75 protein-coding genes and 6 pseudogenes are annotated in these 91,248 nt (G+C 70.4%); 35 read left to right on the top strand and 46 right to left on the bottom strand.

From position 1 onward, the window contains the following. Nucleotides 1-45: 45 nt before the first annotated feature. The 3 genes and pseudogenes from AB0F18_RS10345 to AB0F18_RS10335 form a co-directional block, all read right to left on the bottom strand. On the bottom strand, nucleotides 46-711 hold the full coding sequence (locus AB0F18_RS10345; protein WP_362057131.1) for a hypothetical protein: 666 nt from the start codon (nucleotides 709-711) through the stop codon (nucleotides 46-48). A 447-nt stretch (nucleotides 712-1,158) separates the two neighbouring features. Beyond that, nucleotides 1,159-1,535, bottom strand: a pseudogene (locus AB0F18_RS10340) (transposase); the annotation flags it as partial. Nucleotides 1,536-1,593: 58 nt separating this feature from the next. Beyond that, entirely contained in the window at nucleotides 1,594-1,890 is a 297-nt protein-coding gene (locus tag AB0F18_RS10335; RefSeq protein ID WP_362057142.1) for a GNAT family N-acetyltransferase, read from the bottom strand. A gap of 951 nt (nucleotides 1,891-2,841) precedes the next feature. Between AB0F18_RS10335 and AB0F18_RS10330 the strand changes: the two genes are divergently transcribed. Then, the gene (locus AB0F18_RS10330; protein WP_362057128.1) at nucleotides 2,842-3,237 is read left to right on the top strand and encodes an alpha/beta hydrolase; all 396 of its coding nucleotides are present in this window, start codon (nucleotides 2,842-2,844) and stop codon (nucleotides 3,235-3,237) included. A gap of 257 nt (nucleotides 3,238-3,494) precedes the next feature. Here the strand turns inward: AB0F18_RS10330 and AB0F18_RS10325 are convergent, their stop codons facing one another. Continuing rightward, on the bottom strand, nucleotides 3,495-3,857 hold the full coding sequence (locus AB0F18_RS10325; protein WP_362057125.1) for a hypothetical protein: 363 nt from the start codon (nucleotides 3,855-3,857) through the stop codon (nucleotides 3,495-3,497). 211 nt (nucleotides 3,858-4,068) lie between these two features. Continuing rightward, nucleotides 4,069-4,467 (bottom strand): hypothetical protein, encoded by a 399-nt coding sequence (locus AB0F18_RS10320; RefSeq protein ID WP_362057122.1) that lies wholly within the window; start codon nucleotides 4,465-4,467, stop codon nucleotides 4,069-4,071. Between the two features lie 86 nt (nucleotides 4,468-4,553). On the opposite strand from AB0F18_RS10320, the gene AB0F18_RS10315 reads away from it, so the two are divergent. Together AB0F18_RS10315 and AB0F18_RS10310 are read left to right on the top strand one after the other, a co-directional pair. Next, on the top strand, nucleotides 4,554-4,799 hold the full coding sequence (locus AB0F18_RS10315) for a YceI family protein (RefSeq protein WP_362057119.1): 246 nt from the start codon (nucleotides 4,554-4,556) through the stop codon (nucleotides 4,797-4,799). A gap of 251 nt (nucleotides 4,800-5,050) precedes the next feature. Continuing rightward, nucleotides 5,051-5,341: pseudogene (locus tag AB0F18_RS10310) on the top strand (potassium-transporting ATPase subunit B); the annotation flags it as partial. A 241-nt stretch (nucleotides 5,342-5,582) separates the two neighbouring features. On the opposite strand, the gene rfbD reads toward AB0F18_RS10310, so the two are convergent. Together rfbD and rfbB are read right to left on the bottom strand one after the other, a co-directional pair. Then, nucleotides 5,583-6,449, bottom strand: a complete 867-nt coding sequence (rfbD, locus tag AB0F18_RS10305) for a dTDP-4-dehydrorhamnose reductase (RefSeq protein WP_362057116.1) — start codon at nucleotides 6,447-6,449, stop codon at nucleotides 5,583-5,585. Next, on the bottom strand, nucleotides 6,446-7,420 hold the full coding sequence (gene rfbB / locus AB0F18_RS10300) for a dTDP-glucose 4,6-dehydratase (RefSeq protein ID WP_362057113.1): 975 nt from the start codon (nucleotides 7,418-7,420) through the stop codon (nucleotides 6,446-6,448). Before rfbB ends, rfbD begins: the two co-directional genes overlap by 4 nt. Before the next feature lie 66 nt (nucleotides 7,421-7,486). On the opposite strand from rfbB, the gene rfbA reads away from it, so the two are divergent. Both rfbA and rfbC read left to right on the top strand, forming a co-directional pair. Next, nucleotides 7,487-8,359, top strand: a complete 873-nt coding sequence (gene rfbA, locus AB0F18_RS10295; protein WP_362057110.1) for a glucose-1-phosphate thymidylyltransferase RfbA — start codon at nucleotides 7,487-7,489, stop codon at nucleotides 8,357-8,359. 2 nt (nucleotides 8,360-8,361) lie between these two features. After that, nucleotides 8,362-9,018 (top strand): dTDP-4-dehydrorhamnose 3,5-epimerase, encoded by a 657-nt coding sequence (gene rfbC / locus AB0F18_RS10290; protein WP_362057139.1) that lies wholly within the window; start codon nucleotides 8,362-8,364, stop codon nucleotides 9,016-9,018. 274 nt (nucleotides 9,019-9,292) lie between these two features. Here the strand turns inward: rfbC and AB0F18_RS10285 are convergent, their stop codons facing one another. Further along, on the bottom strand, nucleotides 9,293-13,813 hold the full coding sequence (locus AB0F18_RS10285) for a hypothetical protein (RefSeq protein WP_362057108.1): 4,521 nt from the start codon (nucleotides 13,811-13,813) through the stop codon (nucleotides 9,293-9,295). Between the two features lie 407 nt (nucleotides 13,814-14,220). Between AB0F18_RS10285 and AB0F18_RS10280 the strand changes: the two genes are divergently transcribed. The 3 genes from AB0F18_RS10280 (at nucleotide 14,221) to AB0F18_RS10270 (ending at nucleotide 16,597) form a co-directional block, all read left to right on the top strand. Beyond that, nucleotides 14,221-14,865, top strand: a complete 645-nt coding sequence (locus AB0F18_RS10280; protein WP_362057105.1) for a tetratricopeptide repeat protein — start codon at nucleotides 14,221-14,223, stop codon at nucleotides 14,863-14,865. Then, on the top strand, nucleotides 14,862-16,136 hold the full coding sequence (locus tag AB0F18_RS10275) for a glycosyltransferase (RefSeq protein WP_362057102.1): 1,275 nt from the start codon (nucleotides 14,862-14,864) through the stop codon (nucleotides 16,134-16,136). The genes AB0F18_RS10280 and AB0F18_RS10275 overlap by 4 nt, the downstream gene beginning before the upstream one ends. Before the next feature lie 161 nt (nucleotides 16,137-16,297). Further along, entirely contained in the window at nucleotides 16,298-16,597 is a 300-nt protein-coding gene (locus tag AB0F18_RS10270; protein ID WP_362057099.1) for a hypothetical protein, read from the top strand. A 139-nt stretch (nucleotides 16,598-16,736) separates the two neighbouring features. On the opposite strand, the gene AB0F18_RS10265 is transcribed toward AB0F18_RS10270, so the two are convergent. After that, nucleotides 16,737-18,428 (bottom strand): ABC transporter family substrate-binding protein, encoded by a 1,692-nt coding sequence (locus AB0F18_RS10265; protein ID WP_362057096.1) that lies wholly within the window; start codon nucleotides 18,426-18,428, stop codon nucleotides 16,737-16,739. A 266-nt stretch (nucleotides 18,429-18,694) separates the two neighbouring features. Between AB0F18_RS10265 and AB0F18_RS10260 the strand changes: the two genes are divergently transcribed. From AB0F18_RS10260 to AB0F18_RS10220, 9 genes and pseudogenes are all read left to right on the top strand, one after another. Then, nucleotides 18,695-19,678, top strand: a complete 984-nt coding sequence (locus AB0F18_RS10260; protein WP_362057093.1) for an ABC transporter permease — start codon at nucleotides 18,695-18,697, stop codon at nucleotides 19,676-19,678. 31 nt (nucleotides 19,679-19,709) lie between these two features. Next, complete coding sequence (locus tag AB0F18_RS10255) at nucleotides 19,710-20,648, top strand: ABC transporter permease (RefSeq protein WP_362057090.1); 939 nt, start codon at nucleotides 19,710-19,712, stop codon at nucleotides 20,646-20,648. Beyond that, nucleotides 20,645-22,699 carry an ABC transporter ATP-binding protein gene (locus AB0F18_RS10250; protein WP_362057087.1) on the top strand — a complete coding sequence of 685 codons (2,055 nt, stop codon included), beginning with the start codon at nucleotides 20,645-20,647 and terminating at the stop codon, nucleotides 22,697-22,699. The genes AB0F18_RS10255 and AB0F18_RS10250 overlap by 4 nt, the downstream gene beginning before the upstream one ends. Nucleotides 22,700-23,078: 379 nt before the next feature. Then, nucleotides 23,079-23,565: pseudogene (locus tag AB0F18_RS10245) on the top strand (DUF5994 family protein); the annotation flags it as partial. A 716-nt stretch (nucleotides 23,566-24,281) separates the two neighbouring features. Continuing rightward, the gene (locus tag AB0F18_RS10240; protein ID WP_362057084.1) at nucleotides 24,282-24,485 is read left to right on the top strand and encodes a cold-shock protein; all 204 of its coding nucleotides are present in this window, start codon (nucleotides 24,282-24,284) and stop codon (nucleotides 24,483-24,485) included. Between the two features lie 246 nt (nucleotides 24,486-24,731). Then, nucleotides 24,732-25,600, top strand: a pseudogene (locus AB0F18_RS10235) (DEAD/DEAH box helicase); the annotation flags it as partial. A gap of 641 nt (nucleotides 25,601-26,241) precedes the next feature. After that, nucleotides 26,242-26,421, top strand: coding sequence for a hypothetical protein (locus AB0F18_RS10230; protein WP_362057081.1), 180 nt, complete (start codon nucleotides 26,242-26,244; stop codon nucleotides 26,419-26,421). A 215-nt stretch (nucleotides 26,422-26,636) separates the two neighbouring features. Then, nucleotides 26,637-27,506: a papain-like cysteine protease family protein gene (locus AB0F18_RS10225; RefSeq protein WP_362057078.1), complete on the top strand. Its 870-nt coding sequence runs from the start codon at nucleotides 26,637-26,639 to the stop codon at nucleotides 27,504-27,506. A gap of 14 nt (nucleotides 27,507-27,520) precedes the next feature. Beyond that, nucleotides 27,521-28,453: a hypothetical protein gene (locus AB0F18_RS10220; protein WP_362057075.1), complete on the top strand. Its 933-nt coding sequence runs from the start codon at nucleotides 27,521-27,523 to the stop codon at nucleotides 28,451-28,453. A 174-nt stretch (nucleotides 28,454-28,627) separates the two neighbouring features. Here AB0F18_RS10220 and AB0F18_RS10215 read toward each other — a convergent pair whose 3' ends face one another. Continuing rightward, nucleotides 28,628-29,584, bottom strand: coding sequence for a LysR family transcriptional regulator (locus AB0F18_RS10215; protein WP_362057072.1), 957 nt, complete (start codon nucleotides 29,582-29,584; stop codon nucleotides 28,628-28,630). A gap of 101 nt (nucleotides 29,585-29,685) precedes the next feature. Here AB0F18_RS10215 and AB0F18_RS10210 point away from each other — a divergent pair, with 101 nt between their 5' ends. Next, a complete protein-coding gene (locus AB0F18_RS10210) occupies nucleotides 29,686-30,876 on the top strand; it encodes a peptidase M6 (protein ID WP_362057069.1) in 1,191 nt (396 codons plus the stop codon). Nucleotides 30,877-30,941: 65 nt separating this feature from the next. Here AB0F18_RS10210 and AB0F18_RS10205 read toward each other — a convergent pair whose 3' ends face one another. Further along, the gene (locus AB0F18_RS10205) at nucleotides 30,942-32,696 is read right to left on the bottom strand and encodes an ABC transporter substrate-binding protein (protein ID WP_362057066.1); all 1,755 of its coding nucleotides are present in this window, start codon (nucleotides 32,694-32,696) and stop codon (nucleotides 30,942-30,944) included. A 219-nt stretch (nucleotides 32,697-32,915) separates the two neighbouring features. Between AB0F18_RS10205 and AB0F18_RS10200 the strand changes: the two genes are divergently transcribed. The 3 genes from AB0F18_RS10200 to AB0F18_RS10190 all read left to right on the top strand — a co-directional run bounded on the left by AB0F18_RS10200 (nucleotide 32,916) and on the right by AB0F18_RS10190 (nucleotide 36,639). Further along, the gene (locus AB0F18_RS10200; RefSeq protein WP_362057063.1) at nucleotides 32,916-34,181 is read left to right on the top strand and encodes an alpha/beta fold hydrolase; all 1,266 of its coding nucleotides are present in this window, start codon (nucleotides 32,916-32,918) and stop codon (nucleotides 34,179-34,181) included. 68 nt (nucleotides 34,182-34,249) lie between these two features. Beyond that, complete coding sequence (locus AB0F18_RS10195; protein ID WP_362057060.1) at nucleotides 34,250-35,428, top strand: M6 family metalloprotease domain-containing protein; 1,179 nt, start codon at nucleotides 34,250-34,252, stop codon at nucleotides 35,426-35,428. Between the two features lie 734 nt (nucleotides 35,429-36,162). Then, nucleotides 36,163-36,639, top strand: a complete 477-nt coding sequence (locus AB0F18_RS10190; RefSeq protein ID WP_362057057.1) for a cupin domain-containing protein — start codon at nucleotides 36,163-36,165, stop codon at nucleotides 36,637-36,639. Nucleotides 36,640-37,050: 411 nt separating this feature from the next. Here AB0F18_RS10190 and AB0F18_RS10185 read toward each other — a convergent pair whose 3' ends face one another. From AB0F18_RS10185 to leuA, 13 genes are all read right to left on the bottom strand, one after another. Then, the gene (locus tag AB0F18_RS10185) at nucleotides 37,051-38,253 is read right to left on the bottom strand and encodes an FAD-dependent oxidoreductase (RefSeq protein WP_362057054.1); all 1,203 of its coding nucleotides are present in this window, start codon (nucleotides 38,251-38,253) and stop codon (nucleotides 37,051-37,053) included. Next, entirely contained in the window at nucleotides 38,250-39,653 is a 1,404-nt protein-coding gene (locus AB0F18_RS10180) for an FAD-dependent oxidoreductase (RefSeq protein WP_362057051.1), read from the bottom strand. The genes AB0F18_RS10185 and AB0F18_RS10180 overlap by 4 nt, the downstream gene beginning before the upstream one ends. Continuing rightward, nucleotides 39,650-41,800, bottom strand: coding sequence for a molybdopterin oxidoreductase family protein (locus tag AB0F18_RS10175; protein WP_362057049.1), 2,151 nt, complete (start codon nucleotides 41,798-41,800; stop codon nucleotides 39,650-39,652). The genes AB0F18_RS10180 and AB0F18_RS10175 overlap by 4 nt, the downstream gene beginning before the upstream one ends. After that, entirely contained in the window at nucleotides 41,793-43,172 is a 1,380-nt protein-coding gene (locus AB0F18_RS10170) for an MFS transporter (protein WP_362057046.1), read from the bottom strand. Before AB0F18_RS10170 ends, AB0F18_RS10175 begins: the two co-directional genes overlap by 8 nt. A gap of 171 nt (nucleotides 43,173-43,343) precedes the next feature. Further along, nucleotides 43,344-44,165 (bottom strand): PAS domain-containing protein, encoded by an 822-nt coding sequence (locus AB0F18_RS10165; protein WP_362057043.1) that lies wholly within the window; start codon nucleotides 44,163-44,165, stop codon nucleotides 43,344-43,346. Nucleotides 44,166-44,186: 21 nt separating this feature from the next. Continuing rightward, the gene (locus tag AB0F18_RS10160; protein WP_362057040.1) at nucleotides 44,187-44,927 is read right to left on the bottom strand and encodes an SDR family oxidoreductase; all 741 of its coding nucleotides are present in this window, start codon (nucleotides 44,925-44,927) and stop codon (nucleotides 44,187-44,189) included. Next, nucleotides 44,927-45,163, bottom strand: coding sequence for a phosphopantetheine-binding protein (locus tag AB0F18_RS10155; protein ID WP_362057037.1), 237 nt, complete (start codon nucleotides 45,161-45,163; stop codon nucleotides 44,927-44,929). Before AB0F18_RS10155 ends, AB0F18_RS10160 begins: the two co-directional genes overlap by 1 nt. Beyond that, nucleotides 45,163-46,335: a cytochrome P450 gene (locus AB0F18_RS10150; RefSeq protein ID WP_362057034.1), complete on the bottom strand. Its 1,173-nt coding sequence runs from the start codon at nucleotides 46,333-46,335 to the stop codon at nucleotides 45,163-45,165. Before AB0F18_RS10150 ends, AB0F18_RS10155 begins: the two co-directional genes overlap by 1 nt. Further along, nucleotides 46,323-46,739 (bottom strand): hypothetical protein, encoded by a 417-nt coding sequence (locus tag AB0F18_RS10145; RefSeq protein ID WP_362057032.1) that lies wholly within the window; start codon nucleotides 46,737-46,739, stop codon nucleotides 46,323-46,325. Before AB0F18_RS10145 ends, AB0F18_RS10150 begins: the two co-directional genes overlap by 13 nt. Nucleotides 46,740-46,882: 143 nt before the next feature. Further along, nucleotides 46,883-48,442, bottom strand: a complete 1,560-nt coding sequence (locus tag AB0F18_RS10140; protein ID WP_362057029.1) for an AMP-binding protein — start codon at nucleotides 48,440-48,442, stop codon at nucleotides 46,883-46,885. 55 nt (nucleotides 48,443-48,497) lie between these two features. After that, nucleotides 48,498-48,866: a cupin domain-containing protein gene (locus AB0F18_RS10135; RefSeq protein WP_362057026.1), complete on the bottom strand. Its 369-nt coding sequence runs from the start codon at nucleotides 48,864-48,866 to the stop codon at nucleotides 48,498-48,500. 154 nt (nucleotides 48,867-49,020) lie between these two features. Beyond that, nucleotides 49,021-50,253: an MFS transporter gene (locus tag AB0F18_RS10130; protein WP_362057023.1), complete on the bottom strand. Its 1,233-nt coding sequence runs from the start codon at nucleotides 50,251-50,253 to the stop codon at nucleotides 49,021-49,023. 203 nt (nucleotides 50,254-50,456) lie between these two features. Further along, nucleotides 50,457-52,247, bottom strand: a complete 1,791-nt coding sequence (gene leuA, locus AB0F18_RS10125) for a 2-isopropylmalate synthase (protein WP_362057020.1) — start codon at nucleotides 52,245-52,247, stop codon at nucleotides 50,457-50,459. Between the two features lie 180 nt (nucleotides 52,248-52,427). Here leuA and AB0F18_RS10120 point away from each other — a divergent pair, with 180 nt between their 5' ends. The 4 genes from AB0F18_RS10120 (at nucleotide 52,428) to AB0F18_RS10105 (ending at nucleotide 55,301) form a co-directional block, all read left to right on the top strand. Further along, the gene (locus AB0F18_RS10120; protein ID WP_362057017.1) at nucleotides 52,428-53,117 is read left to right on the top strand and encodes an FCD domain-containing protein; all 690 of its coding nucleotides are present in this window, start codon (nucleotides 52,428-52,430) and stop codon (nucleotides 53,115-53,117) included. A 29-nt stretch (nucleotides 53,118-53,146) separates the two neighbouring features. Then, nucleotides 53,147-53,944 carry an alpha/beta fold hydrolase gene (locus AB0F18_RS10115; protein WP_362057014.1) on the top strand — a complete coding sequence of 266 codons (798 nt, stop codon included), beginning with the start codon at nucleotides 53,147-53,149 and terminating at the stop codon, nucleotides 53,942-53,944. A 296-nt stretch (nucleotides 53,945-54,240) separates the two neighbouring features. Continuing rightward, nucleotides 54,241-54,984 carry an AzlC family ABC transporter permease gene (locus AB0F18_RS10110; protein WP_362057011.1) on the top strand — a complete coding sequence of 248 codons (744 nt, stop codon included), beginning with the start codon at nucleotides 54,241-54,243 and terminating at the stop codon, nucleotides 54,982-54,984. Further along, nucleotides 54,981-55,301, top strand: coding sequence for an AzlD domain-containing protein (locus tag AB0F18_RS10105; protein ID WP_362057008.1), 321 nt, complete (start codon nucleotides 54,981-54,983; stop codon nucleotides 55,299-55,301). The genes AB0F18_RS10110 and AB0F18_RS10105 overlap by 4 nt, the downstream gene beginning before the upstream one ends. 53 nt (nucleotides 55,302-55,354) lie before the next feature. Here the strand turns inward: AB0F18_RS10105 and AB0F18_RS10100 are convergent, their stop codons facing one another. Continuing rightward, entirely contained in the window at nucleotides 55,355-56,101 is a 747-nt protein-coding gene (locus AB0F18_RS10100) for an alpha/beta fold hydrolase (protein WP_362057005.1), read from the bottom strand. A gap of 285 nt (nucleotides 56,102-56,386) precedes the next feature. Between AB0F18_RS10100 and AB0F18_RS10095 the strand changes: the two genes are divergently transcribed. Together AB0F18_RS10095 and AB0F18_RS10090 are read left to right on the top strand one after the other, a co-directional pair. After that, the gene (locus AB0F18_RS10095) at nucleotides 56,387-58,150 is read left to right on the top strand and encodes a non-ribosomal peptide synthetase (protein WP_362057002.1); all 1,764 of its coding nucleotides are present in this window, start codon (nucleotides 56,387-56,389) and stop codon (nucleotides 58,148-58,150) included. After that, complete coding sequence (locus tag AB0F18_RS10090; protein ID WP_362056999.1) at nucleotides 58,147-59,373, top strand: cytochrome P450; 1,227 nt, start codon at nucleotides 58,147-58,149, stop codon at nucleotides 59,371-59,373. Before AB0F18_RS10095 ends, AB0F18_RS10090 begins: the two co-directional genes overlap by 4 nt. Nucleotides 59,374-60,039: 666 nt before the next feature. Here AB0F18_RS10090 and AB0F18_RS10085 read toward each other — a convergent pair. The 3 genes and pseudogenes from AB0F18_RS10085 to AB0F18_RS10075 all read right to left on the bottom strand — a co-directional run. Then, nucleotides 60,040-60,252: pseudogene (locus AB0F18_RS10085) on the bottom strand (GDP-mannose 4,6-dehydratase); the annotation flags it as partial. Between the two features lie 168 nt (nucleotides 60,253-60,420). Continuing rightward, a pseudogene (locus tag AB0F18_RS10080) lies at nucleotides 60,421-60,642 on the bottom strand (IS982 family transposase); the annotation flags it as partial. Nucleotides 60,643-60,712: 70 nt separating this feature from the next. Further along, complete coding sequence (locus AB0F18_RS10075) at nucleotides 60,713-61,234, bottom strand: hypothetical protein (protein ID WP_362056996.1); 522 nt, start codon at nucleotides 61,232-61,234, stop codon at nucleotides 60,713-60,715. 1,044 nt (nucleotides 61,235-62,278) lie between these two features. Between AB0F18_RS10075 and AB0F18_RS10070 the strand changes: the two genes are divergently transcribed. Beyond that, nucleotides 62,279-63,214 (top strand): hypothetical protein, encoded by a 936-nt coding sequence (locus tag AB0F18_RS10070; RefSeq protein ID WP_362056993.1) that lies wholly within the window; start codon nucleotides 62,279-62,281, stop codon nucleotides 63,212-63,214. Nucleotides 63,215-63,244: 30 nt separating this feature from the next. Beyond that, nucleotides 63,245-63,397 (top strand): hypothetical protein, encoded by a 153-nt coding sequence (locus AB0F18_RS10065; RefSeq protein WP_362056990.1) that lies wholly within the window; start codon nucleotides 63,245-63,247, stop codon nucleotides 63,395-63,397. A gap of 48 nt (nucleotides 63,398-63,445) precedes the next feature. Here AB0F18_RS10065 and AB0F18_RS10060 read toward each other — a convergent pair whose 3' ends face one another. Beyond that, entirely contained in the window at nucleotides 63,446-64,090 is a 645-nt protein-coding gene (locus AB0F18_RS10060) for a CBS domain-containing protein (RefSeq protein ID WP_362056987.1), read from the bottom strand. Nucleotides 64,091-64,114: 24 nt separating this feature from the next. After that, the gene (locus AB0F18_RS10055; protein WP_362056984.1) at nucleotides 64,115-64,420 is read right to left on the bottom strand and encodes a hypothetical protein; all 306 of its coding nucleotides are present in this window, start codon (nucleotides 64,418-64,420) and stop codon (nucleotides 64,115-64,117) included. Between the two features lie 414 nt (nucleotides 64,421-64,834). Between AB0F18_RS10055 and sulP the strand changes: the two genes are divergently transcribed. Then, complete coding sequence (gene sulP / locus AB0F18_RS10050) at nucleotides 64,835-66,520, top strand: sulfate permease (RefSeq protein WP_362056982.1); 1,686 nt, start codon at nucleotides 64,835-64,837, stop codon at nucleotides 66,518-66,520. Between the two features lie 98 nt (nucleotides 66,521-66,618). On the opposite strand, the gene AB0F18_RS10045 is transcribed toward sulP, so the two are convergent. The 3 genes from AB0F18_RS10045 to AB0F18_RS10035 all read right to left on the bottom strand — a co-directional run bounded on the left by AB0F18_RS10045 (nucleotide 66,619) and on the right by AB0F18_RS10035 (nucleotide 69,324). Continuing rightward, nucleotides 66,619-67,551, bottom strand: coding sequence for a nitroreductase (locus tag AB0F18_RS10045; RefSeq protein WP_362057137.1), 933 nt, complete (start codon nucleotides 67,549-67,551; stop codon nucleotides 66,619-66,621). Nucleotides 67,552-67,968: 417 nt separating this feature from the next. Next, the gene (locus AB0F18_RS10040) at nucleotides 67,969-68,622 is read right to left on the bottom strand and encodes a DUF305 domain-containing protein (protein ID WP_362056979.1); all 654 of its coding nucleotides are present in this window, start codon (nucleotides 68,620-68,622) and stop codon (nucleotides 67,969-67,971) included. 210 nt (nucleotides 68,623-68,832) lie between these two features. Next, on the bottom strand, nucleotides 68,833-69,324 hold the full coding sequence (locus tag AB0F18_RS10035) for a CBS domain-containing protein (protein ID WP_362056976.1): 492 nt from the start codon (nucleotides 69,322-69,324) through the stop codon (nucleotides 68,833-68,835). Nucleotides 69,325-69,497: 173 nt separating this feature from the next. Between AB0F18_RS10035 and AB0F18_RS10030 the strand changes: the two genes are divergently transcribed. Beyond that, nucleotides 69,498-69,830, top strand: a complete 333-nt coding sequence (locus AB0F18_RS10030) for a hypothetical protein (RefSeq protein ID WP_362056973.1) — start codon at nucleotides 69,498-69,500, stop codon at nucleotides 69,828-69,830. Nucleotides 69,831-70,100: 270 nt separating this feature from the next. Here AB0F18_RS10030 and AB0F18_RS10025 read toward each other — a convergent pair whose 3' ends face one another. The 10 genes from AB0F18_RS10025 to kdpF form a co-directional block, all read right to left on the bottom strand. After that, nucleotides 70,101-71,450: a phosphoribosyltransferase family protein gene (locus AB0F18_RS10025; RefSeq protein ID WP_362056971.1), complete on the bottom strand. Its 1,350-nt coding sequence runs from the start codon at nucleotides 71,448-71,450 to the stop codon at nucleotides 70,101-70,103. Nucleotides 71,451-71,664: 214 nt separating this feature from the next. Next, on the bottom strand, nucleotides 71,665-72,753 hold the full coding sequence (locus tag AB0F18_RS10020) for a nitric oxide synthase oxygenase (RefSeq protein WP_362057134.1): 1,089 nt from the start codon (nucleotides 72,751-72,753) through the stop codon (nucleotides 71,665-71,667). Between the two features lie 183 nt (nucleotides 72,754-72,936). Then, nucleotides 72,937-74,166, bottom strand: a complete 1,230-nt coding sequence (gene txtE, locus AB0F18_RS10015) for a 4-nitrotryptophan synthase (protein ID WP_362056968.1) — start codon at nucleotides 74,164-74,166, stop codon at nucleotides 72,937-72,939. Next, nucleotides 74,163-74,708: a quercetin 2,3-dioxygenase gene (locus AB0F18_RS10010; RefSeq protein ID WP_362056965.1), complete on the bottom strand. Its 546-nt coding sequence runs from the start codon at nucleotides 74,706-74,708 to the stop codon at nucleotides 74,163-74,165. The genes txtE and AB0F18_RS10010 overlap by 4 nt, the downstream gene beginning before the upstream one ends. 26 nt (nucleotides 74,709-74,734) lie before the next feature. Further along, complete coding sequence (locus AB0F18_RS10005) at nucleotides 74,735-76,267, bottom strand: cytochrome P450 (RefSeq protein ID WP_362056962.1); 1,533 nt, start codon at nucleotides 76,265-76,267, stop codon at nucleotides 74,735-74,737. Between the two features lie 470 nt (nucleotides 76,268-76,737). Next, on the bottom strand, nucleotides 76,738-76,884 hold the full coding sequence (locus tag AB0F18_RS10000; RefSeq protein ID WP_362056959.1) for a hypothetical protein: 147 nt from the start codon (nucleotides 76,882-76,884) through the stop codon (nucleotides 76,738-76,740). Continuing rightward, nucleotides 76,881-77,390 carry a hypothetical protein gene (locus AB0F18_RS09995; protein ID WP_362056956.1) on the bottom strand — a complete coding sequence of 170 codons (510 nt, stop codon included), beginning with the start codon at nucleotides 77,388-77,390 and terminating at the stop codon, nucleotides 76,881-76,883. The genes AB0F18_RS10000 and AB0F18_RS09995 overlap by 4 nt, the downstream gene beginning before the upstream one ends. A gap of 136 nt (nucleotides 77,391-77,526) precedes the next feature. Beyond that, nucleotides 77,527-77,712, bottom strand: a complete 186-nt coding sequence (locus tag AB0F18_RS09990; RefSeq protein ID WP_362056953.1) for a hypothetical protein — start codon at nucleotides 77,710-77,712, stop codon at nucleotides 77,527-77,529. After that, the gene (locus AB0F18_RS09985; protein ID WP_362056950.1) at nucleotides 77,709-80,276 is read right to left on the bottom strand and encodes an ATP-binding protein; all 2,568 of its coding nucleotides are present in this window, start codon (nucleotides 80,274-80,276) and stop codon (nucleotides 77,709-77,711) included. The genes AB0F18_RS09990 and AB0F18_RS09985 overlap by 4 nt, the downstream gene beginning before the upstream one ends. 11 nt (nucleotides 80,277-80,287) lie before the next feature. Further along, entirely contained in the window at nucleotides 80,288-80,377 is a 90-nt protein-coding gene (kdpF, locus tag AB0F18_RS09980) for a K(+)-transporting ATPase subunit F (RefSeq protein WP_362056947.1), read from the bottom strand. A 213-nt stretch (nucleotides 80,378-80,590) separates the two neighbouring features. Here kdpF and AB0F18_RS09975 point away from each other — a divergent pair, with 213 nt between their 5' ends. Beyond that, nucleotides 80,591-82,153 carry a Na+/H+ antiporter gene (locus AB0F18_RS09975; RefSeq protein ID WP_362056944.1) on the top strand — a complete coding sequence of 521 codons (1,563 nt, stop codon included), beginning with the start codon at nucleotides 80,591-80,593 and terminating at the stop codon, nucleotides 82,151-82,153. 19 nt (nucleotides 82,154-82,172) lie between these two features. Here AB0F18_RS09975 and AB0F18_RS09970 read toward each other — a convergent pair whose 3' ends face one another. Both AB0F18_RS09970 and AB0F18_RS09965 read right to left on the bottom strand, forming a co-directional pair. After that, the gene (locus tag AB0F18_RS09970) at nucleotides 82,173-82,964 is read right to left on the bottom strand and encodes a GNAT family N-acetyltransferase (RefSeq protein WP_362056941.1); all 792 of its coding nucleotides are present in this window, start codon (nucleotides 82,962-82,964) and stop codon (nucleotides 82,173-82,175) included. A gap of 220 nt (nucleotides 82,965-83,184) precedes the next feature. Beyond that, entirely contained in the window at nucleotides 83,185-83,991 is an 807-nt protein-coding gene (locus AB0F18_RS09965; protein WP_362056938.1) for an SDR family NAD(P)-dependent oxidoreductase, read from the bottom strand. 501 nt (nucleotides 83,992-84,492) lie between these two features. On the opposite strand from AB0F18_RS09965, the gene AB0F18_RS09960 reads away from it, so the two are divergent. From AB0F18_RS09960 to AB0F18_RS09950, 3 genes are all read left to right on the top strand, one after another. Beyond that, the gene (locus AB0F18_RS09960) at nucleotides 84,493-84,825 is read left to right on the top strand and encodes a PadR family transcriptional regulator (protein ID WP_362056935.1); all 333 of its coding nucleotides are present in this window, start codon (nucleotides 84,493-84,495) and stop codon (nucleotides 84,823-84,825) included. Between the two features lie 2 nt (nucleotides 84,826-84,827). After that, on the top strand, nucleotides 84,828-85,205 hold the full coding sequence (locus AB0F18_RS09955; RefSeq protein ID WP_362056932.1) for a DUF1048 domain-containing protein: 378 nt from the start codon (nucleotides 84,828-84,830) through the stop codon (nucleotides 85,203-85,205). 68 nt (nucleotides 85,206-85,273) lie between these two features. Next, nucleotides 85,274-86,512, top strand: a complete 1,239-nt coding sequence (locus tag AB0F18_RS09950) for a serine hydrolase domain-containing protein (RefSeq protein WP_362056929.1) — start codon at nucleotides 85,274-85,276, stop codon at nucleotides 86,510-86,512. 103 nt (nucleotides 86,513-86,615) lie between these two features. Here AB0F18_RS09950 and AB0F18_RS09945 read toward each other — a convergent pair whose 3' ends face one another. Further along, a complete protein-coding gene (locus AB0F18_RS09945) occupies nucleotides 86,616-91,190 on the bottom strand; it encodes a hypothetical protein (protein ID WP_362056926.1) in 4,575 nt (1,524 codons plus the stop codon). Nucleotides 91,191-91,248: the final 58 nt, after the last annotated feature.

Here is a 91,248-nt window from a genome sequence, read left to right as displayed (position 1 = left end):
CCCCTTTTCTGGGGGGGGTGCTTTTTCTCCCTTTTGGTGCTCTCCTTACAGGCGTTGTTTGGTGCCCTCCGGGGGGGGGGGGGCCCCCCGCCCCACCCCCGCGGCGCCGACTGGCTGCCCGGACCCCGCTTGTTCCTCAGCGGGCCTGCGCGCCGCGGCCCAGTCGGCGGCCCGGCGGACCAAGGGTTCCGCCGCGCCCTGCAGGGCGGCGCCGGCGACCTCGCCGAAGAGAGCACCGACGGCCCCGACAGCAGCGCCGCCGAGGATCTCGGCGAGGAGTCGCTGCCAGTTCCTGGCCCCGGTCGAGCCTGGTGTTCCCGCTCCGTCGCCGACGTCGGACCAATGCTCGTGCGCCGTGGCTGCGGTCGTCACGGTGGGGCCGTAGGAGATCGCCGTGGCCGTGAGTTCGTCGATCGCGGTGCCGAAAGCGTCGTCGAGCTCCTCGAAGCCGTCCAGCCAGCCCGGAACGGACGGCCCGGGATCGAAGAGGCGGCCGGTCGCCCAAGCGCACGCGGAGATGACGGACGTGTCCTCGATGGGCCGGCCTTCGTCATCCAGGACCAGTGCGAGCATCGCGCTCTGGCCCGACAGCACCAGCTCGGACTGTGGCACACCGGGATCGGGATCGGTTCCCGCTGGCAGTACCGAGATCATCGCCTGGCGGAGCAACTCGAGATCGAAGAGCCCGCAGTAGACCTCGTGCCGCCACATCCGGCCGTACGGTGCCCGCCGTGGCCCGGTATCCGGATGATCCGGAGCCCACGGCATGCGCGGCGACGCCTGCCCCGGCCCCGGCGTGAGGTCGAGAACGTACTCGTCCCTGGGCCCGGAGCGTGCGGCCAGGCGTCGGCGAGGCAGGGCCGGGATGGTCGGCGGGCTGAACAACTCGATCGCACGCCAGCAATCCAGTAAGGCCTTCCGCCGACGCTCCAGCGCCTGTCCGCTCCCCACCACTGCCCCCCGTGTCGCACGCGCGGCACACGGCCGCTCCCCTGAAGATCAGCTGCATCGTCGAATCTACCGGACCGCCAGCAGGCACGACCCCGGTCAGTGGCGCCTCCTGCGACGGAACAGATGACGCCGAGCGGTGGCTCGGTGAGTGTGAGCATCAGGCCAGGAAGGCTGGATCCCAGACTCCGTCGGAAGCCACTCAGCAGATCGGTCGACGGGCGAGGGGCCAACGTGATCCCCCCCCTTGAGGGCCCGGACGTGCGATCCGTCCACCGAGCAGTCGTCCGAGTCCAGCAGATCGGCGCGGCGCAACTCGGTCAGCAGGGCGGCGTGCAAGCTGGGCCATGCGCCGGCCTTGGTCCAGTCGCGCAACCTTCGCCAGGCTGTGATTCCGGAGCAGCCCACAGTTTCGGCGGGCACATCGCGCCACGCGACACCGGTCCGCAACACGTACATGACGCCCGCGAGGACGCCCTGTCCGGAACGCACAACCGCCCGGGGTAGCGGCGGCGCCGTTCGGGAGCGAGCGGAAGCAGCGGAGCCACGCGCTCCCACAGGTCATTTGAAACGAGATCAGCACGCACGCGGACACCCTGCCGACCGAGATCGCCGAGCGTAAGGTCCGAGGCTCAACTGAATGGGTCAGAAAGGCTGGTGGGCGTAGATCTTGCGCCACTGGTCAGCGGTGCCCCGCTCGCTCATCCCGGCGGCCTGGTAGACGCTGAGAGCACTGGAGGAGTTGTAGGTGTCGACGTCGACTCCCACGCTGTGATGGCCACGGTCACGGAGGAGCCGGAAGACGGTGCGCAACAACTGCGTGCCGATGCCGCGGCCGCGGTAGGCATCGAGAACTCCGAGCCAGGCGATCCATGCGCGCTCTGACGGGTCGCGAGCGATGACAGCACATCGTGCTGGTCGCCCACCAGCAGGGCCGGGCAGCCGCGGTCACTTGCGCAACTGATGGAATCGGCGGTTGATCTCCATGGAGGCAGCCTGGCGACCTCACTGGGGGCCTGTGCTGTTCCGATGCGCTCCAAGCCCTCGACATCTACGGCCTGGTCATGGAGGGAAGCGCCTTCCGCCTCCGACTCAATGGCCGGGAGCTGGCTTCAGACACATTCCCTGGTGCAGCTATCACCCGTGACGACATCGAACGGCTCGCCAGGCTCCGGCTGACCGTGGAAGACCTGCACGCGGTCCAGCAGCATGCAAGGCACTACTTCTCCGTCCCCAGGGAGCTGCGCCCGGCCGATCGCGTACTGCCGCTCGGTCCCGTCCACATCTACCACCCCCACGTCCGGGCGGCAGACGCTGAACAGGTCCTACGCGCCCTGGCCGCGGGCCAGGCAGAGGGGCACAAGGTCACGCTCCGCCCTGTTGACGGAGAGCCGTACCGGCTCTACCTCGCCCGGACAGGCACGCCGGCCCTGCTGCGCGCCCATGCCTTGAAGGCCGAATGCGGCGTTGAGTGCCCCGCTCGGGGTCGGCCTTCTCCCGCGGTGGTCATACGGCCCGCGCCTGCCCGCCGTGAACTCGACGGTCCACATCTACCCGATCAACGGCGCCTGCCACCGGGTCGCCCCGGAGGCGACGGCCTTCGCCCACTGGGACGCCTCCTGCCTTGTCCTGGAGCTCGACGCCACGCTGGCGCCCCTCCGAGAAGGGGGCGGCGGCACCCGCATACGAGGGCAGCTTCGCGTTCCACCGGCTGGACGGCCAGGTGCCCCTCGCGGGATCGTCCTGGAACTTCCCGGGCCGGGGTGGACCTGACCAGCAGGATTCATCTCGCCTGCGACGCCTTCGGTCGCCCGCTCGCGCTGCTACGCCGTTGGAGCGAATCCACAAGCCGACGGGATTCCGGGCCCGGCCCGGAGAGGGAGCCCCAGCATTGTGACAGGCCATGTAGCAGGACACGTCATTCCGTATGAGGTACAGGGCAACGGTCCGGAGCGGGTCCTCGCACTCCACCACTGGCTCGGCGACAGGTCGAGTTTCGGCCCTCTGCGGCAGCACCTGGACGGAGGCGCGTTCAGCTACGCGTTCGTGGACTGCCGTGGGTACGGCGAGGCGATGGACACCCCCGGCACGTACACGATGGAGGAAATCGCGGCGGACGCCCTCGCCGTGGCCGACGACCTCGGCTGGGACGCCTTTTTGGTCATCGGTCACTTCATGGGCGGCAAGGCGGCCCAGCTGATGTTGCTGGACGCCCCCTCGCGGGTCCGCTCGATCGTCGGCATCTCGCCCGTGCCCGCGTCCGGGTTCCTGCTCGAAGGGGAGATGTGAGCGGCCCTGGCGGCAGTGGTCGAAAAGTTCCTCGGCCGCTAGTCTCCGTCCGCCTCACAAACCCTTCGGGGAGGGGGTGGCAGAAAGGCCGGGGCAGACGATTCGGCCTGCCATACCTAGGGCGGAGCGGTTTGGGGTGTACTCCAAACCGCTCCGTACGCGCCGTGCCGGCCGGCCGCGTCGGGCTACCAACCGGCGTCCCGCTGCGTGCGCGGGCCTGGACCGAACGGGCTGGTGTGGAGCATGAGCGGGCCGGGTCAGCCCTGGGCCTTGATGTGGTCGATGACGGCGGTGAAGGCTTCGGTGGGTGAGAAGTCCACGTATTCGCAGTCCTCGAGTGCCACGGGGACGTGCCCGGGCGGCCAGTAGAAGGCCTGGCCCGCTTCGTAGGTCTCCTCCCCGTCCTTCGTCACCATCTTCAGCCGCCCTTTGAGCATGTAGCCCCAGTGAGGGCAGGCACAGAGGCCGTCGGGCAGACCGGTCAGGGCAGGCCCCATGTCGGTGCCCTGCGGAAACCGAACGAAGGCAACGGACAGGCCGTCTCCGATCGCCTGCGTACGGACTTCGACGCCTCCGCCCTCGATCACGACCGGTGTGTCATCCCGCGTCGTCGCCGTCATGGCCCTCTCCATTCGCTGGGACTACGGGTGTCCTTCCTCCAGGCTGGCCCCGGCGGACGGATCGTGCCACGTCGGGAGTGGTGGGGCGGTCGGGGCGGTGGTCGGCCCAGGGGCGGACGCGTTCGAGCTGGGCTGCGAGGCGCAGGAGGGTTGCCTCGTCGCCGACACGGCCGAGGAAGTGGACGCCGACGGGCAGGCCGCTGCCGGACCACTACAGGGGTACGGACATGGCGGGGCCGCCGGTGATGTCGGCGACGACGGCGGGGAAGGCGACGAAGGGGGCGCGCTGCGCTCGGCGGCGCACAGGCCGTGTTCCCAGTACGCCCGGGTGAGTGGTTCGAGCTCGCCGGGGGCGGGGATCGCGGCCCAGTCCGGCGAGGAGCCAGAGGGCGTCGTCCAGGGGCGCGAGGCAGTCGGCGTGCACAGGGTGGCCGTCCGCCGGGCGCCTGCTGAACGCGATCCGCAGTCGCCCCGGTTCGTGGCGGACCTGGTCGGCGAACGGTCCCGGCGTCTCGGGGGCCGGGTGCGGGTCCCCTGGCTCGGGCCAGGCGACGGCGTCCAGCAGCGCGGCGGAGTCCCGTACCTCCAGCCTGCGACCACAGGCGACCACAACGCCTCTCGCGAACGCCGTGACCAGCTGGTTTCCCCTGTTACCGCGCCAAGGCTCTCAGCTCCAGCGAGCCTGATCCGCGCCGATTGGCTTACGATGATCCGCCACTGACGCCGTCAGAACGGCACGGCTTTCTGGAGGTCGATGCCGACGAGCCGGAGAAGGTACGCGTCGAGGCGACGGTCGACGCGACCCAGGTGTACACCGGTCAGCCCCAGCGCGACGCCCACCTCCGCAGCGCCGATTTCTTCGACGTCGAGCACCACCCGACCTGGACGTTCGTCGGGTCGCGCATTCACCAGGTGAGCGGAACCGAGTTCGAGGTGCCCTGAGATCTCACGGTACGTGGAGTGACGCGCCCCGTAACCTTCGACGTCGCCTACTTGGGACAGTGGGATACGCCTTGGTGGGAGGAGGGGCGGGACCTCGGGCCTTGTCGGCCGGGCCGTGGTGGAATCCGAGGTGGCCGATGTCGTCGAGCTCCGACGGGGTGCTTGTGGGTCGGAAGACCCAGTCCGGGTTTTCGGCACGCAGCTCGGTGCGGACTCCGACCCGCCGACCGTCCCGCAAACGCTCCGGCCGGGTGTCCGTGGTGGACCCCGACCTGCTCGCCGCCTTCGCACGGGAGGCCGTCGGCAAGCTCTATCCGCGCGAACTGGTCAGGAAACCGGTGTTGTTCGTCGTCGCCGTGGGATCCGCGCTGACCACGCTCTCGGCGCTCATCCACCCGTCCGTCTTCACCTGGGTGATCAGCGTCTGACTCTGGCTCACGGTCCTGTTCGCCAATCTCGCCGAGGCGGTCGCCGTGGGCCGGGGCAGGGCTCAGGCGGAGTCGCTGCGCAAGGCGCGTACGGACACCGTCGCGGTACGGCTGAACCACATCCTCACCGATCCGACCGGCAAGCTGCTGTGGATCTCGCCCGCCCTGCCGGGCCGCACTCGTGCCCTCGCCGCGGCCCGCACCCACCGGATGATCCGGATCTGCGAACGCCAGGCCCGAACCGCATGACCGTCATCACCAAAGCTGTCCTCACCCTGGAGAGGCAACGCTGAAAACGCTCACGGAGCTCGTCCTGGCCAAAGGCTGGGTTCCGCGCCGCCACTCTTCCCGGCGCCTATTGGTGCACGAGGGCGGTGAACGAGGGTCGGTGCAGGGCCTCGGCGAGTGACGTGCGCCAGTGCGGGAGTACGGGCAGGCCCGCCGCGGCCCAGCGGGCGTGGCCGAGGACGCTGAAGGTGGGCCGGCGGGCAGGGCGCGGGAATGCCGCCGATGCGGTCGGGCGGATGCGGTCCGGATCGAGTCCGCTGAGTTCGTATGCCGCCCGGGCCAGGCCGTACCAGGTGGTGTGGCCGGTCGCGGTGCAGTGGTAGACACCGGGCGGGGCCTTGTCGGCGTGGCCGAGCATCACCAGGAGACCAGCCAGATCGTGCGTCCAAGTTGGCTGCCCGTACTGGTCGTTGACGACTTCGACGGTACTCCTGCGGGCGGCCAGGCCGAGCATGGTGGCGACGAAGTTCTGGCCGTGCTCGCCGTACAGCCAGGCGGTCCGCACGATGTAGCCGGTATCGGGGAGAATTTCGGCAACGGCCCGTTCGCCGACCAGTTTGCTGCGGCCGTACGCGTTGACCGGACCGGTCGGGGTCGACTCGGAATACGGCTCGGTGCCGTCTCCCGGCAGGACGTAGTCGGTGGAGACATGCAGCAGTCGAGCGCCGCTGTCCCGGCAGGCGTGAGCCAGGTGGCGGACGCCTGTTCCGTTGACGGCGGTGGCGGTGGCCTCGGCGGCCTCGGCGCCGTCGACGTCCGTCCAGGCGGCGCAGTTGATCACCACGTCGTGGCCGGAGACTGCGGTGCGGACGGCCTCCGGGTCGGTGATGTCGAGGGCGGCGCGATCGAGCGCGGTGACTTGCCCGTCCGTCAGCAGGGTCCGCACGTCCCGACCGAGCATCCCGCCGGAGCCGGTGACCAGCCAGCGGGTCATGCCAGTGCCGCCCGGCTCTTCAGCGGCTCCCACCAGGCACGGTTGTCGCGATACCAGTTGACGGTCGCGGCCAGGCCGTCCGCGAAGGAGATCCGCGGCCGGTAGCCCAACTCTTGTTGGATCTTGGTGATGTCGAGGGAGTAGCGCCGGTCGTGTCCCTTTCGGTCGGGTACCTCCCGGACCATGTCCCAGCCGTGTCCGGTTGCCTCGAGCAGCATGCCGGTGAGCTCCTTGTTCGTGATCTCGCTTCCGCCGCCGATGTGGTAGACCTCGCCGGCCCGGCCGCCGCGGAGCACCAGTTCGATGGCGTGGCAGTGGTCGGAGACGTGCAGCCAGTCGCGGACGTTGCCGCCGTCCCCGTACAGCGGCACCTTCTTCCCCTCGAGCAGGTGCGTGGTGAAGAGGGGGATGACCTTCTCCGGGAACTGGTGGGACCCGTAGTTGTTGGAGCAGCGGGTCACCACGACATCCAGGCCGTGCGTGCGGTGGCAGGCGAGTGCCAGCAGGTCGGAGCCGGCTTTTGACGCCGAGTACGGCGAGTTGGGGGCGAGCGGCGACTCCTCCGTCCATGAGCCCTTGCCGATCGAGCCGTACACCTCGTCGGTGGAGACGTGCACGAACCGGCCGACGCCGTGCTTGCGGGCGGCATCCAGCAGCACCTGGGTGCCGGTGACGTTGGTCCGTACGAACGCTGCCGCGCCGTCGATCGAGCGGTCGACGTGGGACTCGGCGGCGAAGTGGACCACCGCGTCGTGACCCGGCATCACGGCGTCCACCGTCTCCACGTCGCAGATGTCACCGCGCACGCAGGCGTACCCGGGATGGTGAGCCACCGGCGCGAGGTTTTCCCCGACGCCCGAATAGGTGAAGTTGTCCAGGACGGTGATTCTGCTCTCGGAGTCCGCATTCAGCACGGAGCGGACGAACTCGGAACCGATAAACCCGGCGCCGCCGGTAACCAGGATGCGCATAGTGGGAAGATTCTAGCGCCACTCGGCATATGGCCGAATCGGCCATCAAAGTCATACGCTGTCGCCATGCGAGGCATTCTGTTGGCCGGTGGCACTGGTTCCCGCTTGTGGCCGCTTACTCGATCGGTATCCAAACAACTGCTGCCGGTCTTCGACAAACCGATGATTTACTATCCTATTTCTACCCTGGTCATGGCCGGCATCAGTGAAATCCTGATCGTCACCACGGCCGCCGACCAGCCCCAGTTCCACCGCCTGCTCGGCGACGGCAGCCAATGGGGCCTCCGCCTTGAATACGCGGTGCAGGTACGCCCGGAGGGCATCGCGCAAGCCCTCGTGCTCGGTGCGGATTTCATCGAGGACGGCCCTGTCGCCCTGATCCTGGGCGACAACATCTTCCACGGCAGCGGCCTCGGCACCAGGCTCGCCCAGCACTCCGACATGAAGGGCGGCAGGGTGTTCGCCTACCCCGTCGCCGACCCGTCGGCGTACGGGGTGGTGGAGTTCGACGAGCTGGGCCAGGTGCTGAGCATCGAGGAGAAGCCGGCCCGTCCGAAATCCAGGTACGCGGTGCCCGGGCTGTACTTCTACGACAACCGGGCGGTGGAGATCGCCCAAGGCCTTCGCCCCAGCGCTCGTGGGGAGTTGGAGATCACGGAGGTCAACCGGGCCTATCTGGACACCGGCGAGCTCTACGTCACCCCGCTCGACCGGGGCACGGCCTGGCTGGACACCGGGACCTTCGCCTCGATGGTCCAGGCCTCGGAGTTCGTCCGGGTGATCGAGGAGCGGCAGGGCCTCAAGGTCGGCTGCGTCGAAGAGACGGTCTGGCGGTCCGGACTCGTCGGCGACTCCCAGCTGCGCCTGCTGGCAGAACCGCTGCTCCACAGCGGCTACGGCCAGTACCTTCTCGGGCTGCTCGAGGAGGGTGTGCGGTGAAAATCCGCGAGTTGACGATCGCCGGCGCGTTCGAGATCGTCCCGCAGGTGCACGGCGACCAGCGCGGGCTGTTCACCGAGTGGTACCGCTTCGACCGGCTGGCGGAGGCGGTGGGCAGGCCGCTATCACTGGCCCAGGCCAATCTTTCGGTGTCCGCCAAGGGCGTGGTGCGCGGCATCCACTTCGCCGACGTGCCACCCGGGCAGGCCAAGTACGTCACCTGCGTGCGCGGTGCGGTGTGGGACGTGGTGGTCGACCTGAGGGTCGGCTCGCCCACGTTCGGCCGTTGGGAGGGCATCCGGCTGGACGACATCGAGCGTCGGGCGGTCTGTCTCCCCGAGGGGCTGGGCCATGGCTTCTGCGCGCTCACCGACGACGCGACCCTGACGTACCTGTGCTCGACGACGTACCGGCCGACCGCCGAGCACGCGGTCCATCCGCTCGATCCTGACCTGGGCATCGAGTGGCCGGCCGACGCACCGCTGCTCTCCGCCCGGGACGCGGCGGCACCGTCGTGGGCCGAGGCGGTGGTGGGGGGGATGCTGCCGTCGTACGACGTATGCCTGGCGGAGGGCATCTATTCTTGCCGTCCGCCCCGGACAGACCTCGGGAGCGAAGGACGAGCAGCCCGAATGCAGGACCGTACGCCAATTGAATGAAGTGCGGCGACATTCGCTGTCAACCGGCGGTGTGGAATCGGGTCCCGGCACACTGCTGCTGGCACGACTGCGCAACAGCTTGGCCGCTCATTCATGCCGTCCGACGTGATGGTGTGGCATGCCCATGTGACCCGTCACCCCCCTCGGCGTATCGGTTTTCAGCCTGCGGGAAGGTTCCGACATGAAGCGTCAGTCACTTCGCAGATCGTGGATCCGGGCCGTCACTACGCTCGCGGCGTCGGGAACTCTTGGATTGCTTGTCAATCTCGGTTCGTCAACAACCGCTCCAGCCAACGCGACAGCTACGTCCGCCGATTACTCCATCGGTGTGCCAGGCTCGAACGGTGCTGTGAGTGCCGACTTCGAGCCCCGCCCACCGCGGAGGGCCGATGACGACGGTGGTCGTGGTGACGACGGTGGTCACGGGGGCGACGGCGGTCGTGGTGACGACGGTGGTCGTGGTGACGACGGTGGTCACGGGGGCGACGGCGGTCGTGGTGACGACGGCGGTCGTGGTGACGACGGTGGTCACGGGGACGACGGTGGTCACGGGGACGACGGTGGTCGTGGTGACGACGGTGGTCACGGGGGTGACGGCGGTCGTGGTGACGACGGTGGTCACGGTGACGACGGTGATCACGGTGGCCACGGGGACGAACCAGGGGGGCATGGGACGGGCCATGGCAAGCCTCATGAGCACCCGAGCCCGCACCCCCGCCCACCAGGCCCCCAGGGCCCCCAGGGCTCCCAAGGCCCCCAAGGCCCCCAGGGCACTCAGGGATTCCAAGGCACTCAGGGCTTGCAGGGCACGCAGGGCACTCAGGGATTCCAAGGCACGCAGGGATTCCAGGGCTCGCAGGGCAGTCAGGGCACCGGGTCCCAGGGCTCCCAAGGCAGTCAGGGCTCCCAGGGCAGTCAGGGTTCTCAGGGCACCGGGTCCCAGGGCAGCCAGGGCGGGGCAGGCCCGCAGGGAAGTCAGGGCAGTCAGGGCGGTCTCGGGGCGCAGGGCAGTCAGGGTGGTCTCGGGGCGCAGGGTAGTCAGGGCGACGCCGGCCCGCAGGGAAGTCAGGGGACCGCCGGAACCCAGGGCAGCCAAGGCAGCCAAGGCGGTGCCGGGGCGCAGGGCAACCAGGGCGGTACCGGAGCCCAGGGCAGCCAGGGTGGTACCGGTGCCCAGGGCAGTCAGGGTGGTCTCGGGGCGCAGGGTAGTCAGGGTGACGCCGGCCCGCAGGGAAGTCAGGGGACCGCCGGAACCCAGGGCAGCCAAGGCAGCCAGGGCGGTGCCGGGGCGCAGGGCAACCAGGGCAGTACGGGCTCGCAGGGCAGCCAGGGCGGGGCAGGCCCGCAGGGAGGTTCGGGCAGTCAGGGCGGTCTCGGGGCGCAGGGCAGTCAGGGTGACGCCGGCCCGCAGGGAAGTCAGGGGGCCGCTGGAACCCAGGGCAGCCAAGGCAGCCAGGGCGGTGCCGGGGCGCAGGGCAACCAGGGCGGTACCGGAGCGCAGGGTAGTCAGGGTGACGCTGGGGCGCAGGGAGGTTCGGGCAGTCAGGGCGGTCTCGGGGCGCAGGGTAGTCAGGGTGACGCCGGCCCGCAGGGAAGTCAGGGGATCGCCGGAATCCAGGGCAGCCAAGGCAGCGAGGGCGGTGCCGGGGCGCAGGGCAACCAGGGCAGTACGGGCTCGCAGGGCAGTCAGGGAGACGCCGGCCCGCAGGGAAATCAGGGCAATCAGGGCGGGATCGGAACCCAGGGAAGCCAAGGCGGTCAGGGTTTTCAGGGTGACACCGGCACGCCAGGATCCCAAGGCGTCCCTGGCAGCCAGGGTGGTCCCGGTGTCCAGGGTGGCGCCGGTGTGCAGGGTGCTCAGGGTGGTATCGGTCCGCAGGGTTTCCAGGGTGCGCAGGGCAGTCCGGGTGGTTCGGGAGCCGGTCCGCAGGGCAGTCAGGGCAGCACCGGCGCCCAGGGGTTCCAGGGCAGTCAGGGCAGTCAGGGCGAAACTGGTGTGCAGGGGTTCCAGGGCAGTCAGGGGTTCCAGGGCAGCCAGGGGTTCCAGGGCGGAGCCGGCGTCCAGGGCAGCCAGGGGGAAGTCGGCAGCCAGGGCAGCCAGGGCGATATCGGCCCGCAGGGCAGCCAGGGCAGCCAGGGCGACGCCGGAGTCCAAGGCGGCCAGGGCGAAATGGGGACGCAGGGTGTCCAGGGGAGCCAGGGCGGTGCCGGGCCGCAGGGCAGCCAGGGCGGCGACGGAGCCCAGGGCAGCCAGGGCACGCAAGGCGACGCCGGAGCCCAGGGCACCCAGGGCGGTACCGGGCCGCAGGGCAGCCAGGGCGGTATCGGAGCCCAGGGCACCCAGGGCGATATCGGCCCGCAGGGCAATCAGGGCAGTCAAGGCGGTGCTGGAGTCCAGGGAAGCCAGGGCAGTACAGGCAGCCAGGGAAGTCAGGGCAGCCAGGGCGACGAAGGCGCGCAGGGCACCCAGGGCGGTACCGGGCCGCAGGGCAGCCAGGGTGGTGTCGGTGCCCAGGGCAGCCAAGGTGACGCGGGAACGCAGGGAAGTCAGGGCAGCCAGGGCACCGCTGGTGCCCAGGGAAGCCAGGGCAGTACAGGCAGCCAGGGCAGCCAGGGCAGCCAGGGCGACGAGGGCGCGCAGGGCAGCCAGGGTGGTGCCGGGCCGCAGGGCAGTCAAGGCGGTGTCGGTGCCCAGGGCAGCCAGGGTGACGCGGGGGCGCAGGGAAGTCAGGGCAGCCAGGGCACCGCTGGTGCCCAGGGCAGCCAGGGCGGCGTCGGCGCGCAGGGAAGTCAGGGCAGCCAGGGCGACGAGGGCGCGCAGGGCAGCCAGGGTGGTGCCGGGCCGCAGGGTAGCCAGGGTGGTGTCGGTGCCCAGGGCAGCCAAGGTGACGCGGGAACGCAGGGAAGTCAGGGCAGCCAGGGCACCGCTGGTGCCCAGGGCAGCCAGGGCGGTGCCGGCGCGCAGGGAAGTCAGGGCAGCCAGGGCGACGAGGGCGCGCAGGGCAGCCAGGGGTTCCAGGGCGACACCGGTGCGCAAGGAACCCAGGGCAGTCAGGGGTTCCAGGGCGACACCGGTGCGCAAGGGTTCCAGGGAATCGGAACCCAGGGGAGCCAGGGCGAGACCGGTACGCAGGGCAGCCAGGGCAGTCAGGGTGGCACCGGAGCTCAGGGAAGTCAGGGTGGTTCCGGCAGTCAGGGCAGTCAGGGGACGCAGGGCGACATGGGCACGCCGGGATCCCAGGGCGTCCCTGGCAGCCAGGGTGGTCCCGGTGTCCAGGGCGGCGCCGGTGTGCAGGGTGCTCAGGGTGGTATCGGTCCGCAGGGTTTCCAGGGTGCGCAGGGCAGTCCGGGTGGTTCGGGAGCCGGCCCGCAGGGCAGTCAGGGCAGCCCCGGCGCCCAGGGGTTCCAGGGCAGTCAGGGCAGTCAGGGCGAAACTGGTGTGCAGGGGTTCCAGGGCAGTCAGGGGTTCCAGGGCAGCCAGGGGTTCCAGGGTGGAGCCGGCGTCCAGGGCAGCCAGGGGGAAGTCGGCAGCCAGGGCAGCCAGGGCGATATCGGCCCGCAGGGCAGCCAGGGCAGCCAGGGCGACGCCGGAGTCCAAGGCAGTCAAGGGTTCCAGGGCGACACCGGCACACAAGGCACACAAGGCACACAAGGCAGCCAGGGTTTCCAGGGCGACACCGGCGCGCAGGGCAGCCAGGGCACGCAGGGTTTCCAGGGTTTCCAGGGCGGTACTGGTGCACAGGGCAGCCAAGGGGCTGTGGGCGTGCAGGGCGTCCAGGGCAGCACGGGCGTGCAGGGCAGTCAGGGCGGCGTCGGTGCGCAGGGCACGCAAGGCAGTCAGGGTTTCCAGGGCGACACCGGCGCGCAGGGCACACAAGGCACGCAAGGCAGCCAGGGGTTCCAGGGCGGTACTGGTGCGCAGGGCAGCCAAGGGGCTGCGGGTGCGCAGGGCGTCCAGGGCAGCACGGGCGTGCAGGGCAGTCAGGGCGGCGTCGGTGCGCAGGGCACACAGGGCAGTCAGGGTTTCCAGGGCGACACCGGCGCGCAGGGCACACAAGGCACGCAAGGCAGCCAGGGTTTCCAGGGCGGTACTGGTGCACAGGGCAGCCAAGGGGCTGCGGGTGCGCAAGGCGTCCAGGGCAGCACTGGCGTGCAGGGCAGTCAGGGCGGCGTCGGCGCGCAGGGCACGCAAGGCAGTCAGGGTTTCCAGGGCGACACCGGCGCACAGGGCAGCCAGGGCACGCAAGGCAGCCAGGGGTTCCAGGGCGGTACTGGTGCGCAGGGCAGCCAAGGGGCTGTGGGCGTGCAGGGCGTCCAGGGCAGTACCGGCGTGCAGGGCAGTCAGGGCGGCGTCGGTGCGCAGGGCACACAGGGCAGTCAGGGTTTCCAGGGCGACACCGGCGCACAGGGCAGCCAGGGGACCCAGGGTTTCCAGGGGTTCCAGGGCGGTACGGGTGCACAGGGCAGCCAAGGGGCCGCGGGCGCGCAAGGCGTCCAGGGCAGCACGGGCGTGCAAGGCAGTCAGGGCGGCGTCGGTCCGCAGGGCACACAGGGCAATCAGGGTTTCCAGGGTGGAGCTGGAGCCCAGGGCAGCCAGGGCTTCCAGGGGTTCCAGGGCGGTACCGGTGCACAGGGCAGCCAAGGAGCTGCGGGCGCGCAAGGCGTCCAGGGCAGCACCGGCGCGCAAGGCAGCCAAGGCAGCGTCGGTCCGCAGGGCGCGCAGGGGTTCCAGGGCGGTGCCGGTGCCCAGGGAAGTCAGGGCGGCCCCGGTGCGCAGGGCACTCAGGGATTCCAAGGCAACCAGGGCTTCCAAGGGGTCCAGGGCGCGAGTCCCGGGGCGCAGAGCACGGTCGTCTCCAACAGCGGCACAGGCCAATCCACGGTCTTTTGCCCCGCTGGTACATTCGCCGTCGGCGGCGGCTACCAGAGCACGTCGGTCGTCAACCTCCAGGTGCTCAGCTCCCGTCCTGTCGGGGGTTCCCCGGCTACTGGCTGGCAGACCACCACCAACGGCGTGGGCGCAATTACCGTCTACGCGGTATGCGCGCCGTGAACCCCCGCACCGTGAACTCTCCTGACCAGCCGGCCGGCGCACACGGCCGCACTGGTCAACGACGTCCGCGAGCATCGTCCGTGCAGCCGACGGTGCTCGCCCCTGCCGCCCGGCTCAGTCGCGTCACCGGATCGGCGAGGTAGACCCCCGTGAAGACGCGGATCGCACTGTGGACCGGACTCGCCGCGGCAGTCGTGGTCGCCAATGTGGCCACCGGTTGGGTCCACCTGCTCACACGGGACCCCGAGATCACGTCTTCGACTGCGTCCGGGCCCGAGTCACCTGCGGCCAAGCGTGCCGCGCGGGCGGAGGCACTGCTCCAAGCAGGCATCAAACAGGGCGAGGCCAAGGATTTCACCGGGGCGACGCATAGCTTCCGACAGGTCCTGGACCTGAACGTGAACCCCGCCGGCAAACTCGCCTGGTACAACCTCGGCGTCATCGCCCAGCACGACAACAGGACAGCCGACGCACGCGCGGCTTACGACCACGCCCTCAAGATCGACCCGAATTTCGAATCTGCCCTCTACAACAAGGCGCTTCTGGTCGAGTCGAACCACCCCGACGAGGCCATCGCGATCCTGCGGCACATCGTGGGGGCCGACCCCAAGGCCGCCACGGCCCATCTGCACCTTGGACGGGCCCTGGCGAGGAAGAGCCGGGAAAAAGAGGCCGGGGAAGCCTTCGGCCTCGCCGTCCGCGCCGACCCGTCGCTTCTACAGTTCGTCCCGGAGGAGTTCCGGGATTCCGCGAGCGCAGCACTGACAGCCACTCAGGTAGGTACCACGGAATGACTTCTTCCCCGACCCCGAGGTTCTCCGTCTTCACCCCCAGCCACCGACCGCGTTTCCTGGACGAATGCCTCGCCACCCTGCAAGCGCAGACCTGCTCCGACTGGGAGTGGATCGTCCTCCTCAACAACGGCGCGCGATGGCGGCCGGAACGCCCCGACGACCGTGTCCGGCTGGAGGTCGCGGACGGCATCCGGGGGGTTGGAGCCGCCAAACGCCGTGCCTGCGAAGTGGCACGCGGCGAGATCCTCGTCGAGCTCGACCACGACGACCTGCTGGCGAAGGACTGCCTGGCGGAACTGGCGAAGGCCTTCGACGAGCATCCCGACGCCGTCTTCGTCTACAGCCACACCGCTCAGATCACCGAGGACGGAAACCGGGACGACACGCGGTTCAACGAGGCGAACGGCTGGCAGTACGAGGAGGTGGACGTCGACGGTCGCCGTCTCCTGCAAGCGATCGCCATGGCGCCGACGCCGCACAACGTGTCTTACATCTGGTACGCCCCCAACCATGTGCGGGCGTTCCGCAGGGACACCTACGAGCAGGTCGGCGGGTACGACGCCACGCGCACGGTGCTGGACGACCAGGACTTGATGTGCCGTCTCTTCCAGGCCGGTGACTTCCACTGCATCCCGCGATGCCTGTACATGCAACGCATGCATCCCGACAACACCCAGCGCGACACCGAGATCAACGCGCACATCCAGCGCGAGACCGTCGCCCTGTACGACAAATACATCGAGCCCAACGCGCTCGCCTGGACCAAGCGGCGCGGGCTGCTCGCACTGGACCTCGGCGCCGCGCACCGCAAGCCGCCCGGCTACCTGGGAGTGGACCAGTACGCACGGGACGGAGTCGACATCATTGCCACGCTGCCCGCACCCCTGGACCTCCCGGACAACTCGGTCGGTCTGCTCAGGGCGGTGGACTTCCTGGAACACGTGCCCGCGAAGGTTCCGCTGATCAATGAGCTGTACCGCCTGCTGGCACCTGGCGGCATGCTCCTCACCCTCACTCCCAGCTCCGACGGCCGGGGCGCCTACCAGGACCCGACACATGTCGCCTACTACAACGAGAACTCGTTCTGGTACTACACCGACAATCAGTACCGTGCCTTCGTACCGGAGATCCAGGCCCGGTTCCAGAACTCACGGCTGGTCACCTACTTCCCGACCGACTGGCACGCCCGGAACCAGATCTCTTACGTGGTGGCCAATCTGATCGCGATGAAGGACGGCGCCGAACGCTGCGGCGGTCCCTTGCTGGTGTGACGCCCTGGGTGACGAGGTGCGTGCAGGGTACGCGGTCACCCTTCGGACTCGCCGCGTGAGCGCCGGCGAACCGGAGGGTGATCGCCGGCTCGACTCGAGCATCTCCGCGACGCACCGGGCTCCCTGGATGTGGGTACTACGTCCCCTGGAAAGGAGGCCGTATGCCCGGTGCCCTGTGCCTCCTGGGCTGTCCCTGCGGGATCGACACCTGCTGGCCCCTGCTCGCGAGGGTCCAAATCACGGCGACGGAGGTCACCTGGTCCGGCTCCTACCAGATCCACCGGCCGGAGTGGGGCGAACTCCCCCTGGGACCGTACGTTTCCCCGCGCCCGGCCTACGGGCACGAACGGCGGCGCCGTCAGGGGGTGAAGGTCCCATCCACGAGGCAGCCGACCAGGGCGGTACCCGAGGCCTCCCTCCAGGAGGTGTCGGTGGCCATGGGCGCGCACGAGGGCTCGTAGGCGTGCCAGTCGCGCTCGGCGTGGGCACGGCGGATCAGTCGGGAGGCCCGGATATTGCCCTGCCCGGCCGGGCCGCCCGGTCGGACACCCGGCCGGATACCCGGTCGGACATCCGCCCGGACCGTCCGCTCCGCCCGCGTCAGTTCTGCCAGCCCACCTTCGTGTAGTCGACGTCCGCGAGGCCGACCGCGCCGTAGTTGGCGAGGCCCTTGCGGACCGCCGTGATCTCCGGGCGCTGGTACAGCTCGATGGAGTGGCCCAGCTTGAAGATCTCGACGTCGGCCTCGTTGTAGAGCTTCAACGCCTCGGCGCGGTCCGTGGTCTGGCCGGCCTTCTTCAGCAGCTCGTCGATTCGCGGGCTGCCGACCGAACCGAAGTTCTGGAAGAGGTTGTTGCCCTGCGGCTGCTGGAAGACCGGGATGAGCTTCGAGGTGTAGGCCTCGTCGACGTTGCGGAAGCTGACGAGGTCGAAGTTCCCGGTGTTCACGAACTTGCCGAAGTAGTCGTTCGCCGGGACCTTCTTGATGTCGACCTTCACGCCGACGGCGCTCAACTGCTGCTGCACCAACTGGGCCTGGTCCTCCTGTGAGGAGGAACCGCCCGCGCTGAGGGTGTAGTCCAGGGTCAGCTCCTTGCCATCTTTGGTCCGCGGCTTGCCCTGGCCCGCGTCCTTCCAGCCGGCCTCGTCGAGGAGCTTGTTCGCCTTCGCCGGGTCGTAGGTGTCGAACTCGCTGGAGTTGTCCTTGTAGCCCGCCTGGTTCGGCATGAAGAAGTGGTTGTTCAGCGGCTTCAGTTCGAAGGAGAGGTCCTTGGCGAAGCTGGCGTTGATGCCCTTGCGGTCGATGGCCGCCTGGAGCGCGTTGCGCACCTTGACGTCCTGGAGCGGGCCGCGCCCGGCGTTGAGGGTGATGTGGACCTCGTCCCAGCGGGCCCCGCGCCGGATGTCCGTCGCGGGGTCCTTGACCAGCCGCTTGTAGTCCTCGGGCAGCAGCGCGGGCGCCTCGTCCAGCTCCTTGTTGAGGAAGGCCTCGGTTCGCGCCGAGCGGTCCAGGACGCGGTAGACGAGCGAGTCCAGCTTGGGCTTGTCACCCCACCACTGCGGGTCGGGAACCAGCGTGATGGTCTGCGCGGTCTTGTCGTAGGTGCCGATCTTGAAGGCGCCCGAGGTGACCGGCGCCTTCTCCGCCCAGCCCTTGTTGAACTTCTCGGGGGTGTCGGTGTACGCGGCCGGGTACAGCGGGTCGAAGAGCCGCGGCCAGTCGGCGTACGGCGTGTTGAACGTGACCTTCACCCCGTGCTCGTCGGTGCCCTGCTCGACCTTTGCGATCTGGTCGTAGCCGGAGGTGTCCGCCGCCTCGTACGCCTTGTCGGAGCCGTTCTGCGCCTTCCACTGCGCCTCGAAGTCCTTCCAGCCCAGCGGCGTTCCGTCGGACCATCGCGCCTTCGGATTGAGCTGGTACTCCACCACCTGCGGGCTGGTCGAGACGACCTTCGCCGAGGCCAGGAAGGCGGGGTTCGGCTGACCGACCCCCTTCGCGTCCGCGTAGAAGAGGTGCGGAAGCACGGTCCTGGCGATCTCCGCGCCGTCGCCCTGTTGCCCGTCCACCTGGTTGACGTTGTACTGGGTGATCCACTGGTCGATGGCGATCCTGAGCGAGCCGCCCTGTTTGAGGGCGCTCACCGGCTGTGCGTTGATGTTCTGCCCGTCGACCGCCGGCGCCGCCTCCTTCTTCGCCGATGCGTCGTCGTCCGCGCCGGAGGAGTCGCAGGCGGACACCAGCAAGGTGGCCGACAGGGCTGCGGCTGCGGCGATGACCGTGGTTCTGCGCATCGGGACACTTCCTCCGGTTGTGGGGCGGCCTGAGCGGGACCGCGGCAGGGCCGACCGTAGGAGATCTTGCGCTCCGGGGGGAGGCCTGCTGGAATCCCGCTATGTTTTCTTAGCATGTCCGCAACAAACAGCGGTCAGGATGTGTCAACAAGCCGACGAGTTCACCAGGTTGACCTGCCGCGGCCGTGATCCCCGGACCACTTCCGGGTGTCGCGTTCTCCTGACGATCCCCTGTGGATCACGAGCACTTGCGGAGGTTCACACCCGTGGCCGCCTACCTGGCCAAGCGGCTCGGCTACTACGCCGTGCTGCTGCTGGCCGCCGTCTGTCTCTCGTACCTGCTCGCCTCCTACGCGCTCGATCCGCGGGCGTACTACGAGGGCCGCCAACCCCCTTTGTCGCCCGCCTCGGTGGAACACCACCTCACCGCGCTCGGCGTCAACGACCACACCCCGCTCGTCTCCCGCTTCTCCGCCTGGGCCGGACACGCCCTGCGCGGCGACCTCGGGCAGACCATCGACGGAACCCCGGTGGGCGCCGAGTTCGGGCGACGGATCGGCGTCAGTCTGCGGCTGCTGCTCTTCGGCACGATCGCCGGGACCGTGATCGGAGTCCTCGCCGGGGCCTGGACGGCGGTGCGCCAATACCGGTTCTCCGACCGGGCAATGACGCTCGCCTCCTTCGTGCTGCTCTCGACTCCCGTCTTTCTGCTGGCTGTTCTGCTGAAGATCGGCGCGATCTGGTTCAACACGAAGACCGGTACCGACGTCATCCAGTTCACCGGCGAGAAGAGCCCCGGCGCCGAGACCGGCTTCTGGGTGGTGTTCAAGGACCGGGGCGTCCACCTGCTGCTGCCCACCATCTCCATCGGGCTCGGCGTGATCGCCGGCTACAGCCGCTACCAGCGCTCCACCATGCTGGACGTGCTCGGCTCGGACTACCTGCGCACCGCCGCCGCCAAGGGCCTCAGCCGCCGGACGGTGCTGCTCAAACACGGCCTGCGAACCGCCCTGATTCCCATGTCGACGTACTTCAGCTACGGATTCCTGGCCCTGTTCACCGGCGCCACCTTCACCGAGACGATCTTCGGCTGGCACGGGATGGGCGAATGGTTCATCTCCTCCATCGGCAAGAACGACGTCAACTCGGTCGTCGCCGTCAACGTGTTCGCCGCCGTGACGGTGCTCCTGTCCGGCTTCCTCGCGGACGTGCTGCACGCCGCGCTCGACCCGCGCATCCGCAACGCCTGATCCAGACGCCTGATCCAGGAGAACGCCGACCATGACCGCCGTCATCGAGAGCAGCGTCCCGGGCGCGCCGAGCATCGCCCGTCCCGCCGGGCGCACCACCGTCGTAGTGCGCCGCTTCCTGCGCAACCGCAGCGCGCTGGTGGGCACCGCCGTCCTGCTCCTGCTCTTCCTGCTCGCCTTCGCCGGACCGCTCGTCAGCCCGTGGGACTACAGCCACATCGACTACACCGCGCTGCGGTCAGCGCCCAGCGCCGACCACTGGTGGGGCACCAACCGGATCGGCCAGGACGTCTTCGCGCAGACCGTCCGCGGGCTCCAGAAGTCCCTGGTCATCGGGCTGCTGGTGGCGCTGTTCTCGACGGTCCTCGCCTCGCTGTTCGGCGCCTGCGCCGGGTACTTCGGCGGCTGGCCGGACCGGCTGCTGATGTTCTTCGTCGACCTGCTGCTCGTCTTCCCGTCGTTCCTGATCATCGCGATCGTCTCGCCGCGGCTGCGCAGCGGCGGCTGGGTCGCCTTCGTCGGGCTGCTCGCCGTGTTCGGGTGGATGATCACGGCGCGGGTGGTGCGGTCGATGACGCTGTCGCTGAAGGAGCGGGAGTTCGTCAAGGCGGCCGTGTACATGGGCGTGGGGCCGCTGCAGATCATCTGGCGGCACATCCTGCCCAACATCGCCTCGTTCCTCATCATCGACGCGACGATCGCCGTCGGCGGCGCGGTGATGAGCGAGACCGCGCTCTCGTACTTCGGATTCGGTGTGCAGGCGCCGGACGTCTCGCTCGGCACGCTGATCGCGAGCACCACGGGGGCGGCGGTCACCTACCCCTGGATGTTCTTCTTCGCCGCCGGGCTGCTGATCGTGTTCGTCCTCGCGGTGAACCTGGTGGGGGACGGCCTGCGGGACGCGCTCGACCCCACGTCGACGCGGTCCCCCAAGCCCACCCGCGCCGGATCGAAGGGAGTCGGCCGATGAGTGCGACCCGCGCAGTGCTGTCCGTCACGGACCTGGAGGTCGACTTCGACGGGATCCCCGCCGTGCGCGGGGTCAGCTTCTCGCTCGCCCGCGGTGAAGTGCTCGGCCTGGTCGGGGAGTCGGGGTCGGGCAAGTCGGCGACCGCGCTCGCGATGCTGGGTCTGCTGCCGGCCAACGCCGCCGTGCGTGGCTCGGCGCGGCTCGGCCGGACCGAGCTGGTCGGCGCATCGGACACAGCGCTGACGGCGGTGCGCGGGCAGCGCATCGGGATGGTGTTCCAGGACCCGCTGTCCGCCTTCACCCCGGTGTACCGGATCGGGGACCAGATCGCGGAGGCGGTACGCGCCCACCAGGACGTCTCGCGGGACCGGGCGCGGGCGCGGGCCGTGGAACTCCTCGACCTGGTCGGCATCCCCGAACCCGCCCTGCGCGCCCAGGCGTTCCCGCACGAGTTCTCGGGCGGGATGCGGCAACGCGCCATGATCGCCATGGCCATGGCCAACGACCCGGACGTCCTGCTCGCCGACGAGCCGACGACGGCCCTGGACGTCACCATCCAGGCCCAGATCCTCGACGTGCTGCGCACGGCCCAGCGGGAGACCGGGGCGGCGCTGGTCCTGGTCAGCCACGACCTCGGAGTCATCGCGGGGATGGCGGACCGGGTCGCCGTGATGTACGCGGGGCGCATCGTCGAGACGGGGACGGCCTCCGAGGTGTTCGGGCGCCCCGCGATGCCCTACACGATGGGGCTGATCGGGGCGGTGCCCCGGCTCGACGGGGGTGGCGGCGTGCTCGTCCCCATCCCCGGATCGCCGCCCGCGGCCGGGCGGGCGGGTCCGGGATGCGCCTTCGCGCCGCGCTGCCCGATGGCGGAGGAACGCTGCACGCAGACCGTCCCGGGGCTGCGGCCGGCGGTGCGGGACGGTGGAGGTCACCTCGCCGCTTGCGTCCGTGCCGGTGAGATCGTGGAGAAGGGGCTCGGCGTACTCGACGTCTATCCCGTGCCCGAGATTCCGCGGGCACCCGAGCGCACCACCGGGGAAACGGTGCTCGCGGTGACCGGGCTCGTCAAGACGTTCCCCGTGCTCAAGGGGGCCGCCTTCAAGCGGCGGGTCGGGACGGTGCACGCCGTGGACGGGGTCGACCTCGCCATTCGCGCCGGGGAGACCCTCGCGCTGGTGGGGGAGTCGGGCTCGGGGAAGTCCACCACCCTCTTCGAACTCCTCCACCTCGCCCGGCCCGAGGGCGGCGACATCGAGCTGTTCGGAAAGGCCACGGCCACGCTGACCAAGGCCGGGCGACGGGCTCTGCGCGGCCAGGTGCAGATCGTCTTCCAGGACCCGATGGCAAGCCTCGACCCCCGCATGCCGGTCGGCGACATCATCGCCGAACCGCTCCGCGCGCAGGGGGCCGACCGGGCGAGCGTCGCCCGGCGGGTCCCGGAGCTGCTCGACCAGGTCGGGCTCGACCGGGCCGCGGCCGAACGCTTCCCGCACGAGTTCTCCGGCGGGCAGCGCCAGCGCATCGGGATCGCCAGGGCGCTCTCCGTGCGGCCGAAGCTGCTCGTGCTCGACGAACCCGTCTCCGCGCTCGACGTCTCCGTCCAGGCAGGGGTCCTGAACCTGCTGCGCCGACTCAAGTCGGAGCTGGGGCTCGCATATCTCTTCGTCTCGCACGACCTGTCCGTCGTACGGCACATCGCCGACCGGGTCAGCGTCGTCTACCTCGGGCGGACGGTCGAGGCCGGTGCCGTCCGGGACGTCTTCGAGCGGCCCCGCCACCCGTACACCCAGGCGCTCCTGTCCGCGGTACCGCTGCCCGACCCGGAACGCGAGCGCGAGCGGCAGCGCGGTCGGATCCTGCTGGCGGGCGACCCGCCGAGCCCCACCCGGCGCTACGAGGGCTGCCGGTTCAGGGGCCGCTGCCCCGTGTACGCGCGACTGGACCCGGATCAGCGCGAGCGCTGCGAGACGCAGGCCCCGGAGCCGACCGCCCACGCGGCCGACCACGTGGCGTCGTGCCACTTCCCGACGGTACGGGAGGTGGTCTGAACGGCGGCGGTCCGGTCCCTGGCCCAGGCCGGATCAGGTGCCGGACGGGGCTCCTCCGGCACCTGATCCGGTAAGCGCAACAGCTGACGCTGTTACTGCACGTCTGTGTTGGAGTCGGAACTCTCGGGGCTCGGCCGTCGTGCTTAGCGCGTATCGCTGCACGAAGGAGGGGCGGCCGACTCCGGATCCCGTGCTGGTTTGGTGCTGACTCAGACGTTCCGCGTGCCGAAAAGTTGCAGGTGGTAGCTCTGGTCGGATGAGTTGTCGTACCACTCGATGGTGGTCCCGACGAGGCTCGCGGCGACGACTCTCCTGATGTTTCCGGGGCGGGCTGACGGTGTGGCAGAGGCGGCCATGAGTACCACTTCCGGACGGGGGCGGCCTCTCGGGCGGTGCCTGGTGGCCTCGCTCGCGTGACCTCGCCACCGAGCTTCCGCCGCTGGTCGACGCGTTGGAGGGCCGCTTCGGGCGCATCACGCGTCACGGTGAACCCCACCCGCTGGCCCGTCGTCCCGCACAAGGTTCCCGCCCTCGGACACACCGTGCACGCGGGCTGGTTCACCGAACAGGATCCCGACAAGATGATCCTGCTCTCCTACACCGTCGGCTGCTCCGACCTGCTGGTGATCCCGCCCGAGACCGAACCCGCGGCGGCCGCGCGCCTCATGGCCGCCGCCGCCCTCCCCGGCGGCGTCCTGGCCGCCGGTGTCCTGATGTCCGACGAAGCCGCGACCGGCCGCCGTATGCGGGAGGCCCGAGGCGGCGAGGACGCCTGGGAGACCGACGGCGGATCTGCCCCGCCGACGCTCCGGCACCCGGTCGTCGGAGCGCGGATGATCCTGCTGCGCGGTAACCCGTGGAGGTGACGTCATGGAGATCCTGATGGCGCTCGCGGCAGGAGCCCTGCTGATTGCGTTCGGCATGCGCCCGATCCACCGGGTCAACGCCCAGCACGACGCACGGATCGCGGCCCACCACTCCAGTGAGCCGTTCCCGGCCATCGTCCGGCCGCCGGCCTCTCGCGCCACCCCGAAGGGAATACCGCGTCTTGTACGTCCCATGGTGCGGGCGCCCACGCCGACGAAGTCTGAGCGGCAGTGGCCCTTCGCACGAACCAAAGGACTCGATCACGGCGACACTCCGCGAGCGGCAGGTCTACCGCGAACGGGTCCTGACCACCCTCTCCGAAGCCACCGAAGGCAACCGTCTCCTCGGAGTCCCGGGGCGGAAGCTGCGGAACGTTCTGCGCATCCCGGCGGAAGACCTGGCCGGCGCCTGCACCTACCTCGCCGGCGAGGACCTGAATACCTGTGCTCGCGGCCTGAGAATTTGACAGCCATCGCGGAGAGGGTTTTTGTCGGCGACGCACAGGGGGAAATATTCGACGCCCGCAGGATGCGGCGACGTGCTACTGTCGATGTCAGTTGCAGTTTTGGTACCCAAAAACTTCGAGTGCTCCCGCAGGCCGCGTGCCGGACGGAAGCGCTGTGTATTTCCGGTCTTTTTCCGGGCAGGGCATCATCGCGGCGACACGGCGTTCGTACGGTACGGATGCCGATGTACTGCCCAAAGGAGAAATGACATGGCTGCTGGCACCGTGAAGTGGTTCAACGCGGAAAAGGGCTTCGGCTTCATCGAGCAGGACGGTGGCGGCGCTGACGTGTTCGCCCACTACTCGAACATCGCCGCCCAGGGCTTCCGCGAGCTCCAGGAAGGCCAGAAGGTCACCTTCGACATCGCGCAGGGCCAGAAGGGCCCGACGGCCGAGAACATCGTCTCCGCCTGACGCTGACGCGTAACACGTAGCTGGGGCCCGCATCCTTCGGGGTGCGGGCCCCAGCCATGCGCATTTCGCAGGTCTTCTACCTGAACCTGCGTCACCCGCACTTCTTTCGCTCGCTCGCTTGCGCGTCGACATTTAGTCGACCCGGTTCGAGCCGCTTGCTTTCGCATTTCATTCGGCCGTGCCTGTGATTACCGACGCTGTTCATTCGCTGCCGGAATTCCTCGATACGCGCCGTATCAAGGAAGGCCGAACTCCCTGGCGGGCCGCGACGTACTGGGCCGCGGCGGGACCGGTTCGGGCAAGACCCTCGCCCAGCAGGTCACCGAAGCCCTCACCCCGTACGCCCGCGCCGTGCGGCTGCGTCTGGCCACCGTCGTCGGCGGGATGCCGATCGGCCGGCAGGCGAGCGCACTGCGCGGCGGCGCGGAGGTCGTCGTGGCCACACCCGGCCGCCTCAAGGACCTCATCGACCGTGGCGACTGCCGGCTGGACCAGGTCGCGGTCACCGTCCTCGACGAGGCCGACCAGATGGCCGACATGGGCTTCATGCCCCAGGTCACCGCGCTCCTGGACCAGGTCCGTCCCGGAGGGCAGCGGATGCTGTTCTCCGCGACGCTGGACCGCAACGTCGACCTCCTGGTCCGCCGCTGCCTCGCCGACCCCGTCGTCCACTCCGTGGACCCCTCCCAGGGTGCGGTCACCACGGTGGAGCACCACGTCCTGCACGTCCAGGGCGCGGACAAGCACCGGACGACGACGCAGATCGCCACGCGTGAGGGCCGTTGATCATGTTCCTCGACACCAAGCACGCCGTGGACCGCCTCACCCAGGACCTCCTCGACAGCGGTGTCCGGGCCGTCGGCCTCCACGGCGGGAAGTCACAGCCGCAACGCACCCGCACCCTCGCCCCGTTCAAGACCGGGCACGTCACCGTCGTGGTCGCGACGAACGTCGCCGCCCGCGGCATCCACGTCGACAACCTCGACCTCGTCGTCAACGTGGACCCGCCGACCGACCACAAGGACTACCTCCACCGCGGCGGCCGTACCGCGCGGGCCGGCGAGTCCGGCAGCGTCGTCACCCTCGTCACCCCCCAGCAGCGCCGCGACATGACCTGCCCCTGTCCGGCTGACGACCTCACGGCCCGTCCACCGTCCCGGTGGACGGGCCGTCCCAGCTGCCGCGGGGCGCACCTGAACATGCGGGCCTACCAGTCCCCGAGCTAGGACTCCAGGGCCGTGGCACGCGGCCCGGCCCACGCCGATCACCCCTGCCGGGGGCGTGAGAGCGAGGGATACGCGACGAACGTCCGGGCATGGGGGGTCGGTTCGGCCCCAGGCCGTGCGACCCGCCGGCGGCTGGACCCGTCGCGCATCAAAGCCCTTCGCATCGCCGAGTTGTCACCCTCGGGCGGAGCGAGGGATTCCTTACCGCTCGTAACAGGGGAAATTCGTCCGGTAGTAATTAGATGAATCGCTGACTGAATTTCCGTCAGCAAGCCTCGCCTGATTATCTCGATTCCATAACGACATCGCCGAAATGGCCTGGACCTGCACGTGTCTAGAGGTGCAACTTGCCTTATTTTTAAGCTACTTGACAGATCATCAGATTCAGTCACCAAGGTAACAGTCAGATATCTCGAACTCCATTCCTGTTTGTCCGAATTCTCCACCGTGCCCGTCTGGCAGGCTTCCGTGCACCCACTCCTCCGGCCCAGAATTTGAGGTGCGCATGACGGCCTACCGTCGAGAGAAAGGTGAACGCCGACGCGCACGTCCCCACACCGGCCGCCGCTCCGGCCCGCCCGGAGGCCGGCGAAGTGGCTGCCGCCGAAGTCAGCGGGCGCCCTCAGGACGCGCCCGCCGGGCAGACCGTCCAGTGCGACGGTGACGGCGGCACCGGCAACCGCGTCCAGGTCGTCTGCGTGCACGGCTGATCAACCGCCGGCGCACGGTCACCTTCCCCTGCGGCCGTCCGCCGGTCCCTCACAGCACCACGCCTCCACCGCACCACCGCGGTGGCAACCAGTGGGCTGACTGGCCATCACCTGACGGTGCCACCGCCGAGCCAGGCGCCCTTCGGCATCTGTCGCGCAGACCGGACGATCCGGCTGCCGGGCAAGCAAGTTCCCGCATTTTCAGATCAAGGAGCATGATGCACAAACGTCGCGCGTCCCGCCGCAAGAAGGCGCTGACAGCCACGGTCATCGCCGCACTCTCCGGCGGCCTGCTGTTCGGCTTCGGTGCGCTCGCCCAAGCCGACGTGGTGAGCGGCACGGTCATCGGCGGGCAGGGCAACTACACGACCGTCAACCACCGGGCCAAGCCGTCCCTCTCGGCCCAGGTGAACGGTTCCTCGAAGGTAGGCGACAGGATCCAGATGTCCTGCCGGACCACCGGCGACACCGTGGAGAACAACCCGCGGTGGATCTACACCGGCTCGTACTACATCGCTGACGCCTTCATCAACGAGAACACCACGGCCCTGCCGGTCTGCGGTTCGACGCCGAACCCGAAGCCCACCCCCACCCCTCCCCCCACGACCGTGAAGACGCTCAACATCGACATGCAGAAGCAGGTCAGGACCCAGTGGTGCTGGGACGCCTCCGGCGTGACCATCGCCAAGCACTGGGGCCGCTCCGTCAGCCAGGAGCAGTTCTGCCAACTCGCGGCCCAGGGCTCCTGGGTGGACTGCAACAACCAGCCCGCGACGCTGGAAGACATGGCCAACGGCCTGGCCAGGCTGGGGCTGAGCAACAGCGGCCGCAGCCTGTATCGCAACGCCTCGTTCAGCGAGTCGGTCGCCGAGATAGCCGCAGGCCGACCGTTCGCCGTCCGGATCGGCTGGCGCACCGGCGGTGGTCACATGAACGTCATCTACGGCTACGACAGCGCCACCAACATGGTCGCGGTCGGGGACCCGTGGCAGACCACCCAGACCTACACCTGGTGGAACCACGCCACTTACGTGAACAACAACTCGTTCCAGTGGACCCACTCCCGCATCGGGATCCAGGGCTGAGGAGAAGACCGACCATGCAGACCACCCGACGCACCAAGCACACGGCAGTCCGGGCCGCCGTCCTCGCCACGGCCGCGCTCGCCGCGGCCCTGAGCGGAATCGTTCCCGCACAGGCTGCGGAGGGCGACGGCATCGCGGGCTACCCGTCCGCCCAGCAGGCCGTCCGCAGCGACCAACTCCGCGACACGGTCTCCCGCTTCCTGGTCTCGGCCCGGCAGCACGGCACGGGCACCGGCGCGGACGGCGGCACCGTCGGCACCCCCGGCAACGCACCCGCCGCGGTCGCCGCGCCGCCCGGGTTCGCTCTCAAGGACCCGGTGCCGATGTTCGAGATCAGCCCCGAGTTCGTGACCGGCAAGACCCAGGCGACCCCGCAGACCGCGATCCGGCTCTCCTACCTGGCCTCCCGGGTGACCGCCTCCGACGGCAAGAACGCCGCCGTACTGCTCGCACCCAAGGGGGCTGCCGCTACGACGGGAAGCGGCCCGCAGAACGTCGGTGCCGAGGGCTGGCAGCTGGCCGGCATCCGGGACGGGGACGCCGAGGTCGGCTTCGCCGAGCGCGGCACCGCACAGGCCCGTACCTTCACCGAGCCGCAGATCCACGCCTGGTACCGGCTCACCGCCGACGGTATGGTCGAGCCGCTCAACGAGGAAGCGACCACCGGCCTCGGCGGAAAGCGCGGCGTCACCCTCGCCGCCTACCAGAAGCTTGTCACCAGCCGCTACGGCGACAAGATGCCCGGCTCGGAGTACGACCGCAAGGGCCTGGCCGGCGGGTACGCCGGCCTCGTGGAGGAACAGCCGGAACAGGTCGCCGCCGCGTCCGGGACACCGGCGGCCGAGGCATCGTGGCAGCCGATCTCCGCCACCGCGGCCGCAGCGCTGGCGGCGATCGGCGGTGCGGTGGTGTACGTGCGCCGTCGGCAGACGGCGGCCCTCCGCTGACCCGACCCCATGAGGGCCGGGTCCCCTCCGTGCGCAGCGCCCAAGCAGCGGACGCAGGTCAGCGCGCACTGCGCCGCAGGACCGAAGCCCAGTCTCCCCCTGCCTCGTTGTCGCGCGGGTGATGACCGCAGCGACAGCTGCCCGGCAGGTGGCGAGGGGTGCCTGACCTGCTGTTCATGCGGAGGGCTGGGCCAGGTCCGGGTGGCGGCGGCGCCAGTCCGCGTAGACCGGGCTGGCGGTGCAGGTCTCCAGGTAGCCGGCCGCCACCGTGCGCACAAGGTCGTCGGCGTGTGAGGCCAGCGGGCCGTCACGCTGCCAGGCCAGGACGTGGCGGTACCAGAGCGGGTTTCCCGCGAGGGGGCGGACGGTGACGCCGGGGGTTTGCGCGAAGGTGGCCTGGCAGAGGCTGACGGCCAGGCCCGCGCGGACCAGTTCGATCAGCTGGCGTCCCTCGGCCTCGTGCGGGGCGGAGGGCCGGCGGCCGGCCAGCGCGCACACCGAGGACCAGTACTCGCGGGTGCGGTCGCCGTCGGGCCGGGGCATCGCCCAGTCGTGATCGGCCAGTTCGGTCAGGGACACGGCCTCCTGGCCGGCCAGTGGGTGGGTCGCGGGCAGCAGGGCGAAGACGGGTTCGGTGACCAGGGGGGTGAGGACCACCCCGTCGCGCGGCGGCAGGACCTGCTCCGGGTGGTCGCCGAGGACCGCCGCCTCCAGGCGGCCGGCGGCCAGGTCGTCCAGGAGCGTGACGGGGGAGTAGTGGCACCGGGACGTCACCTCGGCGTCGGGCAGCAACGTTCCTATGGCCAGCACGAGGTGGCCGATGAGGGGAGCGCCGACCGATCCGACGCGGACCCGGTCCTGGGACGCCAAGTGGCGGGCGGTGTCGGCGAGGAGCGCGTCGATGCCTGGCAGGACGGCGTGGGCCCGGGCCAGCACCAGCTCACCGAAGGCCGTGGGCGTGGCTCCGGCCCGCCGCCGGTCGAAGAGCACACCGCCGAGCATCGACTCGATGCGACGCAACTGTGTGCTGAGGCCCGGCTGGGTCATGGACAGCGAGGCGGCGGCCCGGGTGAGGCTGCCGGCCTCGGCGATCGCGCACACCACCCGCAGGTGCCGTACCTCCAGTTCCATGCCGCGCATGTTATGGAGCGGCGACAGCTTTCGGACAGGAGCGGGACCCCGTCAGGCTTATGTGAAATGTCACACACCACTTAGAGGAAGGTTGCGCGACCATGAGACCCATCCATCGGCTGACGACATTGCGCGGGGCGCTGTTGCCCGCCCTGGCCGCCGCACTGCTGCTCCTCCTGCTGGGAGCGCCGCCCGCCGGCGCCGCGGACAGCCCGTCGGCCTGCGCCCTGCGCGGTAGCACCGGGTGGACGGACGAGGGGCACGACACGGACTACTCGGTGTTCCGGCGTCCCGCCGGGACGCTCAAGGTCGCCATGGTCTTCGTGGACTTCCCGGACGCGCGGGCCACCGAGGCCCCGAGCGAGGACTCGGCGCAGATCACGCCCGGGGCGGACTGGCTGTGGTACGCCTCGTACGGCAAGGCCTGGCTCGCGATCGACCAGCACCAGCGGTGGGTCCGCATGCCCCGCGCCTCCACCGACTACGGCTTCGCGCGCGGCCTGAACCACGAGACGCATGAGGCGTACGTCAAGGACGCGGTGGCGGCCGCCGATCCGTACGTGGACTTCTCCGGGTACGACATGGTGTACGTCGTGCCGACCCGCAACGCGGCGGCGATCTCCTTCACACCCACGTACGTGTACGAGCCGGGCACGTCGGGCGTGGTGGCCGACGGCCGCCAGGTCAAGTGGGCGGTGACCTTCGGCCAGGACATGTGGCACTGGGGTGCCAAGCTGGTCGCCCACGAGACCGCGCACGCCTTCGGGCTGCCCGACCTGTACGCCTTCGAGGCGGGCAGCGACGCCCACCGCTTCGTCGGCGGCTGGGACGTGATGGGACTGATCGGCGGCCGTGGGTCGCAGTTCTTCGCCTGGCACTCCTGGAAGCTCGGCTGGACCGGGGACGGCCAGGTCGTGTGCCGGGCGACGAAGGGCAGCGACACCGTGTACCTCACTGCGGTCGAGTACGGCAGCGGTACCAAAATGGCGGTGATCCGCACCGGCCCCACGACCGCGTACGTCGTCGAGTCGAGGCGCGGGATCCAGGCGGACGCGGGCTCCTGCTCGACCGGCGCCCTGATCTACCGGATCGACGCTTCCGTGCGGACCGGCCAGGGGCCGGTCAGGGTGATGGACGCCAAGCCGGCCGCCGCACCTGCCGGCGGCTGCCGCCCGCTGGACGACGCCCCGTTCTGGGCCGGCGAGTCGTTCACCGACGCGGCGGCCGGGGTACGGATCGACGTGCTCGCCGCCGACGGCTACGGCGAGACCGTACGCGTCACGAAGTCGTAGGAGCGTATCCGTGTCAGTGCCCCGACTCCGTGAGCGATCCCCGGGGCGCCGGCATGGATCTCGCATCAGTTTCCGCTCGTACCGGGGTCCTTGAGCCCGATCGTGGCGTAGTCGAGCTGGCCGCCGAAGGACGTGTGCCCGAAGGCGCCGGCGATGTTCGTGCCGACCAGCAGCGGCATGCGCTCGATGACGGCGGGTGCCGTCGGGGCCTTGGCGAGGATCTCCCCGTCCAGCTGCCGCCACGCCGTGTCGGCCTGCGCGGCGTCGGTCATGTCGGCGATCTCGTCCATCCGCTTCATCGTCGGCTCGTCACGGAAGAGCGAGTGATTGCCGGAGTTCCCCTTCTCCTTGATGGAGCGGCCGTCGAAGAGGAAGGGGAGGAAGGTGGAGCCGGAGGGATAGTCGGGGCACCAGCCGGTGTAGACGAGGTCGCTGCGGTTCTTGGTGTCACCGATGGTGTCGTAGAAGGCCGACGGGTCGACGGCGTCGATCGTGACCTTGATCCCCGCCCGGCCCAGGGACTGCTGGATCGCCTCGGCGACCCCCTTGTCCCCGTTGGAGACGGTGATGGTCGTCGTGAACCCGTCCGGCTTGCCCGCCTCCCGCAGGAGCTGTTTCGCCTTCTCCACGTCACCCGTGGCCGGGATCCCCAGCGTATCGGGCTGCTTGCCGCCGAAGAGCGAGCCGGGCATGAGCGCGGTGGCGGGGTCGTTGAAGGCAGGGCCCCCCGAGGCGGTCAGCACCGCCTCGCGGTCCAGGGCGTACTGCACGGCCTGCCGGGCCTTGACGTTGTCGAACGGGGCCCGGCCGGTGTGCATCTGCACCATCTCGGTGCAGTTCGTGGACTCGGCCAGCAGCCGCGCCCTGACGGCGGCCTTGGTGAGCACCTTGGGGGCGCTCTCCGGCCGGAGCTTGCCCCAGGAGACCGCGGAGGCGTCAATGCCGCCCGAGGCGATGAGCCGGTCGTCGATCTGGTTGGCCCTCAGCCCCATCACCACGACCAGCTTGTCCGGGTACGCCTTGCGTACGGTGTCCGTCGCCGGGTCCCAGTGGGGGTTGCGTACCAGCACCAGCCGCTTGTCCCGGTCGTACGACTCGATCTTGTACGGGCCCGATGAGAACGGGCGGCTGTCGTACTGGGGGCCTTTGTCCTGGACCCGGGGCACCGGGGCGAAAGTGGGCAGGACGGTGGCGTGGGGGAACTCCGCGAAGGGTTTGCGGAGTTCAAAGACGATCGTGTGGTCGTCGGGGGTCTTGACGGAGTCGAGGTGCTGGCCCTGGGCGGGGCCCCGGTAGCCCTCGGCGCCGGCCAGGTAGCGGGCGGCGTAGTCCGGGCCGCCGGGCAGGTCGGGGGAGAAGGACCGCTCCACGTTGTACTTGACGTCCTGCGCGGTGATCGGGGTGCCGTCCTCGTACGTGAGGCCCTTCTTGAGTTTGAACGTCCAGGTCCTGGCGCCGTTGGAGGAGACTCCGAGGTCCTCGGCGAGGTCGGGGGCCAGGTCTCCGCCCTTGGCGCCCGGTTCCGCCTTGTACGTCACCAGGGTGCGGTAGAGCAGCCGCGTGCCGAAGTCCACGTCGCCGATGACCCAGTTGCGCGCCGGGTCGAGGTGGGTGAAGTCCTGGTTGGACAGGACGGTCAGCGTGCCGCCCTTCTGCGGAGTGCCGCCCACTGTGGCCCCCGCGTTGGCGAGTGCGGGGTTCTTCGAGTCCTTGTCCGGCCGGCTGTCACCGGAGTGGGTGCCGTTGGAACAGCCGGCCATGCCGAGTGTGACGGTCGCGGCCAAGGCCGTGGCGACGGCGTGGAGAGTGCGTTTGTTCATCAGTGGTCACTCCGTGAACAGTCGGGCAGCCAAGGGAGGCTGGAATGTGACCGATAACATAGTTATGTGAAATGGCACCCACAATTGTCGCGTCTCCATAGCGCGGAGTTATGGGTAAGTGGGGGCTCCACGGCCGCCGTCGGCCGCGCCATGCTGTCGTGCAATGTCACATGTCTCTGAATGTCTCCATGCGGCCGTGCGGGCCGCGAAAGGGGCCCCGTGAACCCTGCGTACGCGACCATCGACCATGCCTTCACCGTCCCCCTGGACCACGCGGCCCCGCACGGTCCGACCATCCAGATCTTCGCCCGGGAGGTCACCGACGCGCGCCAAGCAGGTCGGAAACTGCCCTGGCTGCTCTATCTGCAGGGCGGACCCGGCGGCAAGTCGCCCCGTCCGTCGGCCGGTTCGCCCGGCTGGCTGCCCGAGGCGCTCAAGACCCACCGGGTCCTCCTCCTCGATCAGCGCGGCACGGGCCGTTCCACCCCCGTCACCGCCCGCGCGGCCTCGCGCTTCGCCTCACCGGCCCGGCTGGCCGGCCATCTCGGGCACTTCCGGGCCGACTCGATCGTCGCGGACGCCGAACTGATCCGCCGTCAGCTGTGTGGCGACGAGCCCTGGGAGACCCTCGGCCAGAGCTACGGCGGCTTCATCACCCTCACCTATCTCTCCCAGGCGCCCGAAGGGCTACGGGCCTGCTACGTGACAGGCGGCCTGCCAGGCATCTCGGCCACCGCCGAAGACGTCTACGCCCGCACCTACCCCCGGGTGCGGGACCGCGTCCTCGACTTCTACGCCCGCTACCCTGACGACGCCGACCGGCTGCGCGAGATCGCCCGCCTCCTGGCCGCCACCGACGTGCGCCTGCCGGACGGAGACCGGCTCACCCCCCACCGCATGCGTACGCTCGGCCTCGCCCTCGGCATGGGCGACGGCTTCGAGCGCATCCACTGGCTGCTCGACGAATCCCTCGACGCGGATGCGAAGCCGACCGACACGTTCCTGCACCAGGTGATGACGCTGACGGGCTTCACCGACAACCCGCTCTTCGCCGTCATGCAGGAGACCCTGTACGGCCAGGGTGCGGGGCCGACCGGCTGGGCGGCGTCCCGGGCCATGGCGGCGTTCCCCGAGTTCGCCGACGACGCCGACCCCCTACTGCTCACCGGAGAAATGATCTACCCCTGGATGTTCCGCGAGATCAAGGGCCTGCGCCCCTTCGCCGACGCGGCCGATGTGCTCGCCGAACGCTCGGAATGGCCATCGCTGTACGACCCGCACCGCCTCGCCGCCAACCGGGTTCCGCTCGCCGCCCTCGTCTACCACGACGACATGTACGTGGACGCCGGGCTCTCCCTGCGTACCGCGCGCGAGGTCGGTGCCACCCGGGTCTGGGTCACCAACGAATGGGAGCACGACGGCGTCACTGCCTCCGGCGGCCGCGTGCTGTCCCGTCTGATGGACCTGGCCGCGGGTCGCGCGTAGCCCCGGTACCTCCGAACAGCCCTCCTCGTACCCCCTCGCCCCCTCAACCTGCCTCCGACGGGAGAGACATGACCACCCCGCCCCGCCGCCTGCGGCCCCTCGCCGCGGCAGTCGCCCTCATCTCCTGCCTGTCCGCCCCCGCAGCGGCAGCCACCGCCGGCTCGCCGCCCTCCGCCGCCGGCTGCGCCCTCCCCGGCCGGACCGGCTGGACGGACGAGGGCCACGACACCGACCGGACCCAGTTCCAGCCCGCCACCGGGACCCGCCGCGCCCTCACGCTGTTCGTGGACTTCCCCGACGCCCCGGCCACCGACTCCACCGAGCCGTACGCCGCTCACCTCGCCCCCGCCGCCGACTGGATGGGCCGCGCCGGCTACGGCCGTCTGCGACTGGAGAACACCCCGCTGCACCGCTGGATCCGGATGCCCGCTGACTCCACCTCCTACGGCTTCGCGCGCGGCCTCACCTTCGAGGCCCACGAGAAGTACGTCCGCGACGCGATCACGGCCGCCGACCCTTACGCGGACTTCTCCCGCTACGACATGGTTTACGTCGTCCCCGCCAAGGCGGCGACCGCCATCCCCTTCTCCCCGACCTACCTCTACGACCCGGCCACGCCCGGCATCACCGCCGACGGCACCCGCCTGAAGTGGGCCGTCACCTTCGGCCAGGACATGTGGCGCTGGGGCCACAAGGTCGCAGCCCACGAGACCGCCCACACCTTCGGTCTGCCTGACCTGTACTCCTTCACCGGCGCCACCCACCAGTACGTGGGCGGCTGGGACCTCATGGGCAACATCGCCGGCCACGCCCCGCAGTACCTCGGCTGGCACTCCTGGAAGCTCGGCTGGACCCGTGACGACCAGGTCGTGTGCCTGCCCGCGTCCGGTCGCCGAACGGTGCGGCTGACCCCGGTGGAACGGCCCGGCGGAACCAAGATCGCCGTGGTGCGCACCGGTGAGACGACGGCATACGTGGCGGAATCCCGCCGTGCCGAGGGCAATGACGCGGCCGCCTGCTCCACCGGCGTCCTCATATACAGGGTCGACTCCGCCGCCCGCACCGGCGAGGGCCCGGTCCGGATCATGAGCGCGACCCCGGCCACGACCCCGCCCGCCGGGTGCACACCGCTGGACCTGGCCGCGTACGCACCCGGACAGAGTTTCACCGACCCCGCGACCGGCGTGCGCATCGACGTCCTCGCGGGCGGGCGGACGGGAGACGCGGTGCGGCTGAGCAAGGAGTGACTCCGGTCCGGGCGGGCCGCCGTCCACCTGATTCCCGGTGGTCCCCTGACGGATCGTCAGTACGGACATACGGACATACGGACATGCCGCCTCCGTGACCGGGGCTGCAGCCTGGCACCAGAGGTGGCATTTTCCGTGAGTCGTCGGGGGTGTCCCTGTATCCGGGCATTCCGTCCAGTCAGGAGCTCGCCCCCTCTTGGAACGGCACGGGGTCGGACTACCACAGGTCCCTCTCGTGACCGGCCGACGACGGGCGGTCGACGCGGCCGATCGCCAGGAGTGACCGTCGGCCGGGGCGGCGTGGCACAGCCGGGGTCGGGCGCGGACTCACCCCAGGGGTGTGCGGCGACCACCGCATCCTCACAACCGTGGAAGACGTTCACAGCCGCCGCATCCACCGCGACGGACCCCGTATGACCGGCGGCCGGGACGAGATCCCCCTCGTCCTGTGGGCTGATGGATGCTCTTGACGATGGTGCGGGCGGGGCCGTGCTGACCGGCGAAGCGAGCGGCGACTGAGGGCGTCAGTGGATCAGTGCTCGATCTGGAAGCGGCTTTGAGCCCTCGCCCGGCTGCGCGGCGAGGGCGCGGCTGCCCCGAGTCCTGGCGCCCGTGACAGCCCGGCTCGAGTGTCACTGGCGTCGGGCCGTGAGACCCCGGTGAGTCTGGAAGGGTTGGACCGGCGCAAAACCTGCGCCCGAACGCGTACCACCTCCGTCGACCGGGAGAGAAGCATGACCATCAAGGACATCGGGCCCGAACCCCAGAGTTTCGACCTGGAGCAGGCGACGCTGGAGAACACCAACTACCGCTCGGTCGCCTGGTCCGGGAAGTACCTCCAGCTGACCCTCATGTCGATCCCGGTGGGTGAGGACATCGGCCTGGAGGCACACCCGGGGACCGACCAGTTCCTCCGGCTCGACGCGGGCCGCGGCCGCGTTCAGATGGGCAGCGCGAAGGACCGCCTCGACTTCGACCAGGAGGTCGAGGACGGCTGGGCGGTCTTCGTACCCGCCGGCACGTGGCACAACGTCACCAACACCGGCGACGAGCCCATGCAGCTCTACGCCGTCTACGCCCCGGTCCACCACGCCCCGGACAAGATCCACGCAACCTTCGCCGACGCGGAAAGCGACGAGGACTCGGGCAACGACGAACCCCCGGCCTGGTCGGTCCAGCCCACCCACCACCCCGCGGACAAGCACGCCTGACCACCTGCGGGGGCCCAGGAAACAAACAAGCCCCAGGTCGCTGACCTGGGGCTTTGCTATGGAGCGGATGCCGAATCCGTATCGACTTCCGGCACACGGTCCGCCAGGGCGAATACGACGGCCTTCTGCTGACCGTCCTCCACGCCGAAAATCCGGCCTGCTCACCGGAGCGACGGTCGTCCAGACCAAAGTCGCGTCCACCGAACCGGGCCGGGCGGCTTCCGCCCGGCCCTCGGACACAGTTGCCCCGCCCGCTCGGAAATCCACATGACGCTGACCCGCGGCTGACCCACCGCCCGTTGCAATCCACGGAACACCGGTCCGGAGCCGCCGCCGAGGCCGGACAGGCGGCCGATCGTCCGTGAGATCTCCCCGCACCATGAACCGAGATCATTCCCCCCTCAAGATCCACTATGGGAGGAGCAGCTGTTCCAGGTCTGCGGGCGGCTGACGGCCGATGAACGATCCGAGGGTGTTCCGGGACCCGGTGCCACCGGCCAGGATGCCACCCATGAGTTCACCGGTGTCCGACCGCAGGACGATCTTGGCGTAGCGGGTGGCGCCCTCTGCGAAGACCGCCTCGACACCCTGGCCGTCCTCGGCGCGAGTGGCGCCGAGCGTGGCGACGTTCACCCCGAAGAGTTTGAGCGTTACGGGTGGGGCGGCGTCGTCGAAGGGATCGGTGTCCCGGCCCAGCAGCTGTCGCACCACGCTGTCCGCCATACGGAAGCCGGGCTCGACCAGACCGTGGCAGCGTCCCCGTACGGCGGCGCATTCGCCGACGGCCCAGACGTGTCGGTCCTCGGTACGGCAGTGGCCGTCGACGAGGAAGCCGCCCCGCTCGCCGCGCTCCAGGCCCAGGGCGGCGGCCAGTTCGTCCCGGGGCCGGATGCCCGCGGCGAAGACGACCAGGTCGGTCTCCACGACCGTGCCGTCCGAGAGGGTGACGGCGCGGACCGTACCGTCGGGGTGGGCGTCGACCGACGCGGTGGCGGTGGCGCAGTGCACCCGCAGGCCCAGCTCGGTGACCTGTCGGTGGAGCACGCGGGCCGCCCCCGCGTCGAGCTGGGCCGGCATCAGGTGCGGTGCGGTCTCCACGATGTGCGGGCGCATCCCCAGCAGGCGCAGCGCATTGGCGGCTTCCAGTCCGAGGAGTCCGCCCCCGACCACGACGCCCGGACGGCCCGCACGGGAGGCGTCGCGGATGGCGTCGAGGTCGTCGAAGGTGCGGTAGACGAAGCAGCCCGTCAGTCGGCTCCCGGGGACCGGGGGAACGAACGGGCGCGAGCCAGTGGCCAGCACCAGGGCGTCGTAGGGGATGCGGTCGCCGCCGGCCGTCACCACGGTTCGGGCCGTACGGTCGACCGCCACCGCGGGGCAGGCCAGGCGGAGGTCGACGCGGGGGTCGCCCAGGAAGTCGTGCCCGGTGAGGCTGAGGTCCTCCTTGTCCTTGCCGTCCAGGTACGACGTCAGGGCGACCCGGTCGTAGGCGGGGTGCCGTTCCTCGGCCAGGACGACGATCCGCCAGACGGCTTCGGTGTCCAGGCGCAGCAGTTGGTCGACGAGCCGGTGTCCGACCATGCCGTGTCCGATGACGACGAGCGTGCGGGTCACGACGCTTTCTCCAGTTCCGGTCCGGTCTCGGATGCCCAGGAGTGGCACAGCTCCCGCACCGCCCCGCCGCAGCCGCCGCAGCCGGTCGTGGCCCGGGTGGCGGCGGCGAGAGCCGTCACCGTGCGGGCGCCTGCCCGCCAGGCCCGGCTCAGGGCCCCCTGCGAGACGCTGTTGCACAGGCATACCAAGGCGTCCTCGCTCGCCTCGGTGCTGTCCGCGGCTCGGGGCCGGGGCGGCAGGTCGAGCAGCAGTCCCAGCCGATCGGACGGGAGCGGCCGGCCGCTGCGGTGCAGGAATGCGATCGTGGCGATCGCCTGCGGCAGGCCGAACAGCACGGCTGCCACGATGCGTTCGTCGTGCAGTGCGAGCCGCGCGTAGCGGTGGCCGACAGGATCGATGAGGCTGATCGACCGGGTGCCGTGGCGTTCGAAGTCGTCCAGGGAACCGATGCAGGCCACGTCGGCCACCGCGGTGGACAGGCGGAGTACGGGCGCGACGGAGCGGTGGGCCGCGGCACGGCCGACGAGGACCTCGGCGAGGATCTCCCCCTGGTCCCAGGCTGCGTTGGCGCCGGCCATGGTCCGGCCGTCGTGTTCCGTGCAGTCGCCGAGGGCGTGGACGTACGGGTCGCTGGTACGCAGCCGGTCGTCGACCAGTATCCCGTCGCGGACGTCGAGGCCGGCTGCGCGCGCGAGCCCCGTCTCGGGCACGGGGGAGGCGCACACCACGACCGTGTCGGCGCGGAGCGAAGTGCCATCCGTCAGGACGACTCGGCCCGGGGCGCGGTGCACCACGGTGTTCCCGCCGATCACCGTGACGCCCGCCGGCTCCAGCCGTTCGGTGAGCATGCGCCCGCCGATCGCGTCGAGTCGTCCGTCCAGCGGATACGGAGCGGGGCACACCAGCGTGGTGTGCGCACCACGGGCGGCCAGCGCCCCTGCGGTCTCCACCTCCCGTGCTCCTCCGCCGAGCACCACCACGTCGCCGACCGCGATCTCGTCGTAGTCCGCCGCGGTGCTCGGGGTGCACACTCCCTGCACGGGCCGCCCGTCGGGCCCGGTGAGGCCGGGTACGCGGGGCACGACCGGGCGCGCGCCCGTGGCGAGCACCAGCACGTCGTAGGAGTGGTCGGCCGCGACCCCGTCGACGGAGGCCCTCACTCGGCGGTGCTCCCGGTCGATGGCGTGCACGGTGACGCCTCCCAGGACCCGCGCCCCGGACGGCGGCCTGCTCAGGAGGTGGGGGGTGGACACGGACGCGACGGTGGACGGGGGCAGGAACGGCCGCTGCGCGGCGCCGGATCCGAGGATGGTGACGGTTCCCGCGTGGTGCCTGTGGCTCAGCCGTTCCGCGAGGTGGTGGGCCTCGGGCCCATCGCCGACGATGAGGACATGGGTCACAGCGCTGCTCCTGGCAGAGGGGTGATGCGGACGGCGCACACTTTGAATTCGGGCATGCCGCTGCGGGGGTCCAGGGCCGGGTGGGTGAACAGGTTCGCCCGCCCGTCACCGGGGAAATGGAAGGGCACGAAGACGGTGTCCAGGCGCATCGACGAGTCGACGCGTACGCGGGCGGTCATGCTGCCGCGTGCGGACGTGACCAGGGAGAGTTCGCGGTCGGCCAGACCCGAGCGGGCGGCGGTGTCGGGGTGCATCTCGACGAAGGGTTCAGGAGCGGCCTCGACCAGTTCCGCGACCCGGCGCGTCTGCGCACCGGACTGGTAGTGCGCCAGCACCCTGCCGGTCGTGGCGTAGAGCGGGTAGCGGGAACTGGTCTCCTCCGCCGGCCGGCGGTGCTCCACTTCGGTGAACCGGGCCAGGCCGTCGGTGTGCGCGAACCGGTCCAGAAAGAGCCTGGGGGTCCCCGGGTGCGCACCCGAAGTGCCCGGAGTGCCCGTGGTCCTGGAAGAATCCGGCGATTGCGAGGCGTCCGGCGTGTCCGGGCAAGGCCAGTGCAGACTCTCCCCCGCGTCCAGACGCTCGTAGGAGATGCCGGAGTAGTCGGCCTTCCCGCCGCGGGACGCGGCCCGCAGCTCCTCGAACACCTCTCGTGGCAGGGTGGGGTAGCGGCTCGTGGGCTCCCCCAGCCGTACGGCCAGGTCGTGCAGCACTTGGAGGTCACTGCGCACACCGGCCGGCGGTGGGAGCAGGCGGCGGCGCCGCAGGACGCGGCCTTCCAGGTTGGTCAGGGTGCCTTCCTCTTCGGCCCACTGGGTGACGGGCAGTACCACGTCGGCCATGCGGGCGGTCTCAGAAGGTACGAAATCGGCCACCACCAGGAGGTCGAGCGACGCCAGCCGCTCGCTCACCCGGGAGGCGTTCGGGGCCGACACCGCGGGGTTCGAGCCGAACACCAGGAGCGCCCGGGGCCCTTGTTCGCCGCCCAGCGAGTCGAACAGTTCGTATGCACTGCGTCCGGGGCCCGGCAAATCCTCGGGGTTCACACCCCATACGCCGCCCACGTGTGCGCGCGCCGCCGGGTCCGTGATCGGCCGGTAGCCGGGCAACTGGTCTGCCTTCTGGCCGTGTTCCCGGCCGCCCTGGCCGTTGCCCTGTCCGGTGAGGCAGCCGTACCCGCTGCCGCACGTGCCGGGCAGTCCGAGGGCGAGGGCCAGATTGACGAATCCGGAGACGGTGTCCGCGCCGTTGCTGTGCTGCTCGACTCCGCGGCCGGTCAGTACGTACGCGTTGCGGGACTCCGCGAGCATCCTGACGGCTCGGCGCTGTGCGCTCGCGGGAACCCCGGTGATCTCCTCGACCCGTTCGGGCCACCATCCCATCGCCCGCCGCGCCGCGGCCTCGAAGCCCTGGGTGCGGCTTCGGATGTACTCCTGGTCGGTCAGGCCCTCCACGACGGCGATGTGCAGGAGGCCGAGCGCGAGCGCCAGATCGGTGCCGGGCGCGGGCTGGAGGTGCAGCCGTGCGCGCTGCGCGGTGGCCGTACGCCGGGGGTCCATGACGATCAGGTCGGCCCCGTCGAGGTGCTGCATGAGCGGTGGCATGGTCTCGGCGATGTTGGCGCCGGCCAGCAGTACGGTCTGCGCGTCGCGCAGATCGGTGACCGGGAAGGGCAGTCCGCGGTCGAGGCCGAAGGCCGCGATTCCCGCCGCGGCGGCGGACGACATGCAGAAGCGGCCGTTGTAGTCGATCTGGCTGGTGCCGAGGGTGACGCGGGCGAACTTGCCCAGCAGGTAGGCCTTCTCGTTGGTCAGGCCGCCGCCCCCGAACACGGCCACCGAGTCCGGGCCGTAGCGGGCCCGGAGCCGGCTGAGGGATTCGGCCACGGTGTCCAGGGCGTCGTCCCAGGACGCCTCGGCGAGCCGGCCGTCCCGGCCGCGTACCAGTGGCCGGGTCAGCCGGTCGGTGGCCGCCAGGACCTCAGGGGCGCTCCAGCCCTTCTGGCACAGCCGGCCGCGGTTGACCGGAAAGTCCGCGGGGTGCACCTTCACGCCTGCTTCCCGGTCGCCGCTGATCCGGGTGCCGCACTGCAGGGCGCAGTAGGGGCAGTGGGTGTCCGTCTGCGTGAGGGCTGTGGATCGTTCAGACACGGGTCGTTTCCTTCGCGGTACGAGCCGTGTTCTCATCCCGTGAGGGTCCACCCCGCAGGTAGACGGTGCGGATCAGGACCATGCACAGCACGTAGTAGGCGAGGAACCCGAGGAAGGCGGGGATGCCGGAGCCCGAGCCGTCGGTGTAGGAGAACTTGAAGGCGAGGTTGATGGCGGCGCCGCCGAGTCCTCCGATGGCGCCGGCGATCGCGATGACGGCGCCGGTCAGGCGGCGCGCGCGGGCGAAGGCCTCGTTCGCGTCACCGCCGGAGGTGATGGACGCCTCGGCCCTGCGGGCGAACACCGCCGGAATCATCTTGTACGTGGAGCCGTTGCCGAGGCCGCTGAGGACGAACAGCGCGGTGAACCCGCCGACGAACAGCGCGAAGGAGTTCGCGGCGGCCGCGACCACGAGGACGAGGGTGCCCGCGCCCATGCCGAGGAAGGTCCAGAAGGAGACCTGGGCTCCGCCCAGTCGGTCGGCGAGCCTGCCGCCGAGGGGGCGGGAGAAGGAGCCCAGGAACGGGCCGAGGAACGTGTAGCCGACCGCTTCCAGGGGCGTGGCGCCGAACTCGTTCTGCAGGACGAGGCCGAAGGCGACGCCGTAGCCGATGAACGAGCCGAACGTGCCCATGTAGAGGACGGCGATCCGCCACGTGTCCCGGTCCCGTGCCGCTTCGCGCTGGGCGCCGGGCCGGGTCCGTACGGCGTCGACGTTGTCCATCTTCCAGGCGGCCAGCAGGGCGGTGGCCACGATGACGGGCAGGTAGACGGCCACGACGTAGGAGGGGTGCGCGTTGCCCGCCAGCGAGATGACCGCGAGCCCGATGAGCTGGATCGCCGCCACCCCGAGGTTTCCTCCGCCCGCGTTGAGGCCGAGGGCCCAGCCCTGGTGGCGCTGGGGGTAGAAGGCGGTGATGTTCGTCATGGAGGAGGCGAAGTTTCCTCCACCGACTCCGGCGACGGCGCCGATCGCGAGGAACACCCACAGCGGGGTGCCGGGCCGCTGGACGAAGTACAGGGCCAGCAGGGCGGGGACGAGCAGGATGCCGGTGGCGAACACGGTCCAGTTCCGGCCGCCGAACCGGGTCACGGCGTAGCTGTAGGGCAGTCGCAGCAGCGAGCCCACGACGGTCGGGGTCGCGACCAGGAGGAACTTCTCTCCGGGGTCGAAGGAGAACCCGATTTCGGGGGACATGAACAGGACGAGGACGGACCACATCGTCCAGACCGAGAAGCCGATGTGCTCGGACAGGACGGAGAGTACGAGGTTGCGGCGAGCGACGCGGTTTCCGCCCGTTTTCCAGGCTTCCTCGTCCTCGGGATCCCATCCGGTGAGCCAGCCGCCCTTTCCGGCGGGGGCGTCAGCCATGGTGTGCTCCAGGTGTGTGTCGGGTGTCAAGGGCTGGGCCCCGGCGAGGGGTACTCGCCGGGGCCCTGACCGTCCGTGCCGGCAGCGCCGTCCTCGTGAGGTGGCGTGCCTCCTGGGGCCCGGTGGATGGTCTCGGGAAGCCCCCGGGCACGGATCAAGGTGCTGGTCGGCTCAGAAGTCGAGGTCCAGCGCCTTGACCTTGTCCCGCTTGCGGTCCGGGTGGCTGTCGGGGAAGACGAAGCAACGGGTGTTCTTCAGCTTGTCGTCCTCGACCTTGGCGGTGGAGAAGATCACCACCGGTACCCGCTCCCCCTTGTTGAGGAAGTCCGCGCGGAAGTCGATGATCGGGGCGTCCTCGCCCCAGCGGCCCAGGAAGTCCTCGACGACGTCCTGGTCGGCGTAGATGTGCCGGATGTGGTGGCCCACGTAGGTGTCGGGCTGCTCGCTCGCGCCGACGATCGCGATGTCCTTCCAGTTGGCGTGGGCGACGGTGCCGTCCTCCTCGATGAGGTGGATGGCGACCGGGCAGGTGTCGTAGTAGGCCTGGATGAACGCGACCGCGTCCTCACCCACCGGCACGTACGTCTCGCTGACCTCGTCCACGCGGCTGATCCACGCCTGGGCGGTGGAAGCGCCCGCGGCCTGCTCGGGGGAAGGCGTCGGGTGCGTGGTCACCGGGCGCAGGGCCCAGAAGCCGTAGGTCTTGCCGTTGACCTGGCCGAAGCCGACGTTGGCGTAACCGGTGGCGAACTCGGGGCTGGAGAAGACCGCGTCGAGGTTCTCCACCGGCTCGCCGGCACTGAGCAGGGCGGCGTGGCCGTCAACGCCCAGCGCGTCGGGGAGCTTGCTGCCCACCGCCGCGTTGTCGCCCAGCAGTTCGGTGGCCGCCTTGTTCGCCAGGACGACGAGTCCGTCGGCGTCGGTGACGATCATGCCGGGAGAGGCCCAGTTGAACAGGTCGAGGAGCTGCTCGGAAGAAGGGTAGTTCGACATGGCTGTATGCCTTTCTCTGGTTTAAAGAACCTTGCGGCTGTAGTTGAAGACCTGGCCCGTGGGGCCATTGGCCGGGAACTCGGCGATGGAGGCGATCCACTGCGCGACGGTGCGCGGCGACTTGAGCCAGTCCGTGTCGAAGCCCTCGTTGATGGCGCGGATGATCTGGTCGCTGACCTCGCCGTCGAGGCCGGCCAGCGTCATGGCCGTGGCCACCGGACCGGGGCGCACCTCGTTCGACACGACGCCGTCGTCGGCGAACTCGACCGAGCAGGCACGCATCAGCGAGGTCATGGCGGCCTTGCTGGCCGCGTACGGCCACCGCTCGGGGACGTAGCCGTTGGCCAGGCTCGCGCCCACGAAGGTCAGTGATCCGCCACCGCTCTGCTTGAGCAGGGGCGCTGTCGCCTGGACGAGGCAGAGCGCCGTGCGCACGTTGGTCTCGTAGGTGTCGGCCGCGACCCGCCAGTCCACCTTGACGAGGTCCACCGGGTCGGGTGAGGCGCCGGCGTTCAGGACCACGGCCTTCACCCGGTCCGCGGTCACCGGGGTCACGTCGGTGAGGGCGGCCCGTACGGCCTCCTCGTCACGCAGGTCGGCCACGCAGTCGACGTATCGGCCGTCCCGGGCGAGGTCCGGGTTGCCGCGCCTCGACAGACCGACGACGGTGTACTCCCGGCGCAGGAACTCGGCGGCGACCGCGGCGCCGATCCCCGAGGAGGTCCCGGAGACCACCGCCACCGGGGAGGCTTGCTCTCCCATCAGGAAGCCTGGAAGACAGCCGCGTCAATCGCCTTGAGCGAGCGCATCGACTGGACGTTGATCAGGCCCGGGTCGAGCTTCTGCCCGTGCAGGCGCTCCACCTCGATCACCATCTGGACGAACTGGAGGCTGGTCACGAGTCCGGACTCGATGAGGTCGGTGTCGTCCTGGATCGTGACCGGCTCGTCCTGCAGACCGCCGATCCATTCCCGCAGCGACGTGATCTTGCTTCCCACTACATCCTCTTCTCTTGCTTGTTCTTGAACTCGACGGAAAAGCCGGTGGGATGGGCGAAGGACTGGCTCTCCACGCCCAACCGGTCGCGGGTGATGACGATGTCCGAGCAGCGTTCGACGAGCTTCTCGACGAGCAGCGAGAACTCCGTCTTGGCGAGCAGGGCCCCCGGGCAGGCGTGCGATCCGACCGCGAAGGGGATCGAGCCCTTCAGGGACCTGCCGGGCTGGAACCGGTCGGGGTGCTCGAACACCCGTGGGTCCCGGTTGGCCCCCGCGATCGACGCCGCGACCGCAGAGTGCCGCGGCACGCGCACTCCTTGGATCTCCACGTCTTCGACGGCGAACCGCACGATCGTCTGCACCGGCGGATACAGCCGCAGGACCTCTTCGACGAACGCGTCGCGGACGTCCTCGTCAGCCAGTTCGCCCAGGCCGAAGATGCCCCGGCCCATGCAGTACACCAGTGAGGTGATGAAGGCGCTGCTGGTCTCGGTGCCGGCGAGGAAGAAGAGCAGTGCGGTGGAGCGCACTTCACTGTCCGTCAGCGAGATGCCCTTGCGGTCGCGGGTCCGTTCGATCGTCTCGAGCAGCGACTGCTCGCCGACGGTCGTGGCGGCCCGCTGCTCCTCGATCAGGCGCAGCAGTTCGGTGACGTTGGCGTGCGTCTGCTCCGTCTCCTCGGTGGGATAGTCCAGCAGCCGGGCCAGCGGCCGGGTCAGCTTGTGGAACCGGTCCTCCAGCGAGGGGTCGATACCGAGGATCGTGCACACGATTCCGTACGGGATCTTGTGCGCGAAGGAGTCGTAGAAGTCGTCGGTCTCGATGCCCGCGAGGCTCTCCACCAGGGCGTCGACGAGTCCCGGCATCAAGGTCCGCTTGTACTCGGCGACTCGCCCGGCGGACAGCGCGGGGGCCAGCAGGGCGCGGAACGCCCGGTGGTTCGGGCCGTCGGCGTCGAGGACGTTCGGCCCGAAGGCGCGTGCGCTGGCCTTGAGCGGGTGCTCGGCCACGATTTCGGGGTGGGCGAGTGCCTCCTGTACGGCGGCGTTGCCCGTGACCGCGTACAACCCGTTGTCCAGGCGGTGTACGTCCTGCCCCGACGGGAGGTGCCGGTACCAGTACGGGCGCGCCAGCAGGTCTGCGGGATGCTCCGCCGTGGCTACGCCGGGCATACGGCGTGCCCTCCGATGCCCAGACCGCTGATGCCCGCGAGCAGGCGCATCGCGGCAAGCCATTCGGAGCTGGTCAGTCCCAGGGAGCCGGGCTCCGTGTAGTGCGCGGTGAGCGTTCCGGTCCTGCCCTCGGGGCCGAGGAGTTCGCAGTGGAACGTGGTCTCGCCCTGGTGGTCCGCGTCCGTGCCGAGGGCCAGGTCGCCGTAGACGATGGATATCTCGCCGGTGAAATTCCGGCGGATGAGTTCGTAGCCGAGGGTGAGTCGCTCTTCGGGGTCGAACTTTGTCGCATACCGGTCGAGAAGGGCGTTTGCCGCTTCCATTACCCGTTCGATCCGACGCTTACCCTGGATGGATTCGAGCGCGATGGAAATCTGCGTTTCCGCGCGCGTGGGGGTACTCAATGCTTGAATTCCTTACCTGTACAGGATCATGGAAATCAGTGAGAGGAAACGCCGCGCACAGGCCACCGCCGAGGGCTGGGGCGGGCTCCAGAATGCGCGCAGCGCGGTGAAGGGGGGAGTACGCGGGTGGCACCCGGGTGCACTCAGGCGGTGTAACCGAAACGCGCCTTGAGCTCCCTCTTGTCGATCTTGGTGTTCTCCAGGAGCGGCATGGCGGTCAGGAAGTGCACCTTGGACGGCACCATGTAGGAGGGCAGCGTCTCGCGGAGGCGTTCCTTCATCTCCGGCTCCGTCAGGGCGCCTTCCGGGGACTCGGCGAACAGCACGATCTGCGGGGTCCCGCTGCGGCTCGGCAGGGCCAGTACGACGGAGCGCCTGCTTCCCAGAGCGCGTGCGGCCGACTCGATCTCCGCCGGTTCGATCCGGTGTCCGGCGACCTTGATCTGCGCGTCCTTGCGGCCTGCGAAGTGCAGGATCCCGGACTCGTCCAGCCGGCCGTGGTCGCCGGTCAGGTACACGCGGTGCTCACGCCCCTCGGCCACGACGGTCCGGAACACGGCCGCCGTCTGGTCGGGCGCGTTCATGTAGCCCAGGGCCAGCCCCGAGCCGGCGATGGCGACCTCACCAGTCTCGCCGCGGGGCACGGGTGCGCCGTCGCGGACGATGTGGATGTCCGTACCGGGGACGGGCAGGCCGGCCGGGATGCCGCCCGGCGTACGGGCGGCGGATTCGGTGATGCGGTGGGTGGTGGCGAACACGCACGACTCGACCGGACCGTATCCGTTGTACAGCTCGATACCGGGGTATGCGTCGAGGAGCTTCAGGCAGTTCGCGGGAGACGGCTTGTCTCCGCCCAGGAGCACCGCGCGCAGACCGGCCAGGCAGTCGATGTCCCCGCCGGCGATCACGTCGAAGAGCGACGGGGTGAGGAAGAGGTGAGTGGCCCCGAAGTCGCTCACGTAGCCGCGGATGGAAGGCGGCAGGAGCAGGTCGTCCTCGTGGACGACCACGGTGCCGCCGCTGAGCAGCATGCCCCACAGCTCCAGCGTGAAGGCGTCCCAGGCCACGGCCGCGGCATGGATCATCACCGGCGCCTCTCCGAAGCTCATGAAGGCGTTCGGGGTGAACAGCCGGGTGGTGGCCTCGTGCGGTGAGAGGACCGCCTTGGGCGCACCGGTGCTTCCGGAGGTCCAGAAGACCGTGGCCAGGGAGTCCGGGCCGACGGTCGGCGCGAGCACCGGCGCCGGCGCGGATGGGGCCGAGGCGCCCGCGGTGGCTCCGGCCTTCCGGCGCAGCTCGGTGAAGGTCGTGTGCTCGATGCCGCCCAGGGTCAGCTGGGCCGAACCCTCGGCGTCCGCGAGGACGGTCCCGGAGCTCATGCCGAGCACGAAGTCGGAGATCCTCGGGAGCGGCCACCGTACGTCGAGGATCCCGTACGCCCCGCCGGCCATCAGTACGCCCAGGAGCGCGGCCGCCAGATCGGCGGACCTGCGCGCCGCCACGGGGACGATGTCGCCGGGGCGGACGCCGTTGTCGATCAGGTGGCGGGCGATGCGGCGGGACTCGTCCGCGAGTTCCGCGTAGGTCAGTGTTCTGTCTTTGGCGACGATCGCCTTCCGGTCGGGAAATTCCCCTACGACGCGCTCGAACGCGTCATGAATGGTCGTCCCCCGACTGGCCGTGCCGTACGTGCTGCTGTGCATGGTCGATCCCCCGTGTCCTGCTGCCGTGCCGACTGCCGCGACCTGTCCGGGCCGGCTAGTCGTACTTCATCGCCGACGGGAGGATCGAGCCCGGCACGAGGTCGAGCCGCGGCGGGGCGGAGAGCTCCAGGAGCACCGCGCCCTCGTCGCCGACGAGCGTGGCCGTGTGCCGCTGACGTGCGGGGATGAAGGCGACGTCGCCGGCGTCGAGCTGGTACTCGTCGCCCTCGCAGACGAAGCGGATGGACCCCTGGGTCACCACGACCCACTGCTCGTTCTCATGCCAGTGCGGCTCGAGGTTCAGGTCTCCGGGCTGGTCCGCGACCACCCTGAGGCAGGACATCTCCTGGCCGAAGGCGAAACGTCGCGTAAGTGCGACTCCCTCGACTTTTACTTCCTCATGGTCATTCCAGTCGATCTTCATGAGTCCCCCTACGAGTTCGGTCTTTCAGTGGTCTGATTAACCTTCGACCCCTTTTCCCCAGGGTCGATCAAGAAGCTAGGCGATCATCCGATTGAGATCAACAGCATTTCAAATGGCGGACACGCAATCGGACTTAGAGGCTCAGCTTGACATTTCACTGTTGCCCGGTGCGGCCATTTTCCGCCAATTCAAAGACCGACGGCTCTGCGTCGGCCGGCGCCGCCTCGGCACGGTCCTTCAGCCGGACCGCCATGACGACGGGCACGACGAAGAGGCCGAGGAGGGTGTAGAAGGACGCCCGCAAACCGCTCGAGTCGGCCAGCCAGCCGAACGCGGGCGCGCACAGACCGCCCGCCGCCATCGCCATGCCGAGGGTCAGCCCACTGGCGGTCCCCGGGTGACGTGGCAAGTAGTCCTGCGCCAGTGTGACTTGGGCGGAAAACGGCAGGAGCATCGCGACACCGAACACGAGGGTGCTCAGCACCAGGACGGTGAACGACGGCGCCCAGGCCACGCCCACGAGGGCCGGGAAGGCCACGAGGTAGCCGAGGCGCAACGACGACATCCGGCCATACCGGTCCCCTATCCACCCGCCCAGGAGGATCCCCGCCGCGCCGGCTGCGGTAAAGGCGGTGAGGACGGTGGCGCCGGCGGCCTCGGACTGACCCAGGTCGCGCTGCGCGTGGAGCGACACCAGTGAGGAGACCGTGACGAACGGGATGGACCATCCGATGACGACCGCCACCAGACGGGCGAAGGAGCGCCAGTCGTCCTCCGGCCCCCCGTCACCCGCGGCCTTGGCGGATGCCGCCGTGACCAGCGGCTCCGCGAGGGTGTAGCCGCGCCATCTCATCCAGGGTCCGCGCAGCACCCACAGGAGCGCCATCGCCAGCCCGGGTACGGCCAGCAGGTAGCTGCCGGAGAACCCGGCCGATCCGATGACGAGCGTGACCAGGCCCGGCGCGAGGGCGCCGCCCACCGTCCCCCCGACCGAGAAGACGCTCATGGCCTTCTGTGAGGATCCGCCTGCCGCTCGGGCCTGGCTGGTCGCGGGCGGGTGGTAGGCCGCGATGCCGATGCCGGCCAGCGCCACGAAGAGCCAGGTGGTCAGGTAGCTCTCCGACAGCCCCGCCGCCACCACGCCCAGGGCGGCCGTCGTGAACCCGGCCGGCACCAGCCAGGACCGGGGCCGGCGGTCCGAGAGCATCCCGAACACCGGCTGGAACAGGCTGGAGACGCCGTTCACCGCGAACGCCAGCCCCGAGACCGCGGCGTAGCTGTAGTGACGTTCGGACATCAAGAACGGCAGCATCGCAGGGATCGCGCCCTGATACAGGTCGTTGATCATGTGGGTACCGGCCAGGAAGCCGAGTTGCCCCTTTTTCATGCTGGAGTTTCCGTTCGCTTCGGCGGTTCGATCTGCGACCTCAGGTACTCATGTACTCAGGTCCTCAGAGGTGTCACCCTAGCGAGCGGCACCTATTCCGCAAAGCCCCTGTCCAACTGGTGAGTTGGGCTTGGAAACCCGCTGGTCACCGGCCCCGCCACCCCCGTTGGAGGGGGGCGGGGCGCTGCGGCGGCCAGGTGCCGTCAGGCTCGCAGGGCCCGGTTGACGGCGGCCATGACGGCCTGGACCGAAGCCGCGAGGATGGACGTGTCCATACCCGCTCCCCAGCAAGTACGGCCGTTCACCAGGCACTCGGCGTAGGCGGCGGCCGGGCTCCCGGGCCCGGTGGCGGTGGCGTGCTCGGTGTAACCGAGGATGTCGACCACGATGCCCGCGCCGGCGAGGGCATCGGCCAGAGCCGACAGCGGCCCGTTGCCCCGCCCCTCGTACTGCCGTTCCAGACCGTCCGCGTTCAGCACACAGGTGAGCCGGTGTTCGCCGGGCCCGGTCTCGGTGGTGCTCCAGGAAACCAGCGTGGCCGGTCCGTCCTGACCCGGCGCGATGTAGGTGGTACGGAACAGCTCCCACAGGTCCTTGTGGGAGAGTTCCTGCCCCGTGGCGTCGGCCGACTTCTGCACCGCGCCCGAGAAGTCCGGCCGCATCGCCCGGGGCAGGTCCAGCCCGTAGTGGGTGAGCAGCAGATGGGCCATCCCGCCCTTGCCGGACTGGGAGTTGATGCGGATGACCTCCTCGTACGTGCGGCCGATGTCGCTCGGGTCGATCGGCAGGTACGGCACCTCCCACGGCGCCTCGCCGGCCGCCACGCCCTTCTCGGCCGCCTGCCGGCCGTGGTGGGCCAGGCCCTTGGCGATCGCGTCCTGGTGCGTGCCGGAGAAGGCCGTGTGCACGAGCTCGCCGCCGTAGGGGTGGCGCGGGTGCACCGGCAGACGGGTGCAGTCCTCGACCACCTCGCGCACGACGTCGATGTCGGAGAAGTCGACCATCGGGTTCACGCCCTGCGCGTAGAGGTTGAGCGCCAGGGTCACCAGGTCGACGTTCCCGGTCCGCTCCCCGTTGCCGAACAGGCAGCCCTCGACCCGCTGTGCACCTGCCAGCACGGCGAGTTCGGCGCAGGCGACACCGGTGCCGCGGTCGTTGTGCGGGTGCACCGAGAGGATCACCGCGTCCCGCCGCGCCAGGTGACGGTCCATGTACTCGATCTGGTCGGCGTACACGTTGGGCGTGGCGATCTCCACCGTCGCCGGCAGGTTGTGGATCACCGGCCGGTCCGGTGAGGCCTCCCACAGCTCGGTGACGCTGTTGCACACCTCCAGGACGAAGTCCGGCTCGGTGAGGTTGAAGACCTCGGGCGAGAACTCGAACCTGATGTCGTCCTGCGGACGTTCCTCGGCGCGCCGCATGAGGTAGGTGGCGGCGTCCAGGATGAGCCGGTGGACCTCGGAGGCGGAGCGGCCAAGGACCACGTTGCGCCAGGTAGGGGCGGTGGCCGTGTAGAGGTGGACGACGGTGTGCGCGAGCCCTTCGATGGAGGCGAGCGTGCGGTCGATCAGGTCGTTGCGAGCCGCCGTGAAGACGGAGATCGTCACGTCGTCGGGGACGGCGCCGCTCTCGGCCAGGTGGCGTACGAAGTCGAAGTCGGTCTGGCTCGCGGAGGGATAGCCGACCTCGATCTCCTTGTAGCCCATCGCGACCATCAGGTCGAACATCCGGCGCTTGCGTTCGGTGTCCATGGGCTCGGCCAGCGCCTGGTTGCCGTCACGCAGGTCGACCGGCACCCACAGGGGAGCCTGCAGCAGCCGGCGTGAGGGCCAGGTCCGGTCCGTCAGGGGCAGCGGCACCCTGTCGTGCGCGGACCGGTAGCGGTAGTGCGGCATCGCACTCGGCTGCTGCCGGTTCCAAGCGGGCGCGTCGGCCGGAATACCGCCGGCCGGGGTGCGCAGGGTGGGGAATTGCGATGCTTCGGGGACAGCCATGGGAGGCACTTCTTTCAGTCAGCCCTCGGTGACCGGCACGGCCAGACACCCGCTGCGGGGTGCCGGTCGTGTCAGACCCCGCAGCGGCAACCGAGGAGGAGGCCGAACAGCAACATGCCGGGTACAGTAGCCACAACCAACTCCGCAGACAACCTGAGAGGTTGAGAAGGTGGGCATCAGATGTCGCTAGGCGCATTGCGGGCAACACCCCTGGTAGAGCAGGCAACTGAACGACTGCGTGCACAGATCACGGAAGGCACCTGGCCCGTCGGGACCAAACTTCCCGGCGAGAACGCCCTGGCACAGATCCTCGGCGTGGGCCGCTCGACGGTGCGGGAAGCGCTCCGGGCACTGGCCGGAGCGGGACTCGTGCAGGCACGCCAGGGATCGGGGGTCTTCGTCATCGCTTCCGAGCCCAGGGAGAACTGGGCCACCCAGCTGCGCCAGGCGGCCATCACCGACGTCTACGAGGTGCGGATCCTCATCGAGGTCGAGGCCGCGCAGCTGGCCGCGCAGCGTCGCACCGACGACGACCTCACCGTCATCGAGGCGGCACTCGCCGCCCGCCGGGACGCTGCGAAAGGAAGCAACGCCGAGTTCGTGGATGCCGACATCGCCCTGCACGCGGCGGTGGTCGCGGCAGCCCACAACCCCGTGCTCACCGGGCTGTTCGGCGAGTTCATCCCCTTGCTGCGGCAGGCCCTGATCGACCTGGTGGACCTCCTCCAGCTGCGGTCCGGCGAGCCGAACCACGGCGATGACGGTCATGCCGCCCTCACGGACGCCGTCGCGCGGGGCGACTCGGAAGCAGCCGGCGATCTGCTGCGGGCGGAACTGAGGCAGACCCTCGGCCTGCTCCAGTCCCTCTGACACTCCTCACGACCTGAAGAGCGGGAACGATGATCGACTTCACACCTTGGATACGCGGCTACACCCTCCCGAAGACACCGCCCGCGCCATCCTGGAAAGTCCTCTTCTTCCCGCACGCCGGCGGTTCCGCGGATTCCTGCCGGCCCCTGGCGGTCCGGCTGGCGGACACGGCGCACGTCGCGTGTGTCCAGTACCCGGGCAGGGCGCAGCGGCATCAGGATCCGCCGTTCAGCGATGTGCACGCCGTGGCCGACGAGGTTGCCGATGCCCTCGCCTCGTGGCACGGCGGCGGCCCCGTGCTCCTGTTCGGCCACAGCCTGGGGGCGTTGATCGCCTATGAGGTCGCCCGCAGGACGCACGACCAGGACCGAATCGTCCTGGTGGCCTCCGGGCACCCGGCCCCTTCCCACCTCGGGCCGCGCCTCCTGACGGGTGCGCAGTCTTCGCGGGCGGACGATCCCGACGAGCGGGCGGCCGGACTGGTCAGATCCCTGGGGGGCGACGATGCCGGGCTGCTGGACCACCCGCTGACACGCCGGATGTTCCTCCCCCTCATACGCAGCGACCTGGAGGCGCACGACCGTTACCTGCCCCGGAGCGGCCGGGCGCTGCGCTGTCCCGTCATCGCGCTCATGGGTGACTCGGATCCGCTCACCGACCGGGCCGGCGTCGAGGCGTGGCGCGGGCACACGTCCTCCACGTTCCGGCTGCACACGCTCCCGGGCGGGCACTTCTTCACCGGCCGGCACCCCGAAGAAGTGACGGACATCCTGCGCCGGACCATGTCGGTGGGACTTGGCGTGGAGCGTGTCGGCGGCTTGTCCTGACGATGCGCCCACGGCACGCCGAATTGCACCGGCAGTCGTCGCGCCCTCATGAATTCACGAAGCCGTAATATCATTGACAGCTCTATTGGGATGCTCTTGAATCAAACTGGCAGCCGGCCGGTGACTGCATGGTAAGACCTCGTCACCGTGGCATGGGGCAGGGAAATCTCCGCACATGATCGCCGGCGACTTGCTGCGCTGCCGCGAGGAGTGCGCACACCCGGCGCCGGCTCCCGCACGAAACGACCCCCGGTGTTCATCGGTTCCGCCGCCGATGCCATCGGGAGGAGGGGGATATGAGAGACGTGACCGAATTGCAAGAACCGATGGTGCCGATCCGTGCGACGGCCCCGGAGAACGCGATACGCCTGGCCTTGCGGGACACCGTGCCGGTCGCCATGGGATACCTGCCGCTCGGGGCCGCTTACGGACTCCTGCTGGTGGACGCCGGGCTGGACTGGTACTGGGCGCCGCTTTCCAGCATCTTCGTGTTCGCCGGTGCCATGCAGTTCCTTTCGGTTCCGCTTCTGGCAGCCGGAATCCCATTGCTGGAACTCGCGATGACGACGCTCGTCATCAATTTCCGGCACGTCTTCTACGGACTCTCCTTCCCCTTCCACGCATTGAAGGGGACCCCCCGCCGCGCCTACGGGATATTCGCGCTGACCGACGAGACGTACTCGCTGGTCGCGGCCAAGGCGGGAGAACAGCTCTCCGGGCGGCGCATCCAGTACATCCAGCTCATCAGCCACGCCTGGTGGATCGCGGGTTCCACGGCCGGTGCGCTGGCCTCGATGGCCCTGCCCAGCGGGATCAACGGCATCGAGTTCGCCCTGACGGCGCTCTTCGTCGTACTCGCCCAGGAGCACTTCTACCAGGGGAGGAACAGCCGGCCCATGCTCTACGGCCTGGCGGCGGGGGTCATCGGCATGTTCGCCGGGAACAAGAGGTTCCTCGCCGTGGCCATGGCGGTCTTCGTCGTGACGGTGGCCGCCGAGGCATGGCTCGGCCGGCGCGCGACGACGGAGGGGGCCCTGTGAGCGGCTACATGGTCACGTCGATCGCGGTCATGGCCGCCGTGACGTTCGCACTGCGCGCGGCGCCGTTCGTACTGCTGCACCGGATGGAGGGTTCACCGGTCATCCACGCGCTGGGTGCGCTGATGCCGCCCGGCGTCATGGTCATCCTGGTGCTGTACAGCGTCAGTTCCATGGACGCGGGCACGGTCTCGGAGTACCTCCCGGCAGCAGGCGGCATCGCCGTGACCGCGGCCGCGTACCACTGGAAGCGCAACGCCCTGCTCGGCATCGTCGCGGGCACGTGCACCTACATGGCCCTGCTGAGAATTCTCGGCTGACCCGGCCGGTACCACAGCGGTACCGGCCGGCAGGAGCTGTGTCAGTCGGCCGTTCAGGCTGCCCGCTCGATCAGTTCGCTCAGGGCCCGTACGGGCTCCGGCCGCTCGTAGACGTAGAAGTGCCCGCCCGGAAACGTCCGGAAGCGCACCGGCTCGGTCGAGGAACGGCTCCAGGAACGCAGTTCCGCCTCGACCAGCGTGGCATCCTGCGTGCCGTACCAGACCTCGAGCGGCACCCCGGTCGGCGGTCCCGGTTCGCCGAACGTATCGGCCAGGTGGAGGTCGTGCCCCATCAGGCCGACGGCGTATTCCAGGAACTCCTCGTCCTCGAACATCTCGGGAGGGCATCCGCCGAAATCGTGCAGGGCGTCGAGGAGCTGCGCCCGGGTTCGTACGGTGAAGGGTTCCGACGGCATCCGCGCGGAATCCGCGGTGGCCCGCGCGGAACGCGAGGAGGAAACCACGACCTTCCGGATGAGCGCGCGCTGTTCGGTGTCCAGGGCCTGCACGACCGCATGGGCGAAAAGCGAGCCCAGGCTGTGTCCCATGATGACGACGGGGCGGTCGACCGCGGCCACCACGTCCGGAATGAGGCGTGCCAGCGCCTCCTTGAAGTTCGCGGAACGGATCTCTTCCTCTCCGGGTTGACGCCCGGCAAGTTCGAAGAGAATACTCTCGCACGGTGTCTGCAATTTATGGGTGAGAGGCAGGAAGGAAGCAGCGGATCCGCCTGCATGATGGAATGCAAGAAAGCGGACCGGCGCATTCCTGTCGCCTGTTTTGATATACGTGTCGGACATGACGGCCTTTCAGATCCATTCGGGTTTTCACATTCCTAGCCGATCGCATCGCGGTTAGGCAAGCGCCTTCCGGATCGGCCGTCATCGGCCGTCTCAGATTATGGCTCGTACTTGATAGACCGGGCCGGGCTGCTTAACGTGTTGCCCCGTCACTTCGATTGGGCGATTTCCCGTATTTCCCGGCCGCTTGATCCCCGTTGCGGACCGCACGGGTTCCACACACCTGCCGATACCGCGGTGTGTTTCCTGCACAGCTGCTGCTGATCACATGCGAGGAGACTCAAAATGACTCTGTTGGAAATTTTCCGGGGGACGGCAGGGAGCCGCCCAGAGAGCGTGGCGGTCCGTGACGAGACCCACACCCTCACCTACGCCGAACTCGACGCGCTTTCCGACTCGTTCGCCCAGGCCCTCCTGGAACGCGGCATCGGGAGCGAGGACCGGGTCGCGTACGTCCTGGACCGCGGTGTGCAGGTGTACGCGGCTCTCCTGGGGATCCTCAAGGCCGGGGCCGCCTACGTTCCGGTGGACACCCGCTACCCCGACGCCCGCAGGGACCTCATGCTCACCGAGAGCCGGCCCTCCCTCCTGGTCACCGAGCCGGGATGGACGGCGCGCTTCGCGTCCCTGGAGGACGAGGACCTGAGCATCATGGAGTTCTCGCTCGACGACTACACCAAGCCGCCGCTCGGCGCGCTGCCCGAGGTGGCGCCCGAGGACGCCGCGGCCGTGCTGTTCACGTCGGGCTCGTCCGGAATCCCCAAGGCCGTCGTCCTCGAACACCGCAATCTGGTGCACTTCGCGAGCAACCCCGCGCTGCCCGCGCTCACCCCCGAGGACCGGGTCGGCGCCGTCTCCAGCCTCTCCTTCGACGCGTTCCACTGGGAGACCTGGTGCGGCTTCGCGGGCGGCGCGCAGATCGAGGTCCTGCCGACCATGCCCGACCTGCTCACCCGCGACATCCGGCGCGAGCTGCGGCGCCGTCGCATCACCGCCATGCTGGTGCCGACGATGGCCGTCAACCACGTGGTTCGCGAAGACCGGGAAGCCTTCGCCGACCTGCGGGTGCTGTGCACCGGCGGGGACGTGGTGCTGGCCTCCGCCTGCCGCGATCTGCTCGCCGGCTCCTTCTCCGGCCTCCTCTACAACCTGTACGGCCCGACCGAGGGCAGCACGGCGTGCACCGCGCACCACGTTGCCGGCCTCACCGAAGACGCGGACAGCGTGCCCATCGGCCGAGCTCTGGACTCCGGTCCGCTCTACGTGCTGGACGCCGACCGCAACCCCGTCGGGGAGGGCGAGCCGGGCGAGCTGTACATCGGCGGCCCGGGGGTGGCACGCGGCTACCTGAACCGGCCGGACCTGACGGACGAGAAGTTCCACACGGACCCGTTCGCCTCCGACGGCAGCCACATGTACGCCACCGGCGATGTCGTACGGCGCGGCGCCGACGGTGTCTTCACCTACGTGGGCCGCGCCGACGACCAGGTGAAGATCCGCGGCTACCGGGTCGAGCCGCGCGAGGTCGAGCGGATCCTGACCCGCTGCCCCGGCGTCCGCGACGTCGCAGTGATCGCCGTGGGCTCGGGCAGCGACAAGCACCTGGTCGCCCTCGTCGTGAGCGACGACGCACCGGCCCTGAGCGAACTGCGCGCCTTCTCGGAACAGCAGATGCCGGACTTCATGGTCCCCAGCTCCCTGACGCGCATCCCCGGGATACCGGCCAACTCTCACGGCAAGCGCGACATGGCGCGGCTCAGGGAACTCGCCGAGGAGACGCTGCGCCGCACCACCTCTCACGTGGCTCCGCGCGATGAGACCGAAACCTACCTGGCCGCACTGTGGACCGACCTGCTCGCGGTCGAACAGGTCGGAGCCACCGACGAGTTCTTCCAGCTCGGCGGCAACTCGCTGCTCTCCTTCCGCATGCTGCGCCGCCTCGTCCGTGACCTCGGGGTCCAGATCAGCGCCCGCGAGGTGCTCGCCACCGGCCGCCTGGAAGACCTCGCCAGGCTCATCCAGGAACGCAAGGAGTTGCAGTCCGCATGACCGCCAGCACAGCAGTTCAGATCGACCTGACCGACCCGGACCAGTTCGTCGCCCAGCGACACTACGAAATGTTCTCCTGGCTGAGGGAGAACGACCCCGTGCACTGGCACGCCGACCAGGACGGCGGCGGCTTCTGGGCGCTCACCACGTACGAGGACGTATCGGCCGCCTACCTCGACCACACGAACCTCAGCTCCGAGGCCGGACCCATGCTCGGCGGCTCCCTCTACAGCGACGGCGACCCGTCGGCGGGCCGGATGCTGGTCTCCACCGACCCGCCCCGCCACCGCCTGCTGCGCCAGCAACTGCACCAGACCTTCGCCCAGAGCGTCATCAAGCAGGTCGCGCGCCAGGTCGAGGAGCTCGTGGACACCGCGGTCGAGCGGGCCCTCGCCGACGGCGGCTGCGACTTCTCCACGGACATCGCCGAAGAACTCCCCGCGGGAGCGCTGATGGTGATGATGGGGATCTCCCGACGCGAGGCCCACGAACTGATCGACCTCACCCGCAGCATGATCGGATACCGGGACCCGCTCCTGGTACCGGACTCGCAGGACGACGAACGGCTCCGCCTCGCCGTGATCCAGGCCGAGATCTTCGACTTCTGCGCCGATCTGCTGCGCGCAAAACGCAAGAACCCCGGATCCGACCTCATCAGCACCCTGCTGAAGGCCGAGATCAACGGCCGGCCGTGGACCGAGGACGAGATCCTCTTCAACTGCATGAACGTGGCGGTCGGCGGGGACGAGACCTCCTCGTACACGGCCTGCGCCGGAATCGTCGCACTGGACGAGAACCCCGAACAGTTCCGGCAACTGCGCGCCACACCGCAGCTGCTGGACAGCGCCCTGGGCGAGATCCTGCGCTGGAACTCCACCAACCTCTACGTGCACCGGGTGGCACTGCGCGACACGACGATACGAGACAAGACCATCCGGGCCGGTGACTCGGTAACCCTGTGGAACGCGGCCGCGAACCGCGACCCCGCGCAATTCCGCGACCCCGAGACCTTCGACATCACACGCAGCCCCAACAAACACCTGTCGTACGGCATCGGGATCCACCGCTGCATCGGCGCGATGCTCGCACACACCGAACTGACCATCCTCTTCCGCCGGCTCCTCACCGACAACCTGCAGCTCTCCGTCACGGGCCCGCCGCGCCGACTCCGCTCCAACTTCATCCAGGGGATCACCCGCCTCCCCGTCACCCTGACACGCTGACACCTGGAAGCGGCCGAGCGGAGCGTCGACGACGGTGTCCGCGCCCGGTCCGAGGGCGCGCCAGGCCGCGATCCGCCGCCACGCCACTGGCGGCGACTGCGCGTTCCAGGCGGCCCGGCCGAAGGTCGAGAGGTGGTCCGGGCCTGTCATGACCGGGATGGCCGGGGCGGAGGCGGGGGCTCGGTGCACGGGGGTGTCTCCCCAGGCAGGTGGAGGGCTCGGCGGCCGAGGATGTAGAAGCCGTCCTCCACCAGGCCGACGCGGCCGACGCCGTCGACGGGTACCACGCGGACGCCGTCGGGCATCCTCACGCGGTCGTAGGCGCTCAAAGTGCCGTCGGGCTGGACGACGCGGTCCGGCCGTTCCGGCGAACGGGGAGGGGCAGGGGGCCGACGTCACCCGCCACGCCTGAAGTGCGGCCCGGGTGGTGTCCAGGGTGCGGCTCACCGCAGGGTCCCGAGGCTCCTGGCACCTGCCCGGAAGCGAGCCGTACCCGTGCACGTCGACCGCCTGATGACCCGTACCGACCGCGAGCCGGGCGCCGCCCCCCGGCGGGTGCTCGCCCGGGAGACGGCCCGCTGCCTGCACGCCATGGCGCTCGCCGCCCACCTCGGCGCCGCACTGGATGGCCCGCCGCGTCGCCGGGGTGCTCGGCACCCCGCTGGACGGCGAACCGTGGTTGAACAGGATGCCGCCGGGCGACGAACATCCCGAACGCCTCCCGGTAGTTCACACCCGCCCAGTGCGCCATGGACTTCGCGATCCCGTACGGGCTGCGCCCGAGGACGAGGCCTGGTAGACCCTCGTCGGCAGCCCCGAGGAGCGGACGGCCTCCAGCAGCCGGACCGCGCCGAGCCCGGTGACGTCGACTGGCCACAACGCGCACGGACCGGCCCCGGCTCCATCGAGCCGGGGCCGGTCCGTCGGCTCGCGAGCAGCAGCGCGGTGGTGCGCGCCAGCTCCAGCAGCAGGATCTGGAAACGCGCCTGCCGGATTGGCCAGTGCAGGCGACCGGGAGCTCACCGGCGGTGCAGAGCAGGTGCAGGCGAAGACCCAGAAGAACCGTGAGTGCGAGGCGCAGTGGCCGTAACCGGCCCAGCCGGCCAGGTCGGATCGCTTGACGGTGGGTCGGGAGCGGGCGCATTCCACGGGAGTGGAGTCCACGATCCACACGTAGTCGTGCCATAGGTCCGTGTCCCTGGCCAGGGTTCGAATGAACCGGCTGATCAGCGGCTTCGCGGCCCGCAGGCGCTTGTTGTAGCCGGACTGACCGGGCAGGTAAGGGGGTTGTGGGACGTCGGCCGCCGCTTCGACTTCCCCGACCCCGAGCACCGCTGATTCAGCACCGGTTGCCGTGCGCGAAGTCCACGACGAACCGGTCGGGCGAGTGCAGTGTGAAGGTCCGGTAGTACGGATTCGTGGCGAAGGCGGCGCCGAAGGTGACGTACCCCTCGAAGTCGCCGGTCAGGGCGATGCCCTTGAGCTGGGGGAGATAGATCTTCTGGAGCTTGGGCCCCTCGTAGACGCTGTGCCCCGCGTCGTCGTGCGCGGCGGCGGGGTGCAGGCGGATCTGCAGGAAGGACTTCCCGGCCAGCGGGACGGGCTTGCCGGACCCGTCGTAGACCAGATGGGTGACGGGAGTGACGGTGACCGAGGGGACGCCCCCCTGAAGGTCGATGACGAGCCGGTCGTACGTGGAGTGTCCGCCCCAGCGGGCATTGACGACGAGCGTCCCGGTCTGGGCCGGTGCGCGGGTGGCGACGGCCGTGCTGGCCGAGGGGGGCGCGACGAGGGAGAGCCCGGCGGTGAGCAGAAGCCCGGAGGTTAGGGCCACGATCCGGCGGAAACGTCGGTGGATCATGACGTCCCCTCGATTCTCGAGAGATGGGGACAAATGGTAATTATATAGACACCGGCTGGGTGTCAGCGGTTGCATCCCCGGCCGGGAATCGGGCGACGCCGACCCGAGGACGACCGGGTGGCGACCTGCCGCCGACCTGACGGGCGCCCCACCGTGGTTCCGTGACCGGGCGCACGATCATGGGCGCATCTCAACTCATGCCGGGCCGTTAGACGTTGCCTCGGTGCTGCGGGAGGTGAAGGTGGTCCGCCTGGAGGGCCTGGTGCGGCTTCGTGGGCTCGACCCGCCCCTGCTGCGCCGGGCCGCCGCGTCGGTGCCGGGCGCGGTGACCGACGCCTGGCCCGTCGAGGTCGAGAACCTGGTGGACACCTGCTCCTCGGCAGGGAGTGCACCTTCCCGTACGTGGCCGCGGGGCCGAGGCGGCGCAGCGCGTGTACCAGTGAGTGACTGAAGTATCCGCGGGTCTCCCCGTCGACCAGCGCCTCGTATGCCTTCTCCTGCTCCCTGCATGCGGCGAGCAGCACGTGCCGGCCCGGCTCGGCTCCCTGCGCGCCTGCGCCGCGCGAGGCTCGTGCGCCGACCGCGTCCGTAGGCCACCAGGGCTGCCACGGCACACCCCGCGAGCGCGCACCGGGCGGGAGCTCGCGGGTCGCACCGCCGGAGTGGCAGCAGTCGAGTACGGCGACCACATGCGAGCCGCGGGCCGCGATCTCGTCCAGGAGGGCGCCGAGTTCGGTGTCCTGGAGCAGCGGCTGTCCGCCCTAGGCGAGGCTGTCGACGCACACGAGCGCCCTGCCGGCGGAGCCAGTCCTCGGGCCTCCGTCACGTCGTTGACGCAGCCCTTCAGCGGGCTGTGTGGATAGTCGTCGATTCCTACGAGAAGCGCGTACACGGTTCGCATACGGTGATCCTGCCAGGGCGGGCGGGGCACGGTCAGGGCGATTCCGGGGCGAGTGCCGGGCAAGCGTGCGCAACCCCATGCGGCATGGCCCCGTTGACAGTTGACTGTGTTGACACGTTCCGCACCTCAGGAAGGAAACCGGCGTGACTTTCGGCGGACAGAATCCGTACGGCCCGACGTGGCGGCCGAACGGGGGGCCACCCTTCCCGTACGAGGCCCCCCGTCCGCTGTGGCAGCGGTTTCGCGACGGTGACTGGCCTCCGCTGCTGGAGATACTGCGACGGCTGCCCGTCCACGGCTGTGCGTGGGCCGCGATCCTGTTCTGCTTATGGCCCCTGCTCCTGCCCGTCCTCGCCTATCCGCTGGCCCGCTCGGCCCGCCGGCAGGCCCACCTGAGGTTCCCCCCGCACGCGTACCGCCGTGTCCTCGATCCCCAGGTGATGCGCGTGCAGAAGATCAGGGCCGCGGCCGCGCTGGTCGCGTCCTTCCTCATCCTGGTCGTCTATGGCACCGAGACGGACCTCACGGAGATCCAAGGGCAGTACATGCTCCGGCTCGCCCTCACGCCGTGGCTGCTGCTCCTCACCGCACCCGTGGTGATCGCGGTCCTGCTTCGGCTCGCACCCGAGGCCGCGCGGCCGGACATGCGCACCCGCCTGCGCCCCGCCGTGCGCTCGGCCCTCTGGTACTTCGCCGCGTTCACGGCCGTGCCGCTGCTCTTCGCGGGCATGGCGCTGATCACCGCGTTCTTCGATTCCTACGCGTTGTACAGGCCGTTCGTCACGATCGCCCTACTCGCTCCCGTGCTGTGGATGCTGTTCTTCGTCTGCTTCGCCTCCAAGACGCTGGTCCCCACCGCGTTCGGCACCTCCGAGGTGCACGCCGCGCTTCCGGCCCTGCTGACGGGTGTGCTGGTGTGGGAGCTGGCGGTCTTCAACCTGGCCATGACCGGAATGCCGCCAGGCCCGCCGCTGGTCCAGATCTGCGCCGTGATCGGTGGTCCGGCATCGGTGTCGGCGGTGGCGTGGTGGGAGATCGGCCGCCTGCGCGAGAGGTATGGGGTGACGCTGCGGGGCTAGCGTCAATGCCGTTGACATGGATCTGGATCGGTGAGACGACGTCATCGAGGGGTGGGCGCGATCGTCCACGCCGTCGCCGCGGCGCACGGCGGCACCGCCACCGTCACCAGCCGCCCCGGGCACACCGAGTTCCGGCTGATGCTGCCCAGCGGCAGCCCGGTGCCGCTCTTCCCCGCTCGGTGAGGTGGGCAGGTGCCGACGCCGCAGCCGGGTACGGATGCAGCGCTCTGGTTACGCGGGGGCGCGGACGGCGCTGTCCGGCTCCATGCGGACGTCCACCACCCCCTCGACCGCGCGGATCGCCCGCGCGAGCAGGGGTATCAGCGCACGGTCCCGTACCGGCCCGCACAGCGTGACCACACCATCCTGGACGGCGAAGTCAAAGGTCACACCAGGGGTCAGCTCGGCGAGCACCGCCAGGCGGATCTCCTCTTCAAGCTCCTCGTCGGGCCGCAGGAACACCTTCAGGAGATCGCTGCGGCTGACCACGCCCTCGAGCATGCCGACCTCGTTCACCACGGGCAGGCGCTTGACGTGCTTGCGGGCCATGATGCGCGCGGCTTCCGCGACCGGCGCGTCGTGGTGGACGGTGATGGCGGGGCTCGACATGAGTTCCTCGGCGAGCACCCCGCCTGCTTTGGACGCCTCCTCCAGCTGGTCGGGAAGCAACGGCTCGGTACGCCGGAACTCCTCCTTCGGCAGCAGGTCGGCCTCGGAGACGACGCCGACGACGCGGCCCTCGCCCTCCAGGACCGGCACCGCGCTGACCTTCCACTGGTGCATCAGCTCGACGATCTCCTTGTAGGACGCCTCACGGCCGATGGCGACGGCGGTGTGCGTCATGACGTCACTGACGGTGTAGCGGGATGCGGGCATGGCGGGCTCCTTGGGCGTGGGAGGTCAGAGGTAGGTGCCGCTTCCGTACGGCGCGTACAGGTCGAGCAGGCGGATCCGAGCGGCCTGGAGCCGGTGGGCGAGGACCTGCCCGGCCCAGTGCCCGAGGGCCGCGCCGAAGCGGGGGCCGGCGTCCATCAGCAGCCGGACGTGCTCGATGACGGCCGCGCGTAGGCCGGGCACGTGGGCGTCCAGCGAGACGGTGCCGGACCGGACGATCCAGAACCGGTCGGCGTGCCCGCCCTCGCGGAAGAGGCGGGTCCCCTCAGGGAAGTCGACCTCGCGGGCGTGCGCGGGGGAGGGCGTGCTCATGGAAGGCCTCCAGGTTCGAGTCCGCCTCCACTCTTCGCCGCCCGGTCCACTGCGGCCAGGGGCCCTGTGGCCCCCTCCAGGGACCGACCGGCCCCTCCACAGGACGGCCAGGCCGAGGATCCTTGCAGCGGACGGCCGAGCAAGTACTGGAACGATGCTCCAGGGTCCACGCCCCTTTCAGATGCCGACAGCGGGGGACGGTCATTGCGTGCCTCGCCCCTGCTCGACCAAGGTGTCCGCGATGAAGAGCCGTCCAGAGCTCGGATCAGGCCCGACCTCGTCACCGGCTTCCGGCTGCGGCCGGGCGAGCCCCTGGCCGTAGACCCGCGCGCTTCACGCCTTCGTGTTCCGTCACGCGGCACGATGGTGCGGAACGCGACCCGCCGCCCGCCCTCAGTGAGCCCCGGAGACGCCATGCCGAAGCACGGACGGGCTGCTGCGATTCCGCCGTCCTTCCGGGGGTACCGCAGCACGTGGCTGCGCGGTGACCTGCCGGCCGGGATCACGGTCGCGGCCTACCTCGTCCCTCAGGTCATGGCCTACGCGGGCGTGGCCGGCCTGCCCCCGGTCACCGGCCTGTGGGCCGTCCTCCCGTCAATGCTCCTCTACGCGCTCACCGGTTCCTCCCGCCTGCTGTCCGTCGGCCCGGAGTCGACCACGGCTCTCATGACCGCCGTGGCCGTGGGCCCGCTCGCGGCCGGCGACCCTGCCCGTTATGCGGCCCTGGCCGCGGCTCTGGCGCTCATCGTCGGACTGCTGTGCGTGGTGGCGTGGGCCGTCCGCCTCGGCTTCCTCGCCGACCTCCTGTCCCGGCCCGTGCTCGTCGGCTACCTGGCCGGCGTCGCCTTCATCATGATCGTGGACCAGCTGCCCCGCCTCACCGGGACGGAGGGAGCCGGGTCGGGGTTCATCTCCCGGCTGCTCTCCTTCTTCCGCCGGATCGACGAGATGCACTGGCCCACGGCCTGCTTGGGCGCCGCATGCCTGGTGCTTCTCTTCACCCTTCCCAGGCTGTGGCGTCCGCTGCCCGGGCCGCTCGTCGTCCTCGTCCTCGCCACAGCGGCGGTGGCAGCCTTGGCGCTCGACACAGACCAGGGCATCGACACCATCGGCGTCGTTCCGACCGGCCTGCCGGGCTTCGCGCCACCCCGCCCGGCCGACCTGACCGGACTGGTGCTGCCCGCTCTCGGTGTCCTCCTGGTCGGCTACACCGACGTCGTCCTGACCGCCCGCGCCTTCGCGCGGCACGACGACCCGCACCCCCTGGACGCCAACCGCGAGTTGCTGGCCCTCGGCGCTGCCAACGTCGGAGCGGGCTTCCTCCACGGCTTCCCCGTGAGCAGCAGCGCCAGCCGCACCGCCCTCGCCGACTCCGGTGGTGCACGTACCCAGGTGTACTCCCTCGTCGGCGCCGCCTGCGTGGCGGCCGTCCTGCTCTTCCTCGGGCCTCTGCTGGCGCACACGCCCGCCGCCGCCCTTGGTGCGATCGTCGTATACGCCGCCGTCCGCCTGGTCGAGGTGGGGCAGTTCCGCCGCCTCGCGGCCTTCCGCCGCCGCGAACTCCTCCTGGCCATCGGCTGCACCCTCGGTGTTCTGGTGCTCGGCATCCTGTACGGCGTCCTGGTCGCGGTGGCCCTCTCCGTCATCGAACTCCTCGCCAGGGTGGCCCGGCCCCACGACGCCGTCGAGGGCATCGTCCCCGGCCTGGCCGGCATGCACAACATCGACGACTACCCCACGGCCCACACCATCCCCGGCCTCCTCATCTACCGCTACGACTCCCCGCTGTTCTTCGCCAATGCCGAGGACTTCCACCGCCGCGCCCTGGCCGCCGTAGACGCCCAACCCGAGCCCGTGTCCTGGTTCCTCCTGAACACGGAGGCCAACGTCGAGGTGGACATCACCGCTCTGGACGCCGTGGAAGCCCTGCGTGCCGAACTCGTCCAGCGAAACATCGTCTTCGCGCTGGCCCGCGTCAAGCAGGACCTCCGCAAGCCCCTCGACACGTACGGGCTCACGGCAGCAGTGGGGCCGGACCGGATCTACCCGACCCTTCCCACAGCCGTTGCCGCCTATCGCCGATGGCAGAACGCCAGTTGAGGCCATGGCCAGGAGCACTTCGTGGGGTCCGGCAGCAGGGGGTGGACCACGTGCTCATGGGCCGGACAGCGCCAGGCGCGCACCGCCTTCTCCCCTCCCTAGGGATTGATCTCCAGGACCTCGTCAACGGGGCGTCGGGGTGTCGCCGGGCCGGGCTCGCCGTATCCGAGCCGCAGCACCATGTGCACGAACCCCGTCGCGGACTGCGGGTCGCGTACGGCCCATCGCAGCTCGGGCCACTCCAGGGCGTGAGATGTGAGGGAGGTCGCCAGCCCGTCCAGGGTCGCCTGGAGCAGGACGCGCTGCATGGCCTGCCCGGCGGTGAGCCAGTCCTGCGGCGCGTCGCCGGCCGTGCCCAGCAGTGCGAGGTGGGGGACCTTCTCGAACGTCGCGGCTTCCCGGTGTGGCACGGGGCGTCTGCCGGCGAAGTCGCGGACCGGAGCCGTGCCGTCCCGCTTGCGGGGGCCGAAGGCGTACGCCGGGATTCCGTCGGCCGCGGCGTCGGGGGTTTCCGTGTCCAGGCGGGTCCAGCGGACGACGTCTTCGTCGACGCCTGTCTGCACGTCGTCGAGGACGTCGCGGCCCTCGGCGTCGTGGACGAGGTCCAGGACCGACTCCACATGCCACAGGTCCGGGAAGGTCAGCCGGGCTCCTTCCATGATGGCGGCCCCGCGCAGGCCGTCCTGGACGGCCGTGGGCACCTCCTCGTCCGAGAAGGGGCTGCGGCTGGTGTGGCGACGGTGGATCGCGGGATACAGCTCGGCGAGGTCGGTCTCCGGATGCACCGGTTCGGCCAGAGTCACTGTCGCGAGCAGCTGGGGGTCCGCCGGGTCGGGCAGCAGCCGGGTGGCCGGCTCCCAACCGGCATGAGCGGCGGCGACGCGCAGGTTGAACAAGGCCGCTCCACACCCGATGTGGAGGGAGCGGCCCGTGGGGTCGGAATGGGGCATGGCCCGATCAAGGTCCGCTCGGACATGGAACGTGCGGCGGGCGCAATAGAAGCGGAACTTCCACGGCTGTGCATTGTGCATGGAGGGTCCGGCGACGGCATCGGCGACGAGGGCCGCCACGGTTTCCTCGTCGAGTGACTGAGCTGGCACCTGCGTCTCCCTCCGGGAGCCGGCCCGTCCGCAGTGGGGGCCTCACTCCCACGTTAATCGCGGCGCGTCCGCACGGCAGTGCCGACGTTCGGAGATAGCGTCACCCTGGTTCATTTCTGTGGTCAGTAGGTAGCCCTCCGTCGATCACGTGGCGGGGTTGCGCAGGGTGGCCCGAAGGTGAGGGGTATGAGCTTCACGGGGCGCGAATGGTGGACACTCGTCCACGGCACGGTCCTTGGTGCCGCCTTCCTGCTTCCCGCACAGCGAAAAGGTGGAGGGCCCGATTTCGGCGGCGATCATCGCCGCCGGCATCGGAGCCGCCGTCCCGGCGCTGTTCCGCAGAGTGGCTCAGCTCTTGCCGAGCATCTGCTCCATCTTCGTGATCTCGGCCGTCTGGGTGGTGATGATCTGGTCGGCGAGCTGCTTGGCCGGGTCGTAGGCCCCGTCCTTCTTCTCCGTCTCCGCCATGGTGATCGCGCCCTTGTGGTGTTCGATCATCATGGTCAGGAACATGGTGTCGAAGGCTTTGCCGGACTTCCTGTCGAGCTCGTCCAGCCGCTGATCGCCCATCATCCCGGGCATGGGCGTGCCGTCCGTGCCGTGGCCCATGCCGTTGTCCGTGGTCATTCCTTCGGGGACCTTTTCGCCCCAGGACCTCAGCCAGCCGGACATGGTCTCGATTTCCGGGTCCTGCGCCTTCTTGATGTTCTCGGCCAGTGTCTTGACCTCGGTGGAGGCGCCGTGGCTCGCGGCCATGGCGGACATGGCCACCGCCTGGCGGTGGTGGGGGATCATGCCCTGCGCGAAGGTCACGTCGGCCCGGTTGTGCCGGCCCGTGGCTGCTTCGGGCGTGGTGGTCGCCGCCGCGGCCGCGGCCGTGCCGGGAGACGTCGACGTACCACCGCTGCCGCCGTCGTCTCCGCAGGCGGTCAGTGCCAGCGCTGCTGCCGCGACTGTGGCGGTCAGCGCCGCACGGCGGCGCAGCGAACGGGGTGCGTTCATGGCGGTGACGCTCCTGGCTCGATGGGTCTCAGCGCTGCCGCCGCGGCTGCGTGACCACGGCGTCCCGCTTGCCGTGGTGGGTCGCGCGGCCAGAGTAGGCACGGAGGCGGCGGTCGCGCCGTCCGAGGACAGGCGAACGGGCGATGGACCGGCTTCGGCCGGGCCGTCGCCGTCACCGTGGGTACCCCTCCCCGGCGGTGCACCGCACGATCAGGATCCGCCAGAAGCGGGCGGACTCTTCCCGCCCCCTTGTGCGCGCGGACCGATCTCGTCCATGGGGCCGGGAGGCCTCTCCAGGACGCTCCAGGCGATGGGGCCGAGCAGGTCTGCGACCCTCCGGAAGACGTCCATCAGCAGGTCGTCCACCGTCAGCATGCCCACGGCGCGCTGTCCGTCGACGACGGGAAGGCGTCGGACCCCGCTCTTGCCGAACGTCCGGTACGCGCCGTGGATGTCGTCGCCCACGTCGACCGTGACGGCCGGCGTGGTCATGATCGTACGAACGGGATCGTCGTGGTCGAGCCCCGAGGCGACTGCTCGGACCGCGACATCACGATCCGTGACGACGCCGCACAGGGCGCCGCCCTCCGTCACGACCAGGCAGCCGACGCCGTGCACGTCCATCTGCCGGGCCGCCTCCGCGATGGTCGTCGTGGCGGTGACGGACACCGCGGGCGCGGACATGGATGCGGACAGGTTCATGGCCCTGCTCCTTCGGCCGGATCACTGATGCTCACCGTAGGCCCGGGCAGCAGACCGGGGGAGGGCCGGGCGGACCTGCGCCTGGGACCGGATGGCCCTGGGCGATACGCCCAGTCCCGGGCACCATGGCAAGCAGATACCGACCAGCACTCCTGTCGCCGAGGTGATCTGACATGGCAACCACGACCTGGACCACCACGGGGGTCTTCACGGGACCCGGCGGGGTGCTCACCGACAAGGCCGGAACCCTCTCCGGGGAACTCACGGTGCGCACCACGTGGGAGCCGACGCGGGCACACGTCGCCGTCCAGTACGTGGGCGCGGCCGAGTGGCACGCCCTCGCCGGAAGCCCCGTGCCCTGCGCGTCTGCGGAAGCCGGCCGCTCCGTTCACCAGAACGCGGTGGACGCCGTCCGCGCCGGCGGTTCGACCCCCTTCGCCCCGTGGCCGGTCGCCCCCGAGGCCTCCGGAAGGACGGACGAGACGCGGGCACGGACCGCCGGATGAACGTACGGGCGGATGGACGTGCGGCGCGAGCCGGCCGGTCGGGGGTGGAGCGTCCGGTCGAGGACGTCCGCGGTGATCTCGTGGCGGATGGCGTCGTCGACGACCAGAAGCCGCTTGACCCGCTGGCCAGTCGCCGCTGTCTGTCCCTGCGGTCAAGGTCGACTCACTCATTCGAGCACTGCCGCCTGCGCCCTCCCGGGGGCCGAGGAGCCCGGGCGGAGGTCCGATCGGCCCCTGGGATCGGAGGAGAGGGGTCCGCACAGGCGGTCGTCACGTTCCACCTCGGTCGGCCGGCCCCCGTGTGGCGGCGCGCAGGGGTGCGAGGTGACGGTTGAACCAGCTCAGCGCCACGTCCGCCACGGAGTCGAGTGCTCCGGGTTCCTCGAAGAGGTGTGTGGCGCCGGCGACGACGGCGATCTGGTGCTCGCAGTGGAGGTGTGCGGCGGCCCGGCGGTTCAGCTCCATGACCTGGGCGTCCGCTCCGCCGACGATCAGCAGGGTGGGTGCGCGCACCGCCCCGAGCCGGGTCATCGCCAGGTCCGGGCGGCCGCCCCGGGAGACGATGGCCGCGATCTCCGACCGCGGTTCGGCCGCTGCCACGAGTGCGGCCGCGGCGCCCGTGCTCGCACCGAAGTAGCCCACGTGGAGGGGGAGCCTCGGCCGGAGCCAGCGCGTGGCCTGCGTCAGGCGGAGGGCGAGGAGGGGCACGTCGAAGACGTTGCTGCGGTCTTGCGCCTCGGCGGGGGTGAGGAGGTCGAAGAGCAGCGTGGCGAGGCCCGCGTCATTGAGCACCTCGGCCACCCGGAGGTTGCGCGGGCTCAGGCGGCTGCTGCCGCTGCCGTGCGCGAAGACGACGATTCCCGCCGCGTCCCCGGGGATGGTCAAGATCCCGGGCAGTGCGGTTCCACCGGCGTCCACCGACACGTCCTCCGTCTCCGCCGGGCCGGGCCGCCCGCCCCGTTGCGGTTCCGCCGCATGCGGGCCGGCCCGTGCCGCAGCGGCCAGCAGCGCCGAGACCTCCTCGTCGCCGACCTGTGCGAAGTCCTCGTACCACTGGCCCACGGAGGAGAAGCGCGGGGGAGCCGAGAGGCACACCACGGTGTCGGCCTCGTGGCGAAGCCGCTCCAGTGCCTGCGGCGAGGCCACGGGAACGGCCAGGACCACCTGCGCGGCCCCCTGCCGGCGCGCCACCTCGCAGGCCACCGACGCGGTCGATCCGGTGGCGATCCCGTCGTCGACGATCACCACGGCGCGTCCGGTCAGCGCGGTCCGCTCCCGGCCCCTGCGGTACAGGGCCAGCCGCCGCCGCAGTTCCGCCCGCTCCGCCTCCTCGACCCGTGCGCAGTCCCGCTCCCCGAGGCGGGCCGCCCGCACCGTCGGCCGGCTGATCAGCCGTACGCCGTCCTCCCCGACGGCGCCGAAGGCCACCTCGGGCTGGAAGGGCACCCCGAGTTTGCGGACCACGATCACGTCCAGCGGCGCCCCCAGGACGCGCGCCACCTCCGCGGCCACGGGAACCCCGCCCCGGGGGAGTCCGAGTACCACGGGCTGGGCCAGGGCGAGCAGGGCGATGTCATGGGCCAGCAGTCTGCCGGCGGCGGTTCGGTCCGTGAACAACATGAACGGCCTCCCATCACGGCCTGGATCCGCCGGAGGGCTCCTCGCGGGGCCACGAAGGCGGAACCGGAACACTGCCGCCGCCGGCCGGGAGCGGTGCTGCCGCGTTCGGAAAGGGAGCGCGGGCCGGCACCGCGTCGGATGCGGCCGGGCGCAACAGGACAGCCCCCTGCATCCAGCGTCGCGCCGGGGCGCCCGGTCTGCATCCTGAAGAGCTCTAGCCCATCGGGCATCCGGCCGGGGGTGGGCGGCGCTCTGCGTCGGCGGGGTAGAAATTGGGGCGCTGGTCGGTGTCCTCGTAGGTGCGGTGGAAGACGGGCGTGATGCCACCGGACAGCGGGGGGACGATCCAGCTCCAGTCCGCCGGCACGCTGCGGCCTTGGCGTGCCTCCCGGGCGAGGTGGGTGAGGAAGCGGCGGGACTCGGTGTGGTGGTCGCTGATCCGGACGCCCGCGGTGTGGAAGGAGTGCAGGACGGCGAGGTTGAGCTCGACCAGCGCGCGGTCGCGCCACAGGGTGCGCTCGCTGCCGGTGTCCAGGCCGAGGCAGTCGGCCACGGCGGGCAGGAGGTCGTAGCGGTCCTTGTCGACGAGGTTGCGGGCGCCGATCTCGGTCCCCATGTACCAGCCGTTGAACGGTGCGAGGGGGTAGTCGACGCCGCCGATCCGCAGGCGCATGGCGGAGACGGCCGGTACGGCGTGCCAGCGCAGGCCCAGTGCGGTGATCGCGGGGCACTCGGGGTGGACGATGGGCACTTCCAGGACGAGGTCCCGCGGCAGGTCGAAGAGCTGGGGCTTGTCGCCGGCGGTCTCGATGAGCAGGGGCAGGACGTCGAACGGGCCCTCGGGTTCCCCGGTGCCCTGCCAGCCGAGGCGGCGTGCCGCCTCGGTGAGGCCGGTGTTGCGGGGGTCACCCAGCACCGTGCCGTCGGCGCGGGTATGGCCCGCGTACCGGATGAGCTGCTCGTTCCGGAGCCTCGGGCCGGGCCCGGCGGGGGTGTCGGGGGCGAAGACCGAGATGACGGGGCGGATGCGGCCGTGATGGGTGGCCTCGCGCAGGTGGGTGCACAGGTGGCGGTGGATCTCCTCGGGGCTCCGGGCGTCGCGGCGGTCCAGGACGCGCAGGCTGTTCCAGTACAGGCGGCCGATGCAGCGGCGGGAGTTGCGCCACGCGACGCGGGCACCGAAGGCGAGTTCGCCCGGGGTGTGGCGGTAGGTGCCCGCGCCGTCGATGGCGGCGCGTACCTGCGGGAGCCGCCGGTCCAGCGGGACGGGCTGGGCGGGGCACTCGGCGTGGTACTGGCGCAGGAACTCCTCCGCCTCGTCCCGGTCCGCGACGGCACCGTCGTACGGTCCTGCGGCGGACGTGGTGCGGGGGGAAGGCGTCGGGGACTGGGTGGCAAAGGAGGTCACGGGTTCCTCGCAGGTGGCGTGTGCGCGGGGCCGGGGGAGGGGCCGATCGCGGGGGGCCGTGCCGGCCGGCGCGGGGCGTCAGCTCAGGCGGAGCGGAAGCGAGCGCAGGGAGCGGAATTCGAGATTCGTGTTCCAGACGGGCCGGCCCGCCGGCCGGATGCCCGGGAAGCGGGTCAGCAGGGCGGTGAAGAACCACTTGATCTGGAGGTTGGCGATCTGCCGGCCCAGACAGGAGTGGATGCCGAGGCCGTACGACAGGTGCCTGCCGCTGTTGGGCCGGTCCAGGTCGAAGACGCCGGGGCGCTCGAACACGTCCGGGTCCCGGTTCGCCGCCCCCAGGAAGAGCGCGACGGCCTGCCCCTTGCCGATCCGTACGCCGGCCACGTCGAGGTCCGTCGTCGCGACCCGCCAGGTGAACTGGTTCGACGCGTTGTAGCGGACGACCTCGTCGGCCGTGTTGTCGACGCAGGTCGGGGCCGCCAGGAAGCGCTCGATCTGGTGCGGGTTGGTGGCGAAGGCGAGCATGCCGCTGCTGGCGGACCCCGGGGTGGTGGGCGCGAACAACGCGATGAGCAACAGCACGAGTTGGTGGACGGTCTGCGCCGGTGTGGTCTCGGTGAGGCCGTCCTGTGCGGACGCGAGGCGCGCGATGACGGTCTCCGGGAGGACTTTGCCCCGCTCTCCCGCGACCAGTTCCGACGCGTAGACGTGAAGGTCCGTCAGGAGGGCGAGGAGACGGCCGAGTTCCACCGGCTGGTCCTGCGGACCCGACCAGTACGTCATGAGCGTGTCCACGCACGGCATGACGAAGTCCAGGTCCTCCTCCGGCACCCCGAAGGCCTGTACGGCCGACCGGACCGGCATCCGGGCGGCCAGCGAGGAAACGGCGTCGATCTCCTTCGTGCCTTGGGGGACCGAGGCGACGAGGTCGGCGGCGACGCGCTCGATGACCCGGCTGTAGTGCTCGTGCGCGGCCCGCGTGAAGCCCGCGTGCGTGGACCTGCGCAGGGCGTCGTGGCGCGGAGCGTCCGTGTACATCATCGTGTTCTTCGTGAAGCGGTGGTAGATGTTCTCCGGCGGCAGCTGCTGTCCGGGGAACTTCGTCTCCAGCACCTCCGCCATGCGCTCGGCCTTGAGCCGGGGGTCCTTGAGCGCGGCGGCGCAGTCCGCGTACCTCAGCACCGCCCAGGCGCCGAGGCCTTCGCACCAGTGCACCGGTTCGTGCAGCTGCAGTTCCGCGTAGACGGGGTAGGGGTCGGGCACGATGGCGGCGTCCGCCAGCGGTGACGGTGTGGTCGTGGCGGTCACGGGGTCTCCTTCGGGAGGCCGGGGTCGCCGATGGCGAATCCGGCGGCCGGGATGCCGGGGGGTCCGAGGACCTCGATGCCGAACTCGGCGGCGATGGCTCGTACGTGCTCCAGAGCGGGGAGGGCGACGTCGTGCGGCGGCAGCTCCAGGGAGGGCGCGGGCCGCGCCAGCGACCGCAGGAAGCCGTCGAATCCGCCGGGCTCGGTCACGTGCAGGAACCGCGCCTCGGGGGAGGTGACCTGGAAGGTGTGCGGCTGGTCCTGGGGGCCGTAGACGAAGGATCCGGGGGCTGCGTGGTACGCCTGGCCGGCGACCCAGAAGGTCATCTCACCGTCGAGGACGTACCACCACTCGTCCTCCTTGCGGTGCACGTGCAGCGGCGATCCGGAGCCGCGCCGGCCGAGGAACTCCACGACCGTCGACGCTCCGTTCAGCTCCGCGGCCGAGCCCTTGACCGCCGCCAGGAAGTCGAGGAACCACAGCGCTTCACCTTCCCCGCGCCGCAGCGCGATCGGCGCGGTCGCGCCGCCGGGTCCGGACATGTGTGCTCCTTTGTTCGTGTGACCGGTCATCGGGTGACGAGCCTGACCGGCACGGCCGACGGAACCACGGAAATGGTCGAGTGGAATTCCACGGCGACGTCCGTGACGGGAACGATGCGGAAATTCTTCAGGATCTCGGTGAGCAGGACGGCGCACTGCTGCTCGGCGAGCCGGTTGCCCACGCAATGCCGCGGGCCGGCGCCGAAGGGCAGGAAGTTCGAGATGGTCTCGTTTTCCTTCCCGTCCCCGGAGAAACGGTCGGGATCGAAGCGGTCCGCCTCGCGGAAATTGTTCGGATTCCTGCCGACCTCGTTCTTCATCCACATGATGACCGTGCCCGCCGGAATGCTCATGCCGCTTTCCTCGACGGGCTGTCGGTCCGTGAATTTCGCGCTGAACGGGACGGGCGGGAACAGGCGCAGCGTCTCGTACACGATGTCCCTGATGTACGGATCGGGGCCGAGGGCTTCGTCCGGGCCGGCCCCTGGTCCGGCGGCCTCGTGGGCCGCTTTCCTGGCCCGCTCCTGTACCTCCTGGTCCAGGGAGAGCAGGACGAGCGCCTGCGACACCACGTACGACATCGGGTCGGCGCCGCCGAGGACGAGGGACATCAGCTCCTCGACACGGTCCTTCGCGGACCACGGCGCCCCTGCCACCCGGTCGAGCAGGTCTCCCCGGTCCCGGTGCGCCGGGCAGGCGGCGGGCGCGCGCCCTTCGCGCCGCGCCAGCACCCCGCCGAGGACCGTGGCCACTTCCCGGTACGCGGCCCTGACCCGCAGCCGCCGCCTGGGGAAGATCCACCGGACGAAGAACGGGTGGAAGGCGCGGAAGCTCACCTCCTCCTCGATGGCGGCGAGCGCCCGGTGGTAGCGGTGCGCGTCGGCCGGTTCCTCCCAGTCCGCGCCGAAGAGGAAGGCGCTCAGGCCGTGCACGCTCCAGTCGCGCAGGTCGGACTGCAGGCCCTCGTACGACTCGCCGCCGCTCCGCCACTTGTCGACGTACTGCCGCGAGACCTTCCTCAGCACCGGCGTGCCCTCCGCGACCGAGCGGCTGGTCAGGGCTGGTGAGAGCACCTGGCGGTGGCTCCGGTGCAGGTCTCCGCCCGCCACTCCCATCAGGCTCCGGGAGAGGACGGTCCCGTCGGCCTCGCGGTGCGAGTCCAGTTCCTTCCGGTGGAGGTTGGGTGAGACGTACGACAGCGAGACGAGGGGGCGGCTGCCCCACGCCAGGTGGAGGCGGACCACCGGCCCGTACGCCCGGTGGAGGTCGTGCAGCGCCTGGTGCCGGCCGCCGTGCCCGTGGGCCAGCAGGTCGCCCATGTTTCCGAGCAGGAACGATGGTTTCGGTCCCGGCAGATGCCGGCGTGACCGGAATTCGAGAACCCGGCGCCGTACGGAAAGGAGAAGGAGGCAGACGGCGGCTCCCGCGGCGGCTGCCACCACCCAGTAACCCGTGGTGAGCCCGAACCACAGTCCCGCGAGGGATATGAGGACGACGCTCGTGATGCTCGACGTGTACACGATCCGGTAGAGCGAAAGCAGCGTGCGTACGCTGGACATGCTCATGTGGTAATCCCCTGGAACGGTGAGCCCTGCCGACGACGCATTCTGGTCGTGCGGGGCATGACGGGAAGGGGTTCGCGATGTGCCGCCAGGCTACGGATGGATTTGGCCGCCCCACAATGAGGGGGCCACCGGATGGCCGGTTTCCGCTGAGCGCCGAGGAACCGTGGGGACCCGCCGGAATTCCGGCTCTCCCAGGTCGCCGTCCCGCGGCGACCGCCGGCCCCGTTCCCTGCCCGCCGGCACGGCTACGGGGGATGACCTGTTCGTGCGTACAGAACGCATCAAGGGGGGAATCAGTGACCGGTGTTCCGGTCGGGCCGGCGGACGTCGACCCCGAAGTGGCCCAACAGGCCGAACAGAGCGGCTTGGTCGGGGACGCCGGCCGGATCCCGGGCGACCCGCTCCGGGCCGGTGTCCCTGGCGTGTACGACGCGAGAGCGCACACCCCCACGAAGCCGGCCATGTTAGGGCTGGGCGCCGGCGAGGCCCCGGAGCGGTCCGCGGCCGCTCCGCAGCAGGTCGGTTTCGGCGTCGTGCGCGATCATGGCCACCCCGGTCGCCACGGCATGACGTCCTGCCGCCGTGGCCATGCCGGGACGGCCGGAGGTCACGAGGGCAGACCGGAAACCTTGAACACCCCGTGGGCCGTCTCGCGGTCGATGCGCTCCGACAGTTCGCACAGGGCGGCCGCGCCGCTCAGCAGGGTGCCACGGCGGATCGACGTGCGGACGTCCGTGTCGAGACGGTGCCACATCGCGGGGTTCCGGATCAGGACGGCCGGGTCGATCTCGACCCGGCTCCCCTCCGTGTCGCGGAGGACCATCCGCTGGGCCACCCCGTCGCACCACCGGACCGAGACGAGGGAGTCGGTGTGCACCGTGTCCGCCACCAGCACCCCGCGCTTGCTCAGCAGCCCCGGCCGCACCGAGACCCGGGACGGGACCAGGATCACGAAGACCAGCCCGGCCAGGCCGGTCCAGAGCAGGCCGCGGGTCACGTCGAGCGCGCCGAGGCCCGCGTCGATGGTGAACAGGGCGGTGAAGAGGAGGAACGCGACCCCGATCGCCGAGCGCCGCTCGCCGGCCCAGTGGGTGTCGTGTGTGAAGCCTCGTTCCATGAGGATCACGTTAGGCCGGGCTGAGGCCCTGGTACGGGACCCTGATGTGCTGCTGCTGCGATGACTACGGGATTTTGACGGGGTTGCGTCCTACGTCGGAGTTCTGCGGGTCCGCGTCATGTGGTGTGGCGGGCGGTCAGGCAGTGCAGCCCGCTGCCTTCAGGGCTGCCGGGAGGTATGCCGCGATGAAGCGGGTCAGGGAGTCGCGGCGCCCCTTGGCGTCGTCGCGCTGGGGGTAGAACCGCTCGGCCTCGACGACGAACTTGCGGCTCGCGCCCTGGTAGGTACAGGCGGCTACCGAGACGGCGTTGACGTCGCTCACGAGGGCGTGGTCCCCGACGTCGATCTTCGAGGCGCCGCGGCCGGGTCGGGAGCCGCGGGTAGGGAGAGGACCATGGTCAGGCCTCCGCCGGGGGTGTCCTCCGGTGTGAGCGTGCCGTTCATGGCCTCGGTGAGGCCCCGGGCCAAGGCGAGGCCGAGGCCGAGGCCGGCGGTGTTGTCGCGGTCGCCGAGGCGCTGGAACGGCTCGAAGGCGCGCTCACGGTCGGCGGGGTCGATGCCGGGGCCGCGGTCGGCGATCCGGATCTCGACCCGGCCCGACAGCGAGCTGGCCGTCACGAGCACGGGGCGGTCCGCAGGAGCGTGGCGGACGGCGTTGCCGACGAGGTTGGCCAGCACCCGTTCGAGCAGGGGCGGATCCGCCTGCAGCCCCGGTACCGATTCCAGGTCCTGTACGTCGACGGCGGACCCGGGCGCGGAATGGAGGTCCAGCGAGTCCAGGGCGGCCGGCAGGACCTCTTCGAGGGTGGTGGCCCGCAGTTCCAGGGTGAGTGCGCCGGCCTGCAGGCGGCTGAGGTCGAGCAGGTTCTCCACCAGGCCGTTCAGCCGGTTCAGGGAGACCTCGGCGGAGGCCAGCAGTTCGGCGCGGTCCGCCTCGGAGAACTCCACCTCGGTATTGCGCAGGGAGGTCACGGAGGCCAGCGCTCCGGCCAAGGGGGTCCGAAGGTCGTGGCTGACGGCCCGGAGCAGGGCGGTCCGCAACCGGTCCGCCGCCTTGATGGGTTCGACCTCGGCGGCGGCTTCCGCCAACCTGGTCCGCTCGACCGCGGCGCCCACGTGCGCGGCGAAGGCCGCCAGGACGCGCCGCTCGGAGGAGGTCAGCCGGCGGCCGCGCAGGACGAGGTGGGCATCGGATCCGGCGGCCACCACCAGGGTCGGGTCGGGTCCGCTGCCCGCACCGGGGCCGGGGGAGTCCGTGGCCAGTTCGACGCTGTCCATCCCGAAGGTCTCCCGCGTACGTTCCAGCAGCGCCGGAATCGTCTGGTCGCCGCGTACGATGCTGCCGGCCAGCGAGGACATCGTCTCCGCCTCGGCCGTGGCACGGGCGGCGCGGCGGGAGAGCCGCAGGGACCTGTCCGCCGCGGCGGCGACGGTGGCGGCGACGATGGCGAACACCGCCAGCGCCAGCAGACTGTCCGGGTCGCTCATGGTGAACTCGCCGATGGGCGGCATGAACCAGTAGTTGAGGAGCAGCGCGGCGGTCAGCGCCGCCACCAGGGCGGAGGCCACTCCGCCGATGCAGGCCACGCCCACCACGGCCACCAGGAAGAGCAGGGCCTCGCTGGTGAGGTCCAGCGTGCCGCGCATGCGGTCGAGGGCGAGGGTGAGCAGTACGGGGAGCAGTACTCCGGCGACCGGTCCGGCGACGAGCCGGGAAGTGGGGAGCGTGCGTCGCCGCGAGGGCAGCAGTCTGCCGCCGCCCGCGCGCTCGTGCGTGACCATGTGGACGTCGATGTCATCGGACAGCGCCACGACGGTCTCGCCGATTCCCCGGCCGGTGAGGAAACGTTCCAGCCGACGGCGGCGGCTCGTACCCAGGACGAGCTGCGTGGCGTTTTCGGCCGTCGCGAAGTCCACCAGCGCGTTGGGCACTTCGTCCCCCACGACCGAGTGGTAGCTGCCGCCCAGGTCCTCCACAAGGGCCCGCTGCCCGGCCAGCGCAGCGTGCGAGACCCCCGCCGCGAGTCCGTCGCTGCGCGCGACGTGCACGGCGAGCAGCTCGCCGCCGGCTGACCGCCCGGCGATGCGGGCCGCCCGCCGGATCAGGGTCTCGCCCTCGGGGCCGCCGGTGAGGGCGACCACGACCCGCTCCCGGGTTTCCCAGACGCCGCCTATGCCGTGCTCGGTGCGGTACTTGTGGAGGGCTTCGTCCACACGCCCGGCCAGCCACAGGAGGGCCAGTTCGCGCAGGGCGATGAGGTTGCCGGGCCGGAAGTAGTTGGCGAGGGAGGCGTCGATCCGTTCCGGGGGATACACGTTCCCGTGCGCCATCCGGCGCCGGAGCCCTTCCGGGGGCAGGTCGACCAGCTCGATCTCGTCGGCCCGGCGTACGAACTCGTCGGGGACCGTCTCGCGTTGGGGCACCCCGGTGATCTTCTCGACCACGTCGCTGAGCGATTCCAGGTGCTGGATGTTGAGGGTGGTGACGACGTCGATCCCGGCCGCGAGAACCTCCTCGACGTCCTGCCAGCGCTTCGCGTGCCGACCGCCGCCCGGGACGTTGGTGTGGGCGAGCTCGTCGATCAGCACCACCTGCGGGCGCCGGGACAGCAGCGCCTGGCGGTCCAGCTCCGCGTAGCTTCGGCCCCGGTAGCCGTGCTCGGCCGGGGGCAGGGCCTCCAGGCCGTGGAGCTTCGCCTCGGTGTGCCGGCGCCCGTGACACTCGACGAAACCGGCCACCACGTCCGCGCCACGGGCCGTCCTGCGGTGCGCCTCGTCGAGCATCCGGTAGGTCTTGCCGACGCCGGGCGCCGCGCCCAGGAAGACCTTGAGCCTCCCGGGCCGCAGGACCGGCTCAGCCGCTGCCCCCGGCCCTGCCCCGTTCATGGCCGTCATGCTCAGAACTTCTCGGGGAAGAGGTACGCCAGGACCAGGTACCCGATCAAGCCGACCGCAATGATGATGCCGACGATGTTCTCCGTGCTCACCCGAACCCGACTCCTCCGCGCGCCCTCGACCTCACCAGCGAACAGCAGGGAAGCCGGGAACGAAACCTCCCTGATGCACTCCTGACGGGCCCGGAGTGGGACTTTGACGGTGTATTGACGGCCGTTGCGTCGATAGGGTGAAGGTGGTGTGCCGGGAAGCCTGGTCGGCGTCGTGTGACCACGTGGTCCACGTTCGACTCGGGTGGGGGCGTCATGCGCAGCGTCGGTACGGTCTTGTTCCTCGTGGTTCTCGCCACGCTCGTGGCCACGGGTGCCCGGCGCTGGAGAATTCCCGCGCCCTCACTGCTCGTCGTCGCCGGCCTCGTCGTCGCGCTGGTGCCCGGCACTCCGCAGATCCGGGTCAGTCCCGAAGTCATCGGGCTCGTGGTGTTGCCGCCCCTGCTGTACGCCAGTGCGGAGGAACTGTCGTGGCGCGAGCTGCGGCTGGTGTGGAAGCCGGCCAGCGTCCTCGCCGTCGGCCTGGTCCTGGCCTCGGCGGCCGCAGTGGGCGTGGTCGCGTCGCTGGTCACTCCGCTGACCTGGCAGATGGCCCTGGTCCTGGGGGCGATCCTGGCGAGTACGGATCCGGTGGCGGTCACCGCACTCGGCCGGCGCCTTGCCCTGCCGCCCCGCGTCCAGGTCCTCGTGCAGGCCGAGAGCCTCTTCAACGACGCCACCTCGCTCGTGCTCTTCCGTGTCGCGGTCGTCGTCGCGGCAGCCTCCGCCGGGGTGTCCTGGCAGGCGGCGGGTGCCGAGTTCGCACTGCTCGCCGGGGGCGGCACCCTCATCGGAGGCGCCGTCGCCGGCGTGGTGGCGCTGATCCGCCGCAGGACCGAGGACCCGGTACTGGAGACCGTCATCGCCCTCGTGACCCCGTACGGGGCGTACGTGCTGGCGGAGGCGGTGCACGCGTCGGGCGTCACCTCCGTCGTCGTGGTGGGCGTCGTGCTCGGAGGCCGGGCCGACCGGTTGACCAACGCGCGCATACGGATCCAGCTGCACGCCGTCAACGGCACCGTGGTCTTCCTGCTGGAGAGCGTCGTCTTCAGCCTGATCGGGCTCACCCTGCCCGGCCAGATCGCCGCGCTGAACAGCACCGACGGTGCCTGGCCGCTGTACGCCCTGGCGGTCGCGGTGACCCTGATCGCCGTGCGCCTGCTGTGGGTCCTGCCGCTCTCGGCCGTCGTCCATCGGAACGCGGGCGCACGCCCGTCCTGGCGCGTCCCGGCCGTGCTGACGTGGGCCGGCACGCGCGGCGTCGTTCCGTTGGCCGCGGCCCTGTCCATCCCGGTCGCCGCGGACGACGGAAGCCTCCTGGGGCAGCGGCCGCTCGTCCTCGTACTGACCACATCGGTGGTGGTCGTCACCCTCGTCGCCCAGGGCTTCACGCTGGCGGGCGTGGTACGCCGCTCCGGAATCGCCCTCGAACCGGACCACACCGAACGCGAGGAGGCCTCCGCCCGGTGCGCCCTCGCCGCCGCCGGCATCCGGCGACTGGACGAGATGTCCGACCTCGAAGCGGTGCCGGACGTCGTGGCGGACCGGCTGCGGCGCGGCCTGCAGGCCCGCCTCGAACACGCCCGGGACCGCCTGGAGGAAGCCGACCCGGCCGGGTCCGCGGACCACGTCTACCGCGTACTGCGCCGCGACCTCATCCGGATCGAGGCGGCCGAACTCCAGCGGCTCTACGCAGCACACCGCATCAGCGACACCACCCGCCGGAGCCTCCAGCGTTCCCTGGACCTTGAGGAGGCACGGCTGGACCTGGCGAAGTGATGCGCCGGCGACACCCGGCTCATGCGGGAACCGGGGTCGCCCGGACCGCCTGCGCCAGGGCCCGGCCGGTGGCGTGGTGGACGTATGCGCGGGTCAGCCGGAACCCGGCCGTCCAGGCCAGCAGCCGGCTGGGCCGGTTGTCGCGCGAACAGCACCAGCTCGCGGTGTGTCCCCGGGCCTTGATGTCGGCCGTCAGGCCGGCGACGCAGGCCGGCGCGAGGTGTTCGCGCCGGCGGTCGGGCACGGTGACGACCGCGATGTCCTCGTAGGCGCTGCCGAGGAAGTAGGTGCAGGCGACGGAGACGAGCCGGCCCTTGGCGAGAGCACCCCAGGCGTGGCCGGAGGCCGCGAGCCCGGCGGGTCCGCCCCAACTGGCGTGGACCCAGGCGTTCTCGGAGCGCAGGGCGGCCAGTGCCGGTCCGTCCGCGGGCGTCAGCCGCCGCACCGTCACGCCGCGCGGCGGCCGGGGGAGGGACACCGACGCATCGGCCTGGTGGACGTACAGCATGCGTTCCCAGGGGACGACCCGTTCGAAGGCGGAGCCGAGGGCCGGCCAGAACCGCGTCGGCGTCTCGACGTACCGGTCCGCGAACCGGGCCAGGGCATCCGGTGCGAGCGCGCTGGGGTCGCCGCGCAGCAGCACGTGGTCCGCGCAGGTGACGGCGAGGACCCGGGGCCGGTCGGGGCGGTCGGCCCACCAGCGGCCGGTGCCCGTGGTCAGGACGTGCTCGGCGAGGGCGCCGGGGCCGGGGGCGCCGGTGGGAAACCAAGGGCTGAGGGCAGGAAGGTGCTGCGGGCTGATCTCGATCATGGATCGTCTCCGGGTGGTGCTCGCGATTGCGGACCGGGGGTGCGGCGCGGTTCGGCCTCGTCCAGGGGGACTTCCTCGCGGGGGAAGTGGGGCGGCCCTTCGGAGGGCCGCCCCACGGGGTGGGCCGATGGCTAGCAGGAGGGCTTGCTGCCGTGGTTGGAGCCCTTCTTGCGGCGGGCCTTCTTCTTGCGTGCGCGCTTGGACATGTCGGTGTGTCCCTTCAGGCGGTGTGGCCGACGAGGAGGTCGGCGAGCTTGTTGAGGCGCTTGACGGTGCGGTCCTCGGTGGCGGCGGGGGCGGGGGCGACGCGCTCGGAGCGGTCGTAGTAGGCGCCGTTGACGATCTCGGTGGCCGGGTCGCAGAGCCGTACGACGTGCTGGGCGCCCTCGGCGGCGGGGGCGCCCTGGTGCCCGTACAGGGGAAGGAGACCGGTCTCGCACACGCCGGGGTCGACGGAGACGGCGGTGACCCGCGGGTCGGAGGCGAAGACGGTCAGCGCGAGCTGGGACTGGGCGTAGGCGGCGAGGCGGGAGTAGCGCCGCACGCGCTGGGGGTCGTTCCACTGGATGGCGCCGGAGCGGTGGAGGGCGGAGGAGACGTTGACGACGCGCCCGCCGGGGTCGCTGGTGAGGGCGGGTTCGAGGAGGTTGGTGAGGAGGTAGTGGGCCAGGAAGTTGACCTGGAAGGAGATCTCGTTGCCGTCGGCGGTCAGGGTGTGGCGTTCCGGGGCCGCGATGGCCGCGTTGTTGACGAGTACGTCGAGGCGCGGGTGGTCCCGTACGACGGCGTGGGCCAGGCTCTCGACCTCCTCCAGGCGGACGAAGTCGGCGGTCAGCGGCCGCAGAAGGGCCCCGGCGACACCGGTGGTGGCGATGAGCCGGTCGGTGGCGGCCTGGGCCTCCTCGGCCGTCCGGCCGTGCAGGAGGACGGTGGCCCCGCGCTCGGCGAGCCGGCGGGCGGTCTCGTAGCCGATGCCGGAGGTGGCTCCGGTGACGAGGACGGTACGGCCGGACAGAGATGAGGACATGCTGGATCCCTGGAAGCAGGCATGGCTGACGTGCCCGGCGCCCCGGCGCGAGGCGGGGGGCGTGGGCTCAGGTCATGCGGTGAAGGTGAGGATGCGTCCGGAGCTCGGCCGGCGCCCTTTCAGGGGGCCGGCGGCAGGTACGCGGGAGGACGCGCGGCCGACGTCAGAGGGCCGGGCGGACAGCGGGCGCCGTCGGCCGCACCGGATTCGGTGGCCGATCGTCGTAGCTCGGACCGCTGTTCATGGCGCAATCCCAGCGCATCGGAGACGCGGAGGCAAGCATCCGGTGGCTCCTTGACGGCCTTCTGATGCCGGCCCATCAGGGCGGCGTAAAAGATCGACTTCTGTGCGGAAGGAACCCGTCAAGGAGTGCCGTCAGAGCCCTCGGCCGGGCCGGGCCGCTCCTTCTCTCCGCTAATCCGTCTTGCTAAGTACCGGTAGTCAGCGTTACGGTGTAGCAGTAGTCAACGACGCTTAATAGCTCAGGGGAGGAGGCGTTCCATGGCCAAACTGCTGACCGAGATGCTCAAGGGCACGCTGGAGGGCATCATCCTCGCGTCCCTGGCCGGCAGGCCCGCCTACGGCTACGAGATCACGGCACGCCTGAGGGAGCAGGGCTTCTCCGACATTGCCGAGGGGACCGTCTACGCGCTGCTCATCAGGATGGAAAAGCGTGGTCTCGTCGACGTGGAGAAGGTCGCCTCGGAGAAGGGGCCACCGCGCAAGGTGCACTCCCTCAACGCCCAGGGGCGGGCATACCTCGAAGAGTTCTGGGGGACGTGGAGCTTCCTCGCAGAACGACTGGAACAGCTCCGCGAAGGGGAGGGCGGCTAGTCATGTCCGACGTCGAGAAGAGCGGGATCATCGCGAAGGTGATCGGGCCCAAGAAGCGGTGGAGGTCGTACAAGGCGCGCGTCAAGGAGCTGCCCGGCGGTCACCGCGCGGCCGTCGAGGCCATCGAGCGGCACCTGATGCACTTCGTGCCGGTCGACGCCGACAGCAACGCGTCGATGTTCGAGGACCTTGCGGACCTGTTCGAGCAGGCCGTCGCGGACGGCACACCGATCCGCGAGATCGTCGGGGAGGACCCGGTGGAGTTCGTCGAGGCCTTCGCCGAGAACTACTCGGACGGCGGCTACGTCCCCGCCCGTGCACGCAAGCGGCTCACCGACGACATCGAACAGGCCGCCACCGAAGCGAACGGGGTGGTCTGACGGTGACGGCGCACATCGCGAGCACCAAGCCGGACCGGGCGTTACACGATCGAACAGGGGGATTCACGGTGGGACGAGGCGGCAAAGGCTTCTCCGAAGCAGGACTGCGCAGACTGAGCGAGGTGCTGCGACGGCACGTGGAGTCCGGGAAGATACCCGGACTCGTCGCCCTGGTGAGCCGGGGCGGGCAGACGCACGTCGAAGCGATCGGCACGATGCGCCACGACGGCGGCCCGCCGATGGCCCGGGACACCATCTTCCGCATGGCCTCGACGACCAAGCCGGTGGCGTCCGCCGCGGCGATGGTCCTGCTGGACGAGTGCCGCATACGGCTGGACGACCCGGTGGACCGCTGGCTGCCCGAGCTCGCCGACCGCCAGGTCCTCAAGCGGGCCGACGGTCCGCTCGATGACACCGTCCCGGCCCGGCGCCCGATCACGGTGCGGGACCTGCTCACCTCCACGCTCGGGCTCGGGCTGGACATGACGGCGCCGACTTCCCCGATCATGGGCGCGTTCTTCGAGCGCGGCGTGTACGGCCAGGAGGACGGCTGGCTGCTGCCGGCGCCGGAGCCGGACGAGTGGATGCGCAGGCTGGGCACGCTCCCGCTGATGCACCAGCCCGGAGAGCGATGGCTGTACAACGTGGGCGACGACGTGCTCGGGGTGCTGGTGGCCAGGGTCACCGGCCAGTCGTTCGAGGCGTTCCTGCGCGAGCGCGTCTTCGAGCCCCTGGGGATGAAGGACACCGGCTTCCACGTACCCGCCGACAAGATCCACCGACTGCCGCCCCTGTACGCCCCCGATCCGCAGACCGGCGAGTTCGTCGTCGCGGACGCGGCCGAGGGGGGACACCACAGCCGGCCCCCCGCGTTCCAGTCGGGCGGCGGCGGACTCGACTCCACCGTCGACGACTACCACGCCTACTTCCGGATGCTGCTCAACCACGGGAGGCACGGCGATCGGCGGATCCTGTCCCGCCCCGCCGTCGAGCTCATGACCGGCAACCGCCTCCCCGCCGAGCAGCTGGCCGACCGGGAGCACCGGGCCCGCGACCTCGTCCACCTGTCACACGGCCAGGGGCAGCACGGCGGCTGGGGCTTCGGGATGGCGGTGCGCACCTACCGCGGTGACTACGCGCCCGTCGGCCAGTTCGGCTGGGACGGCGGAACCGGCACCACCACGTACGCCGACCCGGTCAACGGGCTCGTCGGCATCCTCCTCACCCAGACCGGGATGTCCACTCCGGACTCGGCACGGGCCATGAGCGACTTCTGGACCACCCTCTACCAGGCGATCGACGACTGACCCGGCCACCCGGCCACCCGATCCCGGTGGACCATCTCGCCAAGGCGATGGTCCACCGGGATTCCGGCTGCCCGGGATCGGGGTCCGGGGTGGCGGCGACGGGTCAGGGAGGGGTGACGCGGGTCCAGCAGGAGAGCAGGACGGGTTCGGGGCGGTGGAGGCCGTCCGCGTCCACGTCGAACACCTGAAGCGCTCTCAGGGTGCGGACCATGTCGGCCGCGGTGACCGTCGCATCGTAACGTCCGCTCTCCACCGCGGCCTCAAGGTCCTCGAAGGGCAGGCCCTCCTCCGTCATGAGTTCCAGTATCACCGCGAACGCTGACCACAGGGGCGCCTTCGGTACCAGTCCCGCCTGGGCCAGGAAGGCCTGCGCGCCCCCGGCGTCGTCCAGCCGTTCCTGGAGCGAGCGGAGGGCGTTGCCCTCGGAGACGCCCCTGGCCAGTTGTTCCGCGAGATCGTCGACGAGCAGCGGCCATCCGCCCGTGGTCGCTCCCAGCCGGGTGAGGGCCGACTCCGAGGTGAAGGCGCTCTTCTGGTCCAGCGCCCAGGTGCGCAGTCCGTGGCGGGTGTAGCGCCGGAGGGTGACGATGCCCCACTCGCGTCGCTGCTGGTCGGACAGCAGGTCCCCCCACAGCCGGATCTGTTCGAGTCCGACCACCACCACAGCGGAACGGGTGACGCCCGGGCCCACGGGGAGCCAGGTCGCCGCCATGTCCAGCGAGTCGAGGCAGGTCTGTTCGCCGGGGGACTTCACGGTCAGGTCGGCAAGGACGAGGCGGCTCGTGCCCGCCGCGCCGCCGACGAGCTCACGCTCGAAGTCGGCGCGCCGGTTGATGACGGGCATCTTCCAGCCCGTCGCCTCCGCCACCTCGCGCAGCCCCGAGCCGACGCGGTTGATCCCCGTGGCGGGTGAACCGATGACCACGCGGGCGAGGTTCCGGCGGCCCTGTTCGCTGCCCGCGACCTGCCGGCCCGGCAGGAGGTCCGCGATCTGCGCCGCGGTGAGCGGGCAGTGCGCGTGCGAATGGGCGGACCGGTGCCGGGTCTCCATCGCCGTGAGCCGCTCGGTCACCTCCCGGCTCGACGTGTTCTGCAACTGCGCGTCGACGTCCTCCAGCGTGCCGATCATGCTCAGGGCGTTCGCGCTGCGCAGGTGCCAGCCGCGGTACTCGGGATCGGGGGCGAGCACCCCGAGTCCCTCCATCTCGGTGAGGTAGGCGCGGAACTGGTCGGGGTCCAGGTCCCGGAACCCTTCCGCCCACCAGTACGTGCACTCGTCCCGCAGCTCCGCGTGGGTCATCCTGGCATCGATCCCGTGGTGGTGGGCGTGGTGCGCCACGACGTTGGCGATCATGTTGTACCGGGAGTCGAGCCGCAGGGTGTCGTGGAAGGCCGCCGTGATGCTGCGCTGCAGGTCCTTGTCCGACTGGACCCGCTCCACGTCCGCGCGGGTGATCGAGTACAGCGGGCCGCGGCCCTTCTCCCGCCCCGTGTGCATGGTCTGCACGAGCCGGTGCGCGAACATCTGGAGGAGGAACGGCTGGTAGGAGCAGTGTCCGAGGATCCGGTGGACGAGCGGCGGTTCGTCGAATCTGTAGCCCAGCGCCGCCAGCGGCTTCAGCAGCAGGTTGGCCGCGTCCTGGGGTTGCAGCGGGCCGATGACCGTCGGGTGCTGCGAGAGGTGGCTGAACGGGTTGTTCACCGCGAGGGTCGCGTACCGCTGCACCGAGTGCAGTCCGGCGAACACGATCTTGACGCTGTCGTTCGTCTCCGAGCTGAGGTCCCGCAGGCGCCGGGTCTCGGTGAACCTCGGCGAATCCGACTCGAAGAAGCCGTCCGCCTCGTCCAGCATGATGAGCATCCGCCGGCTGCTGTCCTGCTTCAGCCATGCCCGGATCCCGGCCACGACGGCGTCCGCCGTCAGGACCGCGTCGGGCCTGACCCGCTTCGCCAGGATCAGCGCGTCCTCCTCCAGCAGCCGACGCCCGATGATGTTCCAGACGGCGGCGGCCTGCGCGCTGGTGCCGTTGTACGTGGAGTCGAGGCTCAGCGCCAGGCTCACGTGCGCGGTGGGCGCCTGGGCGGTGAAGTTCCTGCCCGCCTCCTTCAGCAGGGCGGACTTGCCCAGCCCCCTGCCGCCGAAGACGACCTGGTTCCCGGCCGGGTCCTGGACCGAGCCGAGCTCGTTCAGCCGGCCGAAGAACATCTCCTGCGCGACCCGGCCGCGCTTCTCGCTGACGTACGGGTTCACCGCCGAGAAGGGCAGGAGCACCTGCATGGCGCGGTCCAGCAGCTGGTTGCCGCGTGCCGCGATGTGGGCCAGTGCCGCGTCGTCGAGCACGACCATCGGCCGGCGGCCGACGCTCAGCACCGCCAGCGCCGTCCGGTCCTGCGCCGAGAGGGTTCCGAAGTAGGCGACCAGCAGGCTGTCCTGGCTCGGGTCCTGCTGGACGCGGGCCATCAGCGCCTCGGGCTTCGGCTGACCCCAGGCGAGCATCACCCGGAGCCGGCCGCGCAGGGCCGAACCGAAGGCCGGTACGAGCGCGTTGCCCGTGTACCCCACGTCGACCAGGTCGAGGAACCGGTGGTCGGGCGTGGTGCTCCGCTGCCGGTCCCGCTGCGGCTTGCGCAGACTGCGGTAGCCGATCAGCCGCAGGGCGGGCATGAGCAGGTTCTCCTCGCTCAGTCCCTCCAGCCTCCGCCCTCCCCGGCGGCTGGCCATCTCGTGCCAGCCGGCCAGGCCCTGGGCCGCCTGCTCCGTGAACTCCTCCGACATCGTGGAGAAGTCGAGGGCGTCGAGGTCGAGGAAACGCCTGCGCTCCCGCACCGCCTGGATGAGTTCCTCCGTGATGCCGTGGGGCAGTGCGTCCGGCACGGCGGGGAAGAAGGCGTCCAGCGGATGGTCGGCCTGGCGCGTGTCGGGGATGCTCTCGCCGTTGGAGAGGTGGGAGATCAGCTCCTCCGCCGTCAGCAGGTCGCCGTCGTCGAGGACGGGCGTGACCCTGGCGACGTTCTCGGGCCTGAGGTCGGGAATCTCCATGAGCCGGGTCCGCAGGGTGGCCACCGCCTTCGCGTGGGCCCGCTCCAGTTCCTCCGACAGAGCGGCCAGCCGCCGGCGCACCGAGGAGAGGTCGGACGCCGTAGTGATGACGGAGGCCTTGAGCCGGTGCTCGAAGTCGCGCTCCTCCTCTTCCTTGAACACGCCGTTGACCCGGGTGCGTCGCAGCGCGTCCTCCAGCTCCCGCCGCTTGCCCTCGAGCTCGCTGACCGTACGCCTGGCGGCCTCGTCCACCTCTACCTGCACGGACTCGGCGATCGGCTTGTCATCGCCGTCGAGACGGGGCAGATGGCCCCGCTCGGAGAGCTCGATCAGGTGGGTGGCGACGTCGAACCGCTCGGCGGCCGCGTGAGCGCTGACCGCTTCCTCCCACGTCCTGCCCGCAGCGGCCGCGATGACGGCGGACGTGAGGCGGGGCGGGACGACGTGCCCGGTCGTCCCGTCCACCCGCACGCCCGCCATCTTCAACAGGTCGGCGCCGAGCACGGTCTCGGCCGGCGGCTCCGTCGGGTCGAGCCGGGCGTCACCGGCGAGGAGCTCGAACGTCAGCCGAAGGGAATCGGCGGCCGCGCGCATGGCGGTGGCGGCGTACGGATCGTCGGTGAGGGCCTGTTCCGCCAGGTCCGAGAGCACGCTGTGCCGGAGCGCGAGTACGTTGGTGCGCATCTCCTGGACCTGGTCGACGCTCCAGTCCTGCGTACCCGCGTTGAGGGCACGGGCGGCGGTGACCCATTTCTCCACCCACCGCAGACGCTCGCGCACCAGCCGCAGCAGGTTCTGCCGGGCGGGGCCTTCCAGGGGGCTCCTGCTCGACTTCATCATCCGGCGGTCGATCTCGTTGAGCTCGTCCTGGAGCGTGGAGTCGACGCTCAGCTCCCGGACGCGCTCGGAGACCTCGTCGAGAACGGCCCTGTCGTCGTCCGCGGCGCTCCGCAGCAGCCGGCCGACGAGCCCGTCGGGGGCGAGCCAGACACGGGTGATCTCGGTCGCGCGGCTGAACCGGATCCGGGGAATCTGGTCAAGGCCCTGCCGGCACTCCTCGCGGGCCTCCCGCATGGTCCTCTCGAGTTCGGCGGCGCCCTGGGCCACGGCGAGCGGCGGCGAGTGGAGCAGCGTCGACCGCAGGGCGCGGAGCGCGACCTCGCCCGCGATGGAAGCGAGGCTCGGCGGCAGGGCCGACGCCACCCGCTCCAACGGGGCGCTGGTCTCGGGGTCGCCCGTGATCAGGACGGTCCGCAGCAGGGCGGCGGTGACGAGGGCGGCGTCCGGCCGGCTGCCGACCAGCTCATCGAGATCCATCTCGGCCAGTTCGGCCCGGACGCGGGAGGCGCACTCGCCGCTGGCCGATCGCAGCGCGTGGGCGTACGCGGAGATCCGCAGGGTGGAGACACGACAGCGGGATGCGCCGTTCTGCTCGGCGAGCGCCGCCGCCGTGCCGTAGCGCCGGGCTTCCAGGAGGGGCGCGAGTTCAGCGGCCCGCCGCGTACCGGCCGTGGCCGGCGCGTCGGTGACGTCGGGGAGGTTCGCGCTGGACGCCGGGGCGGCATCCGGCTCCCCGGTCCGCTGCGGCGGCAGGTACGGGGACGCGGCCGCGGCGGACGGGGCGGGCGTCGACGGCACCGGCGGTTGCGGCCGTGCCCGGTCGGAGGGGCCGGCAGCCGGGGAAGCGGCCGGTGCG

This window comes from Streptomyces sp. NPDC029216, assembly GCF_040648015.1.
Lineage (GTDB): Bacteria > Actinomycetota > Actinomycetes > Streptomycetales > Streptomycetaceae > Streptomyces.
Note: the sequence above shows the minus strand (reverse complement) of the source record. Positions and strands in the feature narration are given on the sequence as shown.

Coding starts and splice junctions, on each gene's coding strand:
- AB0F18_RS10265 (WP_362057096.1), bottom strand. CDS start 18,428: ATGCGCAGAACCACGGTCATCGCCGCAGCCGCAGCCCTGTCGGCCACC.
- AB0F18_RS10250 (WP_362057087.1), top strand. CDS start 20,645: ATGAGTGCGACCCGCGCAGTGCTGTCCGTCACGGACCTGGAGGTCGAC.
- AB0F18_RS09960 (WP_362056935.1), top strand. CDS start 84,493: ATGGCCAAACTGCTGACCGAGATGCTCAAGGGCACGCTGGAGGGCATC.
- AB0F18_RS10205 (WP_362057066.1), bottom strand. CDS start 32,696: ATGAACAAACGCACTCTCCACGCCGTCGCCACGGCCTTGGCCGCGACC.
- AB0F18_RS10110 (WP_362057011.1), top strand. CDS start 54,241: ATGAGAGACGTGACCGAATTGCAAGAACCGATGGTGCCGATCCGTGCG.
- AB0F18_RS10240 (WP_362057084.1), top strand. CDS start 24,282: ATGGCTGCTGGCACCGTGAAGTGGTTCAACGCGGAAAAGGGCTTCGGC.
- AB0F18_RS09985 (WP_362056950.1), bottom strand. CDS start 80,276: ATGAACGGGGCAGGGCCGGGGGCAGCGGCTGAGCCGGTCCTGCGGCCC.
- AB0F18_RS10120 (WP_362057017.1), top strand. CDS start 52,428: ATGTCGCTAGGCGCATTGCGGGCAACACCCCTGGTAGAGCAGGCAACT.
- AB0F18_RS10220 (WP_362057075.1), top strand. CDS start 27,521: ATGCAGACCACCCGACGCACCAAGCACACGGCAGTCCGGGCCGCCGTC.
- AB0F18_RS10275 (WP_362057102.1), top strand. CDS start 14,862: ATGACTTCTTCCCCGACCCCGAGGTTCTCCGTCTTCACCCCCAGCCAC.
- AB0F18_RS09975 (WP_362056944.1), top strand. CDS start 80,591: ATGCGCAGCGTCGGTACGGTCTTGTTCCTCGTGGTTCTCGCCACGCTC.
- AB0F18_RS10325 (WP_362057125.1), bottom strand. CDS start 3,857: ATGACGGCGACGACGCGGGATGACACACCGGTCGTGATCGAGGGCGGA.
- AB0F18_RS10025 (WP_362056971.1), bottom strand. CDS start 71,450: ATGTTGTTCACGGACCGAACCGCCGCCGGCAGACTGCTGGCCCATGAC.
- AB0F18_RS10005 (WP_362056962.1), bottom strand. CDS start 76,267: ATGTCCAGCGTACGCACGCTGCTTTCGCTCTACCGGATCGTGTACACG.
- AB0F18_RS10045 (WP_362057137.1), bottom strand. CDS start 67,551: ATGCACAATGCACAGCCGTGGAAGTTCCGCTTCTATTGCGCCCGCCGC.
- AB0F18_RS10270 (WP_362057099.1), top strand. CDS start 16,298: ATGCCCGGTGCCCTGTGCCTCCTGGGCTGTCCCTGCGGGATCGACACC.
- AB0F18_RS10115 (WP_362057014.1), top strand. CDS start 53,147: ATGATCGACTTCACACCTTGGATACGCGGCTACACCCTCCCGAAGACA.
- AB0F18_RS10195 (WP_362057060.1), top strand. CDS start 34,250: ATGACCACCCCGCCCCGCCGCCTGCGGCCCCTCGCCGCGGCAGTCGCC.
- rfbD (WP_362057116.1), bottom strand. CDS start 6,449: ATGACCCGCTGGCTGGTCACCGGCTCCGGCGGGATGCTCGGTCGGGAC.
- AB0F18_RS10035 (WP_362056976.1), bottom strand. CDS start 69,324: ATGAACCTGTCCGCATCCATGTCCGCGCCCGCGGTGTCCGTCACCGCC.
- AB0F18_RS10225 (WP_362057078.1), top strand. CDS start 26,637: ATGATGCACAAACGTCGCGCGTCCCGCCGCAAGAAGGCGCTGACAGCC.
- AB0F18_RS10170 (WP_362057046.1), bottom strand. CDS start 43,172: ATGGCTGACGCCCCCGCCGGAAAGGGCGGCTGGCTCACCGGATGGGAT.
- leuA (WP_362057020.1), bottom strand. CDS start 52,247: ATGGCTGTCCCCGAAGCATCGCAATTCCCCACCCTGCGCACCCCGGCC.
- AB0F18_RS10060 (WP_362056987.1), bottom strand. CDS start 64,090: ATGCCCGCATCCCGCTACACCGTCAGTGACGTCATGACGCACACCGCC.
- AB0F18_RS10210 (WP_362057069.1), top strand. CDS start 29,686: ATGAGACCCATCCATCGGCTGACGACATTGCGCGGGGCGCTGTTGCCC.
- rfbB (WP_362057113.1), bottom strand. CDS start 7,420: ATGCGCATCCTGGTTACCGGCGGCGCCGGGTTTATCGGTTCCGAGTTC.
- AB0F18_RS09995 (WP_362056956.1), bottom strand. CDS start 77,390: ATGGAACGAGGCTTCACACACGACACCCACTGGGCCGGCGAGCGGCGC.
- AB0F18_RS10140 (WP_362057029.1), bottom strand. CDS start 48,442: ATGCACAGCAGCACGTACGGCACGGCCAGTCGGGGGACGACCATTCAT.
- AB0F18_RS10255 (WP_362057090.1), top strand. CDS start 19,710: ATGACCGCCGTCATCGAGAGCAGCGTCCCGGGCGCGCCGAGCATCGCC.
- AB0F18_RS10100 (WP_362057005.1), bottom strand. CDS start 56,101: ATGTCCGACACGTATATCAAAACAGGCGACAGGAATGCGCCGGTCCGC.
- AB0F18_RS10135 (WP_362057026.1), bottom strand. CDS start 48,866: ATGAAGATCGACTGGAATGACCATGAGGAAGTAAAAGTCGAGGGAGTC.
- AB0F18_RS10215 (WP_362057072.1), bottom strand. CDS start 29,584: ATGGAACTGGAGGTACGGCACCTGCGGGTGGTGTGCGCGATCGCCGAG.
- AB0F18_RS10095 (WP_362057002.1), top strand. CDS start 56,387: ATGACTCTGTTGGAAATTTTCCGGGGGACGGCAGGGAGCCGCCCAGAG.
- AB0F18_RS09955 (WP_362056932.1), top strand. CDS start 84,828: ATGTCCGACGTCGAGAAGAGCGGGATCATCGCGAAGGTGATCGGGCCC.
- AB0F18_RS10130 (WP_362057023.1), bottom strand. CDS start 50,253: ATGAAAAAGGGGCAACTCGGCTTCCTGGCCGGTACCCACATGATCAAC.
- AB0F18_RS09965 (WP_362056938.1), bottom strand. CDS start 83,991: ATGTCCTCATCTCTGTCCGGCCGTACCGTCCTCGTCACCGGAGCCACC.
- AB0F18_RS10075 (WP_362056996.1), bottom strand. CDS start 61,234: ATGATCCACCGACGTTTCCGCCGGATCGTGGCCCTAACCTCCGGGCTT.
- AB0F18_RS10190 (WP_362057057.1), top strand. CDS start 36,163: ATGACCATCAAGGACATCGGGCCCGAACCCCAGAGTTTCGACCTGGAG.
- sulP (WP_362056982.1), top strand. CDS start 64,835: ATGCCGAAGCACGGACGGGCTGCTGCGATTCCGCCGTCCTTCCGGGGG.
- AB0F18_RS10150 (WP_362057034.1), bottom strand. CDS start 46,335: ATGCCCGGCGTAGCCACGGCGGAGCATCCCGCAGACCTGCTGGCGCGC.
- AB0F18_RS10160 (WP_362057040.1), bottom strand. CDS start 44,927: ATGGGAGAGCAAGCCTCCCCGGTGGCGGTGGTCTCCGGGACCTCCTCG.
- AB0F18_RS10090 (WP_362056999.1), top strand. CDS start 58,147: ATGACCGCCAGCACAGCAGTTCAGATCGACCTGACCGACCCGGACCAG.
- AB0F18_RS10345 (WP_362057131.1), bottom strand. CDS start 711: ATGTGGCGGCACGAGGTCTACTGCGGGCTCTTCGATCTCGAGTTGCTC.
- AB0F18_RS09970 (WP_362056941.1), bottom strand. CDS start 82,964: ATGATCGAGATCAGCCCGCAGCACCTTCCTGCCCTCAGCCCTTGGTTT.
- AB0F18_RS10055 (WP_362056984.1), bottom strand. CDS start 64,420: ATGAGCACGCCCTCCCCCGCGCACGCCCGCGAGGTCGACTTCCCTGAG.
- rfbA (WP_362057110.1), top strand. CDS start 7,487: ATGCGAGGCATTCTGTTGGCCGGTGGCACTGGTTCCCGCTTGTGGCCG.
- AB0F18_RS10040 (WP_362056979.1), bottom strand. CDS start 68,622: ATGAACGCACCCCGTTCGCTGCGCCGCCGTGCGGCGCTGACCGCCACA.
- AB0F18_RS10030 (WP_362056973.1), top strand. CDS start 69,498: ATGGCAACCACGACCTGGACCACCACGGGGGTCTTCACGGGACCCGGC.
- AB0F18_RS10165 (WP_362057043.1), bottom strand. CDS start 44,165: ATGTCGAACTACCCTTCTTCCGAGCAGCTCCTCGACCTGTTCAACTGG.
- AB0F18_RS10010 (WP_362056965.1), bottom strand. CDS start 74,708: ATGTCCGGACCCGGCGGCGCGACCGCGCCGATCGCGCTGCGGCGCGGG.